Origin of the sequence: Sulfolobus sp. E5-1-F (genome assembly GCF_009601705.1) — an archaeon.
In the GTDB taxonomy this organism is placed as follows: Archaea; Thermoproteota; Thermoprotei_A; order Sulfolobales; family Sulfolobaceae; genus Saccharolobus.
In genome coordinates, this window is sequence record NZ_CP045687.1 from 2370531 (window position 1) to 2485873 (window position 115343).

98 protein-coding genes and 7 pseudogenes (2 of these 105 cut by a window edge) are annotated in these 115343 nt (G+C 35.5%); 60 read left to right on the forward strand and 45 right to left on the reverse strand.

All coding sequences use genetic code 11. The features are described 5' to 3' along the window. The 3 genes and pseudogenes from GFS03_RS13690 to GFS03_RS12470 all read left to right on the forward strand — a co-directional run. A pseudogene (locus GFS03_RS13690) lies at positions 1–333 on the forward strand (ABC transporter ATP-binding protein) (it extends 665 nt beyond the left edge of the window). Continuing rightward, positions 323–1126 (forward strand): ABC transporter ATP-binding protein, encoded by an 804-nt coding sequence (locus GFS03_RS12465; RefSeq protein ID WP_153424383.1) that lies wholly within the window; start codon positions 323–325, stop codon positions 1124–1126. Before GFS03_RS13690 ends, GFS03_RS12465 begins: the two are co-directional and overlap by 11 nt. A gap of 163 nt (positions 1127–1289) precedes the next feature. Continuing rightward, positions 1290–3434 carry an ABC transporter substrate-binding protein gene (locus GFS03_RS12470; protein ID WP_153424384.1) on the forward strand — a complete coding sequence of 715 codons (2145 nt, stop codon included), beginning with the start codon at positions 1290–1292 and terminating at the stop codon, positions 3432–3434. A gap of 34 nt (positions 3435–3468) precedes the next feature. Here the strand turns inward: GFS03_RS12470 and GFS03_RS12475 are convergent, their stop codons facing one another. Both GFS03_RS12475 and GFS03_RS12480 read right to left on the reverse strand, forming a co-directional pair. Continuing rightward, on the reverse strand, positions 3469–4575 hold the full coding sequence (locus GFS03_RS12475) for a glucose 1-dehydrogenase (protein WP_153424385.1): 1107 nt from the start codon (positions 4573–4575) through the stop codon (positions 3469–3471). Between the two features lie 50 nt (positions 4576–4625). Beyond that, positions 4626–5483, reverse strand: coding sequence for an SMP-30/gluconolactonase/LRE family protein (locus tag GFS03_RS12480; RefSeq protein WP_153424386.1), 858 nt, complete (start codon positions 5481–5483; stop codon positions 4626–4628). 428 nt (positions 5484–5911) lie between these two features. Here GFS03_RS12480 and GFS03_RS12485 point away from each other — a divergent pair, with 428 nt between their 5' ends. After that, positions 5912–8323 carry a GH116 family glycosyl hydrolase gene (locus GFS03_RS12485; protein WP_153424387.1) on the forward strand — a complete coding sequence of 804 codons (2412 nt, stop codon included), beginning with the start codon at positions 5912–5914 and terminating at the stop codon, positions 8321–8323. A gap of 6 nt (positions 8324–8329) precedes the next feature. Here GFS03_RS12485 and GFS03_RS12490 read toward each other — a convergent pair whose 3' ends face one another. Then, positions 8330–9799 (reverse strand): DUF2139 domain-containing protein, encoded by a 1470-nt coding sequence (locus tag GFS03_RS12490; RefSeq protein WP_181443761.1) that lies wholly within the window; start codon positions 9797–9799, stop codon positions 8330–8332. Between the two features lie 254 nt (positions 9800–10053). Between GFS03_RS12490 and GFS03_RS12495 the strand changes: the two genes are divergently transcribed. After that, positions 10054–11763 carry a glycoside hydrolase family 2 TIM barrel-domain containing protein gene (locus GFS03_RS12495; protein WP_153424388.1) on the forward strand — a complete coding sequence of 570 codons (1710 nt, stop codon included), beginning with the start codon at positions 10054–10056 and terminating at the stop codon, positions 11761–11763. A 580-nt stretch (positions 11764–12343) separates the two neighbouring features. Continuing rightward, on the forward strand, positions 12344–13453 hold the full coding sequence (locus GFS03_RS12500) for a mandelate racemase/muconate lactonizing enzyme family protein (protein WP_153424389.1): 1110 nt from the start codon (positions 12344–12346) through the stop codon (positions 13451–13453). Between the two features lie 4 nt (positions 13454–13457). Here GFS03_RS12500 and GFS03_RS12505 read toward each other — a convergent pair whose 3' ends face one another. Continuing rightward, on the reverse strand, positions 13458–14360 hold the full coding sequence (locus GFS03_RS12505) for a dihydrodipicolinate synthase family protein (protein ID WP_153424390.1): 903 nt from the start codon (positions 14358–14360) through the stop codon (positions 13458–13460). Between the two features lie 50 nt (positions 14361–14410). Between GFS03_RS12505 and GFS03_RS12510 the strand changes: the two genes are divergently transcribed. Together GFS03_RS12510 and GFS03_RS12515 are read left to right on the forward strand one after the other, a co-directional pair. Next, on the forward strand, positions 14411–15196 hold the full coding sequence (locus tag GFS03_RS12510; protein WP_153424391.1) for a sugar phosphate isomerase/epimerase family protein: 786 nt from the start codon (positions 14411–14413) through the stop codon (positions 15194–15196). A gap of 70 nt (positions 15197–15266) precedes the next feature. Next, positions 15267–17537 carry a glycoside hydrolase family 3 N-terminal domain-containing protein gene (locus GFS03_RS12515; RefSeq protein WP_153424392.1) on the forward strand — a complete coding sequence of 757 codons (2271 nt, stop codon included), beginning with the start codon at positions 15267–15269 and terminating at the stop codon, positions 17535–17537. 34 nt (positions 17538–17571) lie between these two features. On the opposite strand, the gene GFS03_RS12520 is transcribed toward GFS03_RS12515, so the two are convergent. Further along, complete coding sequence (locus tag GFS03_RS12520; protein ID WP_153424600.1) at positions 17572–19668, reverse strand: ABC transporter substrate-binding protein; 2097 nt, start codon at positions 19666–19668, stop codon at positions 17572–17574. A gap of 404 nt (positions 19669–20072) precedes the next feature. Here GFS03_RS12520 and GFS03_RS12525 point away from each other — a divergent pair, with 404 nt between their 5' ends. Continuing rightward, a complete protein-coding gene (locus GFS03_RS12525) occupies positions 20073–20879 on the forward strand; it encodes a sugar phosphate isomerase/epimerase family protein (RefSeq protein ID WP_153424393.1) in 807 nt (268 codons plus the stop codon). Positions 20880–20902: 23 nt separating this feature from the next. Here the strand turns inward: GFS03_RS12525 and GFS03_RS12530 are convergent, their stop codons facing one another. Together GFS03_RS12530 and GFS03_RS12535 are read right to left on the reverse strand one after the other, a co-directional pair. Next, positions 20903–21355, reverse strand: coding sequence for an alpha/beta hydrolase family protein (locus tag GFS03_RS12530; protein ID WP_153424394.1), 453 nt, complete (start codon positions 21353–21355; stop codon positions 20903–20905). 9 nt (positions 21356–21364) lie between these two features. Further along, positions 21365–21667 carry a hypothetical protein gene (locus GFS03_RS12535; protein ID WP_153424395.1) on the reverse strand — a complete coding sequence of 101 codons (303 nt, stop codon included), beginning with the start codon at positions 21665–21667 and terminating at the stop codon, positions 21365–21367. Positions 21668–21806: 139 nt separating this feature from the next. Between GFS03_RS12535 and GFS03_RS12540 the strand changes: the two genes are divergently transcribed. Both GFS03_RS12540 and GFS03_RS12545 read left to right on the forward strand, forming a co-directional pair. Further along, the gene (locus GFS03_RS12540; RefSeq protein WP_153424396.1) at positions 21807–21980 is read left to right on the forward strand and encodes a hypothetical protein; all 174 of its coding nucleotides are present in this window, start codon (positions 21807–21809) and stop codon (positions 21978–21980) included. Positions 21981–22240: 260 nt separating this feature from the next. Then, complete coding sequence (locus GFS03_RS12545) at positions 22241–24388, forward strand: ABC transporter substrate-binding protein (RefSeq protein WP_153424397.1); 2148 nt, start codon at positions 22241–22243, stop codon at positions 24386–24388. Between the two features lie 51 nt (positions 24389–24439). On the opposite strand, the gene GFS03_RS12550 is transcribed toward GFS03_RS12545, so the two are convergent. The 4 genes from GFS03_RS12550 to tnpA (GFS03_RS12565) form a co-directional block, all read right to left on the reverse strand. Then, positions 24440–25183: an alpha/beta hydrolase gene (locus GFS03_RS12550; protein WP_153424398.1), complete on the reverse strand. Its 744-nt coding sequence runs from the start codon at positions 25181–25183 to the stop codon at positions 24440–24442. Between the two features lie 48 nt (positions 25184–25231). Then, positions 25232–26434 carry an enolase C-terminal domain-like protein gene (locus GFS03_RS12555; protein ID WP_153424399.1) on the reverse strand — a complete coding sequence of 401 codons (1203 nt, stop codon included), beginning with the start codon at positions 26432–26434 and terminating at the stop codon, positions 25232–25234. A gap of 562 nt (positions 26435–26996) precedes the next feature. After that, positions 26997–28202: an RNA-guided endonuclease InsQ/TnpB family protein gene (locus GFS03_RS12560; RefSeq protein ID WP_153424400.1), complete on the reverse strand. Its 1206-nt coding sequence runs from the start codon at positions 28200–28202 to the stop codon at positions 26997–26999. Beyond that, positions 28177–28578, reverse strand: coding sequence for an IS200/IS605 family transposase (gene tnpA, locus GFS03_RS12565; protein WP_153424401.1), 402 nt, complete (start codon positions 28576–28578; stop codon positions 28177–28179). The genes GFS03_RS12560 and tnpA (GFS03_RS12565) overlap by 26 nt, the downstream gene beginning before the upstream one ends. A 92-nt stretch (positions 28579–28670) precedes the next feature. Between tnpA (GFS03_RS12565) and GFS03_RS12570 the strand changes: the two are divergent. The 3 genes and pseudogenes from GFS03_RS12570 to GFS03_RS12580 form a co-directional block, all read left to right on the forward strand. Beyond that, positions 28671–29093 (forward strand): annotated as a pseudogene (locus tag GFS03_RS12570) (alpha-L-rhamnosidase C-terminal domain-containing protein); the annotation flags it as partial. A 597-nt stretch (positions 29094–29690) separates the two neighbouring features. Beyond that, positions 29691–31889 carry a glycoside hydrolase family 31 protein gene (locus GFS03_RS12575; RefSeq protein WP_153424403.1) on the forward strand — a complete coding sequence of 733 codons (2199 nt, stop codon included), beginning with the start codon at positions 29691–29693 and terminating at the stop codon, positions 31887–31889. Positions 31890–31922: 33 nt separating this feature from the next. Then, complete coding sequence (locus GFS03_RS12580; RefSeq protein ID WP_153424404.1) at positions 31923–33701, forward strand: hypothetical protein; 1779 nt, start codon at positions 31923–31925, stop codon at positions 33699–33701. Here GFS03_RS12580 and bgaS read toward each other — a convergent pair. Then, a complete protein-coding gene (gene bgaS / locus GFS03_RS12585; RefSeq protein WP_153424405.1) occupies positions 33698–35167 on the reverse strand; it encodes a beta-galactosidase BgaS in 1470 nt (489 codons plus the stop codon). The two genes, GFS03_RS12580 and bgaS, sit on opposite strands and share 4 nt — an antisense overlap. A gap of 20 nt (positions 35168–35187) precedes the next feature. Then, entirely contained in the window at positions 35188–36324 is a 1137-nt protein-coding gene (locus GFS03_RS12590) for an MFS transporter (protein WP_153424406.1), read from the reverse strand. Between the two features lie 224 nt (positions 36325–36548). On the opposite strand from GFS03_RS12590, the gene GFS03_RS12595 reads away from it, so the two are divergent. Then, on the forward strand, positions 36549–37394 hold the full coding sequence (locus GFS03_RS12595) for an amidohydrolase family protein (protein WP_153424407.1): 846 nt from the start codon (positions 36549–36551) through the stop codon (positions 37392–37394). Here GFS03_RS12595 and GFS03_RS12600 read toward each other — a convergent pair. Further along, complete coding sequence (locus GFS03_RS12600) at positions 37386–38453, reverse strand: Gfo/Idh/MocA family protein (protein WP_153424408.1); 1068 nt, start codon at positions 38451–38453, stop codon at positions 37386–37388. The genes GFS03_RS12595 and GFS03_RS12600 overlap by 9 nt on opposite strands. Positions 38454–38735: 282 nt before the next feature. Here GFS03_RS12600 and GFS03_RS13370 point away from each other — a divergent pair, with 282 nt between their 5' ends. Together GFS03_RS13370 and GFS03_RS12605 are read left to right on the forward strand one after the other, a co-directional pair. Then, a complete protein-coding gene (locus tag GFS03_RS13370) occupies positions 38736–38906 on the forward strand; it encodes a hypothetical protein (RefSeq protein ID WP_167738497.1) in 171 nt (56 codons plus the stop codon). Positions 38907–38941: 35 nt separating this feature from the next. Continuing rightward, on the forward strand, positions 38942–39967 hold the full coding sequence (locus GFS03_RS12605) for an aldo/keto reductase (RefSeq protein ID WP_153424409.1): 1026 nt from the start codon (positions 38942–38944) through the stop codon (positions 39965–39967). On the opposite strand, the gene GFS03_RS12610 is transcribed toward GFS03_RS12605, so the two are convergent. Further along, positions 39950–40909, reverse strand: a complete 960-nt coding sequence (locus tag GFS03_RS12610) for a Gfo/Idh/MocA family protein (protein WP_153424410.1) — start codon at positions 40907–40909, stop codon at positions 39950–39952. The two genes, GFS03_RS12605 and GFS03_RS12610, sit on opposite strands and share 18 nt — an antisense overlap. Before the next feature lie 95 nt (positions 40910–41004). On the opposite strand from GFS03_RS12610, the gene GFS03_RS12615 reads away from it, so the two are divergent. Then, on the forward strand, positions 41005–43599 hold the full coding sequence (locus GFS03_RS12615) for a DUF1854 domain-containing protein (RefSeq protein ID WP_153424411.1): 2595 nt from the start codon (positions 41005–41007) through the stop codon (positions 43597–43599). Here GFS03_RS12615 and GFS03_RS12620 read toward each other — a convergent pair. The 5 genes and pseudogenes from GFS03_RS12620 to GFS03_RS12640 all read right to left on the reverse strand — a co-directional run bounded on the left by GFS03_RS12620 (position 43574) and on the right by GFS03_RS12640 (position 51781). Further along, positions 43574–44664: pseudogene (locus GFS03_RS12620) on the reverse strand (Gfo/Idh/MocA family protein). The gene GFS03_RS12615 and the pseudogene GFS03_RS12620 sit on opposite strands and share 26 nt — an antisense overlap. Before the next feature lie 352 nt (positions 44665–45016). Further along, entirely contained in the window at positions 45017–46150 is a 1134-nt protein-coding gene (locus tag GFS03_RS12625; protein ID WP_153424412.1) for an MFS transporter, read from the reverse strand. 78 nt (positions 46151–46228) lie between these two features. Next, on the reverse strand, positions 46229–48400 hold the full coding sequence (locus GFS03_RS12630) for a xanthine dehydrogenase family protein molybdopterin-binding subunit (protein ID WP_153424413.1): 2172 nt from the start codon (positions 48398–48400) through the stop codon (positions 46229–46231). Positions 48401–48732: 332 nt separating this feature from the next. Next, the gene (locus GFS03_RS12635) at positions 48733–49962 is read right to left on the reverse strand and encodes a Gfo/Idh/MocA family protein (protein ID WP_153424414.1); all 1230 of its coding nucleotides are present in this window, start codon (positions 49960–49962) and stop codon (positions 48733–48735) included. Positions 49963–49999: 37 nt separating this feature from the next. Beyond that, a complete protein-coding gene (locus GFS03_RS12640) occupies positions 50000–51781 on the reverse strand; it encodes a glycoside hydrolase 5 family protein (RefSeq protein ID WP_153424415.1) in 1782 nt (593 codons plus the stop codon). Here GFS03_RS12640 and GFS03_RS12645 point away from each other — a divergent pair. The 7 genes and pseudogenes from GFS03_RS12645 (at position 51768) to GFS03_RS12675 (ending at position 61806) form a co-directional block, all read left to right on the forward strand. Beyond that, entirely contained in the window at positions 51768–54737 is a 2970-nt protein-coding gene (locus GFS03_RS12645; RefSeq protein WP_153424416.1) for an alpha-mannosidase, read from the forward strand. The genes GFS03_RS12640 and GFS03_RS12645 overlap by 14 nt on opposite strands. Next, positions 54738–55637, forward strand: a complete 900-nt coding sequence (locus GFS03_RS12650; RefSeq protein WP_153424417.1) for an SDR family oxidoreductase — start codon at positions 54738–54740, stop codon at positions 55635–55637. 186 nt (positions 55638–55823) lie between these two features. Further along, a pseudogene (locus tag GFS03_RS12655) lies at positions 55824–55972 on the forward strand (IS1 family transposase); the annotation flags it as partial. Positions 55973–56079: 107 nt separating this feature from the next. Continuing rightward, entirely contained in the window at positions 56080–57180 is a 1101-nt protein-coding gene (locus tag GFS03_RS12660) for a glucose 1-dehydrogenase (protein WP_153424418.1), read from the forward strand. A gap of 243 nt (positions 57181–57423) precedes the next feature. Further along, positions 57424–58794 (forward strand): glycosyltransferase, encoded by a 1371-nt coding sequence (locus tag GFS03_RS12665; protein WP_153424419.1) that lies wholly within the window; start codon positions 57424–57426, stop codon positions 58792–58794. A gap of 102 nt (positions 58795–58896) precedes the next feature. Further along, a complete protein-coding gene (gene thsA / locus GFS03_RS12670; protein ID WP_153424420.1) occupies positions 58897–60501 on the forward strand; it encodes a thermosome subunit alpha in 1605 nt (534 codons plus the stop codon). 45 nt (positions 60502–60546) lie between these two features. Further along, positions 60547–61806 carry a mandelate racemase/muconate lactonizing enzyme family protein gene (locus tag GFS03_RS12675; protein ID WP_153424421.1) on the forward strand — a complete coding sequence of 420 codons (1260 nt, stop codon included), beginning with the start codon at positions 60547–60549 and terminating at the stop codon, positions 61804–61806. A 119-nt stretch (positions 61807–61925) separates the two neighbouring features. Here GFS03_RS12675 and GFS03_RS12680 read toward each other — a convergent pair whose 3' ends face one another. Continuing rightward, positions 61926–63080: a 3-hydroxyacyl-CoA dehydrogenase gene (locus GFS03_RS12680; protein ID WP_153424422.1), complete on the reverse strand. Its 1155-nt coding sequence runs from the start codon at positions 63078–63080 to the stop codon at positions 61926–61928. A gap of 116 nt (positions 63081–63196) precedes the next feature. Here GFS03_RS12680 and GFS03_RS12685 point away from each other — a divergent pair, with 116 nt between their 5' ends. Beyond that, the gene (locus GFS03_RS12685; protein WP_153424423.1) at positions 63197–64381 is read left to right on the forward strand and encodes an NRAMP family divalent metal transporter; all 1185 of its coding nucleotides are present in this window, start codon (positions 63197–63199) and stop codon (positions 64379–64381) included. On the opposite strand, the gene GFS03_RS12690 is transcribed toward GFS03_RS12685, so the two are convergent. Beyond that, positions 64378–65250 (reverse strand): hypothetical protein, encoded by an 873-nt coding sequence (locus GFS03_RS12690; protein WP_153424424.1) that lies wholly within the window; start codon positions 65248–65250, stop codon positions 64378–64380. The genes GFS03_RS12685 and GFS03_RS12690 overlap by 4 nt on opposite strands. A 48-nt stretch (positions 65251–65298) precedes the next feature. Then, positions 65299–65865: a hypothetical protein gene (locus GFS03_RS13800; RefSeq protein ID WP_153424601.1), complete on the reverse strand. Its 567-nt coding sequence runs from the start codon at positions 65863–65865 to the stop codon at positions 65299–65301. A 127-nt stretch (positions 65866–65992) separates the two neighbouring features. On the opposite strand from GFS03_RS13800, the gene GFS03_RS12700 reads away from it, so the two are divergent. Both GFS03_RS12700 and mvaD read left to right on the forward strand, forming a co-directional pair. Continuing rightward, the gene (locus tag GFS03_RS12700; protein ID WP_153424425.1) at positions 65993–66673 is read left to right on the forward strand and encodes a hypothetical protein; all 681 of its coding nucleotides are present in this window, start codon (positions 65993–65995) and stop codon (positions 66671–66673) included. An 18-nt stretch (positions 66674–66691) separates the two neighbouring features. After that, on the forward strand, positions 66692–67669 hold the full coding sequence (gene mvaD / locus GFS03_RS12705; protein WP_153424426.1) for a diphosphomevalonate decarboxylase: 978 nt from the start codon (positions 66692–66694) through the stop codon (positions 67667–67669). Positions 67670–67690: 21 nt separating this feature from the next. Here mvaD and GFS03_RS12710 read toward each other — a convergent pair whose 3' ends face one another. After that, positions 67691–68659: a phosphomevalonate kinase gene (locus tag GFS03_RS12710; RefSeq protein WP_153424427.1), complete on the reverse strand. Its 969-nt coding sequence runs from the start codon at positions 68657–68659 to the stop codon at positions 67691–67693. A gap of 51 nt (positions 68660–68710) precedes the next feature. Between GFS03_RS12710 and GFS03_RS12715 the strand changes: the two genes are divergently transcribed. Together GFS03_RS12715 and GFS03_RS12720 are read left to right on the forward strand one after the other, a co-directional pair. After that, positions 68711–69319, forward strand: a complete 609-nt coding sequence (locus GFS03_RS12715; protein WP_153424428.1) for a hypothetical protein — start codon at positions 68711–68713, stop codon at positions 69317–69319. Positions 69320–69724: 405 nt separating this feature from the next. Continuing rightward, a complete protein-coding gene (locus tag GFS03_RS12720) occupies positions 69725–70036 on the forward strand; it encodes a winged helix-turn-helix domain-containing protein (protein ID WP_153424429.1) in 312 nt (103 codons plus the stop codon). Here the strand turns inward: GFS03_RS12720 and GFS03_RS12725 are convergent. Further along, on the reverse strand, positions 69998–70516 hold the full coding sequence (locus GFS03_RS12725; RefSeq protein WP_153424430.1) for a hypothetical protein: 519 nt from the start codon (positions 70514–70516) through the stop codon (positions 69998–70000). The two genes, GFS03_RS12720 and GFS03_RS12725, sit on opposite strands and share 39 nt — an antisense overlap. A gap of 261 nt (positions 70517–70777) precedes the next feature. On the opposite strand from GFS03_RS12725, the gene GFS03_RS12730 reads away from it, so the two are divergent. Continuing rightward, positions 70778–71998, forward strand: coding sequence for a glycosyltransferase family 4 protein (locus tag GFS03_RS12730; protein WP_153424431.1), 1221 nt, complete (start codon positions 70778–70780; stop codon positions 71996–71998). On the opposite strand, the gene GFS03_RS12735 is transcribed toward GFS03_RS12730, so the two are convergent. Together GFS03_RS12735 and GFS03_RS12740 are read right to left on the reverse strand one after the other, a co-directional pair. Continuing rightward, positions 71961–72923, reverse strand: a complete 963-nt coding sequence (locus GFS03_RS12735) for a hypothetical protein (RefSeq protein ID WP_153424432.1) — start codon at positions 72921–72923, stop codon at positions 71961–71963. The genes GFS03_RS12730 and GFS03_RS12735 overlap by 38 nt on opposite strands. Positions 72924–72968: 45 nt before the next feature. Beyond that, positions 72969–73178, reverse strand: coding sequence for a hypothetical protein (locus GFS03_RS12740; RefSeq protein ID WP_153424433.1), 210 nt, complete (start codon positions 73176–73178; stop codon positions 72969–72971). A gap of 56 nt (positions 73179–73234) precedes the next feature. On the opposite strand from GFS03_RS12740, the gene GFS03_RS12745 reads away from it, so the two are divergent. Together GFS03_RS12745 and GFS03_RS12750 are read left to right on the forward strand one after the other, a co-directional pair. Beyond that, on the forward strand, positions 73235–74170 hold the full coding sequence (locus GFS03_RS12745) for an NAD-dependent epimerase/dehydratase family protein (RefSeq protein ID WP_181443813.1): 936 nt from the start codon (positions 73235–73237) through the stop codon (positions 74168–74170). A gap of 23 nt (positions 74171–74193) precedes the next feature. Then, positions 74194–74580, forward strand: a complete 387-nt coding sequence (locus GFS03_RS12750) for a NifB/NifX family molybdenum-iron cluster-binding protein (RefSeq protein ID WP_153424435.1) — start codon at positions 74194–74196, stop codon at positions 74578–74580. Here GFS03_RS12750 and GFS03_RS12755 read toward each other — a convergent pair. Further along, on the reverse strand, positions 74566–75528 hold the full coding sequence (locus GFS03_RS12755; RefSeq protein ID WP_153424436.1) for an alpha/beta hydrolase: 963 nt from the start codon (positions 75526–75528) through the stop codon (positions 74566–74568). The genes GFS03_RS12750 and GFS03_RS12755 overlap by 15 nt on opposite strands. Positions 75529–75580: 52 nt before the next feature. On the opposite strand from GFS03_RS12755, the gene GFS03_RS12760 reads away from it, so the two are divergent. Both GFS03_RS12760 and GFS03_RS12765 read left to right on the forward strand, forming a co-directional pair. Continuing rightward, positions 75581–76681 carry an S-methyl-5-thioribose-1-phosphate isomerase gene (locus GFS03_RS12760; RefSeq protein ID WP_153424437.1) on the forward strand — a complete coding sequence of 367 codons (1101 nt, stop codon included), beginning with the start codon at positions 75581–75583 and terminating at the stop codon, positions 76679–76681. A gap of 44 nt (positions 76682–76725) precedes the next feature. Beyond that, positions 76726–77691: a stage II sporulation protein M gene (locus tag GFS03_RS12765; RefSeq protein WP_153424438.1), complete on the forward strand. Its 966-nt coding sequence runs from the start codon at positions 76726–76728 to the stop codon at positions 77689–77691. Here GFS03_RS12765 and GFS03_RS12770 read toward each other — a convergent pair. Beyond that, positions 77688–78095, reverse strand: a complete 408-nt coding sequence (locus tag GFS03_RS12770) for a hypothetical protein (RefSeq protein WP_153424439.1) — start codon at positions 78093–78095, stop codon at positions 77688–77690. The two genes, GFS03_RS12765 and GFS03_RS12770, sit on opposite strands and share 4 nt — an antisense overlap. Before the next feature lie 115 nt (positions 78096–78210). After that, positions 78211–78375 carry a hypothetical protein gene (locus tag GFS03_RS13395; RefSeq protein WP_181443763.1) on the reverse strand — a complete coding sequence of 55 codons (165 nt, stop codon included), beginning with the start codon at positions 78373–78375 and terminating at the stop codon, positions 78211–78213. On the opposite strand from GFS03_RS13395, the gene GFS03_RS13625 reads away from it, so the two are divergent. After that, positions 78299–78499, forward strand: a complete 201-nt coding sequence (locus GFS03_RS13625) for a hypothetical protein (RefSeq protein ID WP_238699242.1) — start codon at positions 78299–78301, stop codon at positions 78497–78499. The two genes, GFS03_RS13395 and GFS03_RS13625, sit on opposite strands and share 77 nt — an antisense overlap. On the opposite strand, the gene GFS03_RS12780 is transcribed toward GFS03_RS13625, so the two are convergent. From GFS03_RS12780 to GFS03_RS12790, 3 genes are all read right to left on the reverse strand, one after another. Beyond that, entirely contained in the window at positions 78431–79036 is a 606-nt protein-coding gene (locus GFS03_RS12780; RefSeq protein WP_153424441.1) for a DUF1404 domain-containing protein, read from the reverse strand. The two genes, GFS03_RS13625 and GFS03_RS12780, sit on opposite strands and share 69 nt — an antisense overlap. A gap of 9 nt (positions 79037–79045) precedes the next feature. Beyond that, entirely contained in the window at positions 79046–81415 is a 2370-nt protein-coding gene (locus GFS03_RS12785) for a cbb3-type cytochrome c oxidase subunit I (protein WP_181443764.1), read from the reverse strand. A gap of 113 nt (positions 81416–81528) precedes the next feature. Then, positions 81529–82122 (reverse strand): sulfocyanin, encoded by a 594-nt coding sequence (locus tag GFS03_RS12790; protein ID WP_153424443.1) that lies wholly within the window; start codon positions 82120–82122, stop codon positions 81529–81531. 140 nt (positions 82123–82262) lie between these two features. Between GFS03_RS12790 and GFS03_RS12795 the strand changes: the two genes are divergently transcribed. The 6 genes from GFS03_RS12795 to GFS03_RS12820 all read left to right on the forward strand — a co-directional run bounded on the left by GFS03_RS12795 (position 82263) and on the right by GFS03_RS12820 (position 86843). Continuing rightward, positions 82263–83018 (forward strand): Rieske 2Fe-2S domain-containing protein, encoded by a 756-nt coding sequence (locus tag GFS03_RS12795; RefSeq protein ID WP_153424444.1) that lies wholly within the window; start codon positions 82263–82265, stop codon positions 83016–83018. A gap of 1 nt (position 83019) precedes the next feature. Then, positions 83020–84552, forward strand: coding sequence for a cytochrome b (locus GFS03_RS12800; protein WP_153424445.1), 1533 nt, complete (start codon positions 83020–83022; stop codon positions 84550–84552). Next, entirely contained in the window at positions 84530–84970 is a 441-nt protein-coding gene (locus GFS03_RS12805) for a cytochrome c oxidase subunit II (protein WP_153424446.1), read from the forward strand. The genes GFS03_RS12800 and GFS03_RS12805 overlap by 23 nt, the downstream gene beginning before the upstream one ends. Position 84971: 1 nt before the next feature. Then, the gene (locus GFS03_RS12810) at positions 84972–85418 is read left to right on the forward strand and encodes a quinol oxidase subunit 2 (RefSeq protein ID WP_153424447.1); all 447 of its coding nucleotides are present in this window, start codon (positions 84972–84974) and stop codon (positions 85416–85418) included. A 196-nt stretch (positions 85419–85614) separates the two neighbouring features. Then, positions 85615–86055 carry a hypothetical protein gene (locus GFS03_RS12815; protein WP_153424448.1) on the forward strand — a complete coding sequence of 147 codons (441 nt, stop codon included), beginning with the start codon at positions 85615–85617 and terminating at the stop codon, positions 86053–86055. A 29-nt stretch (positions 86056–86084) separates the two neighbouring features. After that, positions 86085–86843: a hypothetical protein gene (locus GFS03_RS12820; protein ID WP_153424449.1), complete on the forward strand. Its 759-nt coding sequence runs from the start codon at positions 86085–86087 to the stop codon at positions 86841–86843. Between the two features lie 99 nt (positions 86844–86942). On the opposite strand, the gene GFS03_RS12825 is transcribed toward GFS03_RS12820, so the two are convergent. Then, positions 86943–88712, reverse strand: coding sequence for a cation:proton antiporter (locus GFS03_RS12825; protein ID WP_153424450.1), 1770 nt, complete (start codon positions 88710–88712; stop codon positions 86943–86945). Positions 88713–88777: 65 nt separating this feature from the next. On the opposite strand from GFS03_RS12825, the gene GFS03_RS12830 reads away from it, so the two are divergent. Continuing rightward, complete coding sequence (locus GFS03_RS12830; protein ID WP_153424451.1) at positions 88778–88984, forward strand: hypothetical protein; 207 nt, start codon at positions 88778–88780, stop codon at positions 88982–88984. A 73-nt stretch (positions 88985–89057) separates the two neighbouring features. Here GFS03_RS12830 and GFS03_RS12835 read toward each other — a convergent pair whose 3' ends face one another. Then, positions 89058–89435: a DUF929 family protein gene (locus GFS03_RS12835; protein WP_349750730.1), complete on the reverse strand. Its 378-nt coding sequence runs from the start codon at positions 89433–89435 to the stop codon at positions 89058–89060. A gap of 49 nt (positions 89436–89484) precedes the next feature. Between GFS03_RS12835 and tnpA (GFS03_RS12840) the strand changes: the two genes are divergently transcribed. Further along, complete coding sequence (gene tnpA / locus GFS03_RS12840) at positions 89485–89892, forward strand: IS200/IS605 family transposase (protein ID WP_153424453.1); 408 nt, start codon at positions 89485–89487, stop codon at positions 89890–89892. Beyond that, a pseudogene (locus GFS03_RS12845) lies at positions 89867–91072 on the forward strand (RNA-guided endonuclease InsQ/TnpB family protein). Before tnpA (GFS03_RS12840) ends, GFS03_RS12845 begins: the two are co-directional and overlap by 26 nt. Before the next feature lie 39 nt (positions 91073–91111). On the opposite strand, the pseudogene GFS03_RS13835 reads toward GFS03_RS12845, so the two are convergent. After that, positions 91112–91606, reverse strand: a pseudogene (locus tag GFS03_RS13835) (DUF929 family protein); the annotation flags it as partial. 31 nt (positions 91607–91637) lie between these two features. On the opposite strand from GFS03_RS13835, the gene GFS03_RS12860 reads away from it, so the two are divergent. Continuing rightward, the gene (locus GFS03_RS12860) at positions 91638–92219 is read left to right on the forward strand and encodes a class I SAM-dependent methyltransferase (RefSeq protein ID WP_153424454.1); all 582 of its coding nucleotides are present in this window, start codon (positions 91638–91640) and stop codon (positions 92217–92219) included. Between the two features lie 603 nt (positions 92220–92822). On the opposite strand, the gene GFS03_RS12865 is transcribed toward GFS03_RS12860, so the two are convergent. After that, complete coding sequence (locus GFS03_RS12865) at positions 92823–93098, reverse strand: nucleotidyltransferase domain-containing protein (protein WP_238699126.1); 276 nt, start codon at positions 93096–93098, stop codon at positions 92823–92825. Positions 93099–93138: 40 nt separating this feature from the next. Then, positions 93139–93528 (reverse strand): HEPN domain-containing protein, encoded by a 390-nt coding sequence (locus GFS03_RS12870; protein WP_153424602.1) that lies wholly within the window; start codon positions 93526–93528, stop codon positions 93139–93141. A gap of 364 nt (positions 93529–93892) precedes the next feature. Between GFS03_RS12870 and GFS03_RS12875 the strand changes: the two genes are divergently transcribed. The 5 genes from GFS03_RS12875 (at position 93893) to GFS03_RS12890 (ending at position 97890) form a co-directional block, all read left to right on the forward strand. Next, positions 93893–95047: an MFS transporter gene (locus tag GFS03_RS12875; protein ID WP_153424455.1), complete on the forward strand. Its 1155-nt coding sequence runs from the start codon at positions 93893–93895 to the stop codon at positions 95045–95047. 432 nt (positions 95048–95479) lie between these two features. Next, positions 95480–95947: a nucleotidyltransferase domain-containing protein gene (locus GFS03_RS12880; protein ID WP_153424456.1), complete on the forward strand. Its 468-nt coding sequence runs from the start codon at positions 95480–95482 to the stop codon at positions 95945–95947. Continuing rightward, entirely contained in the window at positions 95940–96077 is a 138-nt protein-coding gene (locus GFS03_RS13630) for a hypothetical protein (protein ID WP_238699128.1), read from the forward strand. The genes GFS03_RS12880 and GFS03_RS13630 overlap by 8 nt, the downstream gene beginning before the upstream one ends. Before the next feature lie 23 nt (positions 96078–96100). Further along, complete coding sequence (locus tag GFS03_RS13635; RefSeq protein WP_349750732.1) at positions 96101–96307, forward strand: hypothetical protein; 207 nt, start codon at positions 96101–96103, stop codon at positions 96305–96307. Positions 96308–97410: 1103 nt separating this feature from the next. Beyond that, entirely contained in the window at positions 97411–97890 is a 480-nt protein-coding gene (locus tag GFS03_RS12890; RefSeq protein WP_153424457.1) for a dCTP deaminase, read from the forward strand. On the opposite strand, the gene GFS03_RS12895 is transcribed toward GFS03_RS12890, so the two are convergent. Then, positions 97869–98435: a hypothetical protein gene (locus GFS03_RS12895; protein WP_153424458.1), complete on the reverse strand. Its 567-nt coding sequence runs from the start codon at positions 98433–98435 to the stop codon at positions 97869–97871. The two genes, GFS03_RS12890 and GFS03_RS12895, sit on opposite strands and share 22 nt — an antisense overlap. A gap of 58 nt (positions 98436–98493) precedes the next feature. Continuing rightward, the gene (locus GFS03_RS12900) at positions 98494–100548 is read right to left on the reverse strand and encodes a xanthine dehydrogenase family protein molybdopterin-binding subunit (RefSeq protein WP_153424459.1); all 2055 of its coding nucleotides are present in this window, start codon (positions 100546–100548) and stop codon (positions 98494–98496) included. Between the two features lie 101 nt (positions 100549–100649). Between GFS03_RS12900 and GFS03_RS12905 the strand changes: the two genes are divergently transcribed. Continuing rightward, positions 100650–101510, forward strand: coding sequence for a fumarylacetoacetate hydrolase family protein (locus GFS03_RS12905; RefSeq protein ID WP_153424460.1), 861 nt, complete (start codon positions 100650–100652; stop codon positions 101508–101510). A 1051-nt stretch (positions 101511–102561) separates the two neighbouring features. Here the strand turns inward: GFS03_RS12905 and GFS03_RS12910 are convergent. Beyond that, positions 102562–103269: an MBL fold metallo-hydrolase gene (locus GFS03_RS12910; RefSeq protein WP_153424461.1), complete on the reverse strand. Its 708-nt coding sequence runs from the start codon at positions 103267–103269 to the stop codon at positions 102562–102564. A 60-nt stretch (positions 103270–103329) separates the two neighbouring features. Here GFS03_RS12910 and GFS03_RS12915 point away from each other — a divergent pair, with 60 nt between their 5' ends. The 6 genes and pseudogenes from GFS03_RS12915 (at position 103330) to GFS03_RS12940 (ending at position 110501) form a co-directional block, all read left to right on the forward strand. Further along, positions 103330–104058 carry a maleate cis-trans isomerase family protein gene (locus GFS03_RS12915; protein ID WP_153424462.1) on the forward strand — a complete coding sequence of 243 codons (729 nt, stop codon included), beginning with the start codon at positions 103330–103332 and terminating at the stop codon, positions 104056–104058. Positions 104059–104202: 144 nt separating this feature from the next. Then, positions 104203–105519 (forward strand): MFS transporter, encoded by a 1317-nt coding sequence (locus tag GFS03_RS12920; RefSeq protein WP_153424463.1) that lies wholly within the window; start codon positions 104203–104205, stop codon positions 105517–105519. A 228-nt stretch (positions 105520–105747) separates the two neighbouring features. Then, positions 105748–106059, forward strand: coding sequence for a Rieske (2Fe-2S) protein (locus GFS03_RS12925; protein WP_153424464.1), 312 nt, complete (start codon positions 105748–105750; stop codon positions 106057–106059). A 2-nt stretch (positions 106060–106061) separates the two neighbouring features. Beyond that, positions 106062–108005 (forward strand): hydantoinase/oxoprolinase family protein, encoded by a 1944-nt coding sequence (locus GFS03_RS12930; RefSeq protein WP_153424465.1) that lies wholly within the window; start codon positions 106062–106064, stop codon positions 108003–108005. Next, complete coding sequence (locus GFS03_RS12935; protein ID WP_153424466.1) at positions 108002–109558, forward strand: hydantoinase B/oxoprolinase family protein; 1557 nt, start codon at positions 108002–108004, stop codon at positions 109556–109558. The genes GFS03_RS12930 and GFS03_RS12935 overlap by 4 nt, the downstream gene beginning before the upstream one ends. A gap of 67 nt (positions 109559–109625) precedes the next feature. Beyond that, a pseudogene (locus GFS03_RS12940) lies at positions 109626–110501 on the forward strand (C4-dicarboxylate ABC transporter). Positions 110502–110508: 7 nt separating this feature from the next. On the opposite strand, the gene GFS03_RS12945 reads toward GFS03_RS12940, so the two are convergent. The 4 genes from GFS03_RS12945 to sat are packed head-to-tail and all read right to left on the reverse strand — an operon-like array spanning position 110509 to position 113130. Continuing rightward, positions 110509–110700 carry a hypothetical protein gene (locus GFS03_RS12945; protein ID WP_153424467.1) on the reverse strand — a complete coding sequence of 64 codons (192 nt, stop codon included), beginning with the start codon at positions 110698–110700 and terminating at the stop codon, positions 110509–110511. Between the two features lie 43 nt (positions 110701–110743). Beyond that, entirely contained in the window at positions 110744–111586 is an 843-nt protein-coding gene (locus GFS03_RS12950; protein WP_181443814.1) for a sulfite exporter TauE/SafE family protein, read from the reverse strand. Between the two features lie 17 nt (positions 111587–111603). Then, entirely contained in the window at positions 111604–111903 is a 300-nt protein-coding gene (locus tag GFS03_RS12955; RefSeq protein WP_153424469.1) for a DUF6955 family protein, read from the reverse strand. 6 nt (positions 111904–111909) lie between these two features. Continuing rightward, positions 111910–113130, reverse strand: a complete 1221-nt coding sequence (gene sat, locus GFS03_RS12960) for a sulfate adenylyltransferase (protein WP_153424470.1) — start codon at positions 113128–113130, stop codon at positions 111910–111912. A gap of 101 nt (positions 113131–113231) precedes the next feature. Between sat and GFS03_RS12965 the strand changes: the two genes are divergently transcribed. Further along, positions 113232–113951 carry a phosphoadenylyl-sulfate reductase gene (locus GFS03_RS12965; protein WP_153424603.1) on the forward strand — a complete coding sequence of 240 codons (720 nt, stop codon included), beginning with the start codon at positions 113232–113234 and terminating at the stop codon, positions 113949–113951. Continuing rightward, positions 113948–115343: the 5' portion of a nitrite/sulfite reductase gene (locus GFS03_RS12970; RefSeq protein ID WP_153424471.1), read on the forward strand. Its footprint extends 497 nt past the window's final position; the window shows 1396 of its 1893 coding nt (coding positions 1–1396); the start codon lies at positions 113948–113950; its stop codon lies off the right edge, out of view. The genes GFS03_RS12965 and GFS03_RS12970 overlap by 4 nt, the downstream gene beginning before the upstream one ends.

Here is a 115343-nt window from a genome sequence, read left to right on the forward strand (position 1 = left end):
GATTACATAGCTGTAATGTACGGTGGGCAAATAGTGGAATACGGTAAGTATAATACGTTGTTAGAGGAAGCGTATCATCCCTACACTTACCTTTTACTTAGTAGCGTACCTACAGTTAGATCTAGAGGGAAGAAAATACCTAGAATTCCGGGAGATTTTGAAGGTTTTATAAGATACCCTAAGGGCTGTGTCTTTTCTTCGAGATGTCCCTTCGTCACTAGTTCATGCAAAGAAGCTCCACCTCAAACCGTAGCATATGATAAGTTTGGATTTTATAAGTGCATCAGATATCCGGAATGGAGAAATGAGGTGAAAAAAGCTTATGAGTTATAGTCTTATTCAGCTAAGACATGTATACAAAGACTTCATAGTTAGAAAGGGCGTTTTTAGGAAAGAGCACAGACCGGGTATATGGGATGTGAATATGGATATAAGAAGGAATGAGATAGTGGGAATGGTTGGAGGAAGCGGTGGAGGTAAGACAGTAATAGCTTGGATGATAGTGGGGTTATTGAAACCTACAAAAGGTTCAATAATTTATACTCCCATGAATCTAGATATTACCAAAGCAAATAAAAAACAACTGAAACAGTATAGAGCAGATGTTCAACTAGTTTTTCAAGATCCCTATTCCTCACTAGACCCAGCTCACACAGTTAAATGGCATATAGAAAGGCCATTAAAGATATACAAATATAAAGGCGATATTGAAGAGAGAGTAAAAGAGTTACTGAGAGAGGTCGCACTAACTCCTCCAGAAGACTTTCTTAATAAGTATCCATTCCAACTCTCCGGAGGTCAAAGACAAAGAGTCTACTTAGCTAGAGTATTGGCGCTAAATCCTAAAGTGTTGATTGCTGATGAGCCAGTGTCAAACGTAGATGCTTCAATAAGGGCATCTCTACTTGACTTATTTAAGCGGTTAAGAGACGAGAAAGGGATATCAATTATGTATATTACTCACGATATTGCTACCATTGGATATGTGGCTGATAGGGTATATGTAGTTAAGAATGGAAGGATAGTAGAAGAGGGCGATGTGGAAACTATTATTTCTCACCCAAAACACGAATATACAAGGCTATTGATAGAAGCAGTACCAGATCCCTATAAAAGAATAGAATAGTATATTTTTTATTTTTCAATATTCTTAGGTTTAGTCGATAATTACTTTGAAATCGATTAATAGATTGTATCACAGATTAGATTGCAAGGAAATTGTGATTTTAGCTGTTAAGAAAGCTTTATATACCTCCCAAGAATTATTACAAATTGATAAAGTGATAGATATGAAAAAGTATAAGGTAATTTCTACTCTAATATCTATCTTAATGTTAATAAGTATAGGAGTGTTCGCAACCCCAATAATAGGGCAACAAACATCAGTGCAACCTGAAGGAAGTATGGTAGTCGTAGCTTCGCCCGTAGGAACATGGCAAGATAACTTTAACCCATGGAACGACCCAAACAATCCAGCATATATGGGATTATGGCTTATTTATGAACCTCTTGCATTAGCTAATCCACTAAATGGCGAGATTATTCCTTGGTTGGCTACTAATTGGACGTGGACTACTGGTTATGTTAACACTTCAAGCGGAAAAGTGCAAACACTAGCATTAATATTGTACTTGAGGCATGACGTTTACTTCACAGATGGTACGCCATTTAATGCGACAGCAGTGTGGTACACTATAGGATTAGAACAAGCATATCCACAACTAGGGCAATTAGCTGGAGATGTTGCTAATATGACAATAATAAACCCATACGAATTGGAAATAGTATTCAAACCTGGACAAACACCCATAATTTTGTATACTGTTTTAGCACAGTGGATTGTTGATCCAGTACAGTGGGGTAAACTATTCCCAATAGAGCAATTACCAAATGGAACATTTATTGCATTAAATAAAACCGGGAATCCCTTCACTTGGCCAAACCCTAACCCAATAGGTACCGGACCATATATGCTATATAGTTACAGCCCACAGCAAATAGTACTAGTAGCTAACCCACACTACTGGATGCCAGGAGAACCAAGAATAAAATACATCTTATTCCCAGCATATGCAAGCAATGTCCCAGCTGATACTGCACTAAATAACGGACAAATAACGTGGGCTGGACTTTTTGAACCCAATATTCAACAAGAATTCGTAGCTAAAGATCCAGCACACTATCATTATTATTTCGCTCCAAGCTCCCCACAAATGGTTTTATTTAATAATATGAGGTGGCCTTTGACTGACCCAGTTTTGAGACAAGCAATATACATGGCTATCAATAGAACAGCAGTATACTATTTAGGTGAATATGGGTACGAGCCTCCGACTTCTACTCCATTACCCTTACCAGAGCAAATGTTGAATGTTCTGAATTCCACTGTTTTACAAATGGCTGAGTCTATGGCGCCACCTCAAGGTAATGTAACTGCTGCTTTACAGCTACTTGAATCTCACGGGTACAAACTCGTTAATGGGCAATTGATAGCGCCAAATGGTACACCAGTACCAACCATGACGATCATGGCTCCAGCTGGATGGACAGACTGGGATGCAGACCTAGCAATAATAGCCCAAGACTTGAAACAAATAGGTATAACTGTACAAGTACAAACACCACCATTCTCCACATGGTACAACTACATGCAAACTGGAAACTACTGGATGGGAATGATATGGGACCTGATAACTGGTCCTGCTCCAATATTCTATTTTCAAGGATATTTGTGGAATTGGTGGAATTCCCCGGGTAACGTTACGCCAATAGGAAATACAACTTACTACAACATGGAGAGGTTTAACTTAACAACCAGACTAGCACCTTCTTCACCACCAGCAAACATGTTAGTATATTACGCATGGGGCAACTTGACCAACCCAGAAGTAGAGAACAAACTAATAAACGACATGGCATTATTATGGCTAAAATACATGCCAGCGTTTGGTCCGGTCTATGGTGCTAACTGGTATGAGTATGTTAATAATACTGTTACTGGCTGGCCAACTGCGCAAAACTATTACTGGCCTGGTCCACCATGGGAAAGTACTGGAGTAACACCTTTACCGGTAGTTTTGGCTTTGCATTTGGTTAATCAGTCTGTTCCAGAGCCTTGGTGGTATTACACTTCACAAGTTCCCTCAAGCTGGTATACTTCTAATGATCCATTCGTATATCAAACTACAACTACAACTAGTACTACTACAAGCACGTCTACTACTACAAGTACTACTACGTCTACTACAACTAGTACTGTAACTACTACGAGTGTTTCAACTACTACTAGTGTTTCCACATCTGTGAGTACTACTACAGCTACTGTAACTACTACTGTTAGTTCGTCATCCAATACTGCATTGTACGCTATAATAGCTGTTGTTATAATAGTTATAGTAATAGTCGCAGTTATACTAGGCCTAAGAAGAAGATGAAATAAGAAAAATAATAATTTTTTATTTTATTAATTTATCCCCATTTTATTTTAACTTTTATTTCTCCCGGAAGTTTATCTCTAAGGCTACTTATAACTTCCCTTTCATCATTTATACTAATGATTTTTGTTATCATCTTGCTAGTAGTCTTCGGCCATAATGATTTCCATGATGCTAGATGAATAAGCGCTTGTTGAAAGTGTGGTTTTTGACCATTATCTAGGCCTATTATGACTCTATTGTTTATCACAAAATCCTGCACGGTTTTATAGTCTAAAGAGAAGGTGTCATACCTAGGGAAGCCAAAAAGACCTAATACTCCATTAATTTGGAGTAAGGGAACTAACTGTTGTATTATTGACGCAGAAGCTCCTGTAGTATCAATTATTAGGTCGAATTTACCTACATCTTTGGCTAACTTCTCATATCCACTAGCCGAATTATAAAAGAGAATTCGAGGCTCCTCAAGTATATCTTTCTCATTATCTAATAACTCTCTACGATTTGCTATCCATACTTGAAATCCGTATGTTCTCAGAACTAGTGAAAATAAGATACCGGTTGGTCCTGTGCCAACTATTAACGCTTTTCTACAGTTTAGGGTCCCATCATCGCATGTCCATATTGGGACTCTCTTTTGTGTTGTGAGTACTGACTCAACTGATTTTTCTATATCAGCTAAGGGTTGAGCTAAAATAGCTATGTCCTTTATTTCTGGGGGAATTTTTACTAAGTATTTGGGATCATCATACATGTATTCTCTCATAAATCCGTCTAATCCTTTAGTACCAGCAACTAAACCTTCTCCAGTTTCGCAGAAGTCTGGTCTGCCAACTAAACAGTTTAGACATTTTCCGCACCCCCTCTTATTTATAGGCATAACTAGTTCACCTTCCTCCAAACCATAACCACCAACTTCTACTACACCAATAGCTTCATGACCTAGGATAAGCTCATCTTTACCAGGTGGGGGTTTAACGTTTGTTCTTTTACCACTTACTATCTCTCTATCAGTTCCGCAAATTCCATTTTCCAGAATCTTTAATTTAACTAGTCCGACTGTATTTAATTTATCCTCATCAATTTTCACATCTTTAATTTCAACCCCAGGGTTTGGGGGTTTTACTACTATTGCCTTCATATTCTAGTTTCCCTCTTGTCGTAAGTATATAATCTTTATGGATAAATTGTTCAAGTTAAAAATTTGTAACTCTGTAATCCTTTGATATTTATCTTTACAGTAAACATTCTTCCGGCAAGAGGTTCACCTCCCCTGCTCATAGTAGTTATAAATAATTGATTCATTTCTGGACCACCAAAAGTGACTGAAGAAACGTAAAGTACTGGAAGTTTTATTTCAAATACTTTTTCTCCATTCTTCGGATTCCACCTAGTGATTTTACCTCCTGCAGAGTGGGCTATCCATAAGTAGCCTTCTTCATCAACTGTCATCCCATCTGGTCTACCCGGTTCATTCTTAAAATCAATGATAACCCTTTTGTTATAGATCTCTCCTTTATCCTTATCGAAATCAAATTGAAAGACTTTCCTAAGTGGGGTATCTATTAGATAAAATAATTTATTGTCTGGATCCCAACCAAGTCCATTTGATCTATAAAGCTTATCTAAAACTTTACTCAATCTCTTACCTTCTAATTTATATAGACTGGCAGTTGGTTTTGGATTTTCTATGTCTAGATTCATTGTTCCAGCCCAGTATCTACCCATTATATCACACTTCCCATCATTGAATCTATTCTCTTCATCATTTTCCAATTCAAAGTATGGTATTATCTCTCCAGTGATTAGGTTTAGCGTGTAAAATCCATGACGTAAAGTTACTATTATTGTCTTATAATCAATAAGGCAGAGAGAGGTTACTAGATCTGGCGTATCGTAATATTTCTCTTCATTAGTGTTGAGGTCATTTACTATTACCTTCTTACCTTCTATATCTACCCAAAATAGTCTGTTTTTTTCAATGTCGTAAACTGGACCTTCACCCAGTATTGCTTTGTAATTCCCTAAAGTTTTTAACTCTATTTTCATCTAGTCTCCCTCACTACTAATTAGATCCTTTTGAAAATTAAAGCTCGTCATGAAACATTTTATCACATAGTTTATGCTTAAATAATAATAAAATATATCTATAGTTATTGTTAACAGTTTCGAACCAACCATGGACTATAATGAAAGAAAAGTCATTAATAATAAATGCTACATTGCCAGATGTGAACTTATATCCCGAAGAGGTAATGTTGAAATAAAGAGATGTATAGATTATCCACTAACGGAGTGAAAAAGGATGAACAGTTTTTCCGGGACTTTAATGAAGACCAAACCCCGTTTATAATATAGTTAAATTATCAAATTATATTGTAAAAATTTCACTAAAACATTAGACGGTACCAACAAACATTCTATTTACCAAATAATAGCATGGAAAGCTTATTTACTAGATAGCATAGAGGGTATGTGTGAAATACAAATACTCTTATGTCTTAGATTCTGGAATTCCTCTTGGTGGAATAGGTACTGGCTCAATGGAAATAAGAGCAGATGGTAGACTTTACTCATGGACTATATTTAACAATGGTGGGATTGCGGAAAGAAATGAAGACAGGTATAAGTATTTCTTAACGGAATTCGACTCCTTCTTTGCATATGAAGAGGGGAAAATGATTAGAATTCTCCACGCCTACGATTACAACTTTGGAGCAAATCCATATACGAGACCTTGGATAAGACCGGTAAGGGAAATAGAATTCACAGGGGAACCACCAATTGCTTACCTAGACTACGATAATGAAGTTAAATTAAAGGCGTTTTCACCATTCATACCCTTAGACGTAAAGAACTCTTCCTTACCAGTAGCAATATTTAAATTTAGTAGCAAGAAGAATACAAGATTCTTCTTCGGAGTTAATAATCCATTTGAGAAAGGTCAAATAGAAGTTAAGGAGGACATGGTAATCTTCAAGGGAGAAACAACATCTGATGATCCGAGATATCAAGGGAATCTATGCATTAAGGTAATAGGAGAAGACGCATCAGCTACTGCATATAATCAAATATTCGACTTCTGGGACGATTATAGGTCTAATAGTTTAGTGAAGAAAAAAGGAGATAACCTAGGAATCGTAAGTGGTAAGGGAAACGATTTAACTTTCATAATCACTTGGTTCTTCCCTAACTTCATACTTAAGGATGGTAGAAGAGTCGGTCATTATTACGAGAACTTCTTCAATAGCTGTGCAGAAGTAATGGATTACGTTATTAAAAAACTAAACTACCTAGAGGAGAAAACTACGCAATTCCACGATTTATTTTATAATGCTGAAGGCGTAGAGTCATGGATTGTTGATCTAATTGGAGCGCAAATAGCTACACTTGTGAAAAGTACTTGGTTAACCAAAGATAACTTCTTCGGAATATGGGAGGGGTATTTTGACACTTCTGACCAGAGGAAAATAGGAAAATATCCTTATACTGATGGCCCAGAAAACACTGCATTAAACACAATCGACGTACTACTATACGCATTACCGGGAGTGATGCTGTTATTTCCGGAACTAGCTAAGAATATTGTAAAAGATCTCTCTAACAGAGCTCTCAAGGAGGATACCCCTGAGTACGTTATATTTTCATTAGCGTTTCCAGATAATCTAAATAAATATAAGGAAGAGGTTAGGAAGGATCCAACTATAAGTACTGATATAAAGAAATTATATGAAACTATAAAGAGAATTGTTAAGGAGACTGGTAAGGATCCCAAAGGTAGAATGCCTCACTATATTCGTCACTCATTAACAGTAGACACTTACGAGAGGATAGATATCAACCCGGAATTCGTGTTACTCTATTATTTAATAGCCAGATACACTGGTGATAGGGATTTTCTAAAGAGTGTTTATGAGGTTGCTAAAAACGCAATTGAAAGCATTATAAGAACTCAGACCTTAGATGGTTTGCCTTATCTTACATTACCATCTGGAATTGAGTGGATGAGACATGTGAACAACATGTTAAAAGCTAACGATGCTTACAAGATTTTGGGTTATCATACTTTAGCATTATCAATGCAAACACTAGACGACTGGTCATGGCTAGGCTTTTCTCCATTCGTATCCTTTTTATGGATAACTGCGCTAGAGGCATTAAATGAAGCATCAAAACTACTTAATAGCCCTCAAAATTACGAGGTAAAAGAGTTAATAGAAAAGGCTAATAAGTACTTGTGGAATGGCGAATATTATATAAACTGGTATGATCCTATTTCGAATCTGAGAGATGATTCCTTAAATGCCTCTCAAATAACTGGCGACTGGTATGTTCAGTTGTTGGGTCTTCAAGAATTTTTAGACTACGAGAAGCGGAAATCTATATTCTCCTCAATAATTAAGTATAACTATACCGAAGAAGAGGGCATTAGAAATGGGTCCTCAAACAAAGAGATTACGCCATTGGGAGTTAAACTCTCAGTACAGTCCAAGGCACCTTGGAGTGGAGTAGAATATTATCTAGCTTCACATATGTTCTATGATGGTTTCGACGAATATGCAAAGAAGATTTTGAGGAATGTTTATGAAAGGTATGAATTGGCCGGTAACTTCTGGAACCACCTAGAATGGGGTGCAAGATATATGAGACCATTAGTGGCTATAAATATCATTCACGCAATTGAGGGTATGAGGGTAAACATGCTGGATAATGAAGTTAATATAGACAAACAGAAGAATTTGAAATGGATACTACTCCTTCCTACAGCTTGGGGTTTGTTAGGTATTAACAATGGAAAGATAAGGATAAGGATTTATCATGGAGAGTTTAAGGGTAAAATAAATGGAGTTGAAGTTGCTTTAAGGGAAAATGAAGAGATTGAATTTTAAAAATTTTTATTCTAAAATTATTTCGGCTTGGAGTTGATCTATATTCTCGTCCAGTTTAAACGCCACTATATCATAATAATTGCTTAAATCTACTATATTCCAGCCAGTGTTTAGTGAAATAGTATCATCTCTAACCTTGGAGAACAATGAGTACTCGGCAATTCTCATCTTTGTTGACTTTGCAGTGTATACTCTTAACTTCTTCTCAGTAAATCCTTTTAATGGAATACCACCAAACCAGCCATCTATCCCTGCAGTAGGTGAATACGAACCATCGTGAATCCATATCCTTATCGGATTCCACGGTTTCTTAAATAGTTCGCTCACTGGTATTGCGAATATTCCACCATCACCTGCCCTATAAGTGTATACTCCCGTGTGGTTAGCGTATGAAGAGCCAACATATAGATGTTCGCCATCATGAGCCATACCGAAGATCGCTCCACTTTCCGTTATTATCTGAGGTACTACTGGGTCAATCCTAAGGAGCAAGCCGAATGTGGTCTTAGATGACATATCCCTTAAGTCCTCAGCAGGATTTGCCGATATAACCGGAATACCCATTATGTAAACTTTCTGTGCTCTGAAGCCCGGAATGTAAGTAGGTCTTTCCGATTCAGGGTTGCGAACATCTAGAAATGGATATAACCTATATATGTCCTTTTGTGGGTCGATGTGTATAAGCGCCCCACCGTAGAATGCAATTAACTTGTTTTGGATCTGCACTATTTGCCCTCCAACTCGCCTTATCTGTATCTTCTTGTTGTTTTCCAATGGGAAATCAAAGGACTCTACGAACTTATGTTCACCATTAAGCGTATTATATACCATTATTGAAGAAACATCAGTGTGTATTGGATTAAATATTGTAGCGTATATTTTATCGTCCTTCATTTCCATTTTATATACTGTGCGATTTTTCACTAGAAATTCCGCATCTCTAGTGGATACGCCCACTTTCCATAAGCCTAACTCAGCATGTCCATCAGCTCTGCTGAAGTATATTGCATCTTCGTGATCGTCGTAAAGAAGGTCAGTAACTTCGCCATACCAATTGTTTGGAGGGATTTTATCGTCCCACTTCCTACTCCATAGAACTTCTACTTTATCGTTATCATAGATCATATGAATGTGACTATACTTCATCCTCATATCTTGATATTTTAAAATTCTCTCATATTGTGATACCTCTATCATTCCAGGCGGTGCTTTCAGCCATCCGCCTATGAATAATAAGTCCTTAGACCAAGTTAATGCTGCGTGAGTATCGCCTGCTACTCTAGGTGGTCTTCCTAACTTTTCATATCTATATATTACTTCTCCATTAGAATACACTTTAGCTGCGTGACCATCATGAACTATCATGTTTCTAGAAATCGGATGAAAGCCTATGTAAAGAGATCTAAACTGATGGTGACCTAACGCTACTTCATTGTGCTGAACGAACTCTTTCAAAACTAGTTTTGGCTTTTCCAACGTTTACCCCGAGTAGTAATATAAATCTAGCCTATTTAATTCTTTAGCGTTACTATTTACGAGTTTTGGAACAAACTAGTGCTTTACGGAATTGTTGAATTTTCAAAAGAGTTGGGATGTACTACAAACATAAATTGTGTATCCGATCACTAACTGAATGAAGATAATATAGAGTAGTAGAAAAATATTCTAGAAACAAATTGGGCGTTAAACCCAATAAAGCTTAAATTACGTTATTCTTATCTCTTGATTACATGAAGTCATTTTATAGACCTAAAATAGATCTTCAAGGCTTTTGGAAATTCATGTTAGACGTTCAAAACGTTGGGGAAAAGAATGAATGGCATAAGGGTTTTAACTCAGAAGATATTATTTATGTACCAGCATCGTGGAATGAACAAAATCCAAAATGGGATCAGTTTTCTGGGATAGCGTGGTATCAAAAGGACGTATTTATTAGTGATAACTATGGGGATAAGAAAGCTTGGATAATATTTGATGGAGCGGGATACATTACAAAGGTTTGGATAAACGGAGAGTATATAGGGACTCATGAGGGATCATTTACTCAGTTTAAATTTCCTATTAAACCTAAATTTAATGAATTTAATAAAATTGTAGTTAAGATAGATAATACACCTTCGCCTTATAATTTTCCTCCCGCTAAGAATCTAAACAGTGCGGCGTTCGACTTCTTTAATTACGGGGGTATCCATAGACCAGTTTACATAGAGTTCACAGACGAATGTCACATAGAAGATATTACGATACATACTAAATCTAACGGACAGTTAAGAGCAGAGGTTTTAACAGAATGTAGCGAGAAGTTTAACCTAAGGTTCAAGTTAGTTGATAAAGAGGGAAGGGTTTTATTAGATGAGGAGAGTAATAAAAAAGTGTATGAAAAAGATGTAGGTAATGTAATACCGTGGTCTCCAGAAAATCCCAATTTATATACTCTCATAGTTGAGCTTTATGTTAACAATAATCTAAAGGACTCAGTTTATGAACGTATAGGATTTAGAGACGTAGAGGTAAAGAATGGAAAAATATACTTGAACGGTAGGCCCGTATTCTTAAAGGGCTTTGGAAGACATGAGGATTTTCCAGTGCTAGGTAAATTTATGCATGGGGCAGTTTTAGTAAGGGATTTTTACCTTATGAGAAAGATTGGAGCTAACTCGTTTAGAACTTCCCACTATCCCTATTCAAATGAGCATTTGGATATAGCCGATGAAATGGGATTCCTAGTTATATTAGAACCACCATTATGCTACTCTAATATCACTAGGATAATGAGTCGTGATGAGATTGCTAAGATGTTCAGTGATGAAAAATACTTCGAGAAAGTAAAGGATACGATAAGTGATATGATAAGGCAACATAAGAATAGGCCCTCGGTAATAATGTATAGTGTGATGAATGAACCCCCAAGTGATATGCGTGAAGTTGCAGAGTTCATAAGGAAAGAAGTAGAATTCTTCAAGAGTTTGGATTCTTCTAGACCAGTAACTTTTGCTTCGCATAGATCAGTACAAGACTTAGCGTTAGAATATGTTGACGTGATATCCTTAAACTATTATCACGGATGGTATACTGAGTGGGGGGATATTGATACTGGTGTGAATGTTGTTGTAAGTGAGATAGAAGAAATTCATAAGAAGTTTCCAGAGAAGCCAATATTAATAACTGAATTTGGTGCCGATGCAATATATGGTCTTCACAGCGATCCTCCTCAAATGTGGTCTGAGGAATATCAAGCTGAAATGATTAGAAGATATATAGAAGCATTAAAGGAGAAAGACTACGTAATAGGCTTTCACATATGGAACTTTGCTGACTTCAGAACACCACAGAATCCAGGAAGAACTATACTTAATAGGAAAGGAATATTTACCAGAGATAGGCAGCCTAAATTAGCAGCTAAAGTAGTTGAGGAACTATTCAAAAGCAAACTACCTTAAATAAGTAGTAACTCAAATATTTTACTTTTAAATCTATGTCATATTTTTATTTTAATTAGTTTAGAATCTCTTCTAATAAGAGACAATACAATCGCTTTTTCTCATTTTGTCTTCTAAGATATGGGCTCTGGTGAGCAAATTTGGTTTGCAACCCCTTATCATAATATCTACCTATTATGATTCCTTTTTAAGAATATCTGTGCATTTACGTTTCCTCCCTATAAAGGGGAGACCTTGAATTACTGTATATTTCAAATTTCATTTTAACTGCTGTAGGTTCATTTCTACTACTTATATATGTCTTAAACCTTATTTCTCTCTACTTCGAAAAATTTATTAACAATGATATTTTCAATTTTATCTTCATACTCAACTATACTTGCCTCAAAATTCGTTTACAATTTTTCATTATTCTTATATAACGGTGTTTTAACTATTATCCTTTTTAGGTGTTCTAGAGTAACACATTTCTCTACAAGAGGACATATACCCTCATCTTAACTTCTTAATTTAAGTTTTAACTGTGTGCGAAATTTGACACGGGATATATATTTTTATTCTTTAAGACCAGTTGAGTATTATGAAAGCAACAACTATAGAGGTAGGACTATATAAAATCCCTTCAAGGCATGCACAAGAGAATGCGATCGCGAGGTTCACCGCTTACGAATGGATAATAGTTAGAATTAAATTCTCCAATAATATAGAGGGAATCGGCTGGACTTATACTCAAGGTAAGGGAGGAAGTGCAATTTTCCATCTCTTAGTAGACTATTGGGCTAAAGAATTACTATCTGAAGATGACTTAGACCCTTTAACACTTAATAAAAAGGTTTGGTCACTTTCGTATTCTTATGGGTTGGAGGGGTTAAGCAGATTAGCTTACGCTACTATAGATATTGCACTATGGGATGCATTAGCTAAACAAAGCGACTTACCGCTATATGAGATGTTAGGTGGGTCTAAATCCCCTAAAGTCAAAGCTTATAGGAGCGGGATAGATTTGAATTTCTCCTTGCAAGATTTAGTTAATGACATAAGGAAGTATAAGGACTTGGGATTTAAGGCATTTAAAATAAAAATAGGAAAGCCAAACTTTGAAGAAGATATTGAGCGAGTTAAAGCAGTGAAGGAGGTTATAGGAAATTATCCATTAATGGTTGATGTAAATAGAGGTTGGAATTTTCAAGATACTGTAAAAAGAGGCAAGATTTTGTATGATTTAGGAGTTTACTGGTTAGAAGAGCCTATAGAAGCAGATCTACTAGACCAATACAAACTATTAAGAGAGAAGTTAGAAATTCCGATTGCTGCAGGAGAAAGTCTTTACAACAAATTTGAACAAACCATGCTGATATTAGAGAAATGTGTAGATATTGTACAATTAGACGTGTTAAGAAGCGGAGGTATAACAGAGTGGATGAAATACGCTCAATTAGCAGATTCTTTAGGATTACCAATGGCTCCCCACTTTGGCGAAGAAATATCTGTACAAGTATTATCAGCCATAAAAAACGGATTATTTCTAGAACATCTACCCGGTAGTAATTTACATGATAGCGGTGTGTTAAAGTCATCACTTACCTTCGAAGAGGGTTATGCTATACCACCAAATAAGCCCGGACATGGTATAGAATTTAATTGGGAAAAACTTTCTAACTATCAAATAATGTATGCGAAAGTTACTTAGCTTTTTATGGTATTTTTTCAAGATTTATTATCTGGTTTATTTTCTCTATCATTTTTCTCTTAACATCTTCACTTACTACATCATCTAAAGCTGGTAATGGGGGTCTTACAGCATAGCTTGAGATTAAACCCCGTAGCCATGCTCCTAGTTTAGCTAAATGTGACATTGTTAAGGGGAATTTTATAAATGACCTATACTCTAAGAGTAGATCATATAGCCTTATGGCAGTATCAACATTTCTCACTTTTACGTAACTCTCATAAATCCTAAGGGGTAAAGAGGAAAATGAACCCATTGAGGTTGTAAATCCTTTTGCTCCTAAAACGAGACCTAATAAAGCCCTCTCTTCCAAACCATCTATTACCTCTATCTTCTCCCCTACTAGCCTCACTACCTCCTTAAATTCTACTACGTTATACCTAGCCTCCTTCAGCAACTTAAAACTAGGTATTATATCGCTTAGCCTCTTTATTAGTTGTGGGGAAAGATCTACTCCAGTTGATGATGGATTGTTGTATATTACAATTGTTGAGTCACATGATTCAGAGACTTTAACGAAGTAATCCAACATCCCCTTTTCATTACCCTTTAAATAGTAAGGGGGTAAGATCATTATTTTATCGACACCTATCTCCTTATATCTCTTACATAGCTCACTTGTTTCTAAAAATGAAGTAGATGATGCACCAGCTATAATTTCACCCTTATTTAATGATTTTCTCACAACATCAACTACTCTAACTTTCTCCTCAAAGGTAAGAGAGGAGAATTCACCAGCAGTACCTAGAGGAACAATATTTTTATACCCAGAACTCTCAGCGAACTCCACAATCCTCTTCAATCCTTCTAAGTCTAACTCCAATGTCTTAGTGAAAGGTGTTACATTAGTTAAGAAAACTCCGTCCATACTATCTCTATTCGTTCAAAATTTATAAAATATGTTGCTAACTTATTCCTATGAAAGTTGTATTTTCTAGTCTTGCGTATCCAGAGTTAAGCTTAGAAGACGTTGTAGAGAGAGTAAGTAAGTTTGGGTTTGACGGATTGGAATTAAGGGTTGCAGATGATGGTAAACATTTGAAGCCAGAATTCCCAATAAATAAGGAAGAGTTAGCAATCCTTTCATCGATAAGAATATCTGATTTAGCAGGTTATGCTAGGTTTTCATCTCCAGACGAAACTGAAAGAAAAAAGAACGAAAAAGTATTGGAGACATTGATAAAAATGGCTAACACTCTAAATGCTCTGGGAGTGAGAGTTTATGGTGGGGAATTTAGTGATGAAGGAGTGATTCACAGAATAGTTCAATCGCTAAAGAGGATGAATAGAGTTGCCCAAGACTATTCAGTTAAAATTCTCATAGAAACTCATGATAGTTTAGCGAAAAAAGATAACATAGTTAAACTGTTAGGCGAGCTTGATGAGGAGGACATAGGATTTGTCTATGACCCAGCTAACGTTATTTTTGCGGGTGATTCTCATGATGATGTTTTCCCTTTAGTAGTTAAAAGAATATATCAAGTTCACGTTAAGGATTTCATAATAAAGGATAAAAAGAGAGTATTTGTCGAACCAGGAAAAGGTATAGTTCCCTTAGAGAAAATAATTAATGACTTAAAGAGAATTGGTTATAAATATTACATTTCAGTTGAGTGGGAAAAGATTTGGCATCCGGAATTAGAAAATGCTGATAATATACTACCTAAATATCTCTCATATCTAAGGAATCTACTGTATAACTAGCTTAAATTAATGTAAGATATAATAACATGTAAACCTAAACTCTTAAATGCAATAGAGTTATTTTATTATCGTGGCTGACACAAGGAGTCTTCTAAAGCAGATGAGTCTAGAAGAAAAAATAGCTCAGCTCCAAGCTATACCAGTTGATGCTCTCCTAGAGGGAAAGGAATTCTCTGAGGAAAAAGCAAGAAAATATCTAAAGCTAGGGATAGGACAGATTACTAGAGTAGCTGGAAGTAGATTAGGACTAAAGCCAAAAGAAATAGCTAAAATTATTAACAAAATTCAAAAATTCTTGGTAGAAAATACAAGGTTAAAAATTCCGGCAATAATCCATGAGGAATGCTTATCTGGTCTTATGGGATACTCTGCTACGGCCTTCCCTCAAGCTATTGGTCTAGCTAGTACGTGGAATACAGAATTAGTTAATAGTGTAGCATCAGTTATAAGATCTCAAGCAAGACTACTTGGGGTTAATCATTGTCTTTCTCCAGTACTAGATGTTTGCAGAGACCCGAGATGGGGGAGATGCGAAGAGACTTACGGGGAAGACCAATATCTAGTAGCTTCAATGGGATTAGCTTACATTACTGGATTGCAAGGCGAAAATCAATTGGTAGCAACTGCAAAACATTTCGCTGCTCACGGTTTTCCAGAGGGTGGAAGAAATATTGCACAAGTACATGTGGGAAATAGAGAACTGAGAGAAACGTTCCTCTTCCCGTTTGAAGTTGCCGTAAAGACGGGAAAAGTAATGTCAATTATGCCTGCGTATCATGAAATTGATGGAATTCCATGTCATGCTAATCCTCAATTATTGACAAATATTTTAAGACAAGAGTGGGGATTTGATGGAATAGTAGTTTCTGACTACGATGGTATTAGACAATTAGAAACAATACATAAGATTGCGTCAAATAAAATGGAAGCCGCTATTTTAGCTCTTGAATCTGGAGTGGACATAGAGTTTCCTACAATAGATTGTTATGGTGAACCGTTAATTAATGCTGTAAAGGAGGGTTTAGTCCCAGAGTCTCTAATAGATAGGGCTACGGAGAGAGTTTTGCGAATTAAAGAAAGACTCGGCCTTTTAGGCAATCCATTTGTTGATGAGAGTTCAGTTCCGGAAATGTTGGACGATCATAAATCTAGAGAATTAGCCCTAAAGGCAGCTAGAGAGTCAATAGTTCTTCTTAAAAACGAGAATAATATATTACCTTTAAGTAAGAATATTAATAAAATTGCAGTAATAGGACCAAATGCCAATGATCCGAGAAACATGTTAGGAGATTATACCTATACTGGACATTTAAATATAGATAGTGGGATAGAGATAGTAACCGTTCTCAAGGGGATAGTTAAAAAGGTTGGAGAAGGAAGAGTACTCTACGCGAAAGGGTGCGATATTGCAGGTGAGTCGAAAGAGGGATTTGAAGAGGCGATAAAGATAGCAAAGGAGGCTGACGTAATAATAGCTGTAATGGGTGAGAAATCGGGACTTCCAATATCGTGGACAGACGTTCCTTCTGAAGAGGAGTTTAATAAATATCAAGCAGTTACTGGAGAAGGTAACGATAGGACTAGTCTAAGATTACCGGGAGTTCAAGAGGAGTTAATCAAGGAATTATACAAAACCGGAAAACCGATAGTATTAGTTTTAATTAATGGTAGGCCTATAGTTCTTTCACCGATAATTAATTACGTAAAAGCCGTAATTGAGGCATGGTTCCCAGGAGAAGAAGGGGGAAATGCCATAGCTGACGTATTATTTGGAGAGTATAATCCTAGTGGACGATTACCAATCACATTCCCAATGGATACTGGACAAATACCATTATATTATAGTAGGAAACCATCTTCATTTAGGCCTTATGTTAAGCTTCGTTCATCTCCGTTGTTTCCATTTGGATATGGTTTAAGTTATACTCAATTTGAATACTCTGACCTAGAAGTAACGCCAAAAGAAGTTGGACCTTCTGGTTATATTACCATTTCATTAAACGTTAAAAATGTGGGAAAAATGGAAGGAGATGAGGTTGTTCAATTATATATTTCAAAAACCTTTTCCAGTGTTGCTAGACCAATTAAGGAATTAAAAGGATTTGCTAAAGTTCATCTTAAACCTGGTGAAAAGGGAAGAGTGAAATTCACACTGCCCATGGAAGCATTAGCGTTTTACGATAACTTTATGCGACTAGTAGTAGAGAAAGGTGAGTATCAGATACTAATAGGGAACTCTTCTGAAAACATAATTCTTAAGGATATGTTCAGAGTAAAGGAGACCAAACCTATTATAGAGAGAAGAATATTTCTATCAAATGTACAAATAGAGAAAATTTAAGAAATGCAGGAAAAAGAAAATTATTTTTCTTATTTCATCTTCTTCTTAGGCCTAGTATAACTGCGACTATTACTATAACTATTATAACAACAGCTATTATAGCGTACAATGCAGTATTGGATGACGAACTAACAGTAGTAGTTACAGTAGCTGTAGTAGTACTCACAGATGTGGAAACACTAGTAGTAGTTGAAACACTCGTAGTAGTTACAGTACTAGTTGTAGTAGACGTAGTAGTACTTGTAGTAGTAGACGTGCTTGTAGTAGTACTAGTTGTAGTTGTAGTTTGATATACGAATGGATCATTAGAGGTATACCAGCTTGAGGGAACTTGTGAAGTGTAATACCACCAAGGCTCTGGAACAGACTGATTAACCAAATGCAAAGCTAAGATAACGGGTAGAGTGGTTGTCCCTGTGCTAACCCACGGTGGAGCTGGCCAGTAATAGTTTTGCGCAGTTGGCCAGCCAGTAACAGTATTATTAACATACTCATACCATAACGCATTATACACTACGCCGAATGCTGGCATGTATTTTAGCCATAATAATGCCATGTCGTTTATTAGTTTGTTCTCTACTTCTGGGTTGGTCAAGTTGCCCCATGCGTAATATACTAACATGTTTGCTGGTGGTGAAGAAGGTGCTAGTCTGGTTGTTAAGTTAAACCTCTCCATGTTGTAGTAAGTTGTATTTCCTATTGGCGTAACGTTACCCGGGGAATTCCACCAATTCCACAAATACCCCTCAAAATAGAATATTGGAGCAGGCCCTTGAATTAAATTCCATATCATTCCCATCCAGTAGTTTCCAGTTTGCATGTAGTTGTACCATGTGGAGAATGGTGGTGTTTGTACTTGTACAGTTATGCCTATTTGTTTCAAGTCTTGGGCTATTATTGCTAGGTCTGCATCCCAGTCTGTCCATCCAGCTGGAGCCATGATCGTCATGGTTGGTACTGGTGTACCATTTGGCGCTATCAATTGCCCATTAACGAGTTTGTACCCGTGAGATTCAAGTAGCTGTAAAGCAGCAGTTACATTACCTTGAGGTGGCGCCATAGACTCAGCCATTTGTAAAACAGTGGAATTCAGAACATTCAACATTTGCTCTGGTAAGGGTAATGGAGTAGAAGTCGGAGGCTCGTACCCGTACTCCCCTAGATATGAGATAGCAGTTCTATTGATAGCCATGTATATTGCTTGTCTCAAAACTGGGTCAGTCAAAGGCCACCTCATATCATTAAATAAAACCATTTGTGGATATCCTGGAGCAAAATAGTAGTAACGATGAGCCGGATCTTTAGCTATGAAATTCTGTTGTATTCCAGGCTCAAATGCTCCGGCCCATGTTATCTGCCCGTTATTTAGTGCAGAATTTTCTTGGACATTGCCTGCGTATGATGGGAATAGTAAGTATTTTATTCTTGGTTCTCCTGGCATCCAGTAGTGTGGGTTAGCTACTAGTACTACTTGCTGTGGACTGTAACTATATAGCATATATGGTCCAGTACCTATAGGATCTGTAACTTGCCACGTATACGGATTTCCAGTCTTATTTAAACCTACGTAAGTTCCATTTGGTAATTGCTCAACCGGGAAGTACTTACCCCACTGCACTGGATCAACGATCCATTGCTCCAAGACAGTATATAGATCCATCTCAGTTTGTCCTGGTTTGAATATTATTTCTAGTTCGTATGGGTTTATTATCGTCATATTTGCTATTTCATTTGCAGTGTAGCCTAGTTGTGGGTATGCTTGTTCTAGGGCGAACGTATACCATACAGCAGTTGCGTTGAATGGCGTACCATCTGTGAAGTAAACGTCATGCCTCAAGTACAATATTAATGCTAGTGTTTGCACTTTTCCGCTTGAAGTGTTAACATAACCAGTAGTCCACGTCCAATTAGTAGCCAACCATGGAATAATTTGACCGTTCAAGAAATTCACTAGAGCTAATGGCTCATAAATATACCATAATCCAACGCCTGTCGGACTAGGGGCACTCCATGGGTTAAAGTTATCTTGCCATGGTCCATTAGCAGCTACTATTACCATACTTCCTTCAGGTTGTACTGATGTTTGTTGTCCCATTATCGGAATTGTAAATACTCCTATACTTATTAACATTAAGATAGACAGGATGGTAGAAATTATCTTTCTTATCACTCTTACTTACCTCATTTTGTGATTATTTAAACAGATTTATTTAATATTTATGCGTAACATGTTAAGTGCATTTGATTATATAATAGAATGAGTTCGGTATTTTGACTTTCTCTGTGTAATAGATTAACTATGTTCTTAAACTATTTTATAATATTGAAGAATCCTAGTTTAGCGTACCTTAATAATTACTGCTGTATTGATCTACGGAATATTTTTGCTATGATATTATATTATCTTAATTTCATTCAATAATAAGATGTGCAATTTCTGCCTATGATACCTCTTAACTCTCTGTAAAAATTCGTCAATATCACGAGGCAAATAATTACTGAAAAAATTTAAACTCTGAAATGTCGTCATATAATATGAATTGGAAACTGGGAATTATCTCAGATGAGATCTCTCAAGATTTCGAGCACGCAGTAAAAGTAGTAAAAGAATTGGGTGCGAATTATGTTGAAGTTAGAAACCTTTGGAATAAGAATGTAACACAACTTTCAGATTCTGAATTCTCAGAAATGAGAAAGATTGTTGAAAGATATGGACTAACTATATCGAATTTAGATTCGCCTACCTTTAAGATATATATCAACGACGAGAAAAGTTATAAAGAGCATTTACAGATTTTAAGGAAAGTAATAGAATTAAGTAGGAAATTGGATATTACTTACACGAGAATATTTACATTTTGGTATGAGGGAGAGTTAAGATATTATATTGATAAACTATCTGAGAAATTTAACAGTGCTATAGATATAGCTGAAAGTGAAGGAATGACATTAGTGATCGAAAACGAGTACAGTTGTCTTGTGGGCACTGGTAAAGAACTTAGAACATTTTTAAATAAAATAAACACAAAATGGGTAAAGGTATTATGGGACCCTGGAAACGCCTTTTTCGCTAGAGAAACACCTTATCCAGACGGATATGAATTAATAAAAGAGGACATAATGCATCTACACATCAAAGACGCTATGGTTAAAGATGGACACTTCATTTGGATGCCAGTGGGAAAAGGGATGATAGACTATAAGAAACAATTTAAAGCACTAGTGGGTAAGCCATATGTAATATCATTAGAAACTCACTACAGAAATGCCTCAAATGATCCAGAGGCTAGTACTAAAGAGTCCTTTAATGGTTTAATTAAAATACTAAAGGAAATAGGTTGACGTCACTGTTGAAAGTCTTATCTTTATTTTAATCTCTTAACTAACCACTCCGTTACCTCTTTATATAATCTTTGTCTAACTTCATAATCGTAAAATGTATGACCACCCTTATCAAATAGTATTATTTGTTTATTCGTAGACTTTACTCGATTGTAAAATTCCACTGAAACCCTGAAATCTAATACCTCATCATCTTTTGAATGTACAATAAGGATTGGAACATCAATTTTATCAGCTATATGCAGTAGGTTGACTTTCATTTCATTAGCGACTTCTTCCTTTAATCTAAATGGACCAAAAGGTGAATATCTGTATCCATCTTGCTTTGATATCCAATTACTACGTGGTCCCTCAGCAAATAACCCTGGTGCAAATAACACTAAAGCCTTTACGATGTTACGAAATTTCTCAAATGTCCAAAGAGCCATTTCACCTCCTAAACTGAATCCTAGAAAAGCAATATTATTAAATCCCATCTTAATTGCTTAGTTTACAATATATTCGGAATCGGTTAATGCATTTTTGATCGAGAACGCTTCATCGAAAAATCCATAACTATCTCCATGTCCTCTATAATCGAATCTGTGAGTTGTGATCCCAGCGTTGCATAAATTAATTACTAGATCAGTGAAGAGCCTACCGGCTTCTATGTGATTTCTTGTAAATCCATGAAACATAATTAATAAAGGACTTTCTTTTATAGAGGATGGCCTATTCAGTATATAGAAAATCCATTCATTATTAGGAAGGTCAATAGTGCCAGAAATAGACTTACACATCTTCTCCATTCACCTAATACTCCTCTCTCCAATGCAGTATAAAAATTATCAAATATTATGCTTTATTGGTAACTTCGATATTATACAAAAGTTTTATAATTAGTCATCTTGGTATTATCTGCCGAATAAGAGGAAGGGATTGTAATAAGTGGAAAGGAAACGTTCTCACTTAGTTGTAAGTAGGGAGTTAAGGTTAGAAGTAAGCCATTATCAACAGTATCAAACAAACCGTGTAGTTTACATTTTAATGGAGAAAAGGCCATTACTAATGACGCATCATCAGATTAAGGCTTATATTCCAAATAGGCTGATTCTGATATAAAAGGATGTGAGGACATTCTATATAGGTTTAGTAGTTTCCTGAAAATGACGTATAGTAGAAAACGTTTCATTTTTTCCAATAGAAGATTAGTTTGATCATTCCATTTTAAGTGCCTGCAAGTTACAAGTAGTCTACGAAATATCTCTTACAAGGTTTTTTACTACCAAACTAATCTAGAATCTAAAACTTAAATTATAATCTAACAAGTAACTAGTAAAAATTAAATATGTTAAAATTGTATATGGTTGTTTGAGGATATAATGGTATCCTTAAGAAAATTAATATCAATAATAGTTGCTATTTTAATAATAATAAGTTTAGGAATAACATTTAACGTTATAACTTCACAACCAACATCAGTACAACCAGAAGGGAGTTTAGTTGTAGTCGCAAATACTATTGGAACTTGGCAAGATAACTTTAACCCATGGAACTCTCCCACTGCACAATACTCAGGTTTATGGTTCATTTATGAACCCTTAGCCTTGATAGATTACGGTACTTCGCAAATTATTCCATGGTTGGCTACTAATTGGACGTGGACTACTGGTTATGTTAACACTTCAAGCGGAAAAGTGCAAACACTAGCATTAATATTGTACTTGAGGCATGACGTTTACTTCACAGATGGTACGCCATTCAACGCAACTGCTGTATGGTATACGTTCGCCCTAGAACAAGCATACCCACAACTAGGCTACACTGCAAATGAAATAGCAAATATGACGATAATAAACCCATACGAACTAGAAATAATATTTAATCAAAGGGCAACTCCGGTTATACTATATACAATCCTAGGGCATTTCATTGTTGATCCAGTGCAGTGGGGTAAGTACTTCCCGGTTGAGCAATTACCAAATGGAACTTACGTAGGTTTAAATAAGACTGGAAATCCGTATACGTGGCAAGTTACAGATCCTATAGGTACTGGACCATATATGCTATATAGTTACAGTCCACAGCAAGTAGTACTAGTAGCTAACCCACACTACTGGATGCCAGGAGAACCAAGAATAAAATACTTACTATTCCCAGCATATGCAAGTGGTACCCAGGCTACAACTGATCTTGCACTGGGTAAGATACAGTGGGCTGGCATATCTATTCAAGATATTCAATCTGTTTTTGTGGCCAAGAATCCACAGTTCTACCACTACTTTTTCCAACACGTTACCTCCCCAGGAGTATTGTATCTCAATGATATGCGATGGCCTCTATCTGATCCAATTTTGAGGCAAGCCATTAGCCTCGCAATTAACAGAACTGCTATAACTTATCTAGTGTACTATAACTATACTACACCAGCTATAGATTTGCCAGTTTCGGTAGGTCAGTTAGGATTTTTTAACTCAACTGTAATACAACTTGCTCAACAGCTAGCTCCTCCACAAGGTAATGTAACTGCAGCTCTTCAACTACTTGAATCACATGGTTATAAACTAGTTAATGGACAACTAATAGCACCGAATGGAACTCCAGTTCCCACAATGACCATTGAAGCACCTGCAGGATCAACAACATGGGATGCTGAAGTAGCACTCTACGCTCAGCAATTGAAACAGATAGGGATAAACGTTCAAGTGGTAACTCCTCCATTTTCCACTGCGGTAAATGATTTAGAAACTGGGAATTTCTGGATGGAGAGGATATATCTACTATCAACTGGTCCTACACCGATAATGTTCTTCCAGGCCTTTCTTTACAATCCAGTAAATACGCCAGGTAATATAACTCCGATAGGCAATAGGACAACATATAATGTGGGAAGATTAAACCTATCTTTACGTCTATCTCCCAACTCTCCACCGATAATTAATCTTTATCAATATGCAATGGGTAATATAACTAATGTGACTGAGTACAAGAAACTTTTAAACGAGATCGGAATGTTCTGGTTGAAATATATGCCAGCAATTGTACTAATAAATGGATGGGTTAACTACGAATATATTAATAGTTCAATCTCCGGTTGGGTAACTCCTCAACACAACTATTGGATTGGAGCGCCATGGTATAATCCACCTCTACCCGTTATCTTAGCTTTACATTTGACTAATCAGTCTGTTCCAGAGCCTTGGTGGTATTACGAAAGTCAATTTAATATTACGGTTCCCTCAAGCTGGTATACCTCTAATGATCCATTCGTATATCAAACTACAACTACAACTAGTACTACTACAAGCACGTCTACTACTACAAGTACTACTACGTCTACTACAACTAGTACTGTAACTACTACGAGTGTTTCAACTACTACTAGTGTTTCCACATCTGTGAGTACTACTACAGCTACTGTAACTACTACTGTTAGTTCGTCATCCAATACTGCATTGTACGCTATAATAGCTGTTGTTATAATAGTTATAGTAATAGTCGCAGTTATACTAGGCCTAAGAAGAAGATGAAATAAGAAAAATAATAGTTTTTTTTAATAACTATTACTGCTTATTAAAAAACTAGAAATTAATAGCTGGTAAAAAGCTGTTCACTTCTTCAATTACTTTATTCTTCACTTCATCCGGCTCAAAGAAATGATCTCCTTTTTCTATTAATACAAGTTTCTTTTTCTCTGCTTTTATTTTTTCAAAGAACGTAATAGACTGCGTGTATGGTACTACACTGTCATCTTTACAATGAATTATCAAGGTTGGAGAGAAAATTTTCTCAGCCAAATTCATTACGTTTGCCCTTGCCACGCTCAAATATCCTTCTTCTTTAAGCTTTAAATTTCCATATCTCCCAACAAGGTAATAATTCTCAACCTTTCTAGGTGGATTTCTAAAGACTTCTATAAAGTTTATAGCTGGAGCTAAAAGTACTAATGCGTTTATATCGCTGAATTTGGCAGCAGAGTAAATCGCAACATGCCCTCCCATGCTTACCCCAACAAGCCCAATTCGTTTAGGATTGTACTCCCTCTTAACTAGGTTGATCACGTTTTCAGCATCTTCGTAAGCGTATTCAATTCTAAAATTTTCAAAAGGAAATTTACTTTTATCGTGACCTCTAAATTCCACTCTAATTACGTTTATACTTTTTTCACATAATGTATATGCTAGTTCATTATACGGTGGCTGAAATCTACTCCCCGTAAATCCATGAAACATAATGAAAAATTTATCCTTTTTACCATTTTCAGGCACATTGAAAGTTAGGTTTAAGCCATTCACTTCACTATCATATTGTTTACAGCTTATCATTGAATTGATAATGTTTAACTTCGCTATAAAACGTTGTTGAGTAACTAGTTAGACGTGGCATTTACAACCTCTAAACTTCAATTTAGGTATTGTTACTATATCCTTTTGCCCTTGGTAAGGATAGTCCCCAGTATCTCGATAGAAATCCTCATATTTTTCTACTTTATTCTCATCAATTTCAACTCCTAATCCAGGCTCGTTTGGTACCTGTATTCTTCCGCCCTCTATATTAAATGGTCTCTTTATTATGTCATCCTCTAAATATATGTAATGTGTGTCTATTGCATATCCAAGATTTTGAGCTACCGCTGCTGAATGAAGCATTGCAGCTAACGCTATCCCAGTTTCGCTTGGGCTATGCATTCCTAATTCTAAACCTAAACTCCATAGCGTGGCTGAGAGCTCAAGATAGCCGTAAATCCCATACCACCAGTGTGGATCTCCTAATACTACATCTACTGCACCTCTAAGGAATACGTTAGGTATATCTTCGAATCTAGTTGCTACCGTATTAGTGGCTACAGCGTATCCAGTAGCTTGTTTAAACGTCCTTAATCCCTCCATTGTCCAAACGGGATCCTCAAAATACTCAATTTTTATCCCTTCTAGGCTTTTAGCTACGTTTATTGCTTGAGATAGATTCCAACCACCATTAGGGTCTATTCTAAATCTGGCGTGGGGAAATCTCTCAGCTAATACCTTAACTACATCTATCTCATGCTCTGGTTTAAACACCCCAGCCTTTAGTTTTATTGAAGTAAATCCATATTTTCTAACTACTAATTCGGCACTTCTTACTAGATCATCCACTGTTTCCGTATCTTCTGTTGGAAAAACATAAGCTGAGATTTCTATACTGTCTTTTAGTTGCCCTCCTAGGAGGTTTGATATGGATACTCCTAAAGCCTTACCTTTTATATCAAGTAGTGCAGTCTCTATAGGGAACCATATTTGTGGTAATAGCTGATTATAATATGTAGCAGTTATTGGAGAAGCGACTTTCCACTTCAGTCTTCTTATGTTAAACGCATCTTCATTGATTATTTGATCTTTCAGCTTTTCAATAAGTGGAGCCAATGAGAATCCACCGCCTCCCGTTTCTCCATATCCCGTAATTCCCTCATCCGTGATTATTTCAACTAAGGTAAATACGTTTCTTCCAGGATGTCCACCGGCAACTCTTAATAGCTTTCCCTTTATTGGGATAGCGATACTCCTAACCTTAATATCCTTGATTTTGATTTTAGTCACCTCTGATTTCCTTCTTTTTCGCTAGAGTATTAAAAACATATCCTATAACTAGTTCTTCATTATCGTGGAAAAATGCTTTTCACATGCTGAGACATAAGGAGATTTATAAAAACGAGACGTTAACCTATTAGATTTCAACTAATGTTAAGACATGTTTAACTTTTAATAACAAATATAGAAAATAAACTTTTTCCAATGAATATCTATCGCATTTAAATCGTCAGATAATAAGCTTTCAATTCGCAAGAGTTAGGAATAATCCTTAATAATTTGATGCAATAATCACCTATTGGATGCCAGAAGTAATAGATCTGAGAGTAGAATTTACGGTAAATCCTATTGGACTAGATGAACAAAAGCCTAGATTCTCCTGGGTATTAATACCGGCAAAAAGAGGTAACTTACAAAAGGCTTATAGAATTATAGTAGGGAATTTAAATAGTATTTCTAAAGATATTGGTGATGTTTGGGATTCCGGAATTGTTCAATCTGATAACAATATCATAAAATATCAAGGTCCTCCAGTGAACTACTCCGCCCTTGCGGACGGAGCATCCCCACCTCACGATGAGGATTTCCTGCTTCTTCCGGGAAACTTGCTATACACTCCCTCTGAGAAGGGAATGTATAGTAGAGGTTTCCCGTCCACAGGCACTAAGGGCAGTCCCGACCCCGCACAAAGAATATTTAGAGAAGCATTATAATCACGATCTGCCACCCAACCACACTTAGGGCAAACAAATGTTCTGTCAGCAAGAGTAAGGTCGTTTCTCACATAACCACATCTCGCACACATCCTTGACGTGTTCCTTGGGTCTACCTTCACCACCCTCCTACCAGCTCTTTCAGCCTTGTAGGAGAGGTGATGAAGGAAGAGGGAGAAGTTTGAGTGAAGAATATGCTTCCTAAGGGTCTTGCTTTTTGGTCTCTCTACCATTTGTTTAGTTTCCAGATCTTCAACGTAAATCTCGTCATATTGTTCCACTAGCCATGTGGTTATCTTGTGTATGTAATCGTTCATAAAGTTCTTGGCGTGTTCGTGAAGTTTTGCGAGCTTAACCCTAGTCTTTTCATAGTTTTTAGAACCTTTCTTTTTCCTAGATAATATTCGTTGGACGAGGCGTATTTTCTTCTCGATCTTGTCGAACACTTTTGGATTTTCTATAACAATACCATCTGATGTTGTAACTAGTTTCTCAACACCAACGTCAACACCTACTCTCCTACCGTTACTTGGTAATGGTTTCTTTTCAACCTCAATCTGGAATATGGCATACCAGCCAGTAACATTTTTCACTATAAGCACTCCCTTCACTCTCCCTTCTAAAGGTCTGTGAAAGAGCACCTTTACGGAACCTATCTTTGAGAGAATTAGCTTATCTCCCTCAACCTTGAAGCCAGATTGGTTGTAGTTTATGAACTTGAGGATCTTCTTATATCTGAGCTTACCGACTTTCTTTCCTTTCTTCTTGAGTTCGTGAAGTGCTCTAATATTATACCATAATACATTGTTTACCATTTGGAGAGCCTTTGAGTACACTAGATCCTTTCCCTCAACTTTCAAGTCCTTGATCATTGCTTGGGTGTCACTTGGGGTTATCTTCTTTCCCTCTCTTCTCGCTTTCGTAATAACGTCTAATAGCGCGTTGTAAACTTTTGCTTCAACTTGCATTACCTTGAGGAGTTTTTCCTCTACTTCTTTAGACGGGTAAATCTTGTACTTGAAGGATAGTTGTACTACATCACTCTTTTCCTTGGCTCTCCACATAGTTCTTCAGAACCTCTAACGTAACTTGTCCGCTAGTTGCTAAAAAGTAGGATGGGGACCATAGATGCCCTTTCCATAACTTCTCCTTAACTTGTGGAAATTTTCTCTGTATCTCCCTTGAGGTTATTGTCTTTATAGCGTTTATGTACCTTGGTATGTTAAGGGTTGGTTTAGCCTTGAATAACATGTGGAAGTGATCCTTGTCAACGCTAATGTCTATAACTTTGAATGTTTTGCTTATTTCAAGAATTGTTTCTTTCAAGAAATTTATGATCTCCTCATTGTCGAACACTTTCCTGCGGTACTTCACTACTTGGACATAGTGGTAGTAAAGCACGTAAACTGAATGTGCACTTCTGTCCAATCTGTACCGCATAGTTACATGTATTTTTCAAAAACTATAAAAATCTTTCTATAAGGTGGCTATCCATCCGGAAGGGGACTTTCGCCCCCTTAACCCCCCATAAAGTTAAAGAGGGGGCTACAACACTTTGGGAGAGGTGGGAGAAGCTTACTGGAAGGGACATGAATTCTCATAATCATCACATGTTCGGTAGTGTTGATCATTGGATTTATAAGTACGTTGCAGGATTAGAAGTCTTGGAACCGGGATTTAAGAAAGTTTTGATAAAGCCAAGGTTATTTAAGAGGCTTAGCAATGCTTCGGCATCTGTGAGAAGCATTAGGGGATTAGTTTCTGTAGAGTGGGAGTTTAGGAATAATGTGTTTAAACTCAAAGCTACAGTCCCCTCCTTCGCTGAGATTCACTTACCTAAAATTAGTGAGAAATCTCCGGGAATTCTCTCAATTAAGGAGGAGTCTAATTGGGTAATCGTTGAGGTTAGCGGTGGTAACTATAATTTTGAAATAAGGAGTGATAAAAGTAGTTAATCCTTTTCATCAAAAATATATAAACTTATTAATTACTTAAAACAGCCGACCTAACATTTTTGAATTTTAGATATTTTTACTTATCTCAACTAGATTTAAGGTAATCATTGGGACTGAGTTCTCCAAACGTTTCAGTAATTTTCACTCTTCTCTCTAGCAATAAAGCGTCATCCAGATTTGCATCCACTAAGAAATCTTAAGGCTAAACTTTCAAAATGTTATTATAATTAATATATATAATAAATATACAATACAACATTATCTTCCGTTTATCGTAGAAAAGGAAAATGTGAATAACAGTTGATATACCTTATAGTTTGTCGTCGTTTTCGTTAAAGTCTTTCTATATTGTGGAGTAATCTAGACCTGTTAGGATTATCTTCATTTATATTCTCGTTGGCGACAGCGCTAGGAGATGTAAAAGAAGAACATTTACTCGTACTAATGATACCTTTTTGGTTGTATTTGCTCTCTAACGTATTTCCTCTAGAGTATCTTTGATGAGATTAATCATGAATTTCTGTATAATTCTGAAGAGTCCCACAAAGCAATGAGTAGCAGAAAGCTTATATAATAGTTTTATGAAGAAGCCCTATAATGAGAAAAGTAGGCAACTTAAATGTAGAAATAGAATTTATCACAGATAATATTGTTAGAATTTTGTATTATTATAGAAGGGAAGATTTTGTAGATAGTAGTTTAGTCGTATTACCTAACTTAGAGAAGATAGGTTTGAAAAGTGAAAATATTAGCTCATCTACACTCTCTTTCTCGAGTAAATCCCTCACTATAGATATAAACACCTCTAATGAAGAGTTAGTAATAAGGAATAGTAATGGGGAAATTGTAGTAAAAGAGAAGAGAAGGGATTTAAAGTTTAACGATGAGTTGTCCACTTACAACGTTATGCAAGAATTTGAGTTGAGTGAGGGTGAAAGATTGTATGGTTTAGGGCAACATGCAGGAGGAAATGGTTTAGGTCAATCTTCTGCCTATAGTTTGGACTATAATGGCCTTTCGATAACACTATCTCAGAGAAACACTGACATTGGAATTCCTTTCTTAGTTTCTAGTAAAGGTTATGGGATACTGTGGGATAACTATTCCCTTGCTTCAATAAGTCTTAAGAGGAACAAATTGAAGGTTTGGTTTGAAGCCGGTAAAAAGATAGATTATTACGTGATTTACGGTAATTCTATAGATGATGTGATAAGAGGTTATAGAAGGTTGACCGGAGATGCTCCTCTCTTATCTAAATGGGCATATGGATATTGGCAGAGTAAAGAGAGATATAAATCGCAAGATGAGTTAGTAGGTGTAGTTAAGGAGTTTAGGGAAAAAGAGATACCTCTAGATGTAATAGTGTTAGACTGGAGATATTGGGGAAAGTATGGTTGGAACGCTTTCCAATTTGATGAGACTGACTTTCCAAAACCTAATGAGATGGTTGAAAGAATTCATGAAATGAAAGCCAAGTTAGCAATATCAATATGGCCCACATTTGGAAAGGAAACCGAAGTTTTCAAGGATATGGAGAGCAAAGGATGCATAATCCAAGGGACTACTGCATTTAATCCTTTTAAGTATGAATGTAGGGAGCTCTTTTGGAGTTACGTTAAGAGATTTTACGATATAGGGGTAGACGCTTATTGGCTTGATGCCTCAGAGCCCGAAACCGGTCTTGGTTTAGTCTTCTTTTCTCCAATTCATGATGCGGACTTAGGAATTGGAAAAGGGTATGAGTACGTGAACGCATATTCGTTAATGGAAACTAAGGCTGTATATGAGGGACAAAGGAGAATTAGCAACAAAAGGGTTGTAATATTGACTAGATCTGCCTTTGCCGGTCAACAGAGACATTCTGCAATTAGTTGGTCTGGTGATGTATTGGGTGATTGGGCTACGTTGAGAGCTCAAATACCAGCTGGGCTTAACTTTTCAATTTCTGGCTTACCCTATTGGACTACTGACACCGGTGGTTTCTTCTCTGGAAATCCAGAAACTAAGGCATATGCTGAGATTTTCGTTAGGTGGTTCCAATGGAGTACATTCTGCCCTATCCTTAGAGTTCACGGCACAATATTCCCTAAAGAGCCTTGGAGATTTCCGGGTGAATATCAAGACGTTATCCTTAAGTATATAAGGTTGAGATACAAATTACTGCCTTATATTTATTCATTAGCGTGGATGACATACGGTAATGGATATACAATTATGAGACCATTAATTATGGATTTTAGGAATGATCAAAACGTTTACGATCTTGATGATCAATACATGTTTGGTCCCTACATAATGGTGTCCCCAGTTACTTTGCCGAGTATCAAGGAGAAAGAAGTTTACTTACCCTCTAGCGAGTACTGGTATGATTTCTGGACAGGTAAGAAGTTTGAAGGAGGGAGGACAGTAAACGTAAAGATAACGTTAGATACGATTCCCTTATTTGTAAGAAGTGGTGCTATTTTACCATTATTAGGAAAAAACGTAAATAACGCTGAGGAGGATTGGGATGTAATTGAGCTAAGGGTTTTCCCAGATAAGGACGGCTATTTCGAATTATACGACGACGATGGGGTTACGTATGATTACGAAAAGGGTAAGTATTATATAATACCAATTACTTGGGATGAGAATAAGCAGGAGCTCATTATAGGAAAGAAAAGAGGAGAGTTAGAAATGGGTAAGAAAATAATTAAGATAATCTGGGTTGGGGAGGGTAAGGGTATTGGTTACACTAAGCCAGACGTTGAAGTAGAGTATGATGGTAAGGAAAGTATTACGATGAAGAAACCTTAGGATTTTTAATTTCATAACTCTTTTGTCATTACGATGATGGAATTTAAATTAGTGGTTTACGTTACGGCTCCAACTTTGGGAAGTCTAAACGAGGAAAGAACTAAGAAGCTTATTGAAGAACTTAAAGAGTTAGGAGTAGAGAAAGTCTATCTAGAAAATTATAGAGATGGGAAAGTGTTAGATGTAAACATAATGACTAAGTTTAAAGAGATTTTTGAGAGGGAGTTCGAAGTTGCTGGAGGGATGGCAATTGGTACATGGGGTGAGGGATGGGGTGAAATGGAAAATTTTGGTTTTAAAGTTGCGTGTATTGCAGATGAAAGAAATAGAGAGATGGTGAAGAACGTAGTTGAGGAGCAAGCTAAGGTGTTTGATGAGATAATAATTGACGACTTCTGGGCTAATTGGTGCCATTCTGAAAAGGATGTAAAGTTGTTTAACTCAATGTATGGGTTAAATTTTACTAAAGATACATTGGTTAAAATGTTGAGGGATCCTGTCATATCGCGTTTATGGTGTGAGTACTCTTCGTCTCTAGTTTATAACGTCTCAAGAGATTACGTTGTAGAGCCAGCTAAAAAGGTCAATGGAAAAGTTAGAATAACTCTAAAGGTTGCTGAGTGGAGAGAGGACTTCTATCATAGGGGGCTTAAATTAGATAAGCTAGCCGAAATCTTTGATAACATTTACGTTGGAACTGAGGCTAGGGAATATACAGCAAGATATGGTTCGCTATATATAGTTGATTACGTTAAGGGTATAGTTGGTGATAAATTAAAGGGTGTATGGTTTGATACATTTATAGGTGGAGAAGGTGGTGATTACGGTAGTTTTAAAACATATTTCCAGCAATTTGTCTTAAGTGCGTTTGGTCTCACGGAGGAAATTACACTGTTTGCAGCGGGAGATATTTTAGATCCAGAGAGAAAGCATTTGTTTGAGGGTATTAAGGAAAATAAGGCAAAGGTACAAGAATGGAGGAGAAACATTAGAGAATACAGCTCTATGGGTTTGAAGAGAATACCGCTCCAACACTTCATGGCTCAAAGAGTTGATAAATATGTAGAAGATCACTTGGGAATAATGGGTATACCGTTAGAGGTTTCTAGCAGTGTAAATCCAGGTGATATAGTGCTCATAACTGAGTCAGATATTTACCATTTGGACATTATGGACTTACTTAATAAGGGAGTTAGCTTAATGTTTACGGCAAGTGCAGCTAAAAAGCTTATTGAGATTCTAGGGGATGTTGCACTAAAGGTTCTTGGTGTAAATAACGTGATTTACGATAATGTTATTGCTAACGCATTAACTAGGGATGGGAAAGTATTCTATTGGTCATACTACAAAAGGCAATCCAATTTCCCTGTTGGGCCCATATTTTCCCTAAATGGTGCATCACCAATCCTTTACGCTTATGATGGTGTGGAGTTTTATCCAGTAGTCTTTCAGAATACGTATTCTAACGGAAGAGTTTATGTTATATCGCTTACCACTTACTTACCGTATCTGATTTCAGAATTCTATCCAGGTATTGCAAGGCAGATCATTAGGGACATTGTCGGAGATCACATAGGTATAAAGGCTATTGCAACTTACCCCTTCTTATTTTCTTTAATAGTTAAAAGGGATGGAGTGGTAACTGTATTAAATTTAAATGACTTCCCAATTAGGCTAACGTTAAGTATTGATCCCAAAAGGTATAAAATAAGTAACGTACAAGACATGAAAGTATTACAGTCTAATGAAAATGAGATTAGGATAAGATTAAAAGAAAACTCATTTGGTGTAGTGAGACTTGAGAAAGTTTAATGCCTTAATGGTTTTACTGGAGGTACGCTGTTTAAGTGTTCTATTTCATCAGTTATTCCACCATTTGTGGCTATTTCCTTGTATACGAGGGCTGAAGGTCTCCAGTATAGTCTTTTAGTATTGTAATCAACTTTTAACAAACCAAATCTCATAGAGAAGCCTGAAGCCCATTCGTAATTATCAGCCAAAGACCAATGTAAATACCCTCTAACATCGGCACCACTATTTATTGCTCTGTGAACTTGATAAACATGAGATACTAAGTAATAGGGCCTTTGATAATCCGCATCATCTGCAATACCGTTTTCAGTAACATACATATAGAGATGATATCTATTCCAGTATTTTGTCAGAACATCGTATAGTCCTTCTGGGAAGAACTCCCAGCCGAAATCACTGGTTGGTAGTCCCGCTAAGCTCACAGAATTTCTCTCACACCCATGACCGTAACCTCCTAGACTAACATATCCTTTTTCAGTCTTCTTAACTACAGTCCTAGTGTAATAATTGACGCCAATCCAATCCAATCTACTCTTTAGATCATCCCTTACGACCTTCTCATTTCCTCTGTTGATTTCACCCTTAATTATTGCATCAAAAAATCCCCATCTATTATCGTATTCAGCCATTTCCACAGCTTCCATATCTTTTTCAGTTAAAGGTTGGAATGAACTATTTGCGTAGATTATTCCAACTGGTTTTTTAGTAACACTTTTTATTGCGTCATATGCCCTTGCGTGAGCTTGAATAATGTTGTACATTGCCTTACGGGAAAGTTCAAAGCTTAGGTACCCTGGAGGAAAACCGGACTTAACACCAACGTATCCTAAACCTCCAACAACGTTTGGCTCATTCATTGTCGAATATTCATCTACCAAGTCATCGAATTTCCAAGCTATATAGGCTGAGAACCTGGCGAACTCGTAAACTGTCCTAGTACTTAGCCAACCAGTTGGACCAGTTAAATCTCCTCTTCTTACTCTAATTGGGTCATGTAACCATAGAGGTAATGGCCAATGGTACATGTTTAATATAAAGTAAAGTCCTCTACTTTTAAGGTCATTAAATATTTCCCTATAGTGGTTTAACGCGTTTTTGTTAGCATATTCGTCGAGTCTTTTTAACTCGTTTTCGTTAATCTCAACCTCTATGACATCTTGCTTTGATTCATCTAAGTTTTGTGGTTTTGGTAATGGATTGGGAAATATTCTAGACCATTCTACGTTCAATCTAGCTATTTTTAATCCCATTTTTTGAGCATTGTCATGGAATGTCTTATAGTTTCCCCAATATCCTGGCCCATTCTCAGGAAAATCTCCACTCACTAATCCCGCTGCGATATTTTCTGGATCGTGAACCCATTTATACCAGTCTGTATTTGGATCTTCTGACCCTGGGGATCCCATTTCTGATTGAAATCCAGCTTGAGACCAACCAAACCTAAAGCTCTTTGGAAACTGGTACATGGTTTTCTTTATGATTAATATTATTTAAGCTTTGAGCGAGTATCTTTTATCGTTAAGAACAAGGGAGATACTGAGAACCTTAGGATAGAGGATATGATAAGCATAAGATCTATTGAGTAAATTGGACTGTAAAGCTGTGAAACATAATTATATGCTACCCCTCCCAATATTGATCCAGTCATTACTCCAAAGCCTACTGTCAAATTATAAACTGCCAAATTTTTTCTTATCGTTTGATCATCTGAGTTATCAAATATGTAGGCAATGTAAGTTACTGATCCAACAGCATTGGTAAATCCACTGGCTAGGTTTACAATATAATAAATAATATAAATGGAATTAGACAAGGCGTAAGATAATGGATAGATAGTATAAAGTGCGCTCCCGAGGAAAAGCGTTAATTTTCTCTTAGTATCCGTTAGTTTAGCTACAAGTTTTTGAAACATAATTGTGGTTACTCCAGTTTCCACACTCAATATTGCTATATTTTCATCACTCATATGAAATTTATACACTTGGGCTAACGGGAAGATTGGCCACGCTAATGATAATACTAGATTAAAAAGGTATACTGTAGTTAGAAATCTTCTTAACAATGGTGTGCTTTTAACTCTCTTTTCTTCGTATATTGTATCAGTCTCTATTTTTCTAGACAAGTAAGCAGAACCAACCAGCATTAACCCGGAGACAAGGAAGAACTCTCTTATTAACTCTGTATTACTTCCAGTAACCAAACCTGTTACTAAAGTAGCTACTAATGCGCCTATGGTTCCATAAACTAGGTATAGGGATAATGTAGATCCTCTATTATTCTTACTTATTTTATCCATTACCAAATTCCATCCAAAATTGGTAATACCAATACTTATCGTGATAATAAAATAAATAATAAGGAATGTCAAGTTAAAGGGTATAAACGCGCTTATTACCCATAGTAGACCATTAACTATTGTGCCTATAAATATTAAGAGTTTAGCTTTGGATTTGATGAAGTTTAAGAAATATTGTGAAATGTTAGGTACTGCGTTAGTTGCTGAGGTGATTAAGGCTAATTCCTCTGAATTCATTCCAAAGTATGCTGAGACAAATGATATGAAGGGATTTACCAGATTATTAGCAAGATTTGATAATATTGCAAAAATTTTCAGATATTTCAACTAAGTTCACTAGTAATATTCCATTAGGAAATTAAAAGTTATCTTACAATAGTAATGGTGTGGGAAAGCCAAAAATACTAGATGTAGACGTAATACTACAAGGTTATTAATTATAGAAAACTTTAAAAAGTGAAAGGAAAGTTCCCAATTTTTTACTACAATTTATTAATTTTTTGGTATAAAGAGAGATTAATTTAAAAGGCATCAAATTCAAATTGTATTTTATGGGTTACGTAGATGCTCACACACACGTCTGGTTTAAGGAGGCTCTACCCAACGAATTCTTCTCTAACGATTCTGGTTACGAGTATACTCCGCCTAGTATTCAAGATACTTTAAAGGAGATGAATAGTGTTAATATTGATTATATAGTTATAATAGCATACCCCAGTAGGGAAATATGGCGTACTAAGGAAGATTTTCCAATCAATATGATAAAAGTTGTTAAGGAGTACGCGAATAGGTTTTCTATTGTTGGTGGTATTGAGCCAAACAAGTTAAGTCTTAGCGAGGCTAAGGGATGGTTAGAAAAACAATATGAGGCTGGAGTTTCTGGTTTTAAATTACACCCAGTTCACTCTCACGTAAAGCCAAATGCTTATAGAGAAGAGGAAGGCGGTCTAAAACAACTTGAATTACTTTATGAATTCGCGCAAGATCATAACTTGCCAGTTATTATCCACACTGGTACTAGCGTGTTTTTAAACGCTAGGAATAAGTACGCTGATCCAATATTCGTTGATGACGTTGCAGTAGATTTTCCAAGGCTTAAGATTGTGTTAGCTCACATGGGCAGACCAAATTATGTTCCAACTGCTTTCCAACTAGTTAGAATAAGGAAGAACATTTTCGGTGAGATTTCTTCCATACCTCCCAAAAAACTGTTGGAGTATTTACCTAGACTTGAGGAAATAAGTTATAAGACTATTTATGGTAGTGATTACGGAGGGCCAGGCATAAAAGGTATAGCGTATAATTTGAAAGAGTTTATGTCAATAAACATCAGTGAAGAAGCAAAGCTCAAGATGGCTAGTGATAATCCTAAAGCCTTGTATAAACCTTTAGAGTAGTATTTTTACCTCCCTATCCTCAAGTGATGACCTATATATTCCATCTATAATAGAATGAAGGATTATGCTCTCCTCACCAGTTACTGGAGGTTCCTTATTCAGTAAAATACTATCCACAAAGGCCCTTATCATTTCGAAGTATATGTCAACCTTCCTTAGTACTGGCTTAGTGTCAGTAAGGAAGTTCTCGGTTCTACTGTGAAAAGAAATATCCATAATCGCCTCATGTCCACTTCCTTCAATGCCTCCCTTATCCCCTAGCACCCTTATGTAACTTTTTTCCTCTACATGGGATACATTCGCAGCCCAACCAACTTCTATTATTAAACTTACATCACCCTCAAGCTTTACAAATCCTACTGCATAATCATCCAAACTGAAATTCTCCGGATCCCAGTTACCCCAATTGAATTTAACTTCTTCCTTTTTATTTCCGAACTTCGTATATACCTTACCCATTACACTTATTGGCTTTCTAAACTTTAACAGGGTAAGCAAATTATCTATTAAATAGCATCCTATATCCAATAGTGCACCTCTTCCTCCAGAAAGCGTTTTGTCAATAAATGTAGGAATTCCTGGTATTCCTCTCCTCCTCACTAGGTACCCATAAGCCACGTAGGGCTCTCCCAATAAACCCCTATCAACAATCTCTTTACCATATTGCAATGCTGGAGAGAATCTACTCCAGTACCCTACCATCAACTTTAATCCCTTATTTCTAGCCGTATTGACCACTTCTTTAACCTCATCTAAGTTAGCCCCTAATGGTTTATCAACTAACACATTAACTCCCTTACCTAGAACGTCCTTAGCGATCTTGGAATGTAATCCAGTTGGCGTAACAATGCTTACAGCATCGAGGGATTCCTTTTCTGTCATCTCCATGTAATCTGTGTAACATTTAATCTTGAATTGTGAGGAAACTTCTTCACATCTTTCCTTGTTTACATCAGCTATAGCTACAATATCTACTTTATCGTTAAGCTTAGTTAACGGTATTAAATGTCTATTTCGTCCATGTCCACCTACTCCTATGATTCCATATCTGATTTTCATATATGTAATAGCCTGGGAAAGGTTTTAAACTATCATGTACTAAGATTTAACAATTGTTAAAAAAATGAAATATACGGCCCATTTAATGCTAGAAAAGTCACTAAAATGTCCAATTGTCCTTCAAAATATTTTTTTAAAATGTAGGGATTTGTATGAAAACAATTTGGTGGTTCAGTGTATTACTAGATTAGTAGGATTGATTTATATATTCCTAGTTTGATATAAGTATGTGGCAGTAAGCTTTAAAAACTTCAATATACATTTATACATTAGTGAAAGAAAATGGCTTTGCTACAGTTGAGGAAAAAGGAAGAACAGACAAAGAAAAGAGATGAAAAAGAAAGGGAGGAAGAAATAATATCAATTGATAAACTCCCAGAGGAGTATCTGAGACTTGAGTATCCAAATGATTGGAAGTATCTCCAAAAGGTAAAGGGATATAGTGTTTTTTGAAACTATAAATAATAGTTGTTACTAGTTTTATACGTATGAAGTATGTTAGATTAGGTGAATCTGGAGTTAAGGTATCCCAAGTTGCAATAGGCACGTGGTTTCTTCCTAGATTACAAGAGAAAGACGAACTAGGTATATATAAGGTAGATAAAGAGACTACATTAAAGATCCTTAAAAGGGCATATGATGAGGGAGTAAACTTCATAGATACTGCAAATAGATACCACGGTGCTATGGCTCCAGTTGATTTAGCGCATGTTGGTAATGCTGAGCGTATTGTAGGAGAATTTCTAAAAACTGTTGATAGAGAATCTGTTGTAATTTCAACAAAGGTTAGGGGAAAGATGGGTAACTTCGTTAATGGAGAGGGTTTGTCTAGAAAACATATAAATTGGCAAATTAAGGAGAGTTTAAAAAGGTTAGGCACAACATATATAGATCTCTATTTCATACATTGGCCAGATCCTGATACTCCCAAGTTAGAGACCTTGAGAACATTGAATAGTTTGGTCAACAATGGGTTGGTTTATTATTTAGGTGTTAGCAATCATTCTGCAGTAGATGTGATAGAATTCCTACAGTTAAGTGAGAGGTATTACTTGGAGAAATTTGTCGTAATGCAAGAAAAATATAACATGTTGGAAAGGGATATAGAGAAAGATAAGATTGATGTTGCAAAAAGATATGGATTAGCAATTATGGCTTATTCCCCATTAGCTCAAGGATTTCTCACTGGAAAGTATATAGATAAAAATAACTGGAAGGTAGAGGAACTCAGTAGAGCAACTATAAGTGAAGACTTCAAGAAGAGATACTTTACCGACGTTAATTTAAAGATATTATTAGGGCTAAGGGATATCGCATCAGAACTAGGGATAACTCTCTCCCAACTAGCTATTGCTTGGCTTCTGAAGAGAGGTGAGCAGCACGGAGTTACAGTTATCCCACTTATAGGAGCTAGTAAAGTAGAACACTTAGAGGATAACTTATCAGCCTTAAATGTTAACTTGAGAGATGAACATATGAAAAGAATAGACGAAATATTAGGAGTAGCCACATGACTTGTAAACATCAAGGGCTGCATTTAAATCCCTCAAGGCTATTTCGGGGGGCATAGGTACTTCAGTATCGTTTTTAACTGAATTTATAAACCCTCTTATTTCCTCCTCTATTGGATTCGTCTTTTCAACCTCTATTCTTTCCTCTCTACCATCAATGTTTAATATGAGATCTCCGAAGGGTTTTCCTGCAACTCTCGTATTCGGATCTTCTATAATACTTCCATTTTTACCGTAGATCTCAAAGGCAGGTACTTTTGGCGGATTTGGAGTTGACCAACTATATAATAATAGTCCTAGGTGTCCTTTTTTAAACTTAAAAGTTGCTAACGTCAGATCTTCTCCTTCTATCCCAGAGAAATACCTTCCACATATTCCCTTAACGCTTTCATATTCTCCTCCTAAGTTAAGTAATGTATCTATGAAATGAACTCCGCCATCTATGAGTGCTCCTCCTCCCATTTTCTCCTTTTCTCTTCTCCATCCCTTTGGCTGATACAAATGCGTTGATCGCACAACTATTAGGGATAAGTTCTCTAATCTGTATAAAAGCTCCCTCGCCTTTCTAACTGATGATTCGAAGTAGAATTGTTCTAAAACCATGAATTTCCTTTTAGTCTCTTTTGCAGTATTTATTAATCCCATAGCCTCTTCTATTGTCCTCGCTATTGGCTTCTCCAACATTAAGTGTTTTCCTGCTTTCATCGCCTTTACTCCCACCGAGTAGTGTTGGTCATGGCTTACTAGTAAGTCAACTATGTCAACATCTGATTTTAAAACGTCTTCGTAATTCGTAAAATATCCCTTGGCGTTAAATTCCTTTACACATTCCTTTGCCTTCTCCTCATTTCTGCTGAAAACATAATACTCTATTCCGTTTATATTCTTCATAGCTCTTAAATGTACTTTCCCGAAACCGTCACACCCTACTACAGCAATTTTCATAGTCTTATTGTTTAGTTTCTTAAATATTTAAACATTACCTTTTATCGTATGGTAATAGAAATCTTTTTAAGTTAAATCAAAAAATAAGGCTATTCGTGAAGAAAGCATCTATAGTGACGTCGAAGTTTAAGGCTGAAGTTAAGACCGATTTGGACAAGGAATTGAATTTGAGAGAAGAGTTAGTTAAAATTGATGGTAATAAGGTGTCAGTTTTTGACGGTGATAAAGAGGTGTTTAATGCAGATAATATAGTAAAGCTTTCTTTGGAGACAGGTATAAGTGTGGACAAATTAATAGGCTATACTTCTGATGGTAAGGAAATTGAAATCGCTTATTTTACTAAAAGAAAAGAGGAATTATTCAAGAAGGTTATTGATGCGTTTAATAAGGGAGAGCAAATAGAGGTAAAGGAGGAGGAAAGAGAGGAGGGTGTAAGAGTTAGTGTAGGTACATTAAGATGGCTTTGGAACATTGCGTCTAAATATAGAAAGACCATGATATTTGGTGCTATTCTCTCCTTAATCACTACTGGTCTTAATCTGGTCCCTCCATACTTACTTAAAATATTGATTGATAGTGTATTATTATCGCCCTCTCACTCTTCCACGCTTTTCATCAACATTATAGTGTATCTAATCGTATCATATTCCGCATTAGCCTTACTATCTTCTATTCAGAATAGAACACTCAACAATCTAGGTTCTAGAATAATAAACGATTTAAGGGAAATATTATACAAACACGCAATTAATCACGATTACTCTTTTATAGAGAGGATATCTCCTAGTAGGATACTCTCCAGACTTACCACTGACGCGGGAAACACTAATTGGCTATTGGTTTGGGGATTGCCGACACTTGTTACAAACCTATTTACGATAATTGGGATTGGAGTGATTTTATTTACATTAAACCCTACGCTAGCTACTTTCATATTAATCCCAGTACCCGCGATAATATACTTAATAATCTCGTATAGAAGAAAGTCACATAGGCTTTACCATAGAAATTGGAGGAGAAGTGCTGATATTACTTCTAGAATAAATGATACAATACCAAACTTTCTAGTTGTTAGATCTTTTTCCAAAGAAGAGTATGAGTCGAAAAGGCTAAGGGAAATGCTGAACAAGCTTTACGAATCCAGTGTTGCGATCAATAAAATGAACTCCTATTACTGGCCCTTAATGGGATTCATAGTAAATCTCTCAACTGTGTTAATTTGGTGGGTAGGAGGTCATGAGGTAATCTCTGGAGTTATAGAAATAGGTGTAATAACAGCGTTTATAGCCTACGTTTCGCAGTTTTACGGACCAATAAATAATTTAAGTAATGTTTTACCATTTATACAACAGTCTTTAACATCTGCGGAAAGGATTAGGGAAGTATTAGAAGCTAAACCTCAAATAGTAAACCCGGAAAAGCCTAAGAGACCCAATATGCCTGCAGAGATACGCTTCGAACATGTTTACTTCGGTTATGATCCGCACTTCCCCGTTATTAAGGATATTAATATTGAAATAAAACCTGGAGAGAAAGTTGCAATTGTCGGTAAAAGCGGTTCCGGAAAGAGTACAATAGCTAAACTACTACTGAGGTTCTATGACGTTAATGAGGGTAGAATTCTAATTGATGGGATAGATATTAGAGAAATAGATTTAAATTATTTAAGAAGGAAAGTGGCTTACGTACCTCAAGACGTCGTACTATTTGATACCACAGTAGGATATAACGTGGCATACGGTACAGATAACGTAAGCGAGATTGACATAATTAGAGCGTGTAAGATTGCCAAGATCCACGATGAAATTGTTAAGTTACCATTTGCTTATGATACTATTTTAGGGGAAAGGGGAACTTATCTATCAGGAGGGCAGAGACAGAGATTAAGTATTGCTAGGGCAATTATAAAGAATCCAGATGTGTTAATATTTGATGAGGCGACTTCCAATTTGGACGTTACAAGTGAAAGAGAAGTTTACGAGACAATGATGGATGTCTCTAAGGGTAAGACGGTTATAATGATCACGCATAATGTGCATGAGGTTATGAACTCAGACAAGGTTATAGTACTAAATAACGGCAAAGTGGTGGAGGAAGGAAAACCAATTAAGTTATTAAATAAGAAAGGTGAATTTTACAAAATGTTTAAGGAACAAATTAATGAGGAAAATATCTTTGCTAGGATGAAACACAATAATGAAGAAGAAGAAAAAATCATTGTAAACCTTATTGATATTAATAGCGTTAAGATAACGCAATCTACTAGGAGAAGTACCGTAAATGTTATTTATGAAAGGAAGGTGTATCGGAATTTAGTTCCAAAAATGCTATTTCCTATAACTAAACCCACATTTATAGGTCTTTATGATGAGAACGGTAAGGAATTATTCTTGATAGAGGATTATACTAAATTAGAAGAAAACTCCCGTAAAATGTTAGAGAATGCGTTAGCTTATAATAATTTAATATTCCAGGTTAAAAAAATAAACGAGATTAATATTAAGGGTGACCAATTAGAATGGGACGTGGAAACCAATAAAGGTTCAATAAAGGTATACACAATAGGAAGGAGAAACGTAGTTGTTCTAGATTCTAAGGTGGTTTTGATCGATAAAAACGATAATCTTTACGAGATTGATCTGGATAAAATAGATAGGAAGAGCTTTAAGATATTGACTGAGACTGTTTAAGGAGCCATTGTGGGATATCTATTTTTACTTCTCTACCCTCTAAGGCAGACTTATATATGCTTTCCAATATTACTACTCCTATTGCGCCTTGTTCCGCCGAACATAACGGGTACTCTGGAAATCCTTTTGAAATAGAGTTTATTACAGTTCTCCACACCTCTCTATATACGCTTCCTCTTTGTGGCTGAGTTGAAGGGGTGCTTATGAAGAGTTCATCTGCGATATTCCTCATGAAGTTTAGCATCCCATTGTCTATATGTATTCCACCTTTATCGCCTAAAGTCACGACCTCCATTTTATTTTCCTTTATATATGAAGCCCAACTCACCTCAATGTAGGCTGATATTTCGTCTCCTAAATTTAAGAAGGCTGAGCCGAAATCTTCTACCTCAACTTTGAAGTTAGGTAAATTGGGGGAAGGGTATACGGAGAACTTAGTTTTGTCATCAAGGAAAGCACTATATGTTCTCCCCATAACACTTTTCGGTAATGGGAAATCTGAGAGGAAAAGTAGTAAATCTATTATATATATGCGTACCTATGTCAAATACTGCCCCACCTTTTGCCAAATCCTTATTTAATAAATGTTGGTGATGTAGGTATCCCTCTCTGCCTTATATAAAATCCTCTCATGTGGTATATTTTACCTACTTCACCCCCTCTTATCAATTTCTTAGCGATTAACATCGCTGGGTTAAACCTATTTTCATGGCCTACAACTAATATCTTATTTCTTTTCCTTGCAGCTTCTACTAGTGTTAAAGCCTCCTGAAATGAGGTAGCCATTGGCTTTTCCACATAAACGTTAGCATCATTATTAATTGCATCTAATGCTATAGTCGCGTGAAGACTATGGGGTACTGCTACTAAAACTAGGTCTGGGTTTTCATTCCTTAACATTTCCTTATAATCTAAATAACCTTTACACCCAGTTTTTTGAGAGAAATCCTTCACCCTTTTTTCATCTATATCCACACAGTAGTCGACTTTTATTCCTAGATCATTTAATGCTGGCAAATGACCAGTAGTTACCCATCCTCCTAGTCCTACAATTCCTAATTTCATATCTAACCTTCCATTATTGTATTTAAAAACTTTATTTGAAGAGCATTATGGAAAAATAAATAGATCGTTTTTTCATATATTGCCATCTCACTCATCTTGAACCTAATTGAGCTTGGACAATTTAAGGACCTCGAGGTCCATGTAAACTGAAACCTTTTTCAGTATGATGAAAGATTAAGACGAACTTATAGCTGAGGAGAGTTAGTTAAATAAACTAGCAATTAGGTTAAATAAAATAAAAAAGTTTATAAAATCATTGATCATTTAGCATAACTTAAGAATAAAAATGACTGATGCCCAAGAAATCACAAAATATTTTCTATAATATAATGATGAAATAGCGTAGTTGTGTTTAAGAAACCTCTTTTATTTTCAAATATAATACTGACATTAGCATCCTCATAATTCCTATCCCAATTAACATGACGTTTATTGCAACGGTTAAACTAAACCAATCTGAAGTAACATTTAACATTAAACTAGAAATGGTTGAACCTAAAAGTGCAGCAATTCCATTAAACATGTTATAGAGAGCTATATTGATCCTCTTCTCGTAATAGTCAGAGTGGTCAAATAGGAACGCAGTGTAGGAGATTGAGGCCGAGTTTGTAAACCCAGAAACAAGATTAGCGATGTATATCTCATAAGGTGTGGTGGAAAACGCATACGCCAGTGGGAAAGTTGCTAAGGCAAATCTACCAAAGAACATAACGAATTTTCTATGCCTATCAACCAATCTACCCACGAGTCTTTGTAATGCCAACGTGGAAGTTCCACCTGTAACGTTAATTATGGCTACTTGAAATTCGTCCATATGGAACTTATATACTTGAGCCAATGGGAAAATTGGCCACGCCATTGACCATACAAATGTGAAGATGAAGTTAGTTAAGATGAATTTCCTTACTTCAAGATTTGATGAAAACAGTCTTATACCATTTCCTCTTGCAAACTTAGCATCAACATCGGAATGGTAGATTACGTAAGCGTTAAAAACGTATATTAAGCCTGCAATGATAAAGAAGTACCGCATTAAGTCTAAATTATTACCTACGATAAATCCAGTTATTAACGTGGCTATTAAACCGCCTATCGAAGCGTAAAAATTATAATAGGCTAGAGTCTTTCCCCTTTGAGTTGTACTTATTTTATCCAAAATAAGTAACCAACCGAAGTTTGCGGCACCAAGACAAGCAGTTATAATAGAGTAGACCAATACGAAATACTCATTATATATTGCGTAAACTCCTACTAATATCCATAATAAACCTCCAAGTAAACTTCCAGTTACAATTAGCTTTTTGGCTTTTATGTACAAATTTGCTAATGCATATTGGATTATTCCGGGGAATGCAGTATTAGCCGAGGATACTATTGCCAATAGCGCACCCGTTATCCCATTAGATGCTGTAAAGAAGGATACAAAGGGATTTACGAGACTAATAGCCAAATTGTTCAACAATGAGTAGAGTCTCAATGGCTTCAATAGAGGTCATAAATGAGATTAATAGTCTAATCTTTTAAAGTTATTCCCTTTAATATTTTTGGAAAAAACATATAATGATTAGCTATTTAAAAGTTTTAAAATTAATTCTGGTTTAATTGGCATTGTATAGATGTTTTTACCAATAGCGTCCTCTACAGCATGAAGGATTGTTGGAGTTGCTGCTATGGTCGGTAGTTCTCCTATTCCCTTGGATCCTAATGGGGTGTCTGATTTAGCTAGACCTAGAGACTTCCATTCAACCTTTACAGATTCCATAGCGGTAGGTATAACGTAGTCAGAGAAGTTGGAAGTTACTAGTGAGCCCTCTTGTGAGTAAACAGCCTCTTCATATAGTGCCTGGGAAATACCTTGAAGCGCACCTCCATGGACCTGACCCTCAGCTAAAAGCGGATTTACGACAACTCCCACATCGTCAAACGCCTTGTATTCTAATACTTTTACGAATCCAGTGTCTTTATCAACCTCTACTAGTGCCATGTGTAGTCCATAGGGTGAAGTATAAGGTCTGATTGTATAAGAGTATTCCTCCTCTGGATATACTCCCATACGTAATGCCTCTCTAGCGGTATCAGCTAAACTCATTTCGCCCTTTTTATGATAGAACTTTCCATTTCTATACTCTATCTCCTCTGGCTTTACACCTAACTTTTCACCTACAACTCTAAGCAACTTCTCTTTTAATCTTATTGAGGCTTCATGCACTGCAGAACCTCCAACTGTTAAAGTTGTACTTCCACCCGTTAAACCACCATGGGATATAAGGTCCGTATCTCCCCATAGTACATCAACTTGGCTTACATCAACATCAAATACCTCAGCCGCTATTTGTGCAAATGCAGTAGCGTCTCCTTGACCATGTGGAGTAAACCCGCTCACAACTTGAATCCTACCATTAGGTGTAAGTTGTACTCTAGCAGTACCAGTTCCGAAGGACGCTATCTCCGATACAATAGCTACTCCCACTCCAGCCAACTTGCCCTTAGCCCTTAACTCATCACGTTTTCTTAAAAGCTCTTGATAATAAGGTTTAGCGATTTTTAACATCTCTCTGTATTTTCCACTATCATAATACATTCCAGTTGGAGTATTATAGTGACTTACTTCATCAATTATATTAACCTCTCTAATTTCAAATTGATCAATACCTAAAGCTCTAGCTCCAAGGTTCAGAATTCTCTCTATGAAGTATGTGGCCTCGGGTCTACCAGCACCTCTATATGGACCTATAAATGTCTTATTAGTAGCCACACCAAGTACCTTAACCTTTAGGGCATTAACCTTATATCTACCAACTAATAATCTAGCTGCCGTAGTTGCCATTCCGAAGGAATCCTCATAAATCTCAGCTATTGGGGCACCTAAATCCATGATCAAAGTTCCTTCTATTCCCAATAACTTACCCTCCTTATCAAAGGCAGCCCTAAACCTTAATCTCATGTCCCTTCCATGATTTGTAGACATAAACTCTTCAGTCCTAGTATTGAACCATTTTATGGGCTTCCCAGTAATAACTGCTAAAAAGGATATTAGAACTTCTTCTGGATAAATATAGATTTTACTACCGAATGCTCCTCCAACAAATGGCTGCATTACCCTAACATCATTTACTCCATACTTTGATAAGAATTGTAAAAGAACATCCTTTAATCCAAATACGTTCTGCGTACTGCTCCATACCGTCAGTTTCCTTCCGTCAAAGTAGGCTACAGCACCCCTAGGTTCCATTGCTGATGGAATCACTCTTTGGTTTACGATCTCAGCTTCAACTACTTTATAAGCGTTTTTAAATACAGAATTTACATCCCCTATCTCTACGTTATCCTCTGATACAATATTTGAGCTCAAATCGCTTTTAGCCTTTTTAACGTTTTTCAACGCCTCCTCAACGTCAGTAACAGCAGGTAGTGGTTCATATTCCACTTCAACCTGTTCAGCTAAGTCCCTAGCCTTATATTCATCTTCAGCTAGAACAACGGCTAATGGTTGTCCTTGGTAAATAGCTTCTTCTTTAGCCAATCCCATTATATCTGGTAAATCCTTAGCGGTGTAGCATAACGCACCTTCCGGACATCTCACGCTTTTTATCTTAGCATGTGCATACTGGCTTCTTATAAATACTGCGTAAAGTGTACTCTTGAAGTCAATATCGTATACAAATCTCCCTCTTCCGGTAATTAATGGGGGATCTTCTATTATCCTCTTAACTGCCCTTCCTATTTCTCTGGGCATGTATTAAGATATATTCTTTGTTTATAAAAGCTTTATTACAATAGGGCTATTCGTAATACATATCTCGGTAAACTTAACAAGTAAAGGATAACTATATTAACCTATTCAAAAGAGTTAAAACCTTATCTCTTGAAAGGGAGGCTAGGGCAACTCCCCATTAAATCCCCATAACCCCTTTATTACCCCATTTGCCCTAGCCTTATCCCATGGTTATACATTGAAAATTTATGCTTAAAAACTTTACTTTCATCATACTAAGCAAAAAGTACATATTCTATAATTATAGTATAGAAACTCTAAACTTATCAATTATATCATTTAATGTATTATTTTTAAATAGCAGAATATAACCCTCTAGCTACTTTGGGTATGAAGTCCTCTACTTGCTGGGGATCAAAACTGATTTTTCTCCCATTCTCAGCAGAAAGATAGGAATGCATCATAAGTTGGACTATCAATAATCCGTCATACCAATTCTCGCTAGGCATTTTCCGGGATATAAAAGACTCAACCATATGTCTATCCTCTCCTTGATACCCGTAAGTTACTGCTTCATCAGGTATAATTGGCATTAATCCTTGGTCTGCATTTTGCTTTTCGACAAAAGTTTCAGAGGGTGGAAGTTTAACGTTTCTACTGAAAAACGTTGAAAGCTCAGATTGCAGAGTATTAATGTTTACACTGTACTCTGGCCCTAACACCTCAACCAACAATCTAAGTCCAGCTCCAACGAAGTTCCATGAAGTCCTAGCCTCAGCCATTACTAGATTTCCTAAATCGTCTTCGTAAGTTATCACAGTTAATGCGTAATCCTCTGCTGGTTCCTTTAAGAAGTCTACGTTATACTTTTCTTTTAAATACCGAGCATACTCTGCCTTATTCCACTTCAACGTTTTTATTTCAGCGTATACGTGTTTTGGTTTAAGTGATGATTTATCCTTCGAAGGATCGGTTAGTAAAAATCTAGTTGCCTCCAAACTGTGGCAAGTCATATCTATTAATGCCCCTCCACCAGAAATAGTTGGTTTCCAAAACCAGCTATTATGGGGACCAGAGTGCTCCTCAGAGGCTCTTGCTAAATATGGTCTTCCGGAATTCTTAGCCCCCATCTCCCAGATAGCTTCTCTAGCTCTCACTATTGATGGCATGAAGATCTGGTTCTCTAAGTATCCATGTAATAACCCAGCCTTCTCCACTAATCTAATCATCTCCTTAGCTTCCTTAACATTTCTCGCTAATGGTTTTTCTACGGCAATTCCGTACACGTTAGATCTCCCTTGCAAAACCTCTTCACTAATTAATTTCGTATATTCTAAATGTACATCATTGGGTACTGTTAGCCATACTGCATTAATCTCCTTATCTGAGAGCATTTTGCTAATATCATCATACACTTTAGGTTTACCTAATCCCAGTTGTTCAGATAGTGCAGCGAATTCCTTAGAGGAATTCAGATTTCTAGAATATACTCCTTTAACTTCTACATTCCTAACTCCTACCAATCCCCTTAGATGAAACCTAGCTGAAAACCCGCTTCCCACAAACGCGATACCTAACGCCATAAAATAAGTTTGTAACAATAATTAAAAAATATATAGGTTAAACTCTCATTAGACAGCCCGACTTAGCCTTAACTACTCCTTGGCATAAGTCTATATCCTCTTTAACTTTAACGTTAAGTCTATATTCCTTATCCTCCCATGTGTGATTCAAAACTGCTATTAAACTATCTTCCTTTCCTTCAAGATACTGTATCTCAACACCAAAGTCTTGTGGTGGAAAGCTCTGTTCTATATTGGCCACTCTTGCAAGATAATTGTAAAGAGAAACGTAACGGCTATTCATTATCTCATTATTTGAAGATATTAACTCTAGAGGTATTGTTGAGAGAATAGAATTACCCTTTCCTCTCTTAGCCATGAAAATTACACCATTGTTATCTTTATCGACTCCTATTACTTTAGCATCTTTTTCTTTAAATGAGTAGGTGTATAAATTAGATTGTCCTATATCGATTATATCATTATTTAATCTTATTCTTTCTGGTATCCTAACTCCCTTACTTCCTGCATAATTATTGGGGATTACTCCAAAAAGTTCTTCCCACAAATGTGTGGCAGACAGATGCGTTAGAGTATATGTCGAGAAGTAGATAGTACTCCCATTTTCAACTACCTCTAATAATTTCCTCCACGTTGACGTAAGTAGCCTAGTAATGGAGGGTATTATTAACAATTTATAATTTGATAAATTTTCATTCTCCCTTGCAAATGTGACTTGAATATTGGATAGTCTAGCGAACGTGAAAGCTTGATTTAACACCTTAGCGAAATCCCACCTTCTATTTTGTTCAGAAACAAACTGAAAATCCTTGTAAAACCACGAGGGTACCAGTATTGCGGAGTCCCTTTTATGCACTTTATAAGATGATAGTTCAATGTTCTTTATTTTACTACTGAAATCCTTTACTACTCTGGCAGCAATTTTTTCACTTCCATCTTGTCTTATTACTCCAAAGGTTAATTCGTGAGGTTCCCATAGATATGGTTCATCACTCTCTCTCGGGAAGTCAGAAAAACACCATATCAATGCGCCATCGGCACCATAGACTAACGCACCTCTCAGTATTAATCCTATAAACTTAGCGTGACTCTCTTCTGAATACAATGACGTTGGAAATCCAAACTCCTCTAGAATTACCGGCAATCCCGAACTTCTATCGTATTCCAGAATCATGAAGTATTGAAATGAATGTCTAATTGGATCTTGATCATACAGATAAATATGTGGAGAAGCGTAATCTACAATTCCCTTAACGTTTTCTGGTTTTAAGAAATTGTGGGAAAATGGAGAAACATTATCTCCAACTGAAACTACGTGTTGGTCATCAATCCCTTTAATGTAACTATACAATTCCTTAAGCCATTTGAAGAAGACATTATCATTTTCTGGTACTTTCACCAATGAGATTTCATTTGTTAGTACCCATCCCATTATCGCGTTACTTCGCTTAAAACTATTAACAACATCTTCTATAAACCTCTTAGTTTGTTCAATCTTATCGTAAATTGTATTATCACTATCCCATGGTATATTCCAGTTCTTTCCGCTCATATGACCTACAATTAAGGTTAACAGAACCTTTATGGAATGTTTTTCCGCCTCCTCAAGAAATCTCTCTATTTTACCTTTACAATCTTGCTTTAGATTACCTTGTTGATCTGCGCAATCCTCATCCAGTATGAATGCCCTAATGGTGTTTATCCCCAGTTGGCTCATTAATTCAAAATCTCTTCTAATTTCTTCAATTTCAAACTTACTCCACATCTTTATATTTGATATCCTAGGCCAATAATTAAAGCCTAAGATTAACCTTTTCATATTTAAGAATCATAATTTCATATTTATATACTTCTATGCAAGAAGTGTATTCATGAGAACTCTTAATGAGCTTGAGGCGAGACTGATCTTAATTCTTGGTAACTCCTTTAGAAATTTAAAGCAATTAAGATGGAACGTAGAAAATCACAATAAGGCTTACCTAGAGGTTGAAGGTAAGGGAAATTCTTATTTAGTAATAGTTGACCACAAGGGAAGTGGACTCATTAGACTAAATGGAAAACCGTATTTCGAGTTAGATAGATATCACACTTTAATACCTATACCCTTTGGTAGTCATAAGATTAGCTTAGAACTCTCTAACTACATGGACTTTGGTGAAAAAGTGGATATTTCACCCGGAATTCCGTTTTATACCGAGATTGACTCTAACGCTTATAGGCTTTACATCTACGGTTCTCAAGTTCTAGACTTAGTAAGAAGTATAAATGACAATGAGGTTAAGGAGGATTTGGGTAATGCCTTAAGTAAAGCTTTACGAGAGGCATATTTTGAGTCAATCTCGAAGGAGCAACTATTCATTTTATCAAAGTTGATAAGGACTACTTTGGATGTAAGTAGGATGGTCCAAGAAATTGAGGATCCTCTTGAAGTGTACAAGGAAGATGAGAATAGGGGTAAATATGAAAGGGCTTTGAATATTCTGAAGAGTGAGTTATCAAGGTTAGTTAGCAAATATGGCAAGAGGGGTGAGTTAATAGGCACTGGCCATGCCCACATTGACACTGCTTGGCTATGGCCATTTGACGAGACGAGAAGGAAAGTTTTAAGAACGTTTTCAACTATTTTAACGCTCTTAGATAAGTATGACTTTCACTTCATTCAGAGTGCAGCGATATATTATGAGTGGATAAAGACTAATTCTCCAGAATTATTTGAAAGGATAAAGGAAAAAGTTAAGGAAGGGAAGTGGGAGTTAGCTGCTTTATACGTCGAATCAGATGCGAATATGGTCTCTGGTGAGTCGTTAGCCAGGCAATTCTTGTACTCTCAGAGGTTCTATTTGGAGAACTTCGGAAGAATTGCGGATATTTTGTGGTTACCAGATACCTTTGGATTTTCAGCATCATTGCCTCAAATAGCGAAACTGGGTGGAGTAAAGGCTTTCGCAACTCATAAGGTCTTTTGGAATGATACCAATACATTTCCATTTAATATTTTTAAGTGGATAGCACCAAATGGTGAACAGTTACCTGCAGTTACCTTTGGTCACGGAAAGGGAGGATATAATTCAGACTTCTCAGCTTCAAGTGTATTAGAACAATACAATAATTGGGTTCAAAAGGATCAGCCAATGTTATATTCTTATGGATATGGTGATGGTGGAGGAGGACCAAACGAGGATATGTTAATTAGAGCTGAGGCAATTAACCTTTTACCGATATTACCCAAGGTTGAACTAAGTGGGGTAAATAGCTATATACGGAAGATAGTTCCAGTTGAGGAGTGGAGAGGAGAACTATATTTAGAAACTCATAGGGGTGTATTGACATCTCATTCAAAGATGAAATTGCTTAATAGAATGGCAGAGATTGCTTTAAGGGAAGCTGAGCTATGGAGTACTTTAGCTAGGACTTATGATAAAGAAGTATTTACTAGACTATGGAAGATAGTACTAAAGGATCAATTTCATGATGTTTTACCGGGATCAGCTATAAAAGACGTTTACAAGGTGACCTATCAAGAATTAGAAGAGGTGATAAATACAGCTAATAATATTGCTAGTGAAGCAATGCTGAAATTAGTTGGAGGTAGAGGAGATAAGACATTCGTGTTTAACTCGCTATCTTGGAATAGGGAGGAATACTTGGAAGTTAATGGTAAGTTAGTTAAGGTTAGTGTCCCATCAGTAGGCTTCTCGTTATTAGAGCCAGTAGAGGTTAAAGATAGGGTTGTAATTAGTGAAAATAATAATGAATACCTTATCGAGAACAAATATTATAAAATAAGGATAGGTAGGAATGGGGAAGTTCTCTCATTATTTGATAAGGAGGCCAATAGAGAAGTGTTAGGAGATAAGAGTAACTTATTAGTGGCATATGAAAATATACCAGGTTGGGCTGATGCATGGGATATTGAGAAAGGATTTGAATATACAAGTTTTGAAATTAAGGCATCCTCGTCAGAAATACTCAACAATGATGGGATTGTAGCTTCAATTAGGTTTACCTATAAATTTAGGAAATCGGAAATTATTCAAATTATCCGTGTTTATGCTGATAGTAGAAGGATAGATTTCATCACTACGCTAAGGATGAAGGATAGAGAATTGTTATTAAAGAGTTGGTTTTATTTTGACTTAAACGTTGAAAAAGCAGTTTCCGATATTCCCTTTGGAGTTATTGAGAGGTTTACCTGGACTAATACTTCCTGGGATAAAGCAAGGTTTGAAGTTCCAAATCAAAAATTTGTTGACTTTTCTGAGAGCGATTATGGCGTTGTATTGCTTAATAACGGGAAGTATGGGGCGACGTTAAGAGGTTCTTCAGTTGGTTTGAGTTTAACTAAAACCCCAATATATCCAGATCCCTCAACTGATCTAGAGGAAATCACTTTCGTTTATTCGTTATATCCACATCTAGGGGATTGGAAGAAGGCTGATGTTGTTAAGAAGGCTTATGAGCTTAACGTACCGTTAAGAGTAGTTAATGGAATTCATGAGGTTAAAAGTAAGAGCTTCATCAAGGTTAGTGATAAGTTGATTTTGGAAGCAGTTAAAGTTGCTGAGGATGATAGTAATAGCATAGTATTAAGGCTTTACGAATACGAGAATACTAGAGGAGAGGCAATTATTGAATTGCCTTTTAATGTTACTGAAGCTAGAAGTCTTGACTTGTTAGAGCTAAATGAGGTTCCAAGGGAGATTAAGACAGAGGGTAATAGGATTAGAATAAAGTATAAGAATAGAGATATCCTCACAATAAGTGTGAGGGGTTAAATGAAAAAGGTTAGTATAATTACTGGAGGAGCTAAGGGAATAGGTGCAGCAATAGGTTATAAGTTAGGAAAGCAGGGGTATGCAGTGGTTATTGCTGATGTAGATGAAAAAGCTGGAATTTATAGGGAAAATAATTTTAGGGGTGAGGGAATAGATTCCTTTTTCATTAAGACTGATGTTTCATCAGAGAAAGATGTTTCTAACATGGTTGAAAAAGTTTATGAGAGATATGGAAGGATTGATGTTCTTGTTAATAACGCTGGTATAGGATTCAGTGGAAAAAGCATAGAAGAGCAAACTTTAGATGAGTGGAGGAGAGTGATTGATACAAATTTGACAGGGACTTGGCTTTGTTCGAAGTACGTAGTGAAGTATATGAAGAATAATGGTGGTGTGATTGTAAATATAGCATCTACTAGGGCTTTCCAATCTGAGCCAAATACTGAACCTTATTCAGCCTCTAAGGGTGGAATAATTGCGTTAACTCATTCCTTGGCTGTTAGTTTAAGCAAGTACAATATAAGAGTGATTGCCATAAGTCCAGGGTGGATTGATACAAGTAGGTGGCAAGTCCCCCCTAGGGAATCATTGCTATCAGATTTGGATCATGGACAGCATTTGACTAGAAGGGTTGGAAGGCCTGAGGATGTAGCTTCATTAGTTGCATTTTTAGTATCTGAAGACGCTTCGTGGATTAGCGGTGCGAATTTCACAATTGATGGAGGGATGACAGTTAAAATGGTATATATTGACGAGAATGTTATTCAAGATTCCTTAACGATGTTATTTAATGACGTAGAGTTCTCATATCAGATTAGAAGGCTAATTGAAAAAATTAAAAAAGCAGATAATAAGGAAAATATAAAAAGTAGATTGGATGAATTTTTAAAGCAATTATAAACAATGTTTATAATAGAATAGAATGGAGAGGTTCTCGTGCAGGGAGTGTTCTCAAACAGTCATCTTATTCGAGAGTTATTAGTAAAATTATATCATACTAGAAATTCTTATAATTACTCATCTTAACCTATAGGTTAAGGAATTAGAACGCTAAGGACGATCTCTGAAATAAGGTTTATGTGTGAGGATACTAGAGCTGTTAATAGGAGTGGGAGGATGGCGGATTACGAATCGGCCTTGTTAAACGTAATGCATCTACATGTATTTTCAAGGGAGATAACTTGAACGAGACCTACTTGAGGGAAGTACAGTATATTAGAGAAAATTTGATATAATTTTACAACTAAATATAGAATAAGATGACTTTATGAGAACATTCCCGGGTAGTTCACGTTATATTGAGCATAAAGTTTATATCTTTTCCACATTAACATAGGTTTTAATGAAATCTATAATAGTGAAACCCCCAAATGCAGGTGTCGAGATCAAGGATGTCGATGAAAGGAAATTAGATAATTACGGGAAACTAAAAATAAGGACTATCTATAACGGTATTTGTGGTACTGATAGAGAGATAGTTAATGGTAAGCTGACATTATCAACTTTGCCTAAGGGAAAGGATTTCTTAGTGTTAGGACATGAGGCAATAGGTGTTGTTGAAGATTCTTATCATGGGTTTTCTCAGGGAGATCTGGTAATGCCAGTTAATAGAAGGGGATGCGGTATTTGTAGAAATTGTCTAGTAGGAAGACCAGACTTTTGTGAAACCGGAGAATTTGGAGAAGCTGGAATACACAAAATGGATGGGTTTATGAGGGAATGGTGGTACGATGATCCTAAGTATTTGGTTAGAATTCCCAAGTCAATAGAAGATATTGGAATTTTAGCACAACCATTAGCTGATATCGAGAAATCCGTTGAAGAAATATTTGAAGTTCAGAAGAGGGTTCCAGTATGGACATGTGATGATGGAACATTAAATTGCAGAAAGGTTTTAATTGTAGGTACTGGACCAATCGGTATACTATTTACTTTACTTTTCAGAACTTATGGATTAGAAGTTTGGGTATCGAATAGAAGAGAACCAAGTGAAGTTGAGCAAACTGTTATAGAGGAGACCAAAACTAACTTTTATAACTCAGCCAATGGATACGATAAATTAAGAGAATCAGTGGGCAAGTTCGATGTAATTATAGACGCAACGGGAGCAGATGCAAATATATTAAGTAATGTAATTCCGTTGTTGGGAAGGAACGGAGTTTTGGGCTTATTTGGCTTCTCAACTTCAGGATCAGTTCCACTTGACTTTAAGACGTTACAAGAAATAGTACACGCAAATAAGACGATAATAGGTTTAGTGAACGGCCAGAAACCCCACTTTCAACAAGCTGTTATTCATTTAGCCTCTTGGAAAACTTTGTATCCTAAGACTTCTAAGATGTTAATCACCAAGACTGTGAGTATAAATGATGATAAGGAATTACTTAAGGTGCTAAAGGAAAAGGAACGTGGAGAAATTAAGATAAGAATATTGTGGGAATAATACAATAAAAATTTCTTGTTTTTTACAATATAACTTTTAGGTATAGATTGGTTCAAGTTGATTTTTATACACTAAAATGTTACTTACGTAATATTTGCTGTCTTATGATGCCTGACGTTCGATATTAATTCAGGATTTATATTCAAACAGTATATAATAAAAGGGAGAGTTGTATTAAGTAGAAATGAAAAATTAGTGAAAATCTTTTATATTAACGGGTTAATAGTTTATACTCGGACTTATATGAGACTTGACATTACATTCTATCTTTTAATCTCCACCTTGATATCAATTTTTACTATTCTTTACATTTCCTTCACCTTACCTCTAGCATTTACATATAGGCCAGAATCCTCTAAATCCAGTATAAAAAGAAGCGAAATTACCGTATTGATTCCCGTTTATAAAGAGGACGTGAATGTGTTTAAAGAAGTTATTGATTCTGTTAAAAAGCAAGATTTGAAATTTATTGTTGTAGGAGATGGCTGTGAGGAACCATATAAAAGTATAGTGAGGTTAAAGGGAGGTCTTTTCATTAAACTAGATAAAAACATGGGTAAGAGAAGGGCAATAAGAGAGGGATTCAAATATGTCAAAACCCCATATGTTTTACTTTTGGATAGTGATACAATACTTCCGGATAACGCAGTTGATATCTTATCCTCTAAATTGACCGGGAATATAGTTGCTGTTAGTCCAGAGATTTCTGTATTACCAGGGAAAAATATAATAACTTATCACGTCTCCGAAATGATGCAAAGGTTGAGGGAAATAAGTTATAGAGCATTAGGCAGATTTGGTAGTATAGTATCGCTTAATGGACAATGTATACTAATCAGAACTGATGTAATAAGACCTCTGATTGAATCCGAGGAATTTAATAGTGTTAAATTATGGAGGTTCTCCACAATTTTAGGGGATGATAGGCAAATAACCAATTACATCTATTTAAATGGATATAAGGCGACCGTAACTAAGGATGTAGTAGTCAAAACTAAAGCTCCAGATACGATTAGCGGTTTACTAAAGCAAATGGTTAGATGGTATAGATCAAATAATTTCTTCTTAATTAAGGAGATAATTGATGGTAGTATCTTTAAAAAGGGGTTCTTTTACATGTTTACAGTATTATACTGGTACGCACTACCATTACTTACGTTACTAAGTTACAGTCTATATGCTGAAATAATTTTATCGCATGTAATCAAGCATTGGGACTTCATTGTGAGAGCAATTACGACAAATCCTCCTCAGTTCATAGAGAATGTAATAGTGTCGAGAATCGATAATTTGTTCAACTTAGATCCTACTCCATTTTTCCATAAATTTAATCATTTTATTCCTCATCAGTTTTATCCAAACGGAATCATGTTAATTTATGGTAATAAACTGAGTACAGAAATGGTCCTATTTCACTATTTCTATGTTTTTCACACACTCGTAGGCGAGGTATCAGCTATAGTTAGCATGGTAATGATAATTTATATCTTATTATATACAAGGAGAATAAGAGGATTTGCTTTAGGTTTATTGGCATTTCCATTAATGTTCTTTGCGGACATATTCGCTCTCATGACCATATGGAGACAAAAGAAGTGGTCTGGTCGTAGCTGAGATTTTAATCCTACACTATTTTTTATTCTGCCGTTCATATCCTAAGATAAAACACAAACTTTATACTTTTCTGAACATAGTAGAGTCGGAGTGAAAGAAAACATGGCCTATTTATTAAGAGAAGGAACTCAAAGATCAACTGGAAATGAGGTAATACTAAACAATATAGCAGTAGCAAAAATATTACTGGAAATGTTAAAATCAAGCCTAGGTCCTAAAGGTTTAGATAAAATGTTGGTCGAAGGACAAGACGTCACGATAACTAATGACGGTGCGACAATAGTCAAAAACATGGAAGTGCAACATCCTACCGCTAAATTACTCATCGAAACCGCTAAAACTGTTGACACCGAAGTAGGAGATGGGACAACTTCAGTTGTAGTTATTGCAGGGTTACTATTAGAAAAAGCTGAAGATTTATTGAATCAGAAGATCCATCCAACTGCGATAATAGAAGGTTATAGAAAGGCACTAAATTCCTCGTTAGAGTTACTGAAAAGTATTGCAGATAAGATTAGTCCAGAAGATAGAAAGGTAATTCACGATCTAGTATATACTACATTGTCAAGTAAGTTCTTCTCAACAGAACGCACTCTAGAGAAGATAATAAACCTAGTTATTGAGGCTTCATTAGCTGTATTGGATAAAAGAGATGGAACCTATGACCTTGATATTAAGAATATAAAGATTGTAAAGGTTAATGGTGGGGAATTTGACGACAGTGAGCTAATTAACGGGATCGTTATAGATAAAGAACCCACTAATGAGAACATGCCGAAAAGAGTGGAAAACGTTAAGGTAATGTTAGCTGACTTCCCATTAAAACTTGAAAAAACAGAAATTAGCATGAAGCTTGGAATAAGTGACCCCTCTCAGATAAAGGGATACCTAGATGAACAAACTGCATATGTTAAGCAAATGGTGGATAAGATAAAGGCTATGGGCGTAAAACTATTTATTACTCAAAAGGACATTGATGAAGTTGCTTCATATCTAATGGGTAAAAGTGGGATAATAGCATTAAAGAACGTAAAGAGAAGTGATATAGAGTTATTGAGTAGGGCTACTGGTGCAAAAATTGCCAGCAGTATGAAAGATGTTAGTGAAAGTGATTTAGGGGAAGCTAAGTTAGTAGAGGTTAGAAATTTAGGAAAGAACAAATACCTATTCATTCAATCCGATAAGGCTAAAGCGGTAACTGTAATCATAAAGGGCTCGAATAACATGATAACTGATGAAGCCGAAAGGAGTTTAAATGACGCATTTAACTCCATAAGAAACTTGCTATTAGAACCCTATATTGTAGCAGGTGGTGGAGCTGTAGAGGAAGGGTTGGCTAAGAGATTGAAAGAGAACGCTGGAAAAGTTCCCGGAAAGGAACAATTAGCATTTAACGCATTTGCAGATGCTTTAGAGGAGTACGTTTCGATACTATCAGAAACTGCTGGCATGGATCCCATAAGTGCGTTAACCGAAATAAGGCATAAACACGCAAATGGATTAAAGAATGCTGGGATAGACGTAGTAAAGGGTAGAATTTACGACAACATGCTTGAGCTTAAAGTTGTTGATTCTCTAAAGGTTAAGGAACAAGTTTTAAAGAGTGCTACAGAAGCCGCTACAGCGATTTTAAAGATCGATGATATGATAGCTGCAGCCCCTGCAAAGCAACAACCTCAACAACAACCAAATCCATACTTAGGTTAAAAGGTTAAGATATGATTATTTTATTTAGGTTTTCTTTATTACCTTATGGAACTAAAAATTACTGATTTCAAAGTTTTCGTAGCTCAAGCCAATTTCGAATGGGCCTTCGTGAGAATTTACTCCAAAGACTTATATGGTACTGGTGAGGCAGGTCCTGCGCCAGGTTTAAAGGGAATGGAAGGCGAGTTTAGACAATTACTAATTGGAGAAGACGCATTCAAAGTTAATAGGATAGCTGAGAAACTCAAGTATGCTACACTCTACTCCGGAACTACTGTATATCACTTGATCTCAGCCATTAATATTGCATTGTACGATCTTATTGGGAAATATCTAAATGTACCAATATACAAATTATTAGGTGGGGATAAGACGGAAATACCAGTCTATGTCGACGCTCATGGAGGGAAAGGGTTAGAAGCAATTAACGCTTTACACTTACCAGTTAACTTACCTTGGATCAAGGAGGCTGAAGTGGAGACAAATAGGTTGATCACAACCAATAATCCAGTTCATGGTAGGTTATCAATGGAAAAGTGGAATGAGGATTATTCGCCTGAGGCATATGCTAAGAGAGCTCTAAAAATGAAGAACGAGGGTTATAAAGCCATGAAATTTGATCTTGATGTACCTACACCTTATATAGATTTAAGGAGAGTAAGAAATGGGGATTTATCCCTTAAAGATATCGACTACATGGCAGATATAGTAAAGGCAGTTAGAGAGTCTGTTGGCGATGAGGTCGAAATAATGTTCGATTTGCATTGGAGATATAATTTAAACACTGCAATTAGGATTTGTAAGGCATTAGAACCATATAGACTAAGATGGCTAGAGGATCCAATGCCGGCAATAATGGCTGTTTCCAATTACGACGAGTTAAAGTTGTTGACATCTCAGTGTTCAGTTCCGATAGAGACTGGCGAGAACCTCTATACAGTATATCAGTTCAAGGATTTACTCAATACTGGAGTTAGGGTGTGGGCTCCGGATATAGCTAAAGCTGGTGGGATTACTGAGGGAAGGAGAATAGCTGAGTTGGCTGCAATGTACGATATAGAATTTTCCCCTCATAATATTGCGTCACCAATAGGTACTATGGCTCACGCTCATGTAGGGTCTATTGCAAATACTTTCGGTTTTGTGGAATTTCACGGTCATGATGTGCCATTCTGGAATGAGATAGTTAAACCTAAAAGAAGGATTATAGAAGATGGCGTGATTAAGCTTACTGATGAACCAGGATTGGGAATAGATTTGGATGATCAAGTTATGAAGAAATATTGGCCAGATTATAATCTATGAAATGTGTTCACACTGGTTTAGTTCATAAACCTATATATAACTTTACGTTATTTTTTTAATAGCATAATAATGAAATGAATTAATGACAAAGTTTTATATGAATAAAAATAAGGGTTATTTCACTCGTAGAAACCTCTACCACTTTTCGCCAATTCCTCAATTAAGCTATTTGGCTTATATGGCTTATATCCTTTCGAATAAATATCAACTAGATGGTTATAAATATTCTTTATACCTACTTCATCAGCCATTTGCAATAAGCCTTTGGGAAAGTTAAAGCCATAAATCATTACAGTATCAATATCTCTAGCACTTACTATACCATTTTGTATAAGCCATGCTCCCTCATTTACCGCTAAAGATATTAATCTCGCTGGATCAACCTTACTGGTCATTGGTAAGTCAACTTTTTTATATTTACCAGCAGCAGGATAGTTGTAGAATCCTTTTCCAGTCTTAACACCTAATTCTCTAGCCTCGACCTTTCTCTTATACATCTCACACTTAACGTCTTCAGCAGTTCCGCTATTTACTATCACATTCCATAAATCAACTGCAACATCTAGTCCCACATAATCCGATAGCTCGAAAATGCCCATTGGTAATCTAAGCTTATTCCTAGCCGAACTATCAACTTCCTCAATTGTAGCCTCACCGCTCTCAACTTCTCTGCAAGCCTCTTGCATTAATCTCAAGAATATCCTATTACTAACGAAACCAGGGACTTCAACCTTAAGTCTAACTGGGATCTTGTTCATTTTCTTTGCCAAGTCTATTGTAATATTAATGGTCTCATCTGAAGTGTACTTACTAGGAACTATCTCTACTAGTTTCATAATTGGTGGAGGGTTAAAGAAGTGCATTCCGATAACTTTCTCCTTCCTTTTAGTGACTTCAGCTATGGTTGATATGGGAATTGATGAAGTATTCGAGGCTAGAAATGCATGTGAAGGGGTTATATTATCTAAAGTCTCGAACACTTTTCTTTTAAGCTCTATAATCTCCGGCACCGCCTCTATAACGAAATCGGCATCTCGCATCACATCATATGACGTTGAGAATTCTATTCTTTTCATTACGTCCTCTGGTTTTTCCTTTATTTGCCCCTTTTCGTAAAATCTATTTAATGACTCCATTATCCTCTCCTTAGCTCTATTCAAGAAATCCCAAGATATATCTACTATGCTGACGTTATAGTTCGCAAGTGCAGAAACCTCAGCGATCCCATGACCCATTGTACCCGCTCCAACCACGCCTATCTTTTTTATAGTCATGAGTGATATATAATGATTTTAAGAATTTAAAGTGAAGCTTTATTTCATCATTAATAAACATATACATTTACGATTAGGCGTAAAGCATATATATACTGAACATCATCTACTATAATGTGAGCATTAGGGATATAGTAAGACTTTTTGGTCCTGCATGGATAGTAATGATGGCTGATGTTGACGCAGCAAGCGTATTAACTGGCATAGCCAATGGGCAAGAGTATGGATATAGACTGATTTGGCTATTGCTACTCTTATCCTTTCCCCTATATATCATCCAAGAGGCCGCGGGAAGATTAGGTGCTGTAAATAATGGTAAAGGTCTTGGGGAGATTATAAGGGAGAGATACTCAGTTAAAATATCGTTGCTAGCGTCTCTTTCAATGTTCATAGTTGATGTATTCACATATATAGTTGAGTACGTTGGAATAGCGGTCGGTGGATTAGTATTAGGAATTCCACCCTATATGACCCTTCCAATTTTCTTCATATTCCACTTGATTATAATATCGACTAGAAAATATGATAAAATAGAGAAATTTCTAATAGTAATATCTCTAATTTTAGTTATTGCATTTGTTCTTCAAGCAATCTTAAGGGGCATCGTACCTGGGGAAACTGTATTTTACTTCTCACTTTCCAAATCATTTACATTTCTCGTTGCTGCAAATATAGGTGCAGTAGTCATGCCCTTTATGATATTTTACCAGACCTCGGCAACTGCGTATAAATACCAAGATGTAGATTCTACAATTGAAACTAAGGTGAAGTGGTCCTCAATAGAGACGTTTATTGGGGCGATAGTGTCAGAACTTATAATGGTAGCTATAGAAATGGCAACTACTGGAATTTCACCATCAGTAGATCCTTTAAATTATAAGGAAATATCATATTCGCTATCTTTAATTTCAGGTCCTATTTCTCCGTATATATTTGGAATTGGCTTAATTAGTGCAGCTTTTCTAGCATTAATAGTTGAGTCTTTAGGAAGTGCGTGGGGAACTCTAGAAGCTTTAGGCAAAAACAGTTTTTCCAACTTCCTACTATTATATATTTCCGAGTCGATTCCTGCGCTTGCAATTGCGTTACTTTTCACCAACAACTACGATAATGTAGTAAACTTTGCCCTAACATTAATGTCAATAGCGCCATTTATAGTTGTAATACCCGCTGGACTAATAGGAATTTTAATAAAGGACAAAAGCCTAATGATGAATTACACATACGGAAGAACTAGAATGGTTATTTATTGGATTACCGTTTTAATGATACTCATTGGCGGTATACTCGCAATAATTTAAGTTCCTTTCCACATTTTTAAGGAGGATACGAAATCTGAAATTGAGTATCTACTCTTCCAACTTAATGGGTAAGTGAACTTAATATAACGAGGGGAGGTGTAATCTAAACTTAATAATTCATTATCGTTCAGTGACATTCTTATCTTTCTATCATTTATCTCTATTTCCAATTTTCCAACTTCTTCCTTACTTTCCAAAAATTCAAATCCTTTATCATATCTTAGCATTAAGAACTTTTCTAGATTTTTTACATTACCATCAACTATAACTGTACCAGAACCTAATATAATGTGAAATAACCATAATTTTATAACGTTTAAATTTTGATCTATGTCCTTTACGCTATAAGCTTCATCTCCGAAGTAAGTACATCCTCTTAAGGCTATACAAACTTGTTGTCCATGGAAGTATGCCGTATCATTTGCCCACTCTGAGTGTTTTTCAATCGATTTATACAGAGGTTCTATGTGAACGTAATATTGTGGATCTATTTCAATCATTCTAGAAGGTGGTAAATATTTTATAATTTCTGAAGGTAAATTGAGGAATGTAATGAAACTGGGATAAGATCCACTCCATATTGAGTACGTTCTTTCTGAGACTTTCCGTATCTCATTAAATGGCTGTGCTTTATATACTATTCTGTAAAGATTCTCAGACATCGTATTGGGCAATTTACTAAGCACTAATGCTCTAAATGCGGGGGATATTGCGTTTATGTAGGGTATAATATCGTTTTCTCCCTTAACTCTTTTAACTATACCATTTTTTATAATGTAAACTTCGTCATCATCACTAATTTGAACTTCTATTTCACACTGTGTATTTACTAGCCCTTTTTTCCATCTTATACACTGTCTATATACCACATTTAAAGTAGAGCATATCAAATATTAAAATACTGATTATCAAAGATGTTAAGCGTATTTAGAGTAAAAGGACTTTAACTCGTTTGTGTATTTTATACAATTTAAACTAGATGTAATTGCAATAACTAAGATCCCAAAGGCTAGACCAGAAAATATGAATGCGATAGTCACAAAATTTGCCAATAAAAATAACGACGATAAAAGAAGGAGAACTAGGGAAATTTTGTTCTCATTAACTATGTGGGAGATAGTTACGCTTACTTCCTCTGATAAGAAAATTATTCTATCCGCATTCTTAATCTTCTCGTTCAGTATACTAATAAAACTCTTGAGGCTGTGCCAGTTAGCTGAGGTATATTTTTCAAACTCTTCAATTTTAATGTTAAGTGGACCAGCGATCATTGTACCCTCCAGCATATCTGAAACCTTATCCGATGATAGAAGCTGGATTAGAGATAGTAATGCTTCAAGTTTAGCTAAGAACACTATTTTATCTAAATCTTTAGTCAATTTCGGCAATCTAGATTCAATATATAACTGCAATATTGTCGAAATAATCAGTAAGAAAGAAGACGTCAGTATTATTTCTATAAATAATATGTTAGGAGTCGTAATTTTTCACCTATCTTTCATTATACTTGTACTATAATATGCTATAGAGTAAATAAATATTATGTTTCGCTAAATTATATTGATTAAGTAAAACTTATAATTATATATGTATAATCGTCTAAGAACAAATGTGACTAAGGTTATCATTGGTAAATACATCATACGCACGGATTGTAGTGATGATCATATCCTAAATGATCTAGTGCAGACGCTAAGAAAGTATAATGTGAAAGCATATAATTACAAGGTTGAATTTCTACGTAACAGACTTAGCGTAAGAGTGATAAGAGGAAATGCCATTTTAAACTTATCAAATCTATACATAAAAGAATTGGAAGATATTCTTAAAGAATCAGAAGAATTATACACTACCAGATTTGACATAGAATTCCATAATATACCCTCTAGGAGAGAGATTTTAGATAAATTAGAAGCCTCAAAACTTCCTCACTCTAAGGTTGACGTATTTAAGGATAGCGTTAGAATAAGGACAGAAAATGGGTTCACATTCATAGATGAAAAGAATTTAGAAGCAACGTATTATTTAAGCCTAGTTCTCGATAAAGTTAATTTAAAACCATTCAATATCGGTCGAATCAAAAAGGTTAAGGATATGAGAGCTTTACTTTTCCTTAAATATTATAGAGTAAGAGATTTAGAATTAATTGAGAAATTAATTGATCTAGGCTCGAAAATTGAGGACAATGAGATTATAATAGGAGATATTTCGATTAACAAGAAAGGGATATTAAAAAGGGGGAAGGAAGTATCTAAAAGGGAATTATATGAACTAGTTAAAGTTAATAAGTGATAGCATATTCTTACAATCGTGTTAAAGTCAGTAACAGTTTCAGCACCATCAAATATAGCTATAGTTAAGTATTGGGGAAAAAGAGGAGATGAAAGATTAAATTTACCGCTTAACAACTCGTTGTCAATTACCTTAGATGATCAGCTATCAGTAATCACTAAAGTTACTTTGAGCGATAAGAACATTGTAATAGTTAATGACAAGATCTTGCCAGAGGATGAAACGAAAGAATATGCAGGAAGAGTCTTAGAAGCCTTTAAGAAACTCATTGGTAAGGAGTTTTACGTTAAGGTTGAGTCAAGGGCAAAATTTCCCACTAACGCAGGACTAGCGTCATCTGCAGCAGGAATTGCAGCATTAACGTTTGCCTTGAACGAATTATTAGAATTAGAACTTGAACTCAAAGAACTTTCTAAAATAGCTAGACTGGGATCTGGAAGTGCATGTAGGAGTATGTTTGGAGGATTCGTTGTATGGAATAAGGGTGAAAGAGAGGATGGTGAGGATTCCTACTGCTATCAAATCTTCCAACATGATCATTGGAGCGATCTAGTTGATATAATTCCAATATTAAGTGAGAAAGAAAAGAGGATATCTTCTAGAAAGGGTATGATAAGATCAGCTGAGACTTCAGAATTAATGAGCTGTAGGCTCAAATTTATTGAGAAAACCTTTAATGAAGTCATTGAGGCTATAAGGAATAAGGATGAGAGGAAATTCTACTATCTTATGATGAGACACAGTAATAGTATGCATGCAATAATATTGGACAGTTGGCCATCCTTTTTCTACTTAAACGATACCTCAATGAGAATTATGGAATGGATACAAGATTACGGTAAGGCCGGTTATACATTCGATGCTGGACCAAATCCCCACATTTTTACTACTGAAAGAAACGTACAAGACATTTTGGGATTCTTAAAATCTTTAGAAATAAAGAGAATAATAATATCTAAAGTCGGAGATGGACCTAAAGTATTAAGTAGGGAATAAGATAATGAAAAATTCTCTCAATTAATTAGAATTTAGCTTTAATCCATCATCTTCTTTTACATCAATTATGGTTATACCTCTTCTTCTCCACGCCTCTCTCACCTTATTTAAATCATTACCTAAAGCGAAAATTGAATCTCCTCCTCCTGCTCCAGGTGACAAAGCTATTAAAGCACCTTCCTCCTCTGCTATCTTTATTAACTCCTCCTCCTCTTTGCTTACTAGTTTAACACCAACAATGCGTTCAGCTATATAATTTAGATATTTCCTTCCTAATCTTACATGTTCTATCGCTTCATCGAGTTTATTTAATTTTATGAGCCTAATCGCCATATTATTCTCTTCATCTATAAGCCTCATAATTTCTCTAAAATCATCTGAATTACTCTTTTCTACAAATTTTCTAACCAAACCCACAGTTTCAGCACTCTTTCCCGTAAATCCAAGTATCATATCATAATTACCCAAATTTAACTTCTCGTAATAGAAGTCCATTTTCTCTATATCAGTAAATCTCTTGTAAACTATACTGCCAAACACTGCTGAAGCTATATCAAACCCACTACCTATTCCCTTTTGTCTCTTATAATTAGCAATTTGCGCCAATTTATGTATTTCGAGTAAATCCAGTTTACCATTGATAGCGTAATATAGACAAGCAGTAAGAGCAACTGTTGCTGCAGAAGAACTACCTAATCCCGTTTTTTTACCATCCAATATGAATTCCTTGTCGTTATAAAGGTCTATTTCATAACCTTGAGGGAATTGGGCGAGTCTTTCCCTAAAAGTGTCTAGAACAGAATTAATCAACTCGTTGCCGGAATTTTTAAAATCGCCATAATTAGTGTGGAAAATCAAACTCCTCTCTTGAATTTCCCTCAAACTACAGTTCACTCTCTTATTAACTGCAATTACGTGTGATATACCTCCAAATACAACGCTATAACTTCCTATCCAAAGTATTTTTCCCGGAGCACTAACCCTTATCATATTCCAAATTCCTTATTAGCTTTTTAATCTTTAACTACAATTCTTTGACAAATGGAATTCCTAAGTAAAAGGGAAAGGCTAGTATTAGTCGCAATAGCCCAATCGGGGCCAAGTGGGACCACTTATTCGCAACTTTCAGCATTAGGTTACATCTTGTCGAAAAATACGATTCAAGAAACCATTGAGAAGCTTTACTTACAAGGTTATATTAACGTTCTAAAAGATGGAGACGAAATAAGATATATAGCGTCAAAAAATGTGAGAAATGCTATTATTAATTTGGAATTTCATAAGTATAGATTAGCTAAAAATCTTAGCGAATTGAAGAAAAAAGTAGAGGACATTAGCAAAATGGAGAAACAACAACAAGCTATAGCTTTTAAGGGCGTACTAAAAGACCTACTTACCTCTATTTCATCTTCAATAATATCATTACTAGATGACTTGCCAGCTCTAACATTACCCGAATATATAGAAGTATTGGAAAGTTTATACAAGGAGTTTTTATCAAAACTATCTCCGCTGATACAAGAATCTATGACTGATGATGAAATAAATACGTTCATCTCTTTGGTAAGTAAATATAGGGGAGAAAAAGACGCTGAGGAAATCAAAAATACATTACAGAAAATAAAGGGAGGAATTGAAAATCAGCGTTAGAGATTTGATCTTGATGGTTTTACCATAAATTTACAACTACATTACGAGAGTATTTATAAAGACTGATGAGAAATTAACTATAATTTACGTATTATTTGACATTTATTGTTATCAACTTTAGGGGTTTAGATTTAGTAGAATTTCATGGCTCTACATGAATTCTTAATCTTGAACTTTACCTAAGTCATGAACAATGCGTCCCATTAATGATATAACCTCAGCTATTTTCGTGGAGTATCACGTATTATAATAACTATTTCTGCGTGGCGATGTGTAAAATTTTATCATAAGCTAATATAAACTTCACATTTCGTACAAAACTGATAACCCAAGCTTTCTGTTTCGCTCATTACTGAGGAGTTTCACGATAAAAAATATAAATGATTAAAGAGTAGTAATAAATGTATGAGAAGGTCTAGAGATGATATAATAGGGGATATATTAGAGGCGATTGATACTAACATTAATCGGATATCTAGTATTATGAAATATGTTAATCTTAGTGCCTCATTAGCGAAAAAATATCTATCGATGCTTAATGAGGACGGGCTAATTCAAGAGATTAATGGTGAATACAAGTTAACGGAAAAAGGAAGAAAGGTTCTTGAACAGTTTAGAAATATGAGGAAGATTGAATTAGAATTGGCTACTATAATTTATGAGGTAAGAAAAGAGCTATCAGTTAATGAGAAGAAAGATCAAGTAAGCCATAGTTAAAAGGGCTATTCCTATATCTACTATTTTATATATCCTCTTAGGTATAAGATTGAACAATGAAAGGGATATTATTGAAACAGCAGAGGCTAATATAAAGACCGAAACTATCCCTATGGAATAAAGTATATTATAACCAGTCGAAGCGATAACTATAACTAATACCTTTGTTGGAGTTATGACGAAAGCTCCTTGTAGTAATCCTGCCTTGTTCGCCCCTATATCTATTTCCTTCTCGAATATTCCTTGCATCAACAGTAGAATTGAAAATATAATGCCTATTATATCTGCGATTATTTCCAGAAATTTATTTTCACCTATAAGAATTACAAGCGGTATTGCTATTATAACGAATCCTGCTGAATGAGATAAGGCGAATTGGATAATTTTCCATCTACTTCTTAAGAGTCTGGCCGTAGCTACATGATCTGGCTCTATTCCGTGGGAAAGACCTAGCAGTAATGATAGGATTATTGGATCCACACCCGCACTTTAAATAAATTATCATAATATAACTTATTGCTACTCACGACAATAAATAGTGGTATTCTTTGTAAGATAATTAATGAATAGGATGACGAAATTATTAACATATTTAATGCTATATAAAGGATTTTCAATGAAGGAAGAAAACTATTAGGGGGAAGATCGTATCACCTTTTCCCCATAACTTCCAGAAAGGAAAACCATTAATTTCTTACCTTAAAATATGAATACTCATAGTGTTAAACTAAAGTGAGAGAAATGAGAGTGTTAGCAATTGGTAACGTGTTTAACCCGTCAGGAGTATCGGTTCACATAATAAACGTCTTAAAAGAGCTGGTAAAGTTAGGAGATGAAGTAACGTTATATGTTCCATCATTTCTAGTTAGAAGAAATTATGAGGTAGTAAAGGATTTGGAGAATGCACACGTTAATGTTCACCATTCTGTGTATGAAATTAGAGAGACTGATGAAGTTGGTACATTATCCTATTTCATTAAATCCCATACCGTCTATTTAAGATGGAATGATTTGGGAGAGGATAAAAAATACATTGATGAACTAAAGGAGATTAAGCCCGACGTGATATACGATATGCATGAGGACTCAATTACCTTAAGATTATCTTATCATATTGCAAGAAAATTGGATAAGCCATTAGTTAAACTTCTACATGACGAACCGTTCAGAAATTCTTTCGGAAGGGGATATAGGAGATTTCTAGGATTTAAGGGCTTAGTCTATGACATGATGATGTGGATGTTCTATAAATTTGATAAGAGAGCATATTTACGTTCAATAAATGATGGCGTACTTAGGGGAATAGCTGGTGTATCAAAGGCATCATTTTATCTATCTGGGATTGAAGAGATTGCACATAATGTGAGATTAAAGGTTTATGAGATTGGCAACGCTTTCAATAAGGATATTATTTATAAGTATAGGAGGCCTAAAGGTAAAGAAGACTATGCGGTATTCTTTGCTAGATTAGTCCCACAGAAGGGTATTAGAGAGTTGCCCAAAATCGCCGATTTACTAAATAGCAAAATAGTTGTATTTGGAAAAATTTTCAACGAGAGCGATAGGGCGATTTTAATGTCACATCCTAAAATTGAATATAGAGGCTATAGGCCGATAGAAGAGGTGTATAGCACGGTAGCTAAGGCTAAAGTTTTAATATATCCTTCTCATCAAGATGGTTTTTCCCTAGTAGTTTTAGATACTTTAGCTTTAGGTACTTCAATAGTAGCATATGATATACCAGCAATTAGGTTTGTATTTTCCGGTTTAAAACCAGTTAGAACAGTAAGGGAGTATGATATAAAGGAAATGGCAAATGTAGCAAACAATATACTAAGTATGAAGGATGAGGAATACGAGAGTGAGCATGAAGATGAGAACGTGAAGAAGTTTTTAGAATTACACTCCTCATGGGCAAATGTAGCTAGGGAGACTCACGATTTTCTTTCTGGATTCTTATGAATTTCATTGATAATCCTAATTTTATGGAAGTCAAGTAGAAGTTATCTTTGATTAAATAGAGAAAGTAAAGTAAAGCAATAATCCAGAATATTCCAGAGATTTCGAAGTAAAAGAATCGCAATACGTAAGCTAAATCTGAGAGTAGTATTGAGGCTATAATCTTATCGTAATTATATCTGCTCGTTGAGTATGTAATGCAGGAAAAGAATAAAGTTGACATTATACCTAAAGTGAAAGCGTGAACGTAATCTCCAAAATAGAGCGATAAAAGGGGAATAATTATGAGAGATAGTAAAGACGATATCGCACTAGTATTCTTAAACGTAAATATCCTTCTGTATATTGTTAGGAAATAGATTACTCCGATGAAGGGAAATAGAATTTGGAGGAAATACGACAATATTATAATTAGAAAAATGGGCAACTGATATAATCCAAACACCGGTCTTGTTCTTAAGTTGGCGGAAAATACTCCTATGTTAACTCCTAATGTGTATAAGAGTATAGGAATGATGAGAAGCCAGTAGTTTGGATAAAATAACCATGCAATTATCGACGCGAACGGCGATGAGAGGACTAAAGCGTTAATTGGTAATTTTTTTGGATTATAACCATAACTTCTGAGATCTTTTAACGCCCAAATCTCAGTAGTTGCTAGTATAACTGATGCAACAATTTGAAAATAGTGTAGTGGAATCGCTAAGAGAATCAAAGAGGCTATGTGTAATGATAGATAATTTTTTGCTGGGAAGAATAGTCTCTGTATCATGCCGAAGTACAAGGCGTAAGTTCCCAACATCATAAAATAGGGATGAAATGGCAAACTAAGGAGGATTGATAATGTTCCCAAAGCCCAATATATCGTGGCTAAGAATATAAAAGGGATGTTAACTCCCCATGGTTCTATCTCTTTAATCTTATTCATATGAATTGAGTCGATATTAGAATAAAAAAGTGTTAAGCTTATAGATTAGGTTTCTACGATAGTCCTATAACTGTCACGTAAGTATCTAGCTAAGTATAATGCGTCAGTGTCTAAATATCCAGCTAGTCTGACTAAGGTTATATCAGGGTTTTGTTTGATTATTTCAATTATTTTTCTTAGCTTATAAGGTAAAATATCATCATTTGTAGTCAAAGCCCACTCCTTAAATCTAGTCCAAAATTTTGAATACTTCACAACATTGTTGTTTATTAGGATACTTTTTAAGCAAAAGTGCTAAATAACATCTTTTTATACTTTTTTGCAAAAGTGTTAATATGAAAATCTTAACATTCGGTGGTACAGGTTTCGTTGGTAGCAATTTCGTAAGATACGCAATAAGTAAGGGCCACGAGGTCCTAGTTTACGCTAGGAGCATGAACGATTACGCAAAATCCTTACAAAACGTTGGTGCGAATATAATTTTCTCATATGAAAACTATTTGAAAGACGTTGATTGTTTGGTTTACCTTATAGGCGCAATGTGGACTAAAGATCCTAAAGAATTTGAATACTTACAGGTACAATTCCCTACTGAAATAGGTAGGAAGTTCTTTCAAGTTAACTCTGGTAAGTTCGTATATATAAGCAGTATAGGAGTATCTGAGAATATTGAAAGCAAGGAGAGACCTATAGCTGAGGAGAGCCCCCATGGAGAAGGTTTAAAACCAAATACGCTTCACGGAATTACGAAGCTTGAAGGGGAAAAGAGTGTATCGAAATTCCCCAATTATGTAATACTTCGATTTCCAATAGTTTATGGTCCCTATAGTAGAATCCTTATGTGGAGAATTTTCATGTGGTTAGCTTCTCATGGTATTGGTATAAAAAATGATAATATGTTTAGCGTGGTCTCAACTACAAATACGTCTAAGGCGATAGAATTGGCTTGCAAATATAAGAGGAATAACTATTTTTACATCACTGATAAGGAACCCGCTACATTAACCAGCCTTTTCTCTGATTTGGCAAAAGCCATACAAAAAGAAATAAGGGTATGGTTCCCGTTTAGTGTAAAGTTTATAGAACCTTTCAAATCTTCGCACGAGATATTAAAAATGGCGTATGATGTTCTTTCAAGGGAATTAGTGTATTCCTATAAGAAGGCTGAAAGGGAATTGGATTACATTCCAGAGGATGTAAGAGTTGAAACGTTTAAGGAAATGGCAAAATACTATAAGATTATATGAATAGTTAGGATTAACTTTTTATTATAGAAATTATAAAAATTCTTATGATAGTATGCACTGTTGTAGATGATTCAAATAGATTAGACTTATTCTCTAGAGGAAAATTCGTTATATTATTTGACGATAAAAAGAAGGAGATTCTATTTAAAGAGGAAAATCCAGCTTTAAACTCTTCCGTGAAAAGACCATTAGTCGCTAGAGAGTGTGTAAGGTTGAAAGCGGAAACGGTAATTGCAGCACATGGATCTCTTTGCTATCCCTCTCATTCAATTTTAAAGAAAGCTAATGTTAAAATGCTAGTAGGAAATATTGGTGATAGTATATATACAAATAGTTTTTATCCAGTGACCAGGTGGGAAGTTGTCTATTCTAGTTTTTTGGCCATTAAAGAAAGATTATTCGGACATTAGTGCTTTTTCAAGAAGGCTCAACGATATATCATATCTATAAGACGTGTGAAGGTGTCCGTCATTAAACTCCTCGTAATAGTGATCAATTCCATATTTTTGCAACTTCTTATGTAAAGTCCTACTCCCATACTGTATGTTGAACTCGTCCCTTTTGCCCACATCCATATATATAAACTTAAGCACTTTCAAATTATCAACGTACTTATCGACCATTCTGACTGGGTCTTTTTCTAACCATTTCCTCCAAACATCTTCCAATATTTCCCCAGTCTCTAGATCGAAGGGTAACTCTATTTTTTCATCCTTAGGAGAATAAAATGCTGACATACCAATGACGTTCAACGTATTCAAATCTTCCTTATGTTGCTTATTCTCTTTCTTCCAATAATTTTCTAACCATTCCTCCGGGGTCCTGAATCTTCTTAACTGCTCAATTGCTTTAGGAAATGTCGGTAAGTATACGTATTCGAAATAGGCATCACCAGCGTGGTCAGCTATTGCTTTAATAATATTAGGGTATTTCATTCCTAATACGATTGCACCATATCCTCCAGACGAATGTCCAAATATTCCTATCTTATCACTCTTGAACTTGTCCATTAAGAATGGTAGTAGTTCCTTTATGAGAAAGTCCTCATACATTCCCACTGCTGAAGAATTTATGTACTGATTTCCACCAACCTTAGTGAACATATCTGGAAGGACTATTACTGAACCTTTCATCTTCCCCTCATTAACTAATCTCTCAATCCTACTTTTCATGTCCTCTCCCAATGGGTTGTAATTAATTTGGGTTAATGAAGAAGAGAGATAACCACTAAGGTAGATTAATATTGGCCTCTCCTCGTATTTCTCAGGGTAGATCAGCCCTACTCTTCTCTTATGCGGGTCCTTTAAAGGATTATCTCTCAAAACATTACTTTCAAATTCAATAATAGTTAAGTTCATGTATCCATTTTCCTTCCCTAAGCTTTAAATCTTCCTTTGCTCATTATATTATATGAAGCTTACAGTAAAGGAAGTTAAAGAGCTTTTTAAACCAAAGTTATTGCCAATAATTTGGAAAGACGAAAATAATACTTTAACAATCCTGGATCAATCATTATTACCATTTCAGAAGGTTTATGTGGGTTTAAAGGATGTTAATAGTACAGCATTAGCAATAAAGAACATGCAAGTTCGAGGTGCTCCCGCAATAGGAATTACTGCTGGATATGGCATGGTGTTAGCGTTAACTAGCAATAAGAGTATAAATACGCTAGATAACGCTATCAAGGAATTAACTAGGACTAAGACTATATTAGACTCAGCTAGACCTACAGCTGTTAATTTGGTTTGGGCAACTTCAAGGATGTTAACTTTAGCTAAAAACGCTGTGGAGAATGGTAATGCTAAGACTGTAAATGAGCTAATAGACCTAATGAAAGTTGAAGCTAAGAAAATTTTCGATGAGGAGTATGATGCTGAAATACAAATGGGACTTTACGGTTTAGAGAAATTAAACGACGGTGATACAGTACTAACTCAGTGTAATGCTGGTGGTTTGGCTACCGGTACTGGGTTAGGGACTGCATTAGCTCCAGTGAAACTTGCTAAAGCCTTAGGGATGAACGTTTCAGTTATCGCTCCAGAGACAAGGCCTTGGTTACAAGGTAGTAGACTGACTGTCTACGAATTAATGGAGGAGGGAATAAAGGTTACGTTAATTACAGACACTGCAGTTGGTTTAGTAATGTATCGAGGAATGGTGAGTAGCGTAATGGTTGGAGCTGACAGGATATTGAGAGATGGACACGTATTTAATAAGATAGGAACGTTTAAGGAAGCGGTTATAGCACATGAATTGGGTATACCATTTTACGCACTAGCCCCAACCTCCACTTTCGATCTAAAGAGTAGCGTCGACGAAATTAAGATTGAAGAGAGGGATCCTAATGAGGTGAGAACAATTAGGGGAATACCAATAGCTCCAGAGAACGTAAATGTGTATAATCCAGTATTTGATGTTACTCCGCCTAAATATATTACTGGTATAATAACTGAAAAGGGAATAATATATCCTCCATTTCACGAGAATATTAAAAGAATCGTGGAAAGGTAACTCTTAGGAAAAGTAATTTAACTAACAAGTGAGAATTAACCTTAATGAGAGTTTTAACAAAGATTATCTTGATAGTTTTCGTACTTGAGGTAATATTATTCTTGATAGCCTCTGGCATACCTCAGAATAATCCCTCATTAGTATCAGCGTTTAACAGCACAGAAAATCAAGTATTAAACCAATCTTATTTCGGTAAAGTAATAATGATCTTTGGTAACAACGTGAGAGTTGCATTACTGGATTTCATACCCGCTGTTGGAATGATCATATTGGCAATAAGTATATACTCAACTGGTGCAGTTTTAAGTGCATTCTCATCTAGTCTCAATGTCCCTGGAATTTTGTCCGCCTTAGGCTTAATGACATTACCGCATTCGTGGCTTGAATTGCCATCCTATGCCATAGCTGCCTCCAGTGGATTATACATTATAATTAGACCAAGGGAGTGGGTAAGAGGATTACTAACCCTCATAATTGTCCCGATAGAGTTGTTTTTGGCTGCGTTGGTTGAATCAGGTGAGTTTTACGTAAGCAATCCGTATATATTATGGCTTTACTCGATACCAGCCTTTGTATTCTTGTACTTCCTTTACGAATTCTTACAGAAGAGAGCTGACAATTACATTCAAATAAAGACGCCAGTAACTCAACAACAGAATATAGTTCAACCTCAACAGCCATCATATGCCGATTATATGGCTAGATACAATCAGAGTTGGAATACTGCAAGCTATTACGAAACTCAAGGTAACTTAGCTGAGGCTATGAGGTATTATTGGGAGGCCATTTTCTACTTAATTACTGCAGTAGGGAACAAATTGGGAATGCCTACTTTAACCAAAGAAGATCAAGATAATGTAGTGCGAGCTGTTGCGTATAAGGTTGGAAATCCACAACTATATGATATCTATAACGAAGCATTCAAAATTAGGATTGAAAATAGGCTAAGTGACTTCCAAATATTTAAGGACTATTTATCTCAGTTGGCTAGGTATTTAAATTCTATCTAACTAATGATTTTTTCACTTACCACCTCTATTCCTAACTTTAAGGCAAGATCATAGTATTTTTTAGGAATAGCAAACGCTACTAGGAAACTCCTCACTTTTTTAGAAAATTTACTTTTTAGAATTTTTTCTCTAATTAACAATTGCTCTATTGTGGAGTAGTCAGCATAGTTTTTGGCTAAAAATAAGTAAATCTCATCCCCTTCTTCATAATACATAATTGGTAACGATAATCCAATTCTTAGAACACCTTGATCGTCTATCAAAAACTCCCTCTTTATCTTTGCTAACTTAACTCCCTTACTTTCCAGTTGTGGTTTATACATATTGATTATTAAATATTCAATTTCCTCCTCCTTTCTTGAGATATCAGTAAGAAATTTTAGCACTTGATCTTCTAAGCTCATACTATAATATCATACTCCCTCTTATTAAAAATAATTTCTCAAAATACAATTGCACACAGTTGCACATAATGATACATAAAAATACATATAGTCTTTTTAAGTAAAAATTAAAATATTATCTTATGAAAACCCTTTTAGTTCCGTTAACAACTTTTATGATGCTTGACGTTGTAACTACAGCACTGGGATTATCCAGAGGTCTTATAGAGAGCAATCCATTAATAAACGCTTTGTACTCTTCACTACCATTTCCGATTTTCGTTATGGTATTCCTTCTCATGAAGGTAGGCGTATTAGCTTTAATATATATTCTTTACAAGTATACAAAACTTGATTTAGTTCTCATTCTTGGGATAGGCATTTCTCTGATAGTCTTCATTAATAACGTCCTTCTCATCTCTTAATAAATTATTTACATAATTTAGCAACAAATAGACAGCAATTAGGTTCATCATTAGGAACATAATTATACCTAAATATTCTAGTCCCTGGGAAGTATATAGAGTAGTATAGAGTGATGGACTTATCATTAATATTAAAGAAAGTATACTATCTCCTATCATCCATAAAGCTAAGAGAAAAATCTTAAAGTTTCTACTAAGTTCCCTTAGTGAAGAACCTACCATCAAGCCTCCTATTAATAAAGAAACCTCCTCAATTAATCGAACTGACAAAATTTCAGCACCTAAATTAAAGAAATATGGATAATGCCAAAGGAAAGCTATTGAAGCCCCAACTGTAACGGCTACACTTTTATTCACAATTTTTCTCCTAATGATATAATATGAAAGAAGAATACCAGCTCCAAAAAGGGAATAATGAGCTAACATATAAGGTATTGGATTATTGAACATAACCTCCTCTGTAAATGGATTAACAGAAACAACAATAAGAAAGATACATAAAATAAGAATTGTTATAAAAAAATAATTATTACTCACTTTTTCACCTTATACAAAGAGATGAAGATAGAACGTACTGAATACTACGACCCATATGGCATCTACAAAGTGCCAATAATATGTTGCAGCAACTGAACCTCCATAGGGTGTCACTCCTTTATAAGCCCTTAACAGTACGAATGCCCACACAACTAGTCCCATGATTACGTGGAATCCGTGTAGACTTACTGTACTAAAGAAGAACGCAGTAAATGCTGATTGTTGTGGGGTGAATTGTATTACGTGTGTAAACTCATAGACTTGTCCCATTAAGAATGTGAATCCCATAGCTGCAGTTAATATTCCTAAAGCTTTAAACATCTTCATATTCCCTTTCTTAAACTCCTCATAAGCCAAATGTGCCGGTATAGAACTTGAAAGCAGTATAACTGTCATTATTACTGGCAATGGGAAATACTCAACTCTTAATGGCGGTACATTTGCGTATGCTATCGGATTAGTAATTGGGCTCGCTACAAACATGTATCCTCCTATAAAGGACCCGAATAAACATATCTCAGCTAATATGAACCACAATACCGCAGACCTAGCATCTCTCATTATGATAGTCCCTAATGATGGTGTCAATGCTACTCCATTATTTACACTACCAGCTGATACTGGTGAACCTCCATCTAGTTGCATTGGAGGAGGTATTTGTTTAAACCATTGATCATATGCCCAGTATAACCCAGTCCCGATAAACGCTAGTATTAACAGTATACCAATTGGTATTAGGTTAATGAACATGAACATAAAACCTAAAGGTATAAACGACATAACAATTCCAAGTATGCTGTAATATGGGAAGCTTACCCCGTGATATTCTTCGTCAAAACTACCATCCAATGATTTACCAAAACTTAACGGTAGTTTAACTGGCTTAATATAGAAATCTGGTTGACCTATCTGTATAGCGTTCCACGGGTCTATAGTTTCTACAACTTTCCCCTTTATCCATGAGTACAGCAAATCACCAAAAGCCATTAGTAAGCCTATCCCCATTAATACTCCTCCGACATCAGTCATTTGCTGAAATGGTGCGTAAATTACTGAGGGAACTGCAGCGTATCTTCTAGGCATCCCTAGAACTCCATCAATAATCATACCAGTAGCTATCAGAAATGCACCAGCTACTATCATTATAGTTCCACTTTTCACTATATCCTCGTGGTACCACTTACCACTAAAGTATGGGAAATAGTAAATCAAACCAGCTAGTAGCGCAAATAGTATTGCGAATACCATATAATGGAAGTGTCCTACTACTAAATATGTACCGTTGAATGCGTAATCCAGTGGTACTAATGGAAAGAATACTCCAGTAATTCCTCCAACCAAAAATATGGCTATAAAGGATATAACTAAAATTGCCGGGGCCTTATATCTTATTTCTCCACCATATAAAGTCGCAGTCCAGTTGAATACCTTCACTCCAGAAGGTACTGCAATCGCCATTGTTGTTGCTGATGATATTATCTGTGCCACTGTATTGTCAACAGCTGTGAACATGTGATGCATCCATACTCCTAATACGCTTAAGAATGCTATGGCCATTGATGATAGTGCGAGTGCTTTGTAACCGTAAATTTGCCTACCAACCATTCTAGGTAAGATTTCTCCGACCAGTCCCATTGCAGGTAACATTAATATGTATACTTCGGGATGTCCAAAGAACCAGAACAAGTGCTGCCATAATACTGGGCTTCCACCTAATGATGCATCGAAGAATGGTAAATTCCATAACCTTTCTAGATAGGCGAAAACTAATCCAGCAGTTAATGGAGGCATTGCAACTACTAATAAAATTGCAGTAGCGAAGAATGACCAAGTAAATAAGGACATTTTAAAGTAAGGTATTTTCTTAAGTTTTATTATAGTCATAAGGAAATTAACTCCAGTAAGTGTTGATGAAATACCCGATAGTATAAGAGCAATCTCAACTAATATTACGCCTAACCCGTAATTCACTGATGTTTCGACAGATAAAGGAGCATACATATACCAACCTGTGTTTACAGGGCCGAACCACGGAGCTATGAGCCCCAAGAAAACTGCGGGAACTAAAATCCAAAAGGATAATGCATTTATTCTAGGCCAGTATAAATCATGGGCACCTATCATCCTAGGAATTAGATAATTTGCGAAACCCACTGAAATGGGCATTACCATGAAGAATATCATGAATATACCGTGTAAGGATACAGCATTATAGTAATCTACGGCACTCAAGCTTTGGTAAGTTAGCTGATATCTTATTAGTGCAGCATTAATTGCACCAGCTAATAGTGCAATTATACCTAGCGTTATATACATCTGTCCAATATCGCTTGCACTGGTAGTGTATAATGCTACTTTTAAGACTCTTTTTATGTTCATCATATTAAGTGTTAAAATTTTATTTTTTAAATCTTTCTATTAAAAGCCAATAAAGCTAATCTATTTAGAGTTACTTAGATTATTAAATAAAAAAACATATGTTTCTTATCTACTTAACTTGCTGTAGCATAAGGAGTAGTCACATTTGATGAAACAATTACAACTGCCCACATCCCGCTTTGTGCGTGTCCTAAAATACCACAAACTAACATATAAGTGTCAGCGCTTAACGGTCCCCATAATCCACTATCTAATTGACCGCTTGAAATCCCAGTTGTTTGATAATTGCTAGCGGTGGCGCCAACTACGTATAATATTTTACCAAACTTTCCAACATCGGGATTACTAGGGGTTGCGGTAGTGTTTTGTAAAAGGATTAAGTTATGGGGCAGGGATTGTTCATTTATATATTTCACGTAAACAGACCATCCTGCAGGGATGTAAATTTTCAGTTGTCCATTACTAGTACCATTAAAATTAAAAGTTGGTCCAGTCGTTAATGTGGCAATTGTCAAAAATACTGTTTTATTTGCAGAGTTATAGTTTAACGGAATTTGACTTGAGGTCGAAGTAGAAGTACTAGTAGCTGTGGGAGTAGGTGCCGAAAGTACTTGGTATTCATAGTATGCGTATACTGAAACTCCAACTGCTATTATTGCAACTAGTACTCCAACAATTACGGGCAGAATAGAGGACTGCGCTTTCATATGCTAAATTGTTGTAACTAAGATTTATAAATTTATTACCTTATGTAGAGTATCATAATCATACTCTATATTAAAGAATGTAAACTTAAGTTAATAATGTTATACGATAAAACTTAAATATCTTATTAAGGTATATTAGAGTGATGAACAGAAGGACATTCTTGAGACTGTATTTAGTAGTAGGAGCTGCGGTTGCAATAGCCCCCTTAATAAAACCTTTAGCGGATTACGTAGGATACTTTTACAATGAATTAAGTACTATGTCAAAGCAATATTTGGTAGCAAATAATACTGATGGACTAGCTGGATTTCCAAAATATAAAATAGGTAATATTAAGGATATACAACAGCAGTTAAGTTCTGGATGTCCAGTCTACTTCTTCGCTTATCCATTAACTAATGAACCTTGTTTCCTAGTCGACTTACAAGCGCTTTTAGGTCAACCTGTTCCAGAGATACCAAATCCATACTATGGGCAATATGCGGGCCCACTAGGGCAAATAAAGACTATAAACGGTGTGGGGCCAAATAACTCCATTTATGCGTTCTCTGACGTTTGTGTGCATCTAGGTTGTCAGCTCCCTGCACAAGTTTTAGTAACTTCCGAAAATGGTCCAGGTTTAGATATTCAAAATTCAGTCCTCCATTGCCCATGTCATGGGTCATTGTACTTGCTAGCAAAGGGTGGTGTAGTTATTGGAGGACCAGCTCCAAGACCTCTCCCTATAATCCTACTAGAATATGATCAGAATACTGGTGACATATACGCAATAGGCACTAATGCTCCTTATTTTAGCGCATCGATACCCAGAACTACTCCATCAGATAACTTGCTTTATGATCCTAGATATGACTATAGCGTACCCTCAAATCCCTCATGCAGCAAGGGTGGTTAGCATGGTAGATGAACAAAGGAGTGGTCTATTCGATAGATTCATGAAATGGCTAGACGATAGATTAGGAATTTACGGTCATACTTTAAGACCTGCGCCTAGATACGCTTATTCGATAGATTATTGGCTGGGAGGGCTAGTACTCTCAGCGTTTATATTTGAAGTGATAACTGGTGCTTTAGTTGCACTTTATTATACGCCAAGTGATCCATACACATCAACTACTTATTTAATAAGTAAAGTGCCGTATGGTGCTTTACTATTTAGCCTTCATAGCTGGGGAGCTTATGCTATGGTCTTTCTATTGTTAGTTCATATGACTAGGAACTTCTTTGTAGGAGCTTATAGACAACCAAGGGAAATAATGTGGATAGTTGGGGCTGGATTAGCTGGATTAACATTAACTGAAGCTTATTTAGGGTATTCATTACCTTACAACTTGATCTCTTGGGTTGCGACAACTACTGGGCTAAACTTATTCTCGTATATGCCATTTAACTTAGGTTATCTAATTTCACTATTCACTGTAGTAAATCCCAATCAACCCGGTATAATGTCTGGCGTAGATCCTCTAGTGCAGAGATTCTTCGTATTTCACTGGATAGTTGGTGGTTTAATACTAGCACTTATAGGATTGCATCTTTATATATTTGAAAAGCATGGTATAACTCCGCCAGTATCTCAAGTTAAACCCGGCTATCCTGAACTTATAGATGAATATCAAGATAAGTTGAGGTCTGATCCCAAATGGGAACTTCAACCATTAATGAGGTCAATAGGAATGGTAATAATGATATTCCTACTAACCTTTGGCGCAATATTTCTGATTGCTGGAGCAATACCATTTAATATTGCTATTACTGATGGTACTCCTAAATATTTAATGCCTTCATTTAATCCAGTAGAAGCTGCACAGACACCACCAGTCCCTGACTGGTACTTCCTATTCATTTACTTCTTCTATAAGGCAGTAAGTCCAACTAATGCCTCTTTAATATTTTTAGGCTGGGTTGTAGTTACTGTATTATTCCCATTTATAGAGGAATACATATTTAGGCATAAGGCTCCACATCCAGCATTAAGGCCAGCATCAATTGCAATAGGAAGTGGTTTCATAGTTAGCTTCATAGTTAATAGTGTTTGGGCGGCTTTAACACCGGGAAGGGATATTGGACCTATAGGTGCTGAGGTAGATGGTGTAATTTTTCTAGTATGTTTTGCAGTAATATGGCCATTACTGAGGTATGTTGCTCAGCCTAGAGTTTTGGCTAAATGGCAGAGTTCTCCATTAACTGATGGTGGTGTTGTAATGGAGTATAAAGAGAGGAGAATATTAAGCGGGCTAACAGTACTGTTGATTAATATATCGATACTAGGTGGGCTAATATATTCTCTATATGAGGTGTTTTTACTTTCAAGCAATCCTATGATTAACCAATTTTTAATAGGTCAATTTTTAGGTACTTCCCTAATTTTATTTTCAATATCAATTTTCATAAACGTGGTGATGGGAATTGGAAAAAGCCAGGATATTTGAACTGTCAACTATAGTATTTGCAATTGTAATCTTAACAATTCTAGGTGTTTTTTCAGATATTTATCTAAACTCAATAAACACTGGAGCCTATCTATCGACTACTCAAAAACAAGATGCTATTCCTATTAAGGTAATAGCTATACAATATGCTTGGGAATTCGTATATCCTAATGGGACTACCACAACCAATGAGTTGGTATTAAAAGCTAATCAGACCTATTTGCTTGAAATCACATCCAAGGACGTTATCCACGCATTCTATATACCACAGTTAGGGTTCAAGTTTGAGGCAATACCAGGATATGTATATGATTTCTACATAGTAGTTAACAAGCCTGGAGTATATGATATATGGTGTGCCGAATTTTGCGGCCCTGGTCATTACTTAATGAAAGGAACCTTAATAGTGGTGAGCTAATATGGCTACCAATAGAAGGATGACTTCTAAGGACTACGCTTTGTGGACAATTACGATAATTGCATTCTTCTTTTTCTTTCTATGGATAGGAGATTTCGGAAATCTATCATATCTTACACAAAGTCCAATAACGACATATGTACAAACATTATGGAGTGCAACTTATATAGCAGCTGGTGGTGTTTTCGCAGTTTTCATGGGGAGTATAGTGTTTCTGTCAGTTAAATTTAGAGCTCCATCTGAAGTTCAAACTACAAGAAGAACAGTAAACGTAATGAGCTACTATTACGTCGCATTAATTTTGGATTTGGTATTTGCAATTATAATAACCTATGAAATCTTTATAATGTCAGCCTATCAATTTATAACTGGTGTACTAGCGTCTGCTGATTTATTACTTTTTGCCTCAATTATCTACCTTGTTTACAAGTTATATTATCAAGAATAAACTAAAGTTAATCACTTTTTTATTTCTATTTACTATAATTATTTTAATAAATATGAATTATCAAGTTAGACCCACTCCAATTATGATCTATTAAAGTCGATAAATATTAAAAATTAAAGAAGTTATACTAATTTTTATGATAAAATAGAAAAGCTTATTAAATAGCTTATAGATAGTATAGTATTAGGAGAGAGTTATGAAAAAAGGTAAAATTATAGTACCAATCACAATAATAGCAGTAATTATACTACTAGTATTTTCCTCAGGGATCCTCGCGGGAAGAAGTCCCTTCATATCAACTAGCGTAGTAAGTAGGGCTCTAGGTGGAAATTGGACCATTCAGAATTATTACTCTGGGAATAATACAATGACCGAAATTTTAATAGATTCTCAAGGAGATGTATTGGTTATTACCCAATACTCTTTCCCATCCTCCTCTCAAGCACAAAGCTTCTTTTACACAAACTCTCTGGGAAATATTGAGCAATATGGAAGCAATCTAATATCATATTACTATCACGGACTTTCAGAATCTTTATATGTTGTTGATGGTAGTATAGTATATTATATTAGCTATGTAGCTACTGCTTCTACTTCAATGCCATCCATAAGTCAATTGTTGAGTTTGATAAAATAATTTTAATCCCTTCTCACTTATTTTTATTTATGAAGTTATATTTTCTTTCAATAATCCCGATAGTCATTAGTCTAGTATTAACTTATATGTTCCCATTTAATGAACTAGTCCCAATTGCCATTTTCTGGATATTTCTAACATATCTACTCTTTAATACAATATTTAGAGGGGAACTACAAGTTATTAGATCATATAAAAGGAAAGTTACAAAATGGGGGATTTTCTTCTCTTATTTAGCAACTCATTACTTAGTTTATAGTATAGCTATTATTGAACTACTAACTTATATTTACAAACCTATACTATCATATCCTCAAACAACCTTTGTCTCCCTATTTACTACTCCCTTTGGTAGTTCACCTAGTTTAGTCAATTTAGGTTTATCATTAATTTTTAACCCAACCATAGCCGCCTTCATACCACCTAACATAGCTATTGAACTTTCTCTATATAGTATATCAATGGGTCTCTATATAGCCATTTTAGTAACCTCTAGTTTACTCACCCTTATCTCTTTAAATAAAAAATTGGGGTACCTTGCTTTCATTCCACTAATAGGTATTATAGCTGGAGCATCTTGCTGTGTATCAATACCAGTCTTATTAGCAGAGTCCATAGAATTAGGTAATGTCGTATTCTTAACAACATCAGCATGGCAAGTAGTGTTTATAGCTTACGTATCCCTTCCAATTATAACAGTAATATTCCTAAAACATCTATCAAGTTCACTCCATAAACTACATAGCGGTTTAATACAATTTAATATCCCAAGGGGAGTAACTAAATAATAAGGAACTCGTATCGTGGAATAATGTAATACCAATTAACAGTTTTCATATTATAGTTGTATACATATCATGAAAAACTCCCCATTATTTCAGATTAACTTATATCATTTTTGTTATTCTCTTAGACCTCTTTTTCCTCATTCTCTTGATAGCTCTTACACTAAGTTTTACTAATTCCTCTTCATTCTTATTGCTTATACGTGTAAACGTTATTGGAGAAATCCTATACTTATATATGAAATATAGGCTTACTAAGAGAGGGATAAAGATTAGTCTTATGGGAAAGTTGTACAATAATGGAATTATTTCGAAGATAATATAGATAGCGGTTAGTATTACGCTATAGAAGGTAGAGGAAAACGAGGTTAGCGCAAACCAGAACTCCTTAAATAGTCTACTTCTTACCTTGGCTATCTTAACCAATATTTCACTGTTGATTATAGAATATAATTGTGAGCCCTCTGATAAAAATAAGTACAGGAGGAAAAGGGCAATTATTATTTCTCCAGCGTAAAGTGTATATTGTAAAATTAAATTATTGATTGGATTTATTATACTCTTTACTAGACTGTTTAGGATAGGAAATAACACATAGGGTAAAATTAAATACAGAAACATCTTCACAAATCCCCTAAACACTACTGATCTTAAGATTGGCGAAAGACTTGCGCTAAACGTCTTATTAAGCCATACCATTGTGGAATCAAGCTGTCTCAAAAAGTACGAACGGGAATAAACTACTCCAATAACTCTTTGAAGGGCGTTTACTTTAACAGCTAAAACTGATGCAATTATTGATGATACTAATACCACTACAACTGAAATGTAATAGTCTACGGCAATATCTATACCTTGTTGGATCGCCTCTAATGATACTATTATTCCAAATTCGCTTAATGGCAACATGTATAGACCATTAGTAAACGCCTTTACGAAAGTAGTCCCAGTAACCCAAGATGCGGTACTGAATGAAAAGTACTTTATTACAAGAAGTATGAGTGATATTAGAATAAATGTGGTTATATCGGGAGTAATTTTCAAATAACTTCCTACTGATAGGAAAAAGAATATTAGAGAAAATTCCCTAATTGGTGCAGTATATTTTATTACCTTTTCACTGCCACTTATTGATGAAAATGCTATACCAGCTAGAATCATTGTTAAAGTAGATGGTACTTGAGTAACTTGTGAGATATATTCAAATACAAATACTAAAACGATTGGTACTAATATCAATATGCTCTCATCTTCTAATCCAGTGAGCCTAAATAGCGATAACCCAGTAAGGAAATACTTAGCAAACGCGTAAATTATTAATGAAGCTATAAAAACCTCTAATACTACAAACGATACTCTAAAAAAGTTAAATGAACCGTTCAGTGCTATTGCAATGGAATATAGGAAGAAGACCTCAGTATCCTCAACTGAAGCAACTGCTATTAGTAAATCCCTATCGTTTCTATCTAGTTTATTCCCAACTATCTTGTAAAGAATCGAAGTACTAGTATCTATGGATGCCATTACAAGAAATAGTGAAGCAAATGGATCTAGATGTAGTAAATAGAGCCCTATGAAATAAGAAATTAATAGGATGAGTATTAACTCAGTTAACGCTATTCCAATTGCCCTTCTAAACAACTCCTTAGCTCTAGAAATATCAAAGGAAGTGCCAATCTCAAAGGCTAGCAGATTCAAGGCTATAAAATTCAGTATTTCAAAATACGAGGAATTGAAGTCGAAATGGAAATAATTGAAAGCGATCAGCCCACCTAAAAGATAAGCAATAACTGGTGAGATCTTTAGTCTAGTCAAGATAAATGCAAGTAATAAGGTAAAAAGTAGCATTAAGCTCAATATTGCATAATCCATCAAACAACAAACGTCTTAAGAGAAATTAAAAGTTTATTTACTACCAAGAGAATATTATACATTTGATGAACATTGTAGATTTGAAGAAATTATATTCTCAAATCTTATCCCTTAGGGAAGAATGTAAAAGGTGTATTGATTGTGAAGCTTGTGATAAAGTAGAGGAGTTAATAGATTATGTAGTTGAAAATATAGATAAAATTTCAATCGAAAATCAAGCTGAGGCTAGAAGGGTATTAAATAGCATACTTACGCTTAGAAGGGAACTCTAAATTCATCTAATCCCGAAAGGATGAGACGTTCAGCTGTAATTAAAGAAGAGAATTAAAAAATAAGTAATTTTTTTTAAATTGTTGGACATTCACCCGCTAAAGGCCCAGCAGCTTCTAGTATAGTGTTTTGTATCATTTGCGCTGCTTGAATAATTTCTGGGAATTGTTCTAAATTATTGAGAACATAAATAGGCGTATATCCCTCAAGAATTGTTGGATTAACTATTGGCGTAGTTACAATATATGTACCGTTTGGACCAGAGATTAATATTGCGAAATTTAAGTGTGAAGGTTTACCATAATATGCTGAGGGCTCTCCATACTGCTGTATTGGAACCTGAGTTTCGTATTGAATTATGTATTGAGCTACTTGAGATGGCAAACCCATTTGTAAATATTCCTCTTTAATTTTATGGGGGTTAAGGGGGCGAAAGTCCCCTTCCGGATGGATAGCCCCCTTATAGAAAGATTTTTATAGTTTTTGAAAAATACATGTAACTATGCGGAAAAGATTGGACAGAAGTGCGCACTCAGTTTACGTGCTTTACTACCACTATGTTCAAGTAGTCAAGTACCGCAGGAAAGTGTTCGACAATGAGGAGATCATAAATTTCTTGAAAGAAACAATTCTTGAAATAAGCAAAACATTCGAAGTAGAAGTTATAGACATTAGCGTTGATAAAGATCACTTCCACATGTTATTCAAGGCTAAACCAACCCTTAACATACCAAGGTACATAAACGCTATAAAGACAATAACCTCAAGGGAGATACAGAGAAAATTTCCACAAGTTAAGGAGAAGTTATGGAAAGGGCATCTATGGTCCCCATCCTACTTTTTAGCAACTAGCGGACAAGTTACGTTAGAGGTTCTGAAGAACTATGTGGAGAGCCAAGGAAAAGAGTAACGTAGTACACCTATCCTTCAAGTACAAGATTTACCCGTCTAAAGAAGTAGAGGAAAAACTCCTCAAGGTAATGCAAGTTGAAGCAAAAGTTTATAACACGTTGTTAGACGTTATTACGAAAGCGAGAAGAGAGGGAAAGAAGATAACTACAGTTTATACACAAGCAATGATCAAGGACTTGAAAGTTGAGGGAAAGGAACTGGTATACTCAAAGGCCCTCCAAATGGTAAACAATGTATTATGGTATAATATTAGAGCACTTCACGAACTCAAGAAGAAAGGAAAGAAAGTTGGTAAGCTCAGATATAAGAAGATCCTCAAGTTCATAAACTACAACCAATCTGGCTTCAAGGTTGAGGGAGATAAGCTAATTCTCTCAAAGATAGGTTCCGTAAAGGTACTCTTTCACAGACCTTTAGAAGGGAGAGTGAAGGGAGTGCTTATAGTGAAAAATGCTACAGGCTGGTATGCCATATTCCAGATTGAGGTTGAAAAGAAACCATTACCAAGTAACGGTAGGAGAGTTGGTGTTGACGTTGGTGTTGAGAAACTAGTTACAACATCAGATGGTATTGTTATAGAAAATCCAAAAGTGTTCGACAAGATCGAGAAGAAAATACGCCTCGTCCAACGAATATTATCTAGGAAAAAGAAAGGTTCTAAAAACTATGAAAAGACTAGGGTTAAGCTCGCAAAACTTCACGAACACGCCAAGAACGTTATGAACGATTACATACACAAGATAACCACATGGCTAGTGGAACAATATGACGAGATTTACGTTGAAGATCTGGAAACTAAACAAATGGTAGAGAGACCAAAAAGCAAGACCCTTAGGAAGCATATTCTTCACTCAAACTTCTCCCTTTTCCTTCATCACCTCTCCTACAAGGCTGAAAGAGCTGGTAGGAGGGTGGTGAAGGTAGACCCAAGAAACACGTCAAGGATGTGTGCGAGATGTGGTTATGTGAAAAATGACCTTACTCTTGCTGACAGAACATTTGTTTGTCCTAAGTGTGGTTGGGTCAGATCGTGATTATAATGCTTCTCTAAATATTCTTTGTGCGGGGTCGGGACTGCCCTTAGTGCCTGTGGACGGGAAACCTCTGCTATACACTCCCTCTGAGAAGGGAGTGTATAGCAGAGGTTTCCCGGAAGAAGCAGGAAATCCTCATCGTGAGGTGGGGATGCTTCGTCCGCAAGGGCGGAGTAGTTCACTTATCTGTTCGCCAATTGGAACTAACTCGTTTTGAGGAATTGGTGTTCCATTATATGAAGCGTTTAAATATTCATTATAAACATAAGCCATGTAAAACTCTACTATAGAATTACTCGTAGAATTAGTGAATAATAATCCTGGGATATTTGCTGGGGTACGATAGGGGTCAGAATACCATAGTTTATAGCTTAAATTATCATAATGTTGCAAAACGTCATATAATGCCCAAGACGCTGCAGCACCTACTGGACAACCATACCAAGATTGTTATACTATTATCACCTTACCTTTTGGGGCTAGATCAACGTTACTTATCTTAATAAACCTACCAGAAGGAATTGCTTGAGCGGATGCCACAAAACGAGTAGTGTAGACTATTATCCCAATAACTATTATAATTATTCCGATTATTGCTATAATTAAGTTTTTTTATTTATTAATGATGATAGTAACGTGTATCTAAAAAACTTTTTTTCCTAAATCATTAGTAGTCATCTTTATTTTATATGCAGAGAGAAGTTATCCTATGAGCGTTTTTGACAATACTCATCCAGAACTCACGAGGATTGGAATTAGAATGGAGAATGTTGATACTAGATATAAGCCACTAATGAGGATGGGAATATCCATTGACGAAATGATCTACCTTGCAAGGAGACTGCACCCATTGATAAAACATGGAAAAAGGATTTTAGATTTGGCTTGTGGAAATGGCCTAATTACAGTTATCTTATCAAAGTTGATGAGTGACGCAGAATTTCATGCTGTGGATGATTGGAAAAAAGTCTCTAAAAACGATTTAATTAAGAATATTGAGATTGATAGAGCTAAAATAATGTTAGGCGAGTTTACAGATCAATTCACTTTATCATATCCAGACGCTTATTTTGACTTTGTGTATAGTGTAATGTTTTTATCAAATATTGGTAAAGACGGTAGGACCAAAATAAGTGATGAGATTCATAGAGTGTTAAAAGAAAAAGGCAAATTTGTAGTTATCGATACTTTAGTATTTAGGGGTAAAATAAAGAAGGATTTAGAGGGTAAATTTAAATTAGATTGGTATGGAGAAGAGAACGGATTTTCGTTCTTTGTTTGGAGTAAATGACAATTAGATTTGAGTATTTGCTACCTTAAATAATTACTAAAAGCAGTTATCATATTTTCCCTTGATAATCCTGGAAACATAACATTACCTAAAAGTTTTGAAATCCTCGAGGCCAATTCATGAAAAATATCGAGAACGAAATAAATTACCTAGTAAACAAGGTTAAGGTATTCGTAATAAATACACTTAACTCCGCTGTAACAACGCTAATGAGTAAGCATATAAAATTATGTTTTACGACACGCTAGTGCATAAAAGGGATAGAAAACAAGGGAGAGAATTCTAAAAGTAAGGATTACTTGAACAAGATAAGCAAGAGGGCAATACCCGAAGTTGATGTAGCTCTCAAACGAGGCTTATTTAAGGGGAATATGGTATATTATTTTTGATATAAATCTAATTTATTAGTAAGTGTAGAAAATGAGATAGATGTTAGAAAACGTTTCTCGCTTGGATTATAAGAAACTGTTTAGAGTAAGATAAAATCCGTAAAGTGCTACTACTGTATAAGAATAACGTTCTTGTCCAATAGATTCCGCTTAAGTCTATGAAGATAAGCCAATTGATATATTTTAATGCAAAAATTAACAATTTCAGTCCAGCTTATATCTCTCTGTACGTGTCTATAAACCTCTTATACCACTCCTCATAAGTCTTTCTTGTAACCACGTGAAATTCAAAAAGTGAATAATGCTTTATCTTATCCCTTATATAATTAATGAGTTTGGCATACTTATGAGGATCATCGCCGAATTCCTCAGATATTATAAGAATATCTATATCACTATCTGGTCTGAAATCACCTCTGACAAAACTTCCAAAGAGGATTAATTTCGCCTTAGGGTCTTTTTCTAACACAGTATTTTTAATGTCAGCCAAATATTTCTCAATATTTCTATTCTTTCCTCATAAATTGCTCTTAATATTTCGGCATAACCTTCATACATTGTTCAATCATCATATCAAAGTCTTCTCCTAACTTTATAGCTTTTTTCGCATCCTCTTCAGAGAAGGATTGTGGTAAGTATCTGCTAGAAATATATGAAAATTCTATGATGGAAATGAAATCCTTGTTATTCTCATAGAAGTCGTATAGGTTGCAGGGATTGTTTAAGATTTTTATAAATTTAAATAAATCGGAAATTTTCTGAGTTTTAGGGAAATCCCCAGTTAACGAATATATCAAATACTTCAAGTTTAATTGAATACTTTGTTCAATATTAAATAATACTAGATTATAAAATCCTCTCTGAAGGGAAAATTTGCCTTGTTCGAGGAATTGCTTAGCGTTAACCCTTAGAAAACTCATTATATTCCCGTATCTAATCCTTGTTTTAAATGTATCTTGAAGAATTATAATGCTTTTCATTAAATTCACAACGTAGCTTAGTCGAAAAACTTTATTGATAAGGGAGTGTTATTATAGTGCTATCCTATTGCAGCTTTGTGGAATTATTGATCCTTAATGGTGTTCAACAGTCTTTACAAGCACAGATTTAACGTGTAGAGAATAATTGATAATAGTTAAGATGATGACAATAGTTTAGCGTGAAATGTTCAATAGACTATCCAAACGTTATCCTATATAACTTGTTATAATAAGATGAATTAACATTCTATCCATACTTCTTTATCTTATTAATATTTATTAATATCTTTTTCTGTATAAACTTGTGTCATCCCCTTTTCACTATAAACAATTTACAAAGTTTACTATCTTTAGCGTGTTTGCAGGATTTTCTTTAATACAAAATGAATTAACTACTTATTGGCTCTTTATTCTCTTATTTCAACATGATATAACACTATTTGGGTTAGGAGTGATTGCCAGACCGTTAGTGAGGGTGTTCGTATCGTACTTTATGGGTTACATATCTGATAGATACGATAGAGCTAAACTATTTTACATAACTAGGGGAACTTCTGGGGTATTGTTTTTCCCTCTTACCTTTTCCTTCATCTATCATTCTATACCATGGATATTTGGAATTTACTACATTAGAACAATAATCGTTGAGTTGTCAAATAATGTTGGCTACGTTGCATATTACGCTGTAGTTCCAGAACAAGTAAGGGCTAAGGCAATATTTTACATAAGAATAATCTCAATGGCTTCCAGAGTGCTATCTGGAGCCGTTTGGTATTTCATATATAACTCAATTGGCGCTTATGATCTATTCATTGCTGGTATGCTAGGACTTATTGGGCTGGCACTATTAAAAGGACTTAATATAGGTGGGAATAGTGAGAGAGTTAAATTAAGTACGGCAATAGACTTCTTTAGGAAGGATCAAAGGGTTAGGGGGATAATATTATTATATTCAGTGACTGATGGTCTGACCTACTCTATAAATTACCTATTGCCATTGTTAATTTTAGTGTATCATGGCACTGAGGAAATATATAGTTTAACACAAAGTGTGTTATACGGAGCACTAGTGATTGCGAGTTTTATAATGACTAAAATGAAAGATCCAGTTAAAATAGCACTCACTTATATACTAAACGGTTTCTTATTCTATTTAGTATTACTATACCCATCATCATACGTTTTACTAATATCCGTATTGCTCTATGGATTTGGAGCTGGAATTGTCGAGAATTACGTGATGGCTACAATAAAACAAAGCGTTGGTAATGAGTTCCTGGGAAGTGTGTTGGGATTAGATATCTTAGCTACAAGTTCAGTTGAAATATTCTTAATACTTTTAGGTCAATACTTGATAAGTATTAACGTAATCTATTATATAATAGTAGGTATTGTTGGAATGACTTTCGTCTTGATCTCTTGGTTATTAAATCCGAAACTTAGAAGTGTAAAATTATGATTAGTAGTTTCCTGAAAATGACGTATACTATGTGACGTTTAATTTTTCCAATATAAAATAAGGTATATTTATACTATACACGCGCTTGAACTATTTTTCGATTACTTAAATCTCCTTGAAGAGAATCTGTCTTAGTGTTTAAGGTTTAAGGAATTTGAGGTAAATTCACGCAAAGTACTATTAGAAGCTTATCCCGAAAAGCAGTTTTCATTTAATGTCATTTTGACAGAAAACTATGTGTTATCCTCTTGATTTCACATTGTAATATAGTTTTTATTCAATTATATTTTCTGCGTTCCTAGAGTTTCTATTCTTTTCGCAAGTTTATTTTCAGATGGCTAGAATTATCTTTCTAAGTAGAGTCTAGTTCTACTAAGGAGAGCTATATAAATCGCTTAAGTTTTTAATGGCACATCTATTATTCTCTATTAGATGGACAAAGAGATTATTGACGCATTTCTCAATATCTATGGTAATAACTTAGTTTCTATTGTTCTTTTTGGATCTTACGCTAGAGGAGATCAAAGAAAAGATAGCGATATAGATTTACTCGTTGTACTTGAGAAAATTGAAGATAGATATGAGGTATATAGGAAATTCTTTGATGTAGAGAAGATAATTGAAAAAACTCTATATAAAGATTTAAAAGAAAAAGGCTATAATCCATATATTTCTCCAATTTTTCTTGACATGGATGGAGCTACGAAATTTAGACCTTTATATATAGATATTGTATTTGATGCAAAAATAATCTATGATAAATACGAGATAATGAAGAAAACCTTTGAAAGAGTTAAAAAGAGACTTGAAGAACTCGGAGCTAAAAGGGAGAAAATAGGAAGAATCCATTACGTTATATTAACTAAGGTAAAGCCAGGGAAGGTTATAGAGTATGAATAATAAAGAATTTGCTGAGTGTTATTTAAAGGGGGCTAAAATAAGGATAAAATACGCGGAACTAAGTCTTAATGAGGATGAAGATTATGCTTATTGTGTTAGAGCTTCACAAGAGATAGTAGAATTACTATAAAAGCCATTTTACGCTTATTAGGCATTGAGTGTCCAAAAACTCACGATCCTGGCAAGATCCTACTTCAAAGTGTAGATAGATTACCAGATTGGTTAAAAAATGAGGCTGATAACTTAGCCTATATTTCAAGATGGTTGAGGGCTGAAAGAGAACCTTTAATATATGGCGATGAAGTTGAGGGACTATCTCCGACTGAACTTTATACTAAAGTTATTGCAGAAAAGCATTAGAATCTGCAAAGCATGTTTATGAATTAGCCCTTAGGCTATTTAATGAGGTTGGTTGACTTCCTCTTCATTGTACGTTCTCTCTCAAAATCCTTTTTGAATATATCAGATAGGAAAATGAGGACAATATATAAGTTTTACAGAAAAGATATTTGAGAGTGTGATGGGTGGTATTATTATTTTCTTCAAGCTTCAAGTGTTTCTCTTTCCTAAATATTCTTGTCACTCTAACGGTAAATGAAATTAATCTCATTGTTGTGGGAATGCTAATGGTAAGTAGAATAGTGAGTTCCCATAGGATTTTGAGTTGAAATGTGATTATCATGATTAAATATCCCCGTGTTGTTACTGCTCTCTAATCTCAAGCTTTATTAGACTTCATTTAACTTATTGCAAATTCGAACACAATCTTTCCTAGCTTATTGTCAACTTATCTCTTTTGACGTTAGAATTTCTAGCAAAGTATATAGGAATCGTGTCAGAAGACTTCGGGAAAGTGAGATTATTGATGAAAATAGGATGAAAATAGATGGAGTTACTCATTGTTATTGTTGGATATTAGGAATATCATTTGAATATAGTGAAATAAATCTTAGTATAATTATAGATTTTTGAACAATATTTTAATTTTTTTCTTAAAATATGATAGAGAACTTCAGTATTAAGATAAAATCTATCTATGATACAAACGATCTCCTCCACACCCTAGTGTAGCACTTATTTTTTGCATACACTCTTCAAACACATTTTTATCTATTATATCACTAGTAAAAAAGAATAAATTCTATCATTTTAAACAATATTACGAAGACTAGTTAATACTAAATTGCCTTTGAACGATGAAGTTTCAACCCCAGTTAAAACTTCTTTAACTTCTCATAGTAATCTGAAAGCAGTAACACTTTTTATTCCTTATTACTAATCCAAAATTTTCTCTTATGAATAACAAATTTTAAAAAATCAGAAAATCCACCCCCTTTTCATAGACCCGAAATTCATCCATCTTGCTAGGATGATATTTGTCTTAGTTCACTGGATATTGCTATGGAGATGAAATTGCAATAAGCAAAATCTCTTTTTAGCTTTTCATGAGAATTTATTCTTTGATGATTCTCTCTCATCAATCTATTAAAAAACTGTTAGGTAAAGTGATATTAAATTACGTTGTAGAAAACGTAAGAGAAAATGGCTATGATTTGAGAATATGTGGTGAAAAATATTACGTAGTTGAGGAAGGGGCTCAATTACCAATTAAAAAGGCTAAACTTAAGGAGATTGAGTTTAAAGAGTCAGCAAAACTAGAACCCTTTAAGACTTATTTGTTTGAATCGTGTGAGGAGTTTGACGTTCCTGACGATTTAGCAATACTACTAACTTTAAAGAGTACTCTAGCTAGGAATGGCTTTTTAGCCCCTCCAACTATAATTGATGCAGGTTACAAAGGTAAGGTAACTTTAGCAATTACTCCAGTTTACAACTCATCTTTAGCTAAAGGTATTGCAACACATCACCTAATATTTATGAAATTAGACGAAAGGACAGAAAAGCCTTACAACGGTAAGTATCAAGGTGGAGTAGTGATCTGAACATTAGAGTATAATAAACGTCTTTGTTGATATATTGGCGAGAACTTTTGTGAAACATTAAGTGGAGTCTTTGAGAATACACAAAACTCACTCAATGGACCCATAGCTAATTGTCTTCTCCATAAATTTTGTGAGAAAGGTTCAATCTCCTTATAGAAATTCTCATACTTCATCCCACTGGGCTTTGATATCCAATATGCGTAAGTATAGGAGGGGGATAATATATCCCCTTTGACTATTCCATATAAGCCCCCTTTTCCGTTTTTAGCAATTCTTGCAATCCTATCATGAATTTCCTTTATATCACCTATTTCTAATACAGCTTTATTAATTAGATCTAATGTTTTAGAACTCTGCATGAAGTACCAATCTTCATACGCATCACCCTCAGCCCAAGGAACATAATTCACTCTTACTACTAATGAGCCTAAGTAACCTTCAATTTTAGCGTTTTTATTAAAGTAGTCATGAAACGCAACTAAGTTTCTTTCGTATTCCTCTTCATTTGAGGTACCGATTTGGTGCCAGAATACGTACGCTAACATATATAATATATTCGAAAACTAGCTAAAATAGTTATCATGTAAAAACAATAAAATTTGTTTAACCAATAATATCCCAAGGATAAATTGGAGTTTTGTTAAACTTCCTCTTTACAACTTTCTCAAGTGCGATAAAGACAGCTGGTAATCCACCAGTAGTACCAGCCTCACCAACTCCCCTACTCTTAGCAGGCAAAGCCGATGGAAATTCAACCTCATCAACATTAACCTTAAAGCTAGCTTCAACTGCAGTTGGAACACCGGTATCGGCTATTGAGGAGAATAGTGGATTACCATTCTCGTCATAAGGTGCATGTTCCCACAATACTTGTGATACTCCTTGCAATACTCCACCAATTATTTGCCCCTCAACCTCTTCCTTGACTAGAGCCCTACCAACATCATCAACTGCGTAATAATCTAATATCTTAACAAAGCCCGTCTCTCTATTTACATCTACTACTGCAACATGCGCACCTGGTGAAAATATATCGTCTGATCTATAGAAGACCTCAACCTCAACTCCATTTAATTCTTTTATTGCCTTATCAATTGGCATGTTAATTTTGCTTAATAATTGTTTACACGCTTCAATTACTGCAGAACCTCCAATAGTGCCACCTCTAGAACCAAAACTACCAACTCCCTCCTTTACGCCCTCAGTTGTGTTAGTAATGACCTCAATAATATCCTGTGATATTCCTAAAACCTCGGATGCTAATTTAGAGAACGTATCAGAATAGGCTTGTCCGTGGGGACCAGTTCCTACAAATATCTTAACCTTACCGTTCTCTATCCTAACTCTAGCACCCTCTCCCGGTGATAATCTCACGATGTCGGTAAATATCACTATGGAGACTCCTTTATCCTTGTAAACTTCCTTAGCCTTTCTATAGTACTTCTCAGCAGTATCCAAAACCTCCCTATAACCAGCAGGGTCAATCTTAACTCCTAACGGTGTTACGTATCCGTTATCCCCAAATAAGTTCTTTCTCCTAATTTCTACAGGGTCCATGCCTAACTCCTCAGCCAAATCATCAACAAGAGTCTCATGAATTAGTGCAGCCTCCGGTCTACCAGCGCCCCTGTAGGGACCAGTTGGTGGTTGGTTTGTAAAAACTCCTAACGCTCTAATAGAGGCAAACTTCATCTTATAGGGACCAGTTAATAAACTAGCTATGAATCCCGGAGTTGTGGGGTTAATTGTGTAATTATACGCACCTAAATCGACTGCGACGTAACCCTCTATGCCTAAAATTTCACCTTGCCTAGTTGCATATAGTTTAACATCTGATAATACTCCTCTACCAACAGTTGGGTTTTTCAAGTGTTCATACCTAGTTTCAATCCACTTTACTGGCCTATTCAGCTTCATAGATGCAATTGCTGCTAAGACGTATTCGGGATGCGATGGTACCTTATTTCCAAATCCACCTCCCACATTAGGTGCAGAGTAAACCCTTATCTTTTCGGGCGAAAAATTCAAAGCTTCTCTAAGGTCATTCCTTATCCTAAAGGCAGATTGAAAAGAACCATAAACGTTTAGATGTTCACCATCCCAGTGTACTATAACTCCCTTAGGTTCCATAGGGTTTGAAACTATCCTATTCTGTTTGATTTTCCTACTTACAACAACTTCCGCTTTACTCTTGGCTGATAACTCACCGCCTTCGAGTAATAGATCTACTGAAATGTTCTTCTTAACACCAGGATGTATCTCTTCATCATTATCCATAGCCTTTTCCAGATCGACTACTGGTTTTAATTCTTCGTAATCAATTGTAACCTCCTCAGCAATATCTTCGATCTTATATCTGTCATCAACGACAAACGCTAGAACTGGTTGGCCTACAAAGTTAACCCTTCCATCTGCTAAAACTGGCATTCTGACAATCTTTGATGACTTAGAAATGTTAGGTGGAACTGGGACTGGCATATAGGTTTTTACATCTTCCCACGTTAGGGATAAGAGTGCACTTTCAGGTTTAGATATGCTTCTTATTATCCCCCTCGCAATCTGTGATCTAACTACACCAAGGTAAACTACGTTTTTCGGATTTATATCATCAATGTAACTCCCCTTTCCAATTATTTTAGGAAGATCCTCTTTTATCATCGTTATAAATGTTGGTTAGCTACTTAATAGTTTTTCTTGAAACTTGTACGATGAAACTTGTTTGATGAAGTATATATTTAGCTTTATTACGAGTGATAAGTATGACGAAGTACGTTTCGTTTTATGTGGGAAACGTTAGAAAACTTGGGATAGTAGAGGGAGATAATATATACGAGATACACGATTTCGGAAAGGAAGAACCTAAGGGAAAGACCTATAAGCTAAGTGAAATAGTTTTCGATATTCCCGTACTACCTTCAGCAATAATATGTACTTTAGTTAATACTCCAAGAATGATTGGAGTTAGTAACAAGGAGGAGGCAAGGGAAATGGTTAAAAGTCCTAAATTCTTTTTAAAACTTCCGACTGTTGCTATAGCTCATAAACAACCAATATTATCACTTGAGGATGCGATACGTCCAGAGGTCGAAATAGGGATAGTAATTAAATCAAAGATGAAGGAGGTACCAAAGAGCAAGGTGAAGGATTACATTCTGGGTTATACAGTATTCAACGATATAACCTATCCTCCAGGTATGAAGGAGGATTCGTATTATGCAATGAGACGAGATCCAGCTGATGGTAAAATAAAGAAAATGTTATTTAGGGGTACACACTTCAGAAATAAGGTTAGGGATACTTTTGCACCAATGGGACCGTATCTTGTCACAGATGAAGAGATTGGCGATATTAACTCATTGAAGATGAGGAGTTATTATAATGGTGAATTGGTTCAAGATGGGAATTCTAATGAGTTCATATTCTCTATAGAGGAAATTTTGGAGGAGTTATCAAAAATAGTTACAATTCCACCACTTAGTGTTGTTTCTACTGGAAGTGTTGGCTATATTAACGCTCAAGACGCTTCCGAATTTCACTTAAAGCCAATTGAAAATGCCATAATGGTTGCTGAAATAGAGAAGATAGGTAGATTGGAGAATCCGACAAAAATTATAAAATGAGTTGTTCCTCTCTCTAATGCCATATCAGCAGATTCCAAGTAATCTCCTCAAAAATAAATCTGTAATATTGATAAGTGTTTCTTCCTTTTTAATTGGATAATCTCTACAGTAGGTATATTAACACTTAATCAATAACAGAATTTGCTAAAGTCTTAAATTCTCTCTTCACGTGAGCAAAGAGAGAATAGGGGAACATTGCTATTTAGAAGGTTATTACGCGAAATAAGAACTTAGCCAAACTTATGACCTAAAAGAAGACCTAATATGTTGCTATATGAAGTCTCTATGAGAATCCTTACATTGCCATATAGTTCTAATACTTATTTCTTGGATAGATCAAGATTAGTAGCCATAACTAATACTTGATACTTTCCTTTTCCCTCTCTTCTCCCTACAATGAATGATTAATCTGAACTTGACTTTCTGGTCCTTCTCGCGTAACTCACTATTCGTTTCGTACTTCCCGTTCAATTGATTTTCACATTACAACTAATACTGATTGATATTACTTCAATTGTGAAATAAAGATTATTATGTAGATAAAGTAGAATCTTAAATCTAGTATAATTATACTTACCTTCAGCACATTCCGTTACTTGTTACAATCTCCACAATCTCTTTCCATGTCATTACTGTTTCCTTTTGTATAAATTCTTATGCGAGTAGTTTGTTGTTACCGTTATGCGTCTTTCCAAAGAGTATGCTGCTTTTCTTTTATTCCTTGAGAGGTTAATATGAAAAGTAATCATATCTTGTTTGTTGAATGTCGTTTTTGTGAGCAAAATGAGTATTCCGCTTCTGCTGCAACATTTAGGACTTTGGTTTTGTCATCTTAAATTTTTTCTCGTATACTCAATAGTAGTAATATTATTAATTTTATTACTCTTACAACTTTAATATTCGGAAAATAATTAGTACAAAATTGTCAAGTTGTATCGATATAGTCTATTAATCCACATTTCTATTATTATCTTATATAATTATATAATATCTTAAGTAGTCTTATTTATAAACTTACTAACTATATTTCACTACAAAATTATAGGTCAAATTAAACTTTTTTTATCAGTATTTTAAGTTTATCATTTTTACTGTATACGACGAATTCGTTATTGACAAAATTGGAATCTGGAATGATCTCTACAATATTAGCATCTCTTTTTATGGTAAATGGAATATCGTGACCAGGTACTACCTTATTGGCAAGTTGTAACACTTTTCTAATACTTCTATTAGCTTGGGTAATATCATAATACGCAAAAGATGTTTCGCCACTCTGCGCGTCAACGATGTATTTAATAGCGTCTCCAACGAAAATGGTATCGTTATATATTACACCTAAACTTCCAGCAGTATGGCCTGGCAATAAGATAAACTTCAAGCCATATACTTCCTCATTATCTTTGACTAAAATCATTCTATCCTTTAACAGATCTGGTAGATAAGTAACTGAATAATTATCCGGATTTGTTCTTGTATATTCAACTTCTTCCCTGGTAGTATAAACTTTGGCATTTGGAAATACTAGTGAGTTGAGCGAATGATCATAATGCATATGGGATAAAATAATCCCATCAATATCAGATGGTGACAATCCGTTATCTTTTAATGCTTTTAATAACACTTCCTTATTTCCGAAGTGTCCCGGATCATAAATCAAATATTTATCATCAGCGTTAATTAATATAACATTACAAAAACCTACGAAACCTAAACTAGTAAAAACCGGTACTCCATTAACTAAGATCTTCCAACTCATAACGAAAATTAGTTATCTCATAGTAAAAAGTTTATATTGATCTAATCAGATAAGCCCAACATGGAGTGGATAAAAGTAGGAGTGATAATTCCTTCTTCTAATACTACTGTAGAATATGAATTTAATAGTGTACTTAATCAGATTAGGGAATATAGAATTACCCCTCACTTTTCAAGAATAATGCTGAGAAACGTTACTATAGAGGATTTAGCAGAAATGGAGAAGGAGACAGAAAGGGCTGCTATTGAATTGTCAACGATCTCGCCTCACATTATTTCTTATGCTTGTACCACTGGTAGTCTATTTAAAGGACCAACACATCATGAGGAAATAATCCGAAGAATAGAGAAGACTGCGAAAGTTCCAGCTACTGCTACGTCTGGGTCTGTAATAAATGCGCTGAGGAAATTAGGTGTAAAAAGACTAGTTCTACTCACACCTTATATAGAAGAGGTTAACAAAAAAGAAATAGAGTTCTTATTTAAGAACGATTTTGAAGTAGTTAGAAACGCAGGAATGGGTATCCGTGAGAATATTAGAATAGGCCAAGTGACACCTGAGGAAGTATATAATTTTGCAATAAACGTTCTTAAAGACATTAAGGAGGATTATGAAGGTATTTTTATTTCTTGCACGAATCTTAGAACATTCGAGATTCTCGATAGAATAGAAAGGAAATTAGGAAAACCAGTAATCAGCAGTAACAGTGCTACATTATGGGAAGTACTATATAAACTGAACATTAACATTAAAATAAAAGGGTTAGGGCAATTATTCGAATTAAATTAAAAACCTTAAAAAAAAGTAAAAGGAGTTACAATTACGATAAGGATGAAAGGAAGCCATTAAAAGAGATAAGAGATTAAAGATTATTGATATATCTAAATAAATAAAACATAAATATATGAGGCTCAAATTGTATATAGTGGGAGAATGGTTTCCGAGAAAACTAAGGCTATAGTTGCATCAAGCTTTGGAATGGCACTAGAATGGTATGATTTTTTCATCTACACTTTTGTAGCTACTGTTGTTTCGAAACTATTCTTTCCATCATCTAATCCAATAACTTCACTATTAGCTTTTTACTTAACGTTCTTCATAGGATTTTTAGGTAGACCACTAGGTGGTTTAGTTTTCGGATATATAGGAGACAAACTAGGAAGAAAGTCTTCACTAGTCTTTACTATTTTGCTTACTGGACTTAGCGTATTTTTTGTTGGACTCTTACCAACATATTATCAAATAGGTATATTAGCGCCGATCCTACTCGCTATACTAAGGTTTTTAACGGGTGTGGCGTTAGGCGGTGAATGGGGTGGTGCATTTTCGTTAACATCGGAATACGTAAATCCAAACAGAAGAGGGTTATATTCAGGTATTCTTCAAGCAACGGTATCTATTGCCAATTTGCTAGCAACTGGTATAATCTTTGTTATAATCGCAATAATGGGACAAACTGGGTTTGATAACTTCGGATGGAGAATATTATTCTACACTGGGCTATTTATTGCAATAATAGGATTAATAATAAGACTTAGAATTGAAGATTCACCGGTATTTAGAAAATTAAGAGAGGAGCGAAAAGTAGTAAGAAATCCAATCACTGAAGCATTTAGAAATTATTGGAAATTAATAGTTGCAAATCTATTTATAGTTGGGGTTATTAATGGAGCTTGGTATTATACAAATTTCGCATATTCCATAAGCTATGCTACAACTATAGCCCAACGTTTTAATATGCCTCATCTTTCCCTTCAAGTAATAAATTTCGCTATACTCATTGTATCAGTAGTAGGCATATTTGCCTCGATATTTTTTGGATATTTATCCGACCTTATTGGAAGAAGGACGCAAATCATAATAAATGCCATAATAGGTATAGTACTAGCTTATCCATACTACTATTTATTACTTCAAGGTAATGAATTAGCGGCAATCAGTGCAATAATTCTTGGTGGATTATTAATATACTATTTTTCGGGTGCAATAACGCCAGCGTTTCTTGTTGAATCATACCCGCCAACTGTCAGATATACTGCAATATCATTTACATATCAAATAGGTGTTGGATTCATAGGGGGTCTTACACCGTTTATCTTGACTTATTTAGTTGGCGTGACTAACAACATATTCTCTCCAGTTTACTTTACAATCGCAACTGGTTTAATCGTTCTAATACTCGCACTGTCTCTTAAGGAAACTAAAGGAAAAATTTATGAAGGAGAAGAGATACTAAAACAAGAATATTAGCTCAAAAATAAATATATCTTTTTTTATCTTATTACCAATATCATAGAACTAATTATTTATACATACTTGATACTAAATAATGAAGTACATTATACAGTGCCTCTTTTTTGGATAAATCTTAAAAGTTAAGCTAGCTAGTATCACTTGGTGAAGAGAACTCCCCAGCCTGAACGGTGAGGAGTCCTTTAAGCGCTGAGTTTTTAAGCGGAAATATATCTTTATTATGTAATGTTAAAGGTAATCGAAATCAATGGGTATCCGATAATGATTTATGAAAAAGACGGTGAAGAGCACAAATACCTAGCGGGTTGTCCTCATAAGCAAAGGCCAATAACTGCTGAAGGATATAAAATTGATGGGGATTACATAGTTTGTCCATTTCATAATGCAGTATTCTCACTTATCACGGGTGAATTAATGAAACCACCAAATTCCAAAACACCTTGTCCGACCGATTGTAGATTAATAAGGGTCAAGATAATAAATGGGGAAGTAACTTTTGAGGATAAACCATTTATACCTAAAATGAAGGGTAAATAAGTATGGAATGTAAGGTTGCAATAGATATTGGTGGAACTTTCACTGACTTCATTATCTTATCTAATGACGGAGACATTAAGACAGTAAAAGTCCTAACTAACCCTAAGGATCCTGGGCAAGTAATTAAGGATATACTAAGCACTCTGAATTGCAATGTAAATGAGATAGCTCACGCTACTACTCTTGCAACGAACACGCTACTAGGACAAGAAAACTTGACAATACCAAAAACTGCCTTATTGATTACAAAAGGATTTAGAGATATTATTGAAATAGGTAGACAGAATAGACCCAGACTTTACGATCTGTATTTTGAAAAACCAAGACAGCTAGTCCCAAGGGATTTAAGATTTGAAATTAATGAGAGAGTTGATGCTGAAGGTAATATAATGAAGGAAGTAGATCAAGATGAAATAGAAAGAGTTGTTAAGAAACTTTTAAATGAAAATGTACTATCTATTGCAGTAAGTTTTCTGCACTCCTATCTGAATCCAAAAAATGAGCTGATTACTGAAAACGTATTAAAGAAGTACTTCAAATACATCTCAGTATCGGCTAAGATAGCACCAGAACCAAGGGAATATGAGAGATCTTCCACCGCTGTAGTTAACGCAGTACTAATGCCATTAGTATCTGCATATCTTGAAAAATTACAAGTCTCTTTGCCAACTGAAAACTTTTACATTATGTCTAGTTCAGGGGGATTAATTGATATTAAAGAAGCTTCTGAAAAGCCAGTACAACTGATCGAATCTGGACCAGCAGCTGGTGTAATAGCTTCAGCTAGTTTCTTACCTAATGAGAGTTTAATAACCTTTGACATGGGTGGTACTACTGCTAAAGCTGGTGTCGTAATTAATGGAAATTTCGAAATGAGTACTGAATACGAAGTTGGAGGAGAAGTACATCACGGAAGGTTGGTTAAGGGTAGTGGATATCCGATAAGATTCCCATTTGTAGATTTAGCGGAAGTATCTGCAGGCGGAGGTACAATAATATGGAGAGATGAGGCTAATGCCTTAAAGGTTGGACCCATAAGTGCTGGCGCTGATCCCGGACCAATTTCTTACGGCAAAGGAGGAAACAGACCCACCATAGCTGATGCAAATTTGATTTTAGGAAGATTAGGAACTGAACTAATTGGTGGCAATCTAAAATTAGACAAAGAGAGTGCAATAAGAGGAATGAGTAAGCTCGGTGATCCATATGAGGTAAGTAGGAACGCTTTAGAATTGATTAACCTAGAGATGGCTAGAGCAATAAGGCTAGTTACAGTGGAGAGGGGATTAGATCCATCAAACTTCTCCTTAATAGCCTTTGGAGGTGCTGGTCCACAACATGCACTATACTTAGCTGAGGAGATTGGGATAGAAAAGGTTATAATATCGCCTCATCCAGGATTATTCAGTGCATTGGGACTATTACTGGCTGATTGGCGTTTTGAAGTTAGGAAATCATATCCTAAAGATCTTGAGAGTGAATTTAAGCAATTGGAAAAGGAGCTATACGAGAAGTTAAAGGGAAACGTCGATTACTTCTTGAGATTTGCAGATGTGAGGTATGAGGGACAAGGATGGGAATTAACAATTCCAGTAAATAACGTTTATGAAGTTAGGAAAGTGTTTGAAGAGAAACATCTAGCTACTTACGGTTTCGTGATGAAGGATAGGGAGATAGAGGTTGTTACAATAAGAGTTTTCGCTATCAAGAAGAGACCATTACCTAGAATAAAGGTAACTTTTGGAAATTGGGATAAGCCAAAGGAGGTTAGAAAAGTAATGATTAATGACGATTGGGTAAATGTCAACGTTTATGTCAGGGAAAAGTTGCCTAAAGGCTTTAGAATAAGGGGACCAGCAATAATTGAGGAATACAGTTCTACTATAGTTATAAAGGATGGTTGGAATGCAACTATAGATGACTCAATAGTATTGGTGAGAGAATGACGAGTTGGGAAATAATTTACAAAGCCTCGGAGTTCATCGCTGAGGAAATGGGCGTTATGCTTAAGAGATCAGCAATGTCACCGAACATTAGGGAGAGGATGGATCATAGCTGTGCAATAACAGACGCTGAGGGTAATATTGTAGCCCAAGCTGAGCATATACCAGTTCACCTAGGCTCATTTAGTATTGGAGTTAAGAACACGTTGAACTTAATAGGTGAGCTAGAAGAGGGTGATATGGTTATTTTAAACGATCCTTATATATCCGGTACTCACTTGAATGACGTAATGGTTTTGGCACCAGTTTACTATAATGGCAAGTTGGTAGGATATGTGGTAAATAAAGCGCATCATGTTGATGTAGGTGGACCAATGCCGGGTAGTCTTAATCCATATGCAACCACAATTTATGAGGAGGGCTTCGTAATACCCCCAGTGAGGTTAATGAGAAAAGGGCAAATAAATAATGAGATTGTTGATATAATTAAGCAGAACTTTAAGGTACCTGAAGTATCAATAGGTGATTTGAATGCACAAATCTCGGCAAACCTTAACGGTATAGCTAGGATTAAGCAAATGTTTGATAAGTACAGATATGATAACGTTCTTAGCGCGTGGAATACGTCTATGGAATACGGAAAGAAACTAGGACTATCTGAGATTTCAAAATGGGGTAATGGTGTAGGCGAGGATGAGGATTATTTAGAGATAGGTGACGAGCTAAAGAAGATAAGACTAAAGATTAAGATTGATGAAGATGGTATTTACGCTGATTTCACTGGAACTGATACCCAGATTGAGGGACCTTTAAATGCAGTATACGGAGTTACGTTTTCCGCTGTTAGTTTCGCAATAAGATCATTAATAGGCAAGGACATTCCTACAAATGAGGGCTTTTACAGTCTGATTAAGGTTAATGCACCTAAAGGTACGATCGTTGATCCCAATAAGCCAGGAGCAGTTGGTGGTGGTAATGTTGAGACCTCACAGAGAATCGCTGATGTTACCTTTAAGGCATTATCTCACCTTATTAGTGTTCCAGCTGCTGGTTCAGGTACTATGATGAATGTGATGATGGGTGGTATTTACAAAGGTAAGTATTGGGCATATTATGAGACGATAGGTGGTGGTACTGGAGCAAGGCCGAATAAGGATGGAGTATCTGGAGTGCAAGTTAATATGACTAATACTTTAAATACTCCTATTGAGATTGCTGAGAGATATTATCCATTAATGTTCACAATGTATAGGATTAGGGAAGGGAGTGGTGGGAATGGTAAATATAAAGGCGGAGATGGGATAATTAGAGCATTTAAGGTCTTAGAGAAGACTAGGTTATCAATTATGGCTGAGAGGTTTAAAGTTCCTCCTTGGGGCTTAAAAGGTGGTGAAAGCGGAAAACCGGGAAAGGTCACGATAATAAGAAGTAACGGTATAAAGGAGGAAATGCCTAGTAAGTTCTCAACAATTTTAAATAAGGATGATGAAGTGATTATTGAAACTCCAGGCGGTGGGGGATATTATACTTCTAATGAGAATTGGAGAAGATCATAATTATTTTTTAGTGTTTCACGGTGATGGGAAAAGCTTTTAGGTATAAGAAAAGCTTTCATTTAATACTATGTTTCTAGATGATATTTTTGGACAACCCATTTCTTTCACAATGCTTATGGGGATTGCAGGGATATCGATAGCGTCATACTATAGTAGATTAACCATAATATCACTATCCTCATTTGGAGTGTCAGTAGTATTATTAGCAGTGTTAATCTCCTTTTTTATCCTCAATTTGAAGCGAATAAAATACGAAATCGTTGACTTTCTGGCTATTATCTCCGGACTTACCTTATTTATTGGAAGACTGAGGCTATTCTATCCTTCACTCTTTTATCTGGTTCCCTTAGGAATATTATCGATCTTTTACCCTATAATAACGTATAAGGTGCTTAGGTCTTTAAAACAAGTCTCGTTTAAGTACCACTTACTAGGAGTTTCAATTACGCTTCTCTCAATTGAACTACGTAGTTACCTACCTATCTTGTCTTTTATATTCGTAGTCGTCGGCATTTTAATGTACTTCACGGTAACTTCTCTTCTATTAAAGAGGATGATTAGGGAGAAGGATGTAATTAAGGTCATAGATGGTTCGACGTGGATTCAAATGGGATTACCCGCGTTGTTATCTTTTGCGATTAGCCCCTTTTCTAAGGTAGTGAGTTTAACTCTTTAGTATTTGGCTCTATCGTTACTACCTCTAGTAATACTAGCTAGTATAATTAAACTAATTTTTATTGAGATTTCAATAAGGCAATTTCATCCATCCCTATGGTCAATAATATTTCCTCAGGCTGTTTTTTCGACCGATACGTTTAATTTAATAAGGGTACATATTCTCGCTTTACCTATCTTATACCAAATCTCCTTATTTGTGTTGTTTTCAGCGTTATCTCTATTTCTACTATTTCTTTCCATTGCAATCTTTTCCGTTATAAGTTAATAGCTTCCTATTCTTGATTATCTTTTCTTTCCACATACCTCATAAAGAGAAATATACTTAATGCCCATAGAATGGATAGAAATAACATTATATCTCCTATTACGTAATCTCCTACTATCTCTAATCCAATGCCAAGGGAGGCTAAAAAGATAACTCCAGATACTATGTACACTAGTTCCTCAAAATCCGGTTTTTCCATATTTTTAATTTTAGTTTTAGGGCTTATAAAAACAAATTATTAATCAGTATGATTTTAACAATCTCCTCTTCTTTTTGATATATCTTGATAAAAGATACAAGTCTATTACAATGGTTATAATCATAGGCCAATACCATATCATTCCATAACCTACAACTTTACCTAGGTTGAATGAAAGACCATATCCGCTTATCCAACTATCAAAACTCATAACAAGTCTTCTGAAATCTTCCTTTTGCCTTATCACTCTAGCCATGAATATTCCAATTAACATCCCAGTTATCACAGCTGGTGAGGTGACTACAGCGTAGTAGATTACTTGGGAGCTAAAAACTCCTAAAGTAATGTAAGCACTAAAAGTTGTAATACTCTCTACTACTCTAAGTAGTGCTATAGCGAACTTAAACTCCTCTTTTGCCAACCCTTGATTATTAATTATAAGGGCTAAGGGTGGTCCACTTATTGTTGATACCCCATATAGGACACCTACTGGAAAGGTTACTAAATATCCGACTTTTTTCCACTTATCTAAACTTATCTCCTTTCTAAAACCACTAGCTTGTAGTAGGATCAATGGTATAAGTAAGCTATATACTATCACCTTTATCGCTGCTTCGTTTACGGAAATTTTTAGAACATATGCTCCTATTAAAGATCCTATAATTATTCCAGGGACTCCGTAAATGGTAATTGTTAGGGATTTTTTAGTATAATTCCTAAAATTTAATAGAATATTAGCAACATTCTGAAAAATTTCTATAAAGTTTAATACTGGAGAGATTTGTCTATTGGTATACCTTATGAGCAGTAACGGCGTTGCCGTGGCTGAAAATCCATATGCAAAGGCACCACTAGGTATGGAGGCGACGAAGAGAATTACTGACAAATAAATTAAGTCTAACATTAATCCTCAACCTTCAGACTTTTTATAACTTCCAACAAAGCTTCCTTGGGTTCAATCTTCTTTTCCGTAATTATCCTTAATATCTCGTTTTTGAAACTCTTAGGTAGAAGTTCTATCGACTTCGTAGTTGAAGAATCAACTTTCGCATTTGGAAACAACTTAACTATCTCTTCTACTATCTCTTGTTCCACATCTATCTCTATACGCTTCATCCCTCCCAATACTTCCTTTGCATAATTCAACCCTAACTCCTCTAATTTTCTACTCACTTCCTCACTAAGCCAAATGTAGATTTTCATTTCCATTCACTCCAATATACTCCGTCTCTTCTCCAAGTATTCCTCTGTTACAAAAGGACTCCCAAACCCATATTCCTTTGCTGCTTTCATTAAAACATCATATACTTCTGGCCTCATTACCATCTTAGTCGGCTTTACCTCATCTAATATAATACTCCTTATTAAACTACCACTGAACTCCTGTTTCTCATCCTTGTGATCACAAAGTATCTCATTCTCTATACTCCCGCATCTTGGACAATAATAGTTTTCCCTTAAAAATATCGGCTTTATTAACAACTTGTCCTCATTAATGTAATCAAATATTTGGTGCGCCTCATAAGGCGAATAGTAATTCCCAACTCCAGCGTGATCTCTACCAAAGACGTGATGAGTACATCCTAAATTACTCCTAATTATAGCGTGAAGTAAAGCCTCTCTAGGTCCAGCATACCTCATATCCCATAGGGTAAATGAAAGCAAGTGTACTTTCTTACTTATGTAACCGTATTTAGATAGTGCATCATGAGTTAAAATAATAGCCTCATCTATGTAATCGCCTATCCTCTTCTCCCCTATCACAACATTTACTAGAATACCCGTTCTAGGTTCATCAACTTTTTGATTCTCATTTGCAGCAAACCATGCGAATTTCATTAAGTATTCATGACCAGTATGAGGAACGTTCCTAGTCTGGAATGCAACTATCTTTTTCCAACCTTTCTTCTCAAAAATTACCCTATGCATTTTAGGAGTTAACCAGAATTCCGAATATGGTGAAGTGAATTGTGGTTCCCTAATAAGCCAAACATCTCCCGCTAAGAAAGTGTCTGCGTAGCTTAATGTCCTTTTCACTCCAGGGTGCTTAATGTCTTTAGTCTTGTAGACTTTCTCTGCCATTTTCACCTTATCGTATTTGAAGATTTCTTTTATTTCCATGATTGCCAGTGGTTTTCCTAAATAAGTTATCCCTATAATATCTCCCTCCTTGATGTTCTCATTTTGATCGTAATCAAATACTATTGGTATTGGCCATAACACGTCGTTTGGTAATCTCATCTTTTCCACAACGGAATCTACTTCTTCGTAATTCATAAAACCCTTTAATGGAGATAAGAAACCATAAGCTATACTTACTATCTCATGGGCCAACTGTCTTTTTACTTGAATTTCTTGCAGTTCTTCAAAGTCTGGAACCCTTTTTATTCTCTCAACTATCTCAACCTTGCCGTGCCCTATTAGGTTCACAGTCTTAATCTTGTTAAGGGTAAGCTTATATATTTAGCTATTTGTGCAAATTTTGCACATATCGAAACACTAAAGTATTAATATTTTACTTGATTATTATGATGCTTAGCAAAGAGGAGTTAGACTCTCTGAACAAATGGTTTGAAGATAGGGAACCTCTAGAAGTAATAAAATGGGGAATTGAGAAATTTCATCCTAAAATAGTCCTAGCATGTAGTCTTCAAGCTGAAGATTTGGTAATATTGGACATGTTGAGTAAGGTGGTTGAAAACCCAAGGGTTTTCATAATAGATACTGGCAGACTTCATCAAGAGAGTTATGATTTAATAGAAGAGATAAACAAAAAATACAACATAGATTTGCGGATATATTTTCCAGACTATAAAGAGGTGGAAGCTCTAGTTAATAAACATGGTATAAATCTGTTTTATAAAAGCGTTGAACTTAGAAAAGCATGCTGTGAAGTGAGGAAAGTTTTACCCCTCAAGAGAGCGTTAGAGGGAATGCATGCTTGGATAACTGGGCTAAGAAGAGAGCAAAACTTTACGAGAGGAGGAATAAAGAAAATAGAAATTGATGAGGTTAATGGAGGTATATTTAAGTTAAACCCCTTGGCTAACTGGACATGGGAACAAGTATGGGAGTATATAAAGAAAAACAACGTACCTTACAATAAACTCTACGATAAGGGCTATAAGAGTATAGGATGTGTACCATGTACTAGACCAGTGAAACCTTGGGAGCATCCAAGAGCTGGTAGATGGTGGTGGGAGCAGAATAGTGATAAGGAATGTGGGCTTCATTATAGAGAGGTGAAGTGAAGATTCCCATAGAGCCCAATTTTAGAACTGATCCCAACGATTACAGTGAGGAAGAGAAAGTAAAGTTGAAAACTAAGGGATTAACTGAAGATACAATAGGAATATATTCGTCGTTTCACGACTTAACTAGAGACGATCTTGAGAAGGAAGTATCTTTGATAGCCAAAAGTTTCGGAATATACATGGAATTTAATAGGGACAAGATGAAATCAAATGGAGTCAAAGATTGGATTTACATGGTAAGGCTACCAATTCCCGGAGGAGGTCCAATAAGACCTAATCAATGGAGAATTTTAGATGATATTTCGAACAAGTATACGATATCAGATGCATATACTGGAAATCCTTTACCTTCTCTAAAACTAACCACGAGACAGGCTATTCAATTTCACCATGTGAAGAAAAAGGATTTACCTAACCTTATTAGAGAGATTGCGGAATCCGGATTTCTCACCATAAATGGCTGTGGTGATAATATAAGGAATACTATAGCTTGTCCACTCTCTAGGTACTGGATTTTTGACGCAAATTCACTGGCTAGAAAAATTGCCAATTACTTTAGATTACCTTTAGATTTGTATCTTCAAGTCTTTGAAATACCTCTAACAGAAAATATACAATTTGAAAGAGAATCTTTCAAATATAGTGAAAATCTTTTACCAAGAAAGTTTAAGATCGCCATAGTAGGGGTTTTAAGAACAATTAATGGAAAGTACATAATTGATAACTGTGTTGAAGTCAGAGCCAATGATATAGGCATAGCACCTTTAATAAATGACGACAAAGTAGTAGGTTATCAAATATACGTTGGCGGATCAATGGGTGAGAATAACTCTTATCCCACTTTTTCAGCTCTTGGACTTCCAATTGGTACTGTGGTAAATGATGGGGAGTTATTGAGAGTATTGGATGCAATTGTGAGAATACAGGAGGAGTGGGGAGATAGGAAGAATAGGCATTGGGCTAGGTTTAAGTACGTTGTATATAAGATGGGATTGGAGTGGTTGAGGGATAGAGTGAGAGAATACTCTGGAATACAGTTGGGAAAAATAGCTAACGTAAACCTTACGCATAGGGAATTGCATTTAGGATGGATAGATTTAGGTGATAATAAGTGGGCCTACGGTATTTTCGTTGAAAACGGTAGGCTGATAGATGGCAAAAACGGTAGGATAAAAAGTATGGTCAGATATATTGCAGATAACTTTGATAACGTGATGTTTTATATAACTCCAAATCAACATCTGTTAATTACTGAAATAGACCAGTCTCAGAAGGAGAAAATCGAGGCGATACTAAAGGAGTTCAATTACGGCTTTAGAGACGGTAAACCATATTCCAATTTAAGAATTAACTCAATAGCATGTGTAGGATTTCCAACATGTAAATTAT

What these genes read in the sequence shown, in the direction of transcription:
- GFS03_RS12465 (WP_153424383.1), top strand. Translation starts at nt 323, where the DNA reads ATGAGTTATAGTCTTATTCAGCTAAGACATGTATACAAAGACTTCATA.
- GFS03_RS12470 (WP_153424384.1), top strand. Translation starts at nt 1,290, where the DNA reads ATGAAAAAGTATAAGGTAATTTCTACTCTAATATCTATCTTAATGTTA.
- GFS03_RS12475 (WP_153424385.1), bottom strand. Translation starts at nt 4,575, where the DNA reads ATGAAGGCAATAGTAGTAAAACCCCCAAACCCTGGGGTTGAAATTAAA.
- GFS03_RS12480 (WP_153424386.1), bottom strand. Translation starts at nt 5,483, where the DNA reads ATGAAAATAGAGTTAAAAACTTTAGGGAATTACAAAGCAATACTGGGT.
- GFS03_RS12495 (WP_153424388.1), top strand. Translation starts at nt 10,054, where the DNA reads ATGAAGTCATTTTATAGACCTAAAATAGATCTTCAAGGCTTTTGGAAA.
- GFS03_RS12500 (WP_153424389.1), top strand. Translation starts at nt 12,344, where the DNA reads ATGAAAGCAACAACTATAGAGGTAGGACTATATAAAATCCCTTCAAGG.
- GFS03_RS12505 (WP_153424390.1), bottom strand. Translation starts at nt 14,360, where the DNA reads ATGGACGGAGTTTTCTTAACTAATGTAACACCTTTCACTAAGACATTG.
- GFS03_RS12510 (WP_153424391.1), top strand. Translation starts at nt 14,411, where the DNA reads ATGAAAGTTGTATTTTCTAGTCTTGCGTATCCAGAGTTAAGCTTAGAA.
- GFS03_RS12520 (WP_153424600.1), bottom strand. Translation starts at nt 19,668, where the DNA reads ATGTTAATAAGTATAGGAGTATTTACAATTCCGATAATGGGACAACAA.
- GFS03_RS12525 (WP_153424393.1), top strand. Translation starts at nt 20,073, where the DNA reads ATGAATTGGAAACTGGGAATTATCTCAGATGAGATCTCTCAAGATTTC.
- GFS03_RS12530 (WP_153424394.1), bottom strand. Translation starts at nt 21,355, where the DNA reads ATGGGATTTAATAATATTGCTTTTCTAGGATTCAGTTTAGGAGGTGAA.
- GFS03_RS12535 (WP_153424395.1), bottom strand. Translation starts at nt 21,667, where the DNA reads ATGGAGAAGATGTGTAAGTCTATTTCTGGCACTATTGACCTTCCTAAT.
- GFS03_RS12545 (WP_153424397.1), top strand. Translation starts at nt 22,241, where the DNA reads ATGGTATCCTTAAGAAAATTAATATCAATAATAGTTGCTATTTTAATA.
- GFS03_RS12550 (WP_153424398.1), bottom strand. Translation starts at nt 25,183, where the DNA reads ATGATAAGCTGTAAACAATATGATAGTGAAGTGAATGGCTTAAACCTA.
- GFS03_RS12560 (WP_153424400.1), bottom strand. Translation starts at nt 28,202, where the DNA reads ATGTGGAGAGCCAAGGAAAAGAGTGATGTAGTACAACTATCCTTCAAG.
- tnpA (WP_153424401.1), bottom strand. Translation starts at nt 28,578, where the DNA reads ATGCGGTACAGATTGGACAGAAGTGCACATTCAGTTTACGTGCTTTAC.
- GFS03_RS12575 (WP_153424403.1), top strand. Translation starts at nt 29,691, where the DNA reads ATGAGAAAAGTAGGCAACTTAAATGTAGAAATAGAATTTATCACAGAT.
- GFS03_RS12580 (WP_153424404.1), top strand. Translation starts at nt 31,923, where the DNA reads ATGATGGAATTTAAATTAGTGGTTTACGTTACGGCTCCAACTTTGGGA.
- bgaS (WP_153424405.1), bottom strand. Translation starts at nt 35,167, where the DNA reads ATGTACCAGTTTCCAAAGAGCTTTAGGTTTGGTTGGTCTCAAGCTGGA.
- GFS03_RS12595 (WP_153424407.1), top strand. Translation starts at nt 36,549, where the DNA reads ATGGGTTACGTAGATGCTCACACACACGTCTGGTTTAAGGAGGCTCTA.
- GFS03_RS12600 (WP_153424408.1), bottom strand. Translation starts at nt 38,453, where the DNA reads ATGAAAATCAGATATGGAATCATAGGAGTAGGTGGACATGGACGAAAT.
- GFS03_RS13370 (WP_167738497.1), top strand. Translation starts at nt 38,736, where the DNA reads ATGGCTTTGCTACAGTTGAGGAAAAAGGAAGAACAGACAAAGAAAAGA.
- GFS03_RS12605 (WP_153424409.1), top strand. Translation starts at nt 38,942, where the DNA reads ATGAAGTATGTTAGATTAGGTGAATCTGGAGTTAAGGTATCCCAAGTT.
- GFS03_RS12610 (WP_153424410.1), bottom strand. Translation starts at nt 40,909, where the DNA reads ATGAAAATTGCTGTAGTAGGGTGTGACGGTTTCGGGAAAGTACATTTA.
- GFS03_RS12630 (WP_153424413.1), bottom strand. Translation starts at nt 48,400, where the DNA reads ATGCCCAGAGAAATAGGAAGGGCAGTTAAGAGGATAATAGAAGATCCC.
- GFS03_RS12635 (WP_153424414.1), bottom strand. Translation starts at nt 49,962, where the DNA reads ATGGCGTTAGGTATCGCGTTTGTGGGAAGCGGGTTTTCAGCTAGGTTT.
- GFS03_RS12640 (WP_153424415.1), bottom strand. Translation starts at nt 51,781, where the DNA reads ATGAAAAGGTTAATCTTAGGCTTTAATTATTGGCCTAGGATATCAAAT.
- GFS03_RS12650 (WP_153424417.1), top strand. Translation starts at nt 54,738, where the DNA reads ATGAAAAAGGTTAGTATAATTACTGGAGGAGCTAAGGGAATAGGTGCA.
- GFS03_RS12660 (WP_153424418.1), top strand. Translation starts at nt 56,080, where the DNA reads ATGAAATCTATAATAGTGAAACCCCCAAATGCAGGTGTCGAGATCAAG.
- GFS03_RS12665 (WP_153424419.1), top strand. Translation starts at nt 57,424, where the DNA reads ATGAGACTTGACATTACATTCTATCTTTTAATCTCCACCTTGATATCA.
- thsA (WP_153424420.1), top strand. Translation starts at nt 58,897, where the DNA reads ATGGCCTATTTATTAAGAGAAGGAACTCAAAGATCAACTGGAAATGAG.
- GFS03_RS12675 (WP_153424421.1), top strand. Translation starts at nt 60,547, where the DNA reads ATGGAACTAAAAATTACTGATTTCAAAGTTTTCGTAGCTCAAGCCAAT.
- GFS03_RS12680 (WP_153424422.1), bottom strand. Translation starts at nt 63,080, where the DNA reads ATGACTATAAAAAAGATAGGCGTGGTTGGAGCGGGTACAATGGGTCAT.
- GFS03_RS12710 (WP_153424427.1), bottom strand. Translation starts at nt 68,659, where the DNA reads ATGATAAGGGTTAGTGCTCCGGGAAAAATACTTTGGATAGGAAGTTAT.
- GFS03_RS12715 (WP_153424428.1), top strand. Translation starts at nt 68,711, where the DNA reads ATGGAATTCCTAAGTAAAAGGGAAAGGCTAGTATTAGTCGCAATAGCC.
- GFS03_RS12720 (WP_153424429.1), top strand. Translation starts at nt 69,725, where the DNA reads ATGAGAAGGTCTAGAGATGATATAATAGGGGATATATTAGAGGCGATT.
- GFS03_RS12730 (WP_153424431.1), top strand. Translation starts at nt 70,778, where the DNA reads ATGAGAGTGTTAGCAATTGGTAACGTGTTTAACCCGTCAGGAGTATCG.
- GFS03_RS12735 (WP_153424432.1), bottom strand. Translation starts at nt 72,923, where the DNA reads ATGAATAAGATTAAAGAGATAGAACCATGGGGAGTTAACATCCCTTTT.
- GFS03_RS12755 (WP_153424436.1), bottom strand. Translation starts at nt 75,528, where the DNA reads ATGAACTTAACTATTATTGAATTTGAAAGTAATGTTTTGAGAGATAAT.
- GFS03_RS12760 (WP_153424437.1), top strand. Translation starts at nt 75,581, where the DNA reads ATGAAGCTTACAGTAAAGGAAGTTAAAGAGCTTTTTAAACCAAAGTTA.
- GFS03_RS12765 (WP_153424438.1), top strand. Translation starts at nt 76,726, where the DNA reads ATGAGAGTTTTAACAAAGATTATCTTGATAGTTTTCGTACTTGAGGTA.
- GFS03_RS12770 (WP_153424439.1), bottom strand. Translation starts at nt 78,095, where the DNA reads ATGAGCTTAGAAGATCAAGTGCTAAAATTTCTTACTGATATCTCAAGA.
- GFS03_RS13395 (WP_181443763.1), bottom strand. Translation starts at nt 78,375, where the DNA reads ATGAGAAGGAATACCATAACGAAAATCGGAAATGGTAGTGAAGAGTAC.
- GFS03_RS12785 (WP_181443764.1), bottom strand. Translation starts at nt 81,415, where the DNA reads ATGAACATAAAAAGAGTCTTAAAAGTAGCATTATACACTACCAGTGCA.
- GFS03_RS12790 (WP_153424443.1), bottom strand. Translation starts at nt 82,122, where the DNA reads ATGAAAGCGCAGTCCTCTATTCTGCCCGTAATTGTTGGAGTACTAGTT.
- GFS03_RS12800 (WP_153424445.1), top strand. Translation starts at nt 83,020, where the DNA reads ATGGTAGATGAACAAAGGAGTGGTCTATTCGATAGATTCATGAAATGG.
- GFS03_RS12810 (WP_153424447.1), top strand. Translation starts at nt 84,972, where the DNA reads ATGGCTACCAATAGAAGGATGACTTCTAAGGACTACGCTTTGTGGACA.
- GFS03_RS12815 (WP_153424448.1), top strand. Translation starts at nt 85,615, where the DNA reads ATGAAAAAAGGTAAAATTATAGTACCAATCACAATAATAGCAGTAATT.
- GFS03_RS12820 (WP_153424449.1), top strand. Translation starts at nt 86,085, where the DNA reads ATGAAGTTATATTTTCTTTCAATAATCCCGATAGTCATTAGTCTAGTA.
- GFS03_RS12825 (WP_153424450.1), bottom strand. Translation starts at nt 88,712, where the DNA reads ATGGATTATGCAATATTGAGCTTAATGCTACTTTTTACCTTATTACTT.
- GFS03_RS12830 (WP_153424451.1), top strand. Translation starts at nt 88,778, where the DNA reads ATGAACATTGTAGATTTGAAGAAATTATATTCTCAAATCTTATCCCTT.
- tnpA (WP_153424453.1), top strand. Translation starts at nt 89,485, where the DNA reads ATGCGGAAAAGATTGGACAGAAGTGCGCACTCAGTTTACGTGCTTTAC.
- GFS03_RS12860 (WP_153424454.1), top strand. Translation starts at nt 91,638, where the DNA reads ATGAGCGTTTTTGACAATACTCATCCAGAACTCACGAGGATTGGAATT.
- GFS03_RS12870 (WP_153424602.1), bottom strand. Translation starts at nt 93,528, where the DNA reads ATGAGTTTTCTAAGGGTTAACGCTAAGCAATTCCTCGAACAAGGCAAA.
- GFS03_RS12880 (WP_153424456.1), top strand. Translation starts at nt 95,480, where the DNA reads ATGGACAAAGAGATTATTGACGCATTTCTCAATATCTATGGTAATAAC.
- GFS03_RS13630 (WP_238699128.1), top strand. Translation starts at nt 95,940, where the DNA reads ATGAATAATAAAGAATTTGCTGAGTGTTATTTAAAGGGGGCTAAAATA.
- GFS03_RS12890 (WP_153424457.1), top strand. Translation starts at nt 97,411, where the DNA reads ATGATTCTCTCTCATCAATCTATTAAAAAACTGTTAGGTAAAGTGATA.
- GFS03_RS12895 (WP_153424458.1), bottom strand. Translation starts at nt 98,435, where the DNA reads ATGTTAGCGTACGTATTCTGGCACCAAATCGGTACCTCAAATGAAGAG.
- GFS03_RS12900 (WP_153424459.1), bottom strand. Translation starts at nt 100,548, where the DNA reads ATGATAAAAGAGGATCTTCCTAAAATAATTGGAAAGGGGAGTTACATT.
- GFS03_RS12905 (WP_153424460.1), top strand. Translation starts at nt 100,650, where the DNA reads ATGACGAAGTACGTTTCGTTTTATGTGGGAAACGTTAGAAAACTTGGG.
- GFS03_RS12910 (WP_153424461.1), bottom strand. Translation starts at nt 103,269, where the DNA reads ATGAGTTGGAAGATCTTAGTTAATGGAGTACCGGTTTTTACTAGTTTA.
- GFS03_RS12915 (WP_153424462.1), top strand. Translation starts at nt 103,330, where the DNA reads ATGGAGTGGATAAAAGTAGGAGTGATAATTCCTTCTTCTAATACTACT.
- GFS03_RS12920 (WP_153424463.1), top strand. Translation starts at nt 104,203, where the DNA reads ATGGTTTCCGAGAAAACTAAGGCTATAGTTGCATCAAGCTTTGGAATG.
- GFS03_RS12925 (WP_153424464.1), top strand. Translation starts at nt 105,748, where the DNA reads ATGTTAAAGGTAATCGAAATCAATGGGTATCCGATAATGATTTATGAA.
- GFS03_RS12930 (WP_153424465.1), top strand. Translation starts at nt 106,062, where the DNA reads ATGGAATGTAAGGTTGCAATAGATATTGGTGGAACTTTCACTGACTTC.
- GFS03_RS12935 (WP_153424466.1), top strand. Translation starts at nt 108,002, where the DNA reads ATGACGAGTTGGGAAATAATTTACAAAGCCTCGGAGTTCATCGCTGAG.
- GFS03_RS12945 (WP_153424467.1), bottom strand. Translation starts at nt 110,700, where the DNA reads ATGGAAAAACCGGATTTTGAGGAACTAGTGTACATAGTATCTGGAGTT.
- GFS03_RS12955 (WP_153424469.1), bottom strand. Translation starts at nt 111,903, where the DNA reads ATGAAAATCTACATTTGGCTTAGTGAGGAAGTGAGTAGAAAATTAGAG.
- GFS03_RS12965 (WP_153424603.1), top strand. Translation starts at nt 113,232, where the DNA reads ATGCTTAGCAAAGAGGAGTTAGACTCTCTGAACAAATGGTTTGAAGAT.